General features: G+C 68.1%; 74 protein-coding genes and 1 tRNA gene. 43 read left to right on the forward strand and 32 right to left on the reverse strand.

The features are described from left to right. The first annotated feature begins 323 nt into the window (after window positions 1–323). On the forward strand, window positions 324–3,083 hold the full coding sequence (locus ACFXI3_RS19415) for a BTAD domain-containing putative transcriptional regulator (RefSeq protein ID WP_378400940.1): 2,760 nt from the start codon (window positions 324–326) through the stop codon (window positions 3,081–3,083). Here the strand turns inward: ACFXI3_RS19415 and ACFXI3_RS19420 are convergent. Then, the gene (locus tag ACFXI3_RS19420; protein WP_378400942.1) at window positions 3,080–3,604 is read right to left on the reverse strand and encodes a M15 family metallopeptidase; all 525 of its coding nucleotides are present in this window, start codon (window positions 3,602–3,604) and stop codon (window positions 3,080–3,082) included. The two genes, ACFXI3_RS19415 and ACFXI3_RS19420, sit on opposite strands and share 4 nt — an antisense overlap. An 88-nt stretch (window positions 3,605–3,692) precedes the next feature. On the opposite strand from ACFXI3_RS19420, the gene ACFXI3_RS19425 reads away from it, so the two are divergent. Further along, on the forward strand, window positions 3,693–4,367 hold the full coding sequence (locus ACFXI3_RS19425) for a response regulator transcription factor (RefSeq protein WP_344269313.1): 675 nt from the start codon (window positions 3,693–3,695) through the stop codon (window positions 4,365–4,367). Then, a complete protein-coding gene (locus tag ACFXI3_RS19430; RefSeq protein ID WP_378400944.1) occupies window positions 4,364–5,476 on the forward strand; it encodes a sensor histidine kinase in 1,113 nt (370 codons plus the stop codon). The genes ACFXI3_RS19425 and ACFXI3_RS19430 overlap by 4 nt, the downstream gene beginning before the upstream one ends. Here ACFXI3_RS19430 and ACFXI3_RS19435 read toward each other — a convergent pair. Genes ACFXI3_RS19435 through ACFXI3_RS19450 form a run of 4 tightly spaced genes read right to left on the reverse strand, consistent with a single transcriptional unit; the run spans window position 5,426 to window position 9,172 of the window. After that, the gene (locus tag ACFXI3_RS19435; RefSeq protein WP_378400946.1) at window positions 5,426–6,523 is read right to left on the reverse strand and encodes a glycosyltransferase; all 1,098 of its coding nucleotides are present in this window, start codon (window positions 6,521–6,523) and stop codon (window positions 5,426–5,428) included. The genes ACFXI3_RS19430 and ACFXI3_RS19435 overlap by 51 nt on opposite strands. Then, window positions 6,524–7,132 (reverse strand): D-Ala-D-Ala dipeptidase VanX, encoded by a 609-nt coding sequence (vanX, locus tag ACFXI3_RS19440; RefSeq protein WP_378400948.1) that lies wholly within the window; start codon window positions 7,130–7,132, stop codon window positions 6,524–6,526. Then, window positions 7,129–8,166 (reverse strand): D-alanine--(R)-lactate ligase, encoded by a 1,038-nt coding sequence (vanA, locus tag ACFXI3_RS19445; protein ID WP_378400950.1) that lies wholly within the window; start codon window positions 8,164–8,166, stop codon window positions 7,129–7,131. The genes vanX and vanA overlap by 4 nt, the downstream gene beginning before the upstream one ends. Next, window positions 8,159–9,172, reverse strand: a complete 1,014-nt coding sequence (locus ACFXI3_RS19450) for a D-isomer specific 2-hydroxyacid dehydrogenase family protein (protein WP_378400952.1) — start codon at window positions 9,170–9,172, stop codon at window positions 8,159–8,161. The genes vanA and ACFXI3_RS19450 overlap by 8 nt, the downstream gene beginning before the upstream one ends. Window positions 9,173–9,518: 346 nt before the next feature. On the opposite strand from ACFXI3_RS19450, the gene ACFXI3_RS19455 reads away from it, so the two are divergent. The 6 genes from ACFXI3_RS19455 (at window position 9,519) to ACFXI3_RS19480 (ending at window position 18,925) form a co-directional block, all read left to right on the forward strand. Continuing rightward, window positions 9,519–13,337, forward strand: a complete 3,819-nt coding sequence (locus ACFXI3_RS19455) for a tetratricopeptide repeat protein (protein WP_378400954.1) — start codon at window positions 9,519–9,521, stop codon at window positions 13,335–13,337. Between the two features lie 61 nt (window positions 13,338–13,398). After that, on the forward strand, window positions 13,399–14,388 hold the full coding sequence (locus ACFXI3_RS19460) for a hypothetical protein (RefSeq protein WP_378400956.1): 990 nt from the start codon (window positions 13,399–13,401) through the stop codon (window positions 14,386–14,388). Between the two features lie 148 nt (window positions 14,389–14,536). After that, window positions 14,537–15,613 (forward strand): hypothetical protein, encoded by a 1,077-nt coding sequence (locus ACFXI3_RS19465; RefSeq protein ID WP_378400958.1) that lies wholly within the window; start codon window positions 14,537–14,539, stop codon window positions 15,611–15,613. Beyond that, window positions 15,613–16,752, forward strand: coding sequence for a toxic anion resistance protein (locus tag ACFXI3_RS19470; RefSeq protein ID WP_378400960.1), 1,140 nt, complete (start codon window positions 15,613–15,615; stop codon window positions 16,750–16,752). The genes ACFXI3_RS19465 and ACFXI3_RS19470 overlap by 1 nt, the downstream gene beginning before the upstream one ends. Continuing rightward, window positions 16,749–18,362: a substrate-binding domain-containing protein gene (locus tag ACFXI3_RS19475; RefSeq protein ID WP_378400962.1), complete on the forward strand. Its 1,614-nt coding sequence runs from the start codon at window positions 16,749–16,751 to the stop codon at window positions 18,360–18,362. Before ACFXI3_RS19470 ends, ACFXI3_RS19475 begins: the two co-directional genes overlap by 4 nt. Then, complete coding sequence (locus ACFXI3_RS19480) at window positions 18,359–18,925, forward strand: hypothetical protein (protein ID WP_378400964.1); 567 nt, start codon at window positions 18,359–18,361, stop codon at window positions 18,923–18,925. Before ACFXI3_RS19475 ends, ACFXI3_RS19480 begins: the two co-directional genes overlap by 4 nt. Here the strand turns inward: ACFXI3_RS19480 and ACFXI3_RS19485 are convergent. From ACFXI3_RS19485 to ACFXI3_RS19505, 5 genes are all read right to left on the reverse strand, one after another. Then, window positions 18,879–21,056, reverse strand: coding sequence for a BTAD domain-containing putative transcriptional regulator (locus ACFXI3_RS19485; RefSeq protein ID WP_378400966.1), 2,178 nt, complete (start codon window positions 21,054–21,056; stop codon window positions 18,879–18,881). The two genes, ACFXI3_RS19480 and ACFXI3_RS19485, sit on opposite strands and share 47 nt — an antisense overlap. Window positions 21,057–21,233: 177 nt before the next feature. Beyond that, window positions 21,234–21,563, reverse strand: a complete 330-nt coding sequence (locus ACFXI3_RS19490) for a hypothetical protein (RefSeq protein ID WP_378400968.1) — start codon at window positions 21,561–21,563, stop codon at window positions 21,234–21,236. A 205-nt stretch (window positions 21,564–21,768) separates the two neighbouring features. Next, window positions 21,769–22,419 carry a response regulator transcription factor gene (locus ACFXI3_RS19495; protein ID WP_344269353.1) on the reverse strand — a complete coding sequence of 217 codons (651 nt, stop codon included), beginning with the start codon at window positions 22,417–22,419 and terminating at the stop codon, window positions 21,769–21,771. Then, the gene (locus ACFXI3_RS19500) at window positions 22,416–23,570 is read right to left on the reverse strand and encodes a histidine kinase (protein WP_344269356.1); all 1,155 of its coding nucleotides are present in this window, start codon (window positions 23,568–23,570) and stop codon (window positions 22,416–22,418) included. Before ACFXI3_RS19500 ends, ACFXI3_RS19495 begins: the two co-directional genes overlap by 4 nt. Further along, entirely contained in the window at window positions 23,567–24,175 is a 609-nt protein-coding gene (locus tag ACFXI3_RS19505; RefSeq protein ID WP_378400970.1) for a DUF1453 domain-containing protein, read from the reverse strand. The genes ACFXI3_RS19500 and ACFXI3_RS19505 overlap by 4 nt, the downstream gene beginning before the upstream one ends. Before the next feature lie 224 nt (window positions 24,176–24,399). On the opposite strand from ACFXI3_RS19505, the gene ACFXI3_RS19510 reads away from it, so the two are divergent. Beyond that, window positions 24,400–25,017, forward strand: coding sequence for a VC0807 family protein (locus ACFXI3_RS19510; protein ID WP_378400972.1), 618 nt, complete (start codon window positions 24,400–24,402; stop codon window positions 25,015–25,017). On the opposite strand, the gene ACFXI3_RS19515 is transcribed toward ACFXI3_RS19510, so the two are convergent. Next, window positions 25,008–25,517, reverse strand: coding sequence for a MarR family transcriptional regulator (locus ACFXI3_RS19515; protein ID WP_378400974.1), 510 nt, complete (start codon window positions 25,515–25,517; stop codon window positions 25,008–25,010). The genes ACFXI3_RS19510 and ACFXI3_RS19515 overlap by 10 nt on opposite strands. A 47-nt stretch (window positions 25,518–25,564) precedes the next feature. Here ACFXI3_RS19515 and ACFXI3_RS19520 point away from each other — a divergent pair, with 47 nt between their 5' ends. Together ACFXI3_RS19520 and ACFXI3_RS19525 are read left to right on the forward strand one after the other, a co-directional pair. Then, window positions 25,565–26,020 carry a nitroreductase family deazaflavin-dependent oxidoreductase gene (locus ACFXI3_RS19520; RefSeq protein ID WP_378400976.1) on the forward strand — a complete coding sequence of 152 codons (456 nt, stop codon included), beginning with the start codon at window positions 25,565–25,567 and terminating at the stop codon, window positions 26,018–26,020. Then, window positions 26,017–27,198: an FAD-dependent oxidoreductase gene (locus tag ACFXI3_RS19525; protein ID WP_378400978.1), complete on the forward strand. Its 1,182-nt coding sequence runs from the start codon at window positions 26,017–26,019 to the stop codon at window positions 27,196–27,198. Before ACFXI3_RS19520 ends, ACFXI3_RS19525 begins: the two co-directional genes overlap by 4 nt. Here ACFXI3_RS19525 and ACFXI3_RS19530 read toward each other — a convergent pair. Genes ACFXI3_RS19530 through ACFXI3_RS19540 form a run of 3 tightly spaced genes read right to left on the reverse strand, consistent with a single transcriptional unit; the run spans window position 27,168 to window position 29,156 of the window. Further along, on the reverse strand, window positions 27,168–27,773 hold the full coding sequence (locus ACFXI3_RS19530; protein WP_378400980.1) for a type II CAAX prenyl endopeptidase Rce1 family protein: 606 nt from the start codon (window positions 27,771–27,773) through the stop codon (window positions 27,168–27,170). The genes ACFXI3_RS19525 and ACFXI3_RS19530 overlap by 31 nt on opposite strands. Continuing rightward, a complete protein-coding gene (locus tag ACFXI3_RS19535; RefSeq protein WP_378400982.1) occupies window positions 27,770–28,666 on the reverse strand; it encodes an NAD(P)H-binding protein in 897 nt (298 codons plus the stop codon). The genes ACFXI3_RS19530 and ACFXI3_RS19535 overlap by 4 nt, the downstream gene beginning before the upstream one ends. Window positions 28,667–28,703: 37 nt before the next feature. Further along, window positions 28,704–29,156 carry a MarR family winged helix-turn-helix transcriptional regulator gene (locus ACFXI3_RS19540; RefSeq protein WP_378400984.1) on the reverse strand — a complete coding sequence of 151 codons (453 nt, stop codon included), beginning with the start codon at window positions 29,154–29,156 and terminating at the stop codon, window positions 28,704–28,706. Window positions 29,157–29,201: 45 nt separating this feature from the next. On the opposite strand from ACFXI3_RS19540, the gene ACFXI3_RS19545 reads away from it, so the two are divergent. From ACFXI3_RS19545 to ACFXI3_RS19565, 5 genes are all read left to right on the forward strand, one after another. Beyond that, a complete protein-coding gene (locus ACFXI3_RS19545) occupies window positions 29,202–29,561 on the forward strand; it encodes a hypothetical protein (RefSeq protein WP_378400986.1) in 360 nt (119 codons plus the stop codon). A 73-nt stretch (window positions 29,562–29,634) separates the two neighbouring features. Next, window positions 29,635–30,549, forward strand: coding sequence for a 3-oxoacyl-[acyl-carrier-protein] synthase III C-terminal domain-containing protein (locus ACFXI3_RS19550; RefSeq protein WP_378400988.1), 915 nt, complete (start codon window positions 29,635–29,637; stop codon window positions 30,547–30,549). Window positions 30,550–30,561: 12 nt separating this feature from the next. After that, a complete protein-coding gene (locus tag ACFXI3_RS19555) occupies window positions 30,562–31,848 on the forward strand; it encodes a type III PLP-dependent enzyme (protein WP_378400990.1) in 1,287 nt (428 codons plus the stop codon). Then, the gene (locus ACFXI3_RS19560; protein WP_378400992.1) at window positions 31,848–32,630 is read left to right on the forward strand and encodes a hypothetical protein; all 783 of its coding nucleotides are present in this window, start codon (window positions 31,848–31,850) and stop codon (window positions 32,628–32,630) included. The genes ACFXI3_RS19555 and ACFXI3_RS19560 overlap by 1 nt, the downstream gene beginning before the upstream one ends. A 41-nt stretch (window positions 32,631–32,671) precedes the next feature. Continuing rightward, a complete protein-coding gene (locus ACFXI3_RS19565; protein WP_182892398.1) occupies window positions 32,672–33,316 on the forward strand; it encodes a response regulator transcription factor in 645 nt (214 codons plus the stop codon). Window positions 33,317–33,352: 36 nt separating this feature from the next. On the opposite strand, the gene ACFXI3_RS19570 is transcribed toward ACFXI3_RS19565, so the two are convergent. Further along, window positions 33,353–34,633, reverse strand: coding sequence for a sensor histidine kinase (locus tag ACFXI3_RS19570; protein WP_378400994.1), 1,281 nt, complete (start codon window positions 34,631–34,633; stop codon window positions 33,353–33,355). A 138-nt stretch (window positions 34,634–34,771) separates the two neighbouring features. Here ACFXI3_RS19570 and ACFXI3_RS19575 point away from each other — a divergent pair, with 138 nt between their 5' ends. The 11 genes from ACFXI3_RS19575 (at window position 34,772) to ACFXI3_RS19625 (ending at window position 54,607) form a co-directional block, all read left to right on the forward strand. Continuing rightward, a complete protein-coding gene (locus tag ACFXI3_RS19575) occupies window positions 34,772–35,569 on the forward strand; it encodes an ABC transporter ATP-binding protein (protein WP_344269405.1) in 798 nt (265 codons plus the stop codon). Further along, the gene (locus ACFXI3_RS19580) at window positions 35,569–38,142 is read left to right on the forward strand and encodes an ABC transporter permease (protein WP_378400996.1); all 2,574 of its coding nucleotides are present in this window, start codon (window positions 35,569–35,571) and stop codon (window positions 38,140–38,142) included. The genes ACFXI3_RS19575 and ACFXI3_RS19580 overlap by 1 nt, the downstream gene beginning before the upstream one ends. 91 nt (window positions 38,143–38,233) lie before the next feature. Continuing rightward, window positions 38,234–39,910 (forward strand): phytoene desaturase family protein, encoded by a 1,677-nt coding sequence (locus tag ACFXI3_RS19585; RefSeq protein ID WP_378400998.1) that lies wholly within the window; start codon window positions 38,234–38,236, stop codon window positions 39,908–39,910. A 24-nt stretch (window positions 39,911–39,934) separates the two neighbouring features. Further along, a complete protein-coding gene (locus ACFXI3_RS19590; RefSeq protein WP_344269413.1) occupies window positions 39,935–40,204 on the forward strand; it encodes a phosphopantetheine-binding protein in 270 nt (89 codons plus the stop codon). Then, entirely contained in the window at window positions 40,197–40,757 is a 561-nt protein-coding gene (locus ACFXI3_RS19595; RefSeq protein ID WP_378401000.1) for a DUF2786 domain-containing protein, read from the forward strand. The genes ACFXI3_RS19590 and ACFXI3_RS19595 overlap by 8 nt, the downstream gene beginning before the upstream one ends. Then, on the forward strand, window positions 40,754–41,974 hold the full coding sequence (locus ACFXI3_RS19600) for an acyl-CoA dehydrogenase family protein (protein WP_378401002.1): 1,221 nt from the start codon (window positions 40,754–40,756) through the stop codon (window positions 41,972–41,974). Before ACFXI3_RS19595 ends, ACFXI3_RS19600 begins: the two co-directional genes overlap by 4 nt. Beyond that, window positions 41,965–42,945 (forward strand): 2,3-diaminopropionate biosynthesis protein SbnA, encoded by a 981-nt coding sequence (gene sbnA, locus ACFXI3_RS19605; RefSeq protein WP_344269421.1) that lies wholly within the window; start codon window positions 41,965–41,967, stop codon window positions 42,943–42,945. The genes ACFXI3_RS19600 and sbnA (ACFXI3_RS19605) overlap by 10 nt, the downstream gene beginning before the upstream one ends. Continuing rightward, window positions 42,942–52,622: an amino acid adenylation domain-containing protein gene (locus ACFXI3_RS19610; RefSeq protein ID WP_378401004.1), complete on the forward strand. Its 9,681-nt coding sequence runs from the start codon at window positions 42,942–42,944 to the stop codon at window positions 52,620–52,622. Before sbnA (ACFXI3_RS19605) ends, ACFXI3_RS19610 begins: the two co-directional genes overlap by 4 nt. Before the next feature lie 5 nt (window positions 52,623–52,627). Continuing rightward, window positions 52,628–53,431, forward strand: a complete 804-nt coding sequence (locus ACFXI3_RS19615; protein ID WP_378401059.1) for an ABC transporter permease — start codon at window positions 52,628–52,630, stop codon at window positions 53,429–53,431. 17 nt (window positions 53,432–53,448) lie between these two features. Continuing rightward, entirely contained in the window at window positions 53,449–53,652 is a 204-nt protein-coding gene (locus tag ACFXI3_RS19620) for an MbtH family protein (protein WP_378401006.1), read from the forward strand. Between the two features lies 1 nt (window position 53,653). Next, window positions 53,654–54,607 carry an ATP-binding cassette domain-containing protein gene (locus ACFXI3_RS19625; RefSeq protein WP_344269430.1) on the forward strand — a complete coding sequence of 318 codons (954 nt, stop codon included), beginning with the start codon at window positions 53,654–53,656 and terminating at the stop codon, window positions 54,605–54,607. A 212-nt stretch (window positions 54,608–54,819) separates the two neighbouring features. On the opposite strand, the gene ACFXI3_RS19630 is transcribed toward ACFXI3_RS19625, so the two are convergent. From ACFXI3_RS19630 to ACFXI3_RS19675, 10 genes are all read right to left on the reverse strand, one after another. Continuing rightward, window positions 54,820–56,118: an MMPL family transporter gene (locus tag ACFXI3_RS19630; protein WP_378401008.1), complete on the reverse strand. Its 1,299-nt coding sequence runs from the start codon at window positions 56,116–56,118 to the stop codon at window positions 54,820–54,822. Window positions 56,119–56,238: 120 nt separating this feature from the next. Beyond that, window positions 56,239–57,216, reverse strand: a complete 978-nt coding sequence (gene sbnA, locus ACFXI3_RS19635) for a 2,3-diaminopropionate biosynthesis protein SbnA (RefSeq protein ID WP_378401010.1) — start codon at window positions 57,214–57,216, stop codon at window positions 56,239–56,241. Between the two features lie 4 nt (window positions 57,217–57,220). Beyond that, entirely contained in the window at window positions 57,221–58,267 is a 1,047-nt protein-coding gene (sbnB, locus tag ACFXI3_RS19640; RefSeq protein WP_378401012.1) for a 2,3-diaminopropionate biosynthesis protein SbnB, read from the reverse strand. A gap of 38 nt (window positions 58,268–58,305) precedes the next feature. Continuing rightward, on the reverse strand, window positions 58,306–59,676 hold the full coding sequence (locus ACFXI3_RS19645) for an ATP-grasp domain-containing protein (protein ID WP_378401013.1): 1,371 nt from the start codon (window positions 59,674–59,676) through the stop codon (window positions 58,306–58,308). Between the two features lie 89 nt (window positions 59,677–59,765). Then, window positions 59,766–60,500, reverse strand: coding sequence for a beta-ketoacyl-ACP reductase (locus ACFXI3_RS19650; RefSeq protein ID WP_378401015.1), 735 nt, complete (start codon window positions 60,498–60,500; stop codon window positions 59,766–59,768). Next, on the reverse strand, window positions 60,497–61,570 hold the full coding sequence (locus ACFXI3_RS19655; protein ID WP_378401017.1) for a beta-ketoacyl synthase N-terminal-like domain-containing protein: 1,074 nt from the start codon (window positions 61,568–61,570) through the stop codon (window positions 60,497–60,499). The genes ACFXI3_RS19650 and ACFXI3_RS19655 overlap by 4 nt, the downstream gene beginning before the upstream one ends. Beyond that, entirely contained in the window at window positions 61,567–62,814 is a 1,248-nt protein-coding gene (locus ACFXI3_RS19660; protein ID WP_378401019.1) for a beta-ketoacyl-[acyl-carrier-protein] synthase family protein, read from the reverse strand. Before ACFXI3_RS19660 ends, ACFXI3_RS19655 begins: the two co-directional genes overlap by 4 nt. A gap of 5 nt (window positions 62,815–62,819) precedes the next feature. After that, complete coding sequence (locus ACFXI3_RS19665) at window positions 62,820–63,071, reverse strand: acyl carrier protein (protein WP_037812007.1); 252 nt, start codon at window positions 63,069–63,071, stop codon at window positions 62,820–62,822. A gap of 178 nt (window positions 63,072–63,249) precedes the next feature. Continuing rightward, window positions 63,250–64,002, reverse strand: coding sequence for an AfsR/SARP family transcriptional regulator (locus ACFXI3_RS19670; protein ID WP_344269461.1), 753 nt, complete (start codon window positions 64,000–64,002; stop codon window positions 63,250–63,252). An 826-nt stretch (window positions 64,003–64,828) separates the two neighbouring features. Next, on the reverse strand, window positions 64,829–65,434 hold the full coding sequence (locus ACFXI3_RS19675; protein ID WP_378401021.1) for a TetR/AcrR family transcriptional regulator C-terminal domain-containing protein: 606 nt from the start codon (window positions 65,432–65,434) through the stop codon (window positions 64,829–64,831). A 152-nt stretch (window positions 65,435–65,586) separates the two neighbouring features. Here ACFXI3_RS19675 and ACFXI3_RS19680 point away from each other — a divergent pair, with 152 nt between their 5' ends. Next, on the forward strand, window positions 65,587–67,155 hold the full coding sequence (locus ACFXI3_RS19680; RefSeq protein ID WP_378401023.1) for an MFS transporter: 1,569 nt from the start codon (window positions 65,587–65,589) through the stop codon (window positions 67,153–67,155). Here the strand turns inward: ACFXI3_RS19680 and ACFXI3_RS19685 are convergent. From ACFXI3_RS19685 to ACFXI3_RS19695, 3 genes are all read right to left on the reverse strand, one after another. Continuing rightward, window positions 67,088–67,600 (reverse strand): nucleotide disphospho-sugar-binding domain-containing protein, encoded by a 513-nt coding sequence (locus tag ACFXI3_RS19685; protein WP_378401061.1) that lies wholly within the window; start codon window positions 67,598–67,600, stop codon window positions 67,088–67,090. The genes ACFXI3_RS19680 and ACFXI3_RS19685 overlap by 68 nt on opposite strands. A 1,536-nt stretch (window positions 67,601–69,136) precedes the next feature. After that, window positions 69,137–69,928: a hypothetical protein gene (locus ACFXI3_RS19690; protein ID WP_378401025.1), complete on the reverse strand. Its 792-nt coding sequence runs from the start codon at window positions 69,926–69,928 to the stop codon at window positions 69,137–69,139. A gap of 371 nt (window positions 69,929–70,299) precedes the next feature. Continuing rightward, complete coding sequence (locus ACFXI3_RS19695; RefSeq protein ID WP_378401027.1) at window positions 70,300–70,758, reverse strand: hypothetical protein; 459 nt, start codon at window positions 70,756–70,758, stop codon at window positions 70,300–70,302. A 349-nt stretch (window positions 70,759–71,107) separates the two neighbouring features. Here ACFXI3_RS19695 and drmD point away from each other — a divergent pair, with 349 nt between their 5' ends. The 7 genes from drmD (at window position 71,108) to ACFXI3_RS19730 (ending at window position 88,646) form a co-directional block, all read left to right on the forward strand. Then, window positions 71,108–74,257, forward strand: coding sequence for a DISARM system SNF2-like helicase DrmD (gene drmD / locus ACFXI3_RS19700; RefSeq protein WP_378401029.1), 3,150 nt, complete (start codon window positions 71,108–71,110; stop codon window positions 74,255–74,257). Continuing rightward, window positions 74,254–78,285: an Eco57I restriction-modification methylase domain-containing protein gene (locus tag ACFXI3_RS19705; RefSeq protein ID WP_378401031.1), complete on the forward strand. Its 4,032-nt coding sequence runs from the start codon at window positions 74,254–74,256 to the stop codon at window positions 78,283–78,285. The genes drmD and ACFXI3_RS19705 overlap by 4 nt, the downstream gene beginning before the upstream one ends. 226 nt (window positions 78,286–78,511) lie before the next feature. Next, window positions 78,512–82,165 (forward strand): DISARM system helicase DrmA, encoded by a 3,654-nt coding sequence (gene drmA / locus ACFXI3_RS19710; RefSeq protein ID WP_378401033.1) that lies wholly within the window; start codon window positions 78,512–78,514, stop codon window positions 82,163–82,165. After that, window positions 82,162–84,231, forward strand: coding sequence for a DrmB family protein (gene drmB / locus ACFXI3_RS19715; protein ID WP_378401035.1), 2,070 nt, complete (start codon window positions 82,162–82,164; stop codon window positions 84,229–84,231). Before drmA ends, drmB begins: the two co-directional genes overlap by 4 nt. A 1-nt stretch (window position 84,232) precedes the next feature. Beyond that, entirely contained in the window at window positions 84,233–84,940 is a 708-nt protein-coding gene (gene drmC / locus ACFXI3_RS19720) for a DISARM system phospholipase D-like protein DrmC (protein ID WP_378401037.1), read from the forward strand. Window positions 84,941–85,246: 306 nt separating this feature from the next. After that, complete coding sequence (locus tag ACFXI3_RS19725; RefSeq protein ID WP_378401039.1) at window positions 85,247–86,377, forward strand: DNA cytosine methyltransferase; 1,131 nt, start codon at window positions 85,247–85,249, stop codon at window positions 86,375–86,377. Window positions 86,378–87,428: 1,051 nt separating this feature from the next. Continuing rightward, window positions 87,429–88,646: a tyrosine-type recombinase/integrase gene (locus tag ACFXI3_RS19730; protein WP_378401041.1), complete on the forward strand. Its 1,218-nt coding sequence runs from the start codon at window positions 87,429–87,431 to the stop codon at window positions 88,644–88,646. Between the two features lie 22 nt (window positions 88,647–88,668). Here the strand turns inward: ACFXI3_RS19730 and ACFXI3_RS19735 are convergent. Beyond that, window positions 88,669–88,741 (reverse strand) — tRNA-Ala (locus ACFXI3_RS19735). A 918-nt stretch (window positions 88,742–89,659) separates the two neighbouring features. Here ACFXI3_RS19735 and ACFXI3_RS19740 point away from each other — a divergent pair. From ACFXI3_RS19740 to ACFXI3_RS19750, 3 genes are all read left to right on the forward strand, one after another. Then, window positions 89,660–91,267, forward strand: coding sequence for a coagulation factor 5/8 type domain-containing protein (locus ACFXI3_RS19740; RefSeq protein WP_378401063.1), 1,608 nt, complete (start codon window positions 89,660–89,662; stop codon window positions 91,265–91,267). 108 nt (window positions 91,268–91,375) lie between these two features. Then, a complete protein-coding gene (locus tag ACFXI3_RS19745; protein ID WP_378401043.1) occupies window positions 91,376–93,028 on the forward strand; it encodes an FAD-dependent oxidoreductase in 1,653 nt (550 codons plus the stop codon). Further along, on the forward strand, window positions 93,025–94,452 hold the full coding sequence (locus tag ACFXI3_RS19750; RefSeq protein ID WP_370939830.1) for an ATP-binding protein: 1,428 nt from the start codon (window positions 93,025–93,027) through the stop codon (window positions 94,450–94,452). Before ACFXI3_RS19745 ends, ACFXI3_RS19750 begins: the two co-directional genes overlap by 4 nt. Window positions 94,453–94,751: 299 nt before the next feature. Here ACFXI3_RS19750 and ACFXI3_RS19755 read toward each other — a convergent pair whose 3' ends face one another. Continuing rightward, window positions 94,752–95,249 (reverse strand): DUF2993 domain-containing protein, encoded by a 498-nt coding sequence (locus ACFXI3_RS19755; protein ID WP_378401045.1) that lies wholly within the window; start codon window positions 95,247–95,249, stop codon window positions 94,752–94,754. A gap of 1,045 nt (window positions 95,250–96,294) precedes the next feature. Between ACFXI3_RS19755 and ACFXI3_RS19760 the strand changes: the two genes are divergently transcribed. From ACFXI3_RS19760 to ACFXI3_RS19770, 3 genes are read left to right on the forward strand one after another with little or no spacing between them, the layout of a single operon-like run. Then, a complete protein-coding gene (locus tag ACFXI3_RS19760) occupies window positions 96,295–96,918 on the forward strand; it encodes a pentapeptide repeat-containing protein (RefSeq protein WP_378401047.1) in 624 nt (207 codons plus the stop codon). A gap of 49 nt (window positions 96,919–96,967) precedes the next feature. Then, window positions 96,968–97,567: a sulfite oxidase-like oxidoreductase gene (locus tag ACFXI3_RS19765; protein WP_378401049.1), complete on the forward strand. Its 600-nt coding sequence runs from the start codon at window positions 96,968–96,970 to the stop codon at window positions 97,565–97,567. Next, on the forward strand, window positions 97,537–98,280 hold the full coding sequence (locus ACFXI3_RS19770; RefSeq protein ID WP_378401051.1) for a ferredoxin reductase: 744 nt from the start codon (window positions 97,537–97,539) through the stop codon (window positions 98,278–98,280). The genes ACFXI3_RS19765 and ACFXI3_RS19770 overlap by 31 nt, the downstream gene beginning before the upstream one ends. A gap of 13 nt (window positions 98,281–98,293) precedes the next feature. On the opposite strand, the gene ACFXI3_RS19775 is transcribed toward ACFXI3_RS19770, so the two are convergent. Both ACFXI3_RS19775 and ACFXI3_RS19780 read right to left on the reverse strand, forming a co-directional pair. Continuing rightward, window positions 98,294–100,969 (reverse strand): LuxR C-terminal-related transcriptional regulator, encoded by a 2,676-nt coding sequence (locus ACFXI3_RS19775; protein WP_378401053.1) that lies wholly within the window; start codon window positions 100,967–100,969, stop codon window positions 98,294–98,296. Then, window positions 100,966–102,108: a molecular chaperone DnaK gene (locus ACFXI3_RS19780; protein WP_378401055.1), complete on the reverse strand. Its 1,143-nt coding sequence runs from the start codon at window positions 102,106–102,108 to the stop codon at window positions 100,966–100,968. The genes ACFXI3_RS19775 and ACFXI3_RS19780 overlap by 4 nt, the downstream gene beginning before the upstream one ends. A gap of 304 nt (window positions 102,109–102,412) precedes the next feature. Here ACFXI3_RS19780 and ACFXI3_RS19785 point away from each other — a divergent pair, with 304 nt between their 5' ends. Beyond that, window positions 102,413–103,729 carry an IniB N-terminal domain-containing protein gene (locus ACFXI3_RS19785; RefSeq protein ID WP_378401057.1) on the forward strand — a complete coding sequence of 439 codons (1,317 nt, stop codon included), beginning with the start codon at window positions 102,413–102,415 and terminating at the stop codon, window positions 103,727–103,729. The last annotated feature ends 142 nt before the right edge of the window (window positions 103,730–103,871 follow it).

A 103,871-nucleotide genomic window follows, 5' to 3' on the forward strand; every position in this document is an offset into this window, starting at 1 on the left:
CTCACCTAATGATCCGTGGTGTTCCGCGCGGTGTGCGGTCCGTGTGGGGAACCCTGAGGGACTCTGATTCCCTCAGGGTTCCCCTCACGGACCTCCGGAAGCGGTCCGGAACCCTCCTGCGGAGGATGTCCGCCCGGCCCCACCGCCGCCGGCCCTCGAGCCGGCGACCAGGTCCCCACCTCGGGGGCCGGACGTGGTTCCACCGTGCCCGGCGTCGTCCTCAACCTGTCCTCGGTCTGTCCCTTCGTCCTCCGCGAGGCCGTTGACCTGCGCGGGTATGCTCAGGCCCGCAGCGGTGCCGGAGCCGAGGGGGGAACCGCGGAATGGATTTTCGCGTGCTCGGAGCGCTGGAAATCCAGACTGGATCCGACCGGCTGACGCTGCCCGGCGCACGCCATCGCCGCGTGCTCGCCTGTTTGCTGCTGTCGCCGAACTCCGTCGTTCCGCTGCCGAAGCTGATCGAGGCGACGTGGGACGGCGAACCGCCTGCGACGGCCACCAAGCAGATCCAGAACTGTGTTTCGGTGCTCCGCGAGCGGCTCGCCGATCCCGGGCAGCAACTGATCGTCACCGACGGCTCCGGCTACCGGATTACGGTCGACAATCAACAAGTCGACTGGCTTCGATTTACCGACGCTGTCGCTGCTGCCCGCCAGTCGGCGGAGGGCGGCGCGCTGATCGAGGGCGTCGAGAAGATCCGGTCGGCGTTGAAGCTGTGGCGCGGTCCGGTGCTGGACGGTCTGGACGCCGCGGCGCTTGCCGGGCGCGCGGCGCGGCTGGAGGAGCAGCGGCTCGCCGCGCTGGAGCTGTGCATTGACTGGCAGCTGAAGCTGGGCCAGTACCGCGAGGTCGTGGACGAGCTGGCGGAGATCGTCGAGGAACATCCGCTGCGGGAACGGCCGTACGCACAGCTGATGCTCGCGTTGGATCGCAGCGGGCGGCAGGCGGACGCGCTGACGGTGTTTCAGCGGCTGCGGACGCAGCTCGCCGAGGAGCTCGGGGTCGATCCCGGTGCCGAGGTGCGCCGGCTGCACGAACAGATCCTGCGCGGCGAGACGGAAGAACCGGCGGCCGAGGAAACCCCGAGCCCGCCGGAGCAGCCGTCGAGCCAGCTCGATCGCGCGGCCGACGAGCTCGCGGCGGCGATCGTGCGGCAGTGGACCGCGGAGGCCGAGATCCGTTCGCTGCACCGTCCGGAGCCGGTGCCGCTGACCTGGACGAGCACCGAGCGCCCGGTCGCCGCGGCGGCGTCGGCGGTGCTCGGCCGGCCCGGCGAGCAGAGCAGGCTGACGTTCAGCGGCGATCTCACCGACGTCGTCGCGAAGTTTCGGCAGGTTCCGGCGCGGCAGCTGGTCGTGCTCGGCGAACCGGGCGCGGGGAAATCGGTGCTGGCCATTCTGCTGACGCTCGGGCTGCTGGCCGACCCGCCGCCGGGCGAACCGGTGCCGGTACTGCTGCCGCTGTCGTCGTGGAATCCGCGCGAGGAACACCTGCACGGCTGGCTGGCCCGACGGCTGGTCGAGGAGTATCCGGGCCTGGCCAACATCGGCGCGTACGGCAAGGGCGCGGCGCTGCGGCTGGTGCTCGAAGGCCGCGTCATCCCGGTGCTCGACGGGCTCGACGAGCTGGCCCCCGGGCTGCACACCGCTGCGATCGACGCGCTGGACCAGGCCGTTTCCGGAGGCCGGCCGCTCGTGGTGACCTGCCGCAGCACTGAGTACGAGTACGCGGTGCGGCAGTCCGGGACTTTTCTGTCGCGGGCGGCGGTGGTGGAGATCGAACCGGTCGAGACCGAGGACGCGATCGACTTCCTCACCGCGCGGCAGCGCTTCGGCGAAACCCGCTGGGAGCCGGTGGTCCGGCAGCTGCGGCAGAACCCGGAAAGCCCGCTGGCGCAGGCACTTCGCACGCCGCTGATGGTCGACCTGGCGCGGACGGCGTACGCGCATCCCTCGACCGATCCCGGCGAACTCTGCGAGACGACCAGGTTTCCCGACCGCGCGGCGATCGAGGGGCATCTGCTGGACGAGTACCTGCCGGTGGTCTACACCTCCCGTCCGGCACCGCCCGCGCGGCTCGACCGGCCGACCCGGCCGCGCGATTACCCCGCGGACCAGGCGCAGCGCTGGCTGAGCTTCTTCGCCCGGCAACTGGAACGCGACCAGAGCCGCGATCTCGCGTGGTGGCAGCTGGATCGCGCGGTGCCGAGGCTGGTCCTCGGGCTCTGCCTCGGATTGCCGCCCGCGTTGCTGTTCGCGCTCACCGGCTGGATCGCGGCGGGGCCGGTGATCGGCGCGATCTACGGGTTGTCGTTCGCAGTGGCAGGTTGTGTAACGCATACCGTCGGCAGCCGACCGGGGCCGCTGCGGGTGGAGGCGCGGTTCCGCGGCACCGCGGGCCGATTCCTGCGGCGGTTCGCGGTCGGGGTGCTGATCGGGGTCTGCCTCGGGCTGGCGTGGTCGCTGTCGGCCGGGGTGATCGCGCTGCTCGCGGTGGTGTTCGGGCTGGCGATCGGGGTGCACGTCTGGCTGGACACGCCGCTGGAGGCGAGCCGGGTGTCGAGCCCGGCGAGCGTCCTGCGCAACGACCGCGCCGCGACGCTGTCGTTCACCTTGTCCTTCATTGTTTCGCTGGGCTTGTTCTACGGAATGGCGTTCGCCTTCACGAAGGAAACGCGGTTCCTCGGCGTTTTCCACGACCATTACGACCTGGCGCTGGCCTTCGCCGGCGGGCTGGCGTCGGCGTTGCTGGGCCGGTTTTTGGTGCGGAGCCCGGGAAGTCTCGCCTACGGCCTCGCTGGCGTGATCATCGGCGGCCAGGTCTTTTCGCGGGCTTCGAGCACGGCGCAGGCGATCGCGGCGGGGCTCGTGTTCGGGCTGGCGGTGGGGCTGAGCGTGTGGATCGCCCGGGCCTGGGGCGCGTACACGTTCAGCCGGTTGTGGCTGGCCTCCCGCAAGCGAATCCCGTTGGACCTGATGGGTTTCCTCGACGACGCGCATCGCCGGGGCGTTCTGCGGCAGGTCGGCGAGGTGTACCAGTTCCGGCACGCTCGATTGCAGGAACGGCTGGCGGATCCGTCCTAGGCCTGCAACCTCGGGTCCTGCGAAGGGTCGGCGTACATCGGCGGACAGCCATGGAGGACGGCTTCGGGACGAAGCTCGTAGTGCCATGGTTCGTTGTGGTAGATCTGGCACAGTCCATACGCGGCACCGTGTTTCGACAACCAGGCCGTGGCCTCGAAGGGACCGAGGTCGATCGCGTTCCCCAAGACATGCGCGGACCGGTCCGCGGTGGCTACCCAGCGCGCGGCTTCCTGTTCCGAGCCGTATCGGGCGATTGCCTTGCGCCGAAGCTGATTCTGATACGCCGGTGATCGCCAGCCGCTGTTGACGCGGAACTCGACGCCGTCGTTCGCGGCGTCCTTCGCCGCGCGGCGCAGCGCGTCCAGGAACGCCGGGTCGAGATTGGCCACGGCCGGAACCTCGGCGAACACCGTCGTGCCGGACGGGACGGCTCCGTCGGCCTCGCTGAGCGCGCCACGACGGCGAAGCACGCGGCGGACGGTTCGCCGGAAGGGACTTCGTGCTGATTCGCTGCGGGTCATGGCGTTCAGCCAAGGCGAAACGGTGTTGCCAGCGTGTACGCGGTTTCGGATATGCCAGCGATACGCGTCTGCTCGTAGCATCGACGGCATGCGTGTGCTGATCGTCGAGGACGAGCCCTACCTGGCCGAGGCCATCCGGGACGGGCTGCGGCTGGAAGCGATCGCGGCCGATCTCGCCGGGGACGGGGACACCGCGCTGGAAATGCTGAGCGTCAACGCGTACGACATGGCGGTGCTCGACCGGGACATCCCCGGCCCGTCCGGCGACGAGATCGCGAAACGCGTCGTCGCGTCCGGCAGCGGCATGCCGATCCTGATGCTCACCGCCGCCGACCGGCTCGACGACAAGGTCTCCGGCTTCGAACTCGGCGCCGACGACTACCTCACCAAACCCTTCGAGCTGCGGGAACTCGTGCTCCGGCTGCGCGCGCTCGACCGCAGGCGCGCGCACAACCGGCCGCCGGTCCGGGAAATCGCGGGACTGAAGCTGGACCCGTTCCGCCGCGAGGTCTATCGGGACGGCCGGTACGTCGCGCTCACCCGGAAGCAGTTCGCTGTCCTCGAAGTGCTCGTCGCGGCGGAGGGCGGTGTGGTCAGCGCCGAAGAGCTCCTCGAACGGGCCTGGGACGAGAACGCGGACCCGTTCACCAACGCTGTCCGCATCACGGTCTCGGCGCTGCGCAAACGGCTCGGCGAACCGTGGCTGGTCGCGACCGTCCCCGGGGTCGGCTACCGGATCGACGACGGATCGGCTCGCGGATGATCCGCGAGCCGGGGATGAGCGTCCGGCTCAAGCTGACCCTCAGCTACGCCGGATTCCTCATGCTGGCCGGGACGCTGCTGCTCGGCGCGGTGGGCCTGTTCCTGCTGAACTACCAGGACCGGGCGCTGGAAGTGATGCCGGTGGTGATGGCCCCGTCCGGCCGCGACCTGATCAAGGACTTCGCGCCCGACGCGGCCGTCGTGATGCTGCTCCTGCTGGTATTCGGCCTGCTCGGCGGCTGGGTGCTGGCCGGGCGCATGCTCGCCCCGCTGACCCGGATCACCGCCGCGACCCGGCGCGCCTCGACCGGCTCGCTCGCGCACCGGATCGAGCTGGAAGGCCGCGACGACGAGTTCCGCGAACTCGCCGACAGCTTCGACGCCATGCTCGCCCGCCTCGACGCGCACGTCGCCGAGCAGCGCAGATTCGCCGCCAACGCCTCCCATGAGCTGCGCACTCCGCTGGCGATCACGCAGAGCCTCCTCGAAGTCGCCCGCAACGACCCGGACCGGGATGTCGGAGAGCTTCACGAGCGCCTCCGCGTCGTGAACGCCCGGGCGATCGAGCTCACCGAAGCCTTGCTCTTGCTCAGCCGCGCGGACCAGCGTTCGTTCACCCGGGAACCGGTCGATCTGTCGCTTCTGGCCGAAGAAGCCGCGGAGACGCTTCTTCCGCTGGCGGAGAAGCACGGGGTCGTTATCGAGACTTCGGGAGACATCACTGCCGTTCGCGGATCGCGGGCGCTGCTGCTGCAGTTGACGACGAATCTGCTGCACAACGCGATCGTCCATAACCTGCCGGAAGGCGGGACTGTGCAGCTTCGCGCCTCTGCCTCTGCGACGGCGGGCACGCTCATTGTGGAAAACACCGGGGAGGAAGTCAGCCCGGAGAAGATCTGGACGTTCACCGAGCCGTTCCAGCGCGGTACCGAACGGATCCGTCGTGACCACGCTGGGGTCGGGCTGGGGCTGGCGATCGTGAAGAGCATCGCGCAGGCGCATGACGGGACGCTTTCTCTCGCGCCGGGTGCTGCCGGCGGGCTTCGGGTGACGGTGCGGCTACCTGGCGGGGCGATGTCGCTCGGCGATCGTCAGGACGTGCCGGGCTAGGACGGTGTCGGCGTTGGGTGCGCCTTTTGCGGAGGCGCGGGCGGACATCGCCGCGATTCGGGCCGGGTCGGTGAGGATCGGGATCAGCGTGGAGGCGATCCAAGCGGGGGTGAGTTCGGCGTCGGGGACGAGCAGCGCGCCACCTGCCGCGACGACTGGCCCGGCGTTCAGGCGTTGCTCGCCGCCGCGGTCCGGCAGCGGGACGAACGCGGCAGGGAGCCCGACTGCGGCCAGTTCGGCGCAGGTCATCGCGCCTGAGCGGCAGATCGCGAAATCGGCTGCGGCGTAGGCGTAGTGCATTTCGTCGACGTAGGGCAGGACTACATACGACGGGTCGCTCGCTTCGACAGTGTGCTGGCGGCCGGTGATGTGCAGGACTTGGACCCCGGCTGCTCTCAGCTGCTCAGCTGCGCCGGAGGCGGCGGCGTTGATGGCGGTGGCGCCTTGGGAACCGCCGGTGACCAGCAGGACCGGGCCGTCGGGGTGCAGGCCGAACTTTCGGCGAGCTGCTTCGCGGGTTGCGGGGCGGTCGAGTCCGGTGATCGCCGGACGCAATGGGATGCCGATCGCGGTGCCGTGCTTCAGCCGGACTTCGGGGGAAGCGGTGTACACGTGCGTCGTCATCCGGGCGGCGAGGCGATTGGCCGCGCCTGGGCGGACGTTCGCCTCGTGGATGACGATGGGCAGGCGTCTCTGGCGGGCGGCGACGTAAGCGGGGGCGGCGACATAGCCGCCGAAGCCCACTACGACGTCCGCTTGGACCTGGTCGAGGACCGTCCCGGCGGCGCGGACCGAATCGCGCAGCCGGGGCGGCGTCTGCAGGAGGGCGCGGGTTATCTTGCGCGGCAAGGGCGCGGGAGGGATGAGTTCCAGCGGGTAGCCGCGGGCCGGGATGAGCGTCGTGTCCAAGCCGCGGACGGTGCCGAGCGCGGTGACCTCGGCGGCGGGGGCCAGCTTTCGCAGTGCGTCGGCGAAGTTCAGCGCGGGTTCGATGTGCCCGGCCGAATGGCCTCCAGCGACCACGACGCGGGGTGCTCTGGTGGTCATCTAGGCGACGAGGAAATCGAAGTACGTTTCCGGGTAAGGCTCGTCCTTCAGCGTGTAGTGCCACCATTCGGTTTCATAGGCGGCGAAACCGCAATCCTCCATAATGGACCGGAGATGCTGACGGTTCGCTGCCTCTGCTGCGGTGATGCTGGGCGCGCCGTGGTGCGAGACGGCGTCCATCAGGTCGAAGCCGCCGCCCATGGGGACGAGTTCGCCGGTGTCCAGGCGATACAGCGTCAAGTCCGCTGTGCTGCCTCGGGTGTGGCCGGATTTGGTTGCCACGTAGCCGTTTTCGAACATCTGCGACCGGTTGAGATTCGGGTAGTGCTGGTGTTTCTTCCGGCCGTCTTCGGGTTGCTTCGCCCAGCGCAGGAAGCAGTCCACGGCGCGCTGCGGCCGGTAGCCGTCCCAGATCAGCAGGCCGAATCCCAGCGTCGCGGCCTTGTCCTGGGCGCTTTGGAGAGCGGTGCACAAGGCGTGGGTGCCGACGATCCGGTTCGCCAGGTAGCCGTCGACCGGTTTGCCGGTGAAGTTGTCCCAGGTGGCGTACTTGGCGTCCCAGCGGATCCCGGGCGCTGCCTCGTCCAGGAAAGCGAAACCGTGCTTCATCGGGATGCCCCGGCGAGCGCGAGCGACACCATCCGGTCGAGCATTTCGGGGAACGGCAACCCGGCCGCCGCCATCATCCGCGGGTACCGGCTGTAGGAGGTCAGGCCGGGGAAGGTGTTGACCTCGTTCAGCATGGCGGTGCCGTCTTCCAGCAGGAACAGGTCGACCCGGGCGAGTCCCTGGCAGCCCAGCGCGCGGTAGATGGTCCGGGCGGTCGCCTGGACGCGGGCGCGCGCCTGGCCGGAGATGTCCGCGGGCACGAGGATGGTCGAGTTCTCGGAGCCGCTTTCCGGGTTGTCTTCCTGATGGATCTTGAAGAACCCGTGCGACAGCCGGATCTGGTCCGGTTCGCCGACGATCAGGTCCGCGCCGTTGCCCAGAACCGCGCAACCCACCTCGCTGCCTTCGACCGCTTCCTCGATCAGCACCTTGGAATCGAACCGCGCCGCCTCCGCGATCGCGGCCGGCAAGTCCTCCTCGCACGAGACCTTGGTGACGCCGAACGACGAACCGGACCGGGCCGGTTTCACGAAGACGGGGTAGGCGAACTTGCTCGCGTCGACGTTCTCGTCCGCGGTCCCGGCCCAGAAGTTCGGCGTCGCGATGCCCGCGCTGTCGACGACCAGGTAGGCGAGGGATTTGTCCATGCACAGCGCGGAACTCTGCACGTCACAGCCGGCGTACGGGATCCCGGACAGCTCCAGGAGGCCCTGCATCGCGCCGTCCTCGCCGAGTTTGCCGTGCAGCACCGGCAGCACCACGTCCAGCCGGACCGGTTCGTATTTTCCCCGCTCCTCGACCAGCAGCCCGTGGACGCTCCGGTCCGGCGACAGCATCGCCGGGCGGCCGCCGTCCTCCCACGCTTCGCCGGGGCCGTCGCAGAGCTTCCAGGAACCGTTCTTGGCGATCCCGATCCAGTACGGCTCGTACTTTTCCCGGTCGAGGTTCTTCGCGACCTCTCGCGCGGATTTGACCGAGACGGGGTGTTCCTCGGAGATGCCCCCGAAGATCACGCCCACGTTGAGCTTAGTCATGGTTCGTCCAGCTTTCGAAATTCAGGCAGTTGAGGAGGCTGTTTTCCACCGCGTCGCGCAAGGCGTGGTCGGTGTAATACGCGGTGTGCGGGCTGATCAGGACGTTCGGCAGTTTCTGCAAACGCGCCAGATTCGTGTTCTCGATCGGTTTTCGGCGGCAGTCGGCATAGAACATCCCTTCCTCCCCTTCGAGGACGTCCAATGCCGCGCCGCCCAGCCTGCCGCTTTCCAGCGCGGACAGGAGGGATTCGGTGTCGATCAGCCCGCCGCGGCCGGTGTTGACGACGATCGCGCCCGGCTTCATCAGCGCGATCCGCTGCCGGTTCAGCAGGTGGCGAGTCTCGGGCGTGAGCGGGGTGTGGAGGGTGACGATGTCGCTCTGCCGCAGCAAATCGTCGAGCGGAACGTAATCCGCCGAGGTGCGCGGACCGAGGTCGTAAGCCAGTTTCTGGCCGCCGAAACCCCACAGCCGGTCGATGACCGCCGCGCCGATCCGTCCGGTTCCGATGACACCTACGGTGAGGTCGCGCAGTTCTTTTCCGGGAAGATCGCTCAGCCGGTAATCGTGTGCGTCGGTCCGCCGGATGAGCGATTTCGCGCTGCGGATCGCCATCAGTATCAACATGAGCGTGTAATCGGCGACGCTGTCCGGCGAGTACGCGACGTTTTCCACCGTGATGCCGATCTTCTCGGCGTAGGAGACGTCGAGATGATTGCACCCGATGCTCCGCGTGGAGAGATACTTGACGCCGACCTCGCCGAGTGCGCGCAAAGCGGCGTTGGTGATGCGGGTTTTGTGGCTGACACTGACGCACCGGTTCCCGGCGGCGAGGTCGGCGTTGGCTTCGGACAGCGCCGCCGAGGTGACAGCCGGTGCCACCCCCAAACGAGACACCGCCTCCCGGACCAAGGCGGCTTCCTCGGGCCCGCACCCGTAGATCGTGATGCCGGCCGCCGGAACCAGCGCCCGAAGCCCCGCGGCGCGTGCCGGTTCGCGGTAGGTCATGCCTGCCAGTCAAGGCAGAACGATGTTGCCAGCACGTATGCGGTTTCCGATACACGGACGATATCTCCGGCCCGGTGAAGAAGGAAAACCGCACCGGGTGCGGCAACTACCGGCGTGATAGCCACAAATCCGGGAGTGATACCACTGTTTTCGCAGTTCAGGCACTCGGGTGTCGTCGTGGACCGGCACCGGCGCGATATCGGGCAACTCTTGTCCAGCGGCAACAAACCGTGCGACCGTTGACCGGACGAGCGACCTGCCCGGATCACGCCGGTCGTTCGAGGTGGCGGGCCGGTGGCGGCGCTGGGGGGCGAGAAAGGGCGGACGCGCAAGGGGAGAAGCGGCAGTGACGGCGGTCGTGGCAGTGCATGTCCCGCGCCGGACGGTTCTGGACGTCGTCTTCGTCCACGGGCTGGACGGCGATGCCCGCGCGTCGTGGCGGCGCGGCGGGGACGGCACGTTCTGGCCGCGGTGGCTGGCCGCGGACGTTGCCGGCGTCGCGGTCTGGACCATGGGGTACGAGGCTTGGTCGAGCGGATGGCGCGGCCAGTCGATGCCCGCGCCGGACCGGGCGGTCAACCTGATGGCGCAGCTGCGGAACGCCGGCCTCGGCGAGCGTCCGTTGTGCTTCGTCACGCACAGCATGGGCGGGCTGCTGGTGAAGGAGATCCTGCTGCACGCAGCCGAAGGCCGAACCGATTTCGCGTGCTTCGCGCAGGCGGCGAAGGGTGTCGTCTTCCTGAGCACGCCGCACACCGGTTCGGGGCTGGCGCGAGCGGTGGACGCGCTGGGCGTGCTGTACCGGGGCACGCCCGCGGTCGAGGACCTGCGCCGCAACAGCGCGTACTTGCGGCAGCTCAACGACCGCTACCGGGACTGGGCGGACGAGACCGGGATCGCGAACCTGGTGTTCTTCGAAACGCGGCTGACCCGCCGGGTCCGGGTGGTGGACGAGGCGTCGGCCAATCCCGGGCTGCCCAGGGTCCGGCCGATTCCGGTGGACGCGGACCACGTGGGCATCTGCAAGCCCGAGGACCGCGGTTCGCTCGTCTACGGGCAGGTCAAGCGGTTCGTGCTCGGCCTGCTGCCCGGGCGGGGCGACGGGCAGTCCCGGCCGGCCGCGGTGCACCGGACGATTCTCGTCGCCGACGTCGAAGGGTTCAGCGACCGGAGCCGGACGAACCGGAACCAGCTGTCCGTGCGCGACGCGATGTACCAGACGCTGCGCCAGGCGTTCCGGGAAGCGGACATCCCCTGGGAGGCGTGCTACCACGAGGACCGCGGCGACGGGGTGCTGGTGCTTGTTCCTCCGGACGTGCCGAAAGCGGCGTTCGCCGAATCGCTTCCCGGTGCGATCGTCGAGACGCTGGAGGTGCACAACCGGGTGGCCGGCGCGGAGGAACAGATCCGGCTGCGGCTGGCGGTGCACGCCGGCGAGGTCCACTACGACCAGCACGGCGTGACGTCGAACGCGGTCGTGCTGGCGTTCCGGCTGGTCGGCTCGCCCGCGTTGAAGTCCGCGCTGGCGGGGTCCTCGAGCGTTCTCGCGACGATGGTCTCGGCGTGGTTCTTCGACGAGGTCGTGCGGCACGGCCGCGGCGGCCTCGCGGAGACCTTCCGGCCTTTTCCGGTGCCGCTGCGGGGAAGCCGGACGACCGGGTGGGTGAGCCTGCCTGGCGATCCCTGGCCCGCCGACCGGGCAGGCGAGACTCCGGACGTCCTCGCTCCGCCCGCCGATCAGCCTCTCCGGTACTCGCCGGAGCGGGAGGACGGCGGCGCGAACGGCCAGCTGGCGAAACGGACGCTTCCCCGCGACGCCCCCGCGTTCACCGGCCGGACCGCGGAACTGGAGCACGTGCTCAGGGAAATCACCGACGCGGTGCACACCGGCCGGATGGTCGCGATTCACGCGATCGACGGCATGGCCGGAGTCGGGAAAACCGCGCTCGCCGTGCACGCCGGTCACCTTCTCGCGGACCGGTTCCCGGACGCGCAGCTGTTCCTGCGGCTGCACGGGCACACCCCGGGCGAGCGGCCGGTCGGACCGGCGGACGCGCTCGCGTCGCTGCTGACCCTGATCGGCGTCACCGCACAGCAGATGCCCGCGGACCTGGACGCCAGGGCGGCGCTGTGGCGCGACCGGCTGGCGGGCAAACGGGCGCTGCTGATCCTGGACGACGCGCTGAGCCACCAGCAGGTCGAACCGCTGCTGCCGGCCGCGGCCGGATCGCTGGTGATCATCACCAGCCGCCCCCGGCTCATCGCTCTCGACGGGGCGGTTTCGCTGGCGCTGGACGTCCTGCCCGCCGAGGAGGCGTCCGCGTTGTTCGCGCGGCTGTCCGGCAGGACGATCCGGCCCGAGGAGGGCGAAGCGGTCGAGCGGGTGGTGCGGCTGTGCGGATGGCTGCCGCTGGCGGTGACGCTGCTGGCGGGAAGGCTCCGCAGTCGTCCACAGTGGACAGTGACCGACCTGGCGGACGAACTCGACTCGACGCACGACCGGCTCGGCCGGCTGCGCGCGGAGGACATCGAGGTGGCCGCCGCCTTCGACCTGTCCTACCGCGAACTCGGCCCCGGCCAGCAACGGTTCTTCCGCCGCATCGGCCTGCACCCGGGGCCGGAACTCGACGCGCACGCGACGGCGGCGATGGCGGACATTCCGGTGGCCGAGGCCGGTGCGCACCTCGGCGCCCTCTACGACGACCACATGCTCGAAGAGCCGGCCTTCGACCGCTACCGGATGCACGACCTGATCCGCGAGTACTCCCGGAATCTCAGCCACGAGGACGGCGAGCAGGAGGCGGAACGAGCGGTCGGCAGGCTTTTCGACTACTACTGCGACACCGCCGCCGACGCGGCCGCGCGCATCGCCAAGGACGTGACCACCGACGGGCTCCGCGAAACCCGGTCGCTCCGGCGCCGGGCGGCCCGCGACACCCGGGTGGCCAGCAGCATCGAGGCGTGGCGGTGGATGCGGGTCGAGACCGTCAACCTGCTCGCCTGCGCCGACCACGCGATCCGGCACGGCTGGCATCAGCAGGTCGTCGATTTGTCGGCGTGCCTGGCCAAATTCCTCTACATCGCCGGGCCGTGGGACCGGGCGTCGCGGCTGCATCAGTCGGCGGTGCGCGCGGCGGAGCACAACGGCGACGAGGCGGCGCGGGCGCACGCCTTGAACCATCTGGGAAGCGTGCAGCGGCGCATCGGCGACTACCTGTCCGCGGCCACGTCGCACACTGCCGCCCTGGCGAGTTACACGGCGCTGGGGGACGAGGCGGGACAGGCTGCCGCGCTAAGTCAGCTCGGGGCGGTGCGGCGCTGCCTCGACGACTATCCCGGTGCCGCCGAGGCCTTCCAGCGCGCGCTCGCCATGGCGATGAAACTCGGCGATCGCAGCGGGGAAGCGCACGCACGCAACGAACTGGGCATCCTGTATCTGGTCAACGGCGACTACCGGGCCGCGGTCGGCTCGCACGAGCACGCCTTGAGCATTTACGAGGAGCTGGACGACCTTCTGGGGCAGGCGGACGCCTGGAACGAACTGGGGGTCGCGCGGCGGGCGATCGGCGATTTCCCCGGCGCGGTCGACGCGAACACCCGCGCGGTCGGCGGCTTCCGCAGGCTCGGCGACGGCTTCCACGAGTCGTTCGCGCTCAACAGCCTCGCCGTGGCCTGGCGGATGATCGGCGAACCGCGGAAAGCGGCCGCCGCGCACAACGAGGCGCTGGCGATCTCCCGAGCGCTGGGCGACCGGCTCGGCGAAGGGTTCGGACTCAACGAACTCGGCGCGGCGCTGCGTCTTCTGGGGGAACTCGAGTCGGCGGAAAAGTGCCACACCGAGGCTCTGGACATCTTCTCCGAGCTGGGCAACCAGCTCGGCAAAGCCGAGACGCTGAACCACATGGGCGCGCTTCTGCTGGCGACCGGGCAAGTGGAGGACGCGGGCGAGCGGTACCGGAGCGCGCTGCCGCTGGCTCGCGAGGTGAACAGCCCGCTGGAAGAGGCACAGGCCCTGGCCGGGCTCGGCCGCTGCGCGCTTTCGTGCGGCGATCAGGACGCCGCGCGAGACTGCCTGCGTGCCGCGCTGGAGATCTTCGACCGCATCGGCTCGTCGGAAGCGGGTTCGGTCCGGGACTATCTTCGCTTCGGCCGTGGATCGCCTTGACCCTCAGGCGGTCAGGGAAATGCGATGGAGTTCGCGGACTTGAGCGTGGTCGGATACCCGGATGCGAGAGTGGGAGCGGAAGTACGCCGAGCGTCGGGCGAAGGCCTTGGCCCTGCCGACCGTTCCTGTCTGGCATCACGCGCGAATCGTGCCGCCGCAGCAGGGAGATGTGCGGATTTCGGAGTCGATCGGGCCGTTCGGCGAGTTGACGGCGCTGTGGTCGGGCCCTGAGAACCAGTTGGAGAGGTTTCCGCGCGCGCCCGAGTCGCGTCCGACGCCGGCGCGGGTGACCGTGCACGTGCCGGAGATGGCGGTCGCCGCGCGGATTCCTGATCTTCGGCTCGCGCATCCGAGCGCGCAGCCGCTGCCGGACGGTCGCGTGCTGGTGGTCGGCACCCGGTGCGAGTGGCGCCAGGAAAGCCCGGGCCGCAACGCGATCGTCTACTGCCCCGACGGCGAAGTGCTGGCCGAGCAGACGTTCGGCGACGGGATCGACCACGTGCAGGCCACGCGGAGCGGTGAGATCTGGGTCGGCTACTTCGACGAAGGCGTCCTCGGCTCGAACGGCTGGGGCGGCGACGGCACCGCGTCTCCCGTCGGCCAGAGCGGGTTGGTCCGGTTCTCGGCCGGCTTGGCTGAGGAATGGCATTACCCCGGGTCCGTCCGGGCGGCGTGGGGCGACTTTCTGGATTGCTACGCACTCAACGTCGACGGCGACACCGCCTGGACGTGCTACTACACCGATTGGCCCATCGTCCGGATCCGCGACGACGGCGTGACCGGGTGGACCAACGACATCAGCGGCGCCACCGCCTTGGCAGTGCGCGGTTCCCGGGTGGCGTTGTACGGCGGTTACGAGCCGTTGCGTGATCGGCTGGTGGCCGGGGTCCTGGACGACGGCCGCTTCCGGATGACCGGCGAGTACCGGCTCGTCCTGCCCGACGGGCAAGAGGTGCCGCGGCGGGCTCGCGTCTTCGGAAGGGGCGCGGAGCTGCACCTCGTGAGCGGAGACGACTGGTTCCGGCTCAGCCTCGACGACCTCCCGACGTAAGAAAATCCCTGCCACCGCCCGAATTTCGCCACCGCGCCACCGAAGACTCCGGTTGTTCATCGACCGTTCACGCGGAAACCCCCGTGCCGCGCGGCAAAAGCTGAAGGATTCGAGGTGACGCGTCGGGGGACGTGCGAGAGGGTGGGTCGTGAAGCGCCGGTTGTCGATCGGGCTGGCTGTGGTTTTGGTGCTCGCCGTGGCGGGGGTGGTCGTCTGGGGGCGATCCGGCGACGATTCCGCCGCGGGTGGCGGGATTACCGTCGTGCGCGGGGTGATCGGGTCGGAGAAGCAGGCCTTCTTCACTGATCAGCGGGTGGTGGACGCGTTCGCCAGACAGGGGCTGAAGGTCGAGGTCGACACGGCGGGGTCGCGGCAGATCGCGACTGCCGTCGACCTCGGGAAGTACGAGTTCGCGTTCCCGTCCTCGTCGCCGGCGGCGCAGAAGATCCAGCGCGACAAGAAAGTCACGACGGTCTACACGCCGTTCCAGTCGCCGATGGCGGTAGCGACCTTCGAGCCGATCGTGCAGCTGCTGAGCGGAAACGGCGTGGTGCGCAAGGGCGCGGGCGATTACCAGGTGCTCGACATCGCGAAGTACCTGCAGCTCGCGGGCACCCGCTGGGATCAGCTGCCGAACAACACGGCCTATCCGGTGCGCAAGAACGTCCTCGTGACCACGACTGACCCGCGCGAGTCCAATTCCGCGGCGATGTATCTGTCGATCGTTTCGTTCGTGGCCAACGGGAACAACGTCGTCTCCAGCCCGGACCAGGAGGCGAAGGTCCTGCCGCAGGTCGCGAAGTTGTTCCTGGACCAGGGGTACACGCAGAACAGCACCGAGGGCCCGTTCGAGGACTACCTGTCGGCGGGCATGGGCAAGACGCCGCTCGCGTTGATCTACGAATCGCAGTACGTCGATCGGGTGCTGCGGAACGACGGCTCGATTCGGCCGGACATGCGGATGCTGTACACGGCGCCGACGGTGTATTCCAAGCATACGCTGGTTCCGTTCTCCGCCAACGGAAACAAGGTCGGCCAGGCCCTGTCGACGGATCCGGAGCTCGGCAAGCTCGCCGCCGCGTTCGGGTTCCGCACGACGAATCCGCAGGTGTTCCGCGAGGTCGCCGCGCGGGCCAAGGTGCCGGGGGAACTCGTCGACGCGGTCGAGCCGCCGAGTTTCGAGACCCTGGAACGTATGCTCGACTCGATCCAGAAGCAGTACTGATGGACGAATTCACCCTCACCCCGCCCGAACCGGTGGCGGCGGTGCCCGTCGAACGCGCTGCCGGGCTCATCACGCTCGGCGAGGAGATCCGGGGCGAGATTTCCCAGCGAGCCGACGAGTTCGCCGAGCGACTCGAAGCTCTCGACGTCAAATCGCCTGAGTTCACCGCGCTGCTTGACGAGATCCTCGCGGTCGGCGAGGCGGACATGCGCACGGCGGCGACGGTCGCGGGCACGATGCTCGACCGGTCGACCAAGGCACTCGACACTGCTCGTTCGCCGCACCAGGAAGTGACGACGAGCCTGACCGAGTTGCGCCGCACGGTCGCGGAACTCGATCCGGCGAAGCTGCCGATCACCGGACGCAAACTGCTCGGGATCTTCCCCGCCGCGGCGAGCGCGAAACGAGCGCTCGACCGGTATCGGGCGGCGAACGAGCCGGTGAACGCGCTGGTCCGCGAGCTGCGCGTGCGGCAGGACGTGCTGCGGCGCGACAACGCGGCGATCAAGGGCGAACGCGAGCGGCTCTGGGCGACGCTCGGCAAACTGGCTGAAGCCGCGGCGTTCGCCGAAGCGGTCGACGGGGCGATCGACCGGCAGGCGGGCGTCTTCGATCTTACGGATCCCGCGCACGCCAACGCCTTGCGCGCCGATCTGCTGTATCCGATTCGCCAGCGGCACCAGGACGTGCTGACGCAGTTGGCGGTGAGCGCGCAGGGGTATCTCGCGCTGGATTTGGTGCGGCGCACCAACGACGAGCTGATCCGCGGCGTCGAGCGCGCGGCGACCACGACGGTTTCCGCGCTGCGTGTCGCGATGCTGGTGAGCGCGGCGCTGGCCAACCAGCGTGACGTGCTCGACGAGGTCAACGCGTTGCAGGCGACCACGAACGGTCTGCTGCGGGCGAATGCGGAGTTGCTGCAGTCGCAGAGCGAGGAAATCCGCAAGGCATCGAGTGATCCGGCGGTCGCGGTCGACACCCTGCGCGAGTCGTTCGACCGGATTTACTCGGCGTTCGACGCGATCGACGGGTTCAAGGCCGAAGCTGTGTCGCGCATGGCGTCCACTGTGGATTCTCTGTCCGGGGAGTTGCGTCGCGCGGAGGATCGGCTGCGCCGGTCGCACGAGGGGGAGTTGTGAGAAGACTCGGCGTATTCGCGTTGGCCGTGTTGCTGCTGGTGACTGGTTGTTCGTCGGCGGAACCGGCCGATCCGAGCCAGCCTGCGGCGGGCGCGTTGCGGGTGTTCGCGGGCAGTGAGCTGGCCGATCTGCAGCCAGTGCTCGATGAGGCCGCGAAGGCGACTGGCGTGCAGGTCAAGTTCACGTTCACCGGCACGCTGGAAGGCGCGGAGGCGCTCGCGAAGGGCAGCGTCGACGGGAAGTACGACGCGGTGTGGTTCTCCTCGAACCGTTACCCGGCAGGCATTCCCGACGCGAACAAGCGGCTCGGCAATCAGGCGAAGATCATGCGTTCGCCGGTGGTGCTCGGGCTCTCGGCACCGGTCGCGCAGCGGCTGGGCTGGGACAAGAAGGCTCCGACCTGGGGCGACATCGCGGCGGCGGCCGGGAGGAAGGAGTTCAGCTACGGGATGACCGACCCGTCGGCGTCGAACTCCGGATTCTCCGCGCTCGTCGGGGTCGCTTCGGCGCTCGCCAGCGCGGGGACGGCGATCGACGCGAAGCAGATCGAGACGGTCACGCCGCAGCTCACGCAGTTCTTCAGCGCACAGCAGATGTCGGCGGGCTCGTCGGGCTGGCTGTCTGATGCCTTCCAGAAGCGCGCGACCGGGCAGGATCCCGGGCAGAAGGTCGACGGACTGGTCAACTACGAGTCCGTCCTGCTGTCGTTGAACGCCTCGGGCAAGCTGCCGCAGCCGCTGACGCTGATCTATCCGACGGACGGCGTCGTCACCGCCGACTATCCGCTCACCCTGCTCAACGGCGCGAGCGATGCCGCGCGCACGGCACACCAGAAGCTCTCGGACTACCTGCGCACACCCGATGTGCAGCGCCGGATCATGACTGCCACGCAGCGCCGTCCGGCCGTCCCCGGTGTGCAGCTCGGGCAGCAGTTCGCGTCGCACGACCTGGTGGAGCTGCCGTTCCCGGCGACGCAGCAAGCCGTCGATGCGTTGCTTTCGGCCTACTTCAGCAAGATCCGCCGCCCGTCGCGGACGTTGTACTTGCTGGACACGTCGGGTTCGATGCGGGACGGCCGGATCGAGGCGCTGCGTTCGGCGCTGTCCGGGCTCACCGGCGCGGACAGTTCGCTGATCGGCCGCTACCGGCAGTTCCGCAGCCGCGAGGAAGTCACCATGCTGCCGTTCAACACGCAGCCGGGGATGCCGACGACGTTCACCGTGCCCGAGCAGTATCCGCAGCCTGAGCTGGCGAAGATCAAGGACTACGTCGGCGGCCTGACCGCTAACGGCGGCACGGCCATCTACGACACCCTGCAGCACGGGTACCAGGTGCTGGAGCCGCTCGTCGCGAAGGATCCGGACCGGTTCAACTCGATCGTGCTGATGACCGACGGCCAGAACGAGAACGGCTCCGACCTCGCCGCGTTCAAGGCGGCGTTCGGCTCGCTGCCGCCCGCGATGCGGCAGATCCCGGTGTTCACCGTCCTGTTCGGCGAGGGCAGCGGCGACGAACTCGGCCAAGTCGCCGCGTTGACCGGGGGCAAGGTCTTCGACGCCCGGAACGTGCAGCTGGCCAGCGTGTTCCAGGAGATTCGCGGGTACCAATGAGACGCTGGTTCGGCTCCACCAAGAACCTCTTCGGCTGCGTCGGCGCGCTGGCCGGGCTGCTGCTGTACGTGCTCGGCGTGATCGGCCCGTTGTGGCTGATGTTCGTGGTCCTGGTCGTGTTGTACGCCGCGGGCGCGCTGCTCGGCCCGCCGGAGAAGGTGCGGCTGGTTGTCGATCCGTCGGTGGAGGCCGCCGAGGTCCGTTCGTCGCTGGACACTCTGGTGCGGACGGCTTCCGGGCGACTTCCGGAGTCCACAATGGACGCTGTGCGGCGGGTGGCGGAGATGTTGTCGGACCTGCTCGCGGATCCTCGGCGGCTGGCGGGGAATCCGGACCTGCAGCATCGGGTGTTGTTGCTGGCGCGGACGGATTTGCCGTTGTCGGTGCAGACGTATCTCAACTTGCCGCGGTGGTTCGCCGCGCATCGGGGCGAGGCGGGGCAGGAATTGGTGACCCAGTTGGGGTTGATCGAGCACCGGGCGCATCAGGTGGCGGAGGAGTATTACGCGGCGGAGGTCAACCGGCAGAAGGACCAGACGCGCTACCTCGGCGAGGAGCCGTAGCGAGGTCTGCCGGGGCTTGCCAGCGGGCGAGCCGGTCGTAGAGCCGGGACAGCCGGACATGGAAGGTCTCCAGCGCCCAAGCCAGTTGCCAACCGGCGGGGTTCCGTTCGAGCGTAGTCGCGGTGTGCTGCGCGGCGAGCAGGCAAGCGTGCTCCGTGTTGCACCAGGCCAAAGCCGCCAGCGCGTCGGGCAGCGGATGGAGCAGGACGTCCGGCGCGGGTGGATCGAGCGGGACCGAGTCCTGGCGCGGGTTCAGCAGCCGGTCGGCGGCGTGGGCGGTGTGCGTGTAGAAGTACAGGATCCGCCGCAAAGCCGCGTCGCGCGCGTCTTCGGTGACGGTGTGCTGGGCGGTGTCGCTGGCGTAAAGGCGGATCAGGTCGTGCATTCGATATCGGCCCGGAACGTGTTGCTGTACCAGGGAAGCGATCTCCAGTTCCCGCAGCACCGTCCTCAGCTGGGCGGCCGGAAGCGCCACCAAAGCCTCGGCTGCGGCCAGGCTGATGTCCGGGCCTGGGGCGATGCCGAGCAAACCAAAGAGTCGCGTCGCTTGCGGGCTCAGCGCGCGGACGGACCAGGACAGCACCGCGCGCAGGTTTACCCGCAGGCCACCGGCGTTCAGGCCGTCCAGCCGGGCGGAGGCGTCGCGCAGCTCCTCGGCCAGCACGGCCAGCGGGAACGTCGGGTGGTGCTGGGCGCGGGCGGCCACGATCCGCACGGCCAGCGGCAAACCCGCGCACATCGTGAGCAGGTCGGCGACCGTGTCCGGTTCGGCGGCCAGGCGGTCCGGGCCGAGGTGTCCGGCCAGGAGTTCCCGGGCGTCGGAGTCGGGCAGGACGTCCAGGTTGAGCAGGTGGACGCCGTACAGCGCGGCGAGCCCGACCAGGTGGCGGCGGCTGGTGATCAGGACGGTGCAGGTGGGAGTGCCCGGCAGCAGCGGCGTGACCTGGTCGATGTCGCGGGCGTTGTCCAGCACGAGCAGCATCCGTTTTCCGGCGAGCAGGCTGCGGTACAACCCGATCTGGGCTTCCAGGTCGACCGGGATCGCGGAGGGGACGACGCCGAGCGCGTCCAGGAAGCCGCGCACCGCCTCGGCGGCGGACACGGGCTGTCCGGTGGGATCGAAACCGTGCAGGTTGACGTGCAGTTGCCCGTCCGGGAACCGGCTGAGCCGCTGATGCGCCCAGTGCAGCGCCAGCCAGGTTTTGCCGATTCCGCCGGTGCCGCCGATCGCCACCGTTCCCGCCACGTCCATGTGCCGGTCCAGTTGGACGAGTTCGCCGCCGCGGCCGGCGAACAGCCGGGGCGGGCACGGGAGCTGCCTGGGGACCGGCGGCCGGGTCGCGGGTTCCGGCGCGGGCGCGGTCAGCGCGGGGTCGGCGGCGAGGATCTGCTCGTGCAGTTCGCGGAGCGGACGGCTGGGGTCGGTGCCGAGTTCGTCGGCCAGAACGCGTTGCAGGCGGTGGTAATGCTGCAGCGCCTCGGCTTGGCGGCGGCTTCGGTAGAGGGCCAGCAGGTACTGCCCGGCGAGGCGTTCGTCGAACGGGTGGCTCGCGGTGCCGGCGGCGAGTTCGGCGAGCAGTTCGGCGTGTCTGCCTTGGCGCAGCCGGATGTCGGTCAGGTCGAGGCGCGCGGTTCGCTGGCGGGCGGTCAGCGCGGCGCGCAGCGCGCACAGCCACGGGATGTCGGCCGCGGCGGCGAGATCCGAGAAAGGCTTGCCTTGCCACAGGGACAGCGCCTGTTCGAGGGCGGTCGCGGCGATCTGGTCGGCGCGGGAATCGCGCTGCGATGCGGTGCGGGCCTGTTCGAGAAGCGCGTGGAAGCGATGCAGATCGATCGCGTCCGGTTCGACGGAAAGCCGGTAGCCGCAGCCGTTGCGGGTGAGGGCGACCCCCGGAATCGGAGCGAGGACCTTGCGCAGCAACGGAATGTTGTGCTGCACCGCCCGCCGCGGCTGCCGGGGGAGCGCGCCCTCGGGCCAGACGCGGTCGATGAGCTCGTCCATCGCGACCGTCTGATTGGCCTCGATCAGCAGCACCGCAGCCATGCAGCGCAACTGCTGATGGCCGAGCGCGATCGCGCGCTCGTTCACCGTCACGCCAACAGGGCCGAGCAGACGGAATCGTACCGTCATCGTGATCACCCGTGAGCCGGTCGCCGGACCAGGACTCAGTGTGTCTAGCGTCCGTCGCCCGGCTCGTGCAACGGCAAGGGCGGATCTGCGGCGCTACGGGCGAGCAGTTTCGGCCAAGCGGACCGGAAACGCGTCCGGGACGGCCCCGCCGGATGGCCGCCCCGGACGCATTCCGGACTAGGACAAGGATTGCCAGTTAATGGTTCGCACCGGGACGCCCGGGCAGGAAAGAACGAAACGGTAGATGTTGCCCGCGTACATGACCGGGCCGTAGACCTGGGCATTGTTCGAGCAGACGAGGTAAACCCGCATCACGCCCGCCCGGACCGCGCAGCTGATGGCGACGTCGTGGAACGGGGCCCGGGAGTAATAGTTGCAGTTGAACACCGGCGGGACGGCGTCCGGCGCGGCGTGCGAGCCCGCTGAGCTGAGGGTTCCGGTCAGCGGCTCCGCGGCCGGGGCCGCCGTGGCGACGCTCGCGCCGGCGAACAAGGCGACGATAGTCAATGCGATGGCAATGAAGGGCTTGGCCGCTCTTTCGGAAAGAGAACCTGGGCCGGTGAATCGAACCATAACGAATATTCCTTCGCGCCTGGGCGCACCTCGGATGGTGTGCCTCGCGCCCCATGCTGTCGGGTCGCGGCGTCGCGGATGCGGCATCGATGCGTCATCGCGGAAACCGCGCCCGGCCCTTGCGCGGCTTCAGTTATTGCTAGCGCTGACCGTTCTGATAGTTGAGCGCGTAGCGGACCGCGTCGGCACGCGAGTGGAAACCCGCTTTGGCGAAAAGGTTGTTGATGTGGGTTTTCACCGTGGCTTCGCTGATGACTAATGCGGCCGCGATTTCCGGATTGCGCAGGCCGTCGCCGATCAGGCCGAGGATTTCCCGTTCGCGCGCGGTCAGCGAGAGATCCGGCTCGGCGGGCGGGGCTGGTTTGGCGGCCAGCGCGAGCAATCGCCGCTGCACCTCGGGCGAGAGCACGGTCTGGCCCTGGGCCGCGGTGCGCACGGCGTGCAGGATCGTGGTGCGGTCGGCTTCCTTGGTCAGATAGCCGCTCGCGCCCGCCTGCAGCGCGGCCAGGATCGATTCGTCGTCGTCGAACGTGGTCAGCACGAGAACTGTCGTGTCCGGCTGGGCTTGGCGGATGCGCCCGGTCGCGCCGACGCCGTCCAGCACCGGCATGTTGAGGTCCATCAGCACCACGTCCGGACGGTGCTGCTGCGCCGCCTCGACGGCCTCGGCGCCGTTGGTCGCGGTCGCCACGACGTCGACGTCTTCGGCGAGGTCGAGCATGACCGCGAGCGCCTCGCGGACAGTTGCCTGGTCGTCGACGACAACGAGGCTGATCGGGCGGTCGGTCATCGAGGCAGCTCCAGTTCCACGGTCCAGCCGTCGCCGGCCGGGCCTGCTCGCAGGGTGCCGCCGAGCAGGGCGGCCCGTTCGCGCATTCCGACGAGCCCGACCCCGGAACCTCCGGCCAGTTCGGCGCGCAGCGGTTCGGTCGCGGGCCCGTTGTGCACGGTCAGCCTTACATGATCAGCAGTGAAGGCCAGCCGCAGGCCACGGGTCGCGCCCGGCGCGTACTTGGCCGCGTTGGTCATCGCTTCCTGCGCCGCCCGGACCATGGTGTGCGTGGTCTCCGGGCCGACCGCTCCGGCTTCGCCCTCGATGGCGAACTCCGCCGATGCGTGTTCGGCGAGTTGGCACAACGTCTCAGACAGCGGCAAGGTGTCTTCGCGCAGCGCGTGCACCGCACGGCGGGTTTCGCTGATCGAGTCGACGGCGATGGCGCGTGCCTTGCGAACCGCGGCGGCTGCCTCGTCGTCACGGCCGCTGTCGCGCAGTGCGTCGGCCATGTCCAATTGCAGCGCGATCCCCGAGAGCGAATGACCGAGGACGTCGTGGATCTCGCGCGCGATCCGGCCGCGTTCGACGAGCGCGGCCTCGCGGGCTTCGGACTCGCGGGCGCGCTGCGCGGCGTCCGCGGCGAGCTGCGCGTTGCGGACGGCGTCGAGGCGGTCGTGGTGCGAGATGCCGACGGCGACCGGCAGACCCACGGTCAGCGTCACCCACACCGGCCACACTGGGAACCCTGGTGACAGCTGTCCGACCGTCCAGGTCGCGGCGGCCGCGACGGCGGTGCCGGCGACCGCGATGGTCACCGCGGCCCGGCGGGACGCGAGTTTGACCCCCGAGGCGGACGCGGCGACGAACGGGAACATCGCCGCGAACGTCCCGTGCGTCAGCGGCAGGAGCAGCGCGCCGAACAGCATGTACGCGCTCATCACGGCGATCTGCCGGTTCTCGGTGAGCCGGGTCCAGGGCAGCAGCGAGGCGATTCCGGAGACCGAGGCGAGCACGAACAGCGGCAAGGCCAATGGCCGGTACGCGATCTGCGCGTCCGGCCACTGAACTGCGGTGCAAGCGATGGCGGTGAGGACGAGGACGGGCTGGATCAGCTCGTCCCGGTACTGCCCGAGAAGCGACAGCGACCGCTGGTCCGGCGTGCTCATGGGACCAGGTTCCTCCTCGTCGGGGCGGTGTCGCGGGCGGACTGAGTGTTCCACTCCGCCGGACGGCCGGCGAGGTTGCGCTGGATGTTGTCCAGCAGCGGCGAGGTCTGCGCGGGGGCTCCGTCGCTGCCCTGGGTCCACACCACCTGGTGCCCGGCGCGCAGCGCGCGGTAGAGCACGACCAGCCCCTCGGCGAGGATGCCGACGCCGATGGTGAGCAGCATGCTGTTGGCGACGCCGCCGGCGTCCTGCGGGGCGAACGCGTCGAGCGCGAGGTTCACGCCGATCTTGACCACGATGTTCGCCACCCACAGTGCGACGGTGAACGCGGTGTAGCGGACGAAGGCGGTGCCGTCGCGCCGGGAAATCCGGACGCTCATCCCGCGCAGGACGCCGAGGGCGACGCTGACCGCCGCGGTCCCGACGAGGAAGATCATCGAGGCGGGCGTCGTCACCTCGCCGGACAACGTGCTGAGACCGACGACGGACAGCACCGCGGGCAGGATGAGCATCTGCTTGGCCTGCGCGGGTTCGCCCATCAGCCGCCGCACCATCAGGTAGCCGATCGCCGCCACGATCAGGACGATCTCCACGGGTCCGCTCATGAGTTGTTCCTGCCTTTCGCATCCGTTCCGATGCCGAGAAAACTACGGCGGAACGGGCTCGAAGTCGTGCGGTGCGCGGCGTATCCCCGGGTGGAGAAATCCCTCCACCCGAGCCTGGATTTCTCCACCCGGGGATACGCCCGCAGCCGCAAGACGGCAGCGCGCGGCGACCGTAGCGTTTCTCGTCGAATCCCAGCAATCAAGCCGAAAACGGGGAGCCCGGCATGACCAAGTCCACCCGCACGATGATCACTACGATGTTCTTGGACGTCGGTTTGTCCGTCGTCGTCTACTACGCGGCCAACCTGCTCGGCGCGAGTGCGTACGTGTCGCTGCTGGCCGGCACGATCGTCGCGGGACTGCGGACGATCTGGGTCGCGGTCGCGCAGCGCCGCCTCGACCTGTTCTCGTCGTTCCTCGTGCTGCTTTTCGGTCTGGGCTTAGGGCTGAGCTTCCTGACCGGTGATCCGCGCTTCCTGCTGGCGAAGGAATCGGTGACCACTTTCTGCGCCGGCGTGGCCCTGGTCGGCAGCTGCGTGCTCGGCCGTCCTCTCGCGTACTACGCGGCGCGGCGCCTCGCGCATTCGGCGGGCGGTGCCCGGCAGCGTGAATTCGACGCCACCGCACAAGACGCGACCCTGCGGCGGCGCTGGTACCAGATCTCGCTGGTGTGGGGTGTCGGGCTGACTGCTGATTCGGTGCTGCGCATCGTGGGCGTGTACACGCTGCCGTTCGACACCGCAGCTGCTCTCTCGCAGGCGCTGTTGATCGTCGCGTTCGCGGGGTTGATCGGGTGGACAGTGGTGACGAAGCGGCGGTTTGAGCAGTCGGTTCAGGCGTGACGGTCGTAGGCGCGCATTGCGGCCGCGACGTCGTCGAGGAATGACAGGACGACGGGGACGTGCTCGGGGTCGAGCCGGTTGGTGATGGTCTCGATCTCGGTGAGCAGCGGTGTCAGCGCGGTGCGGACGTCCTCGCGGGCGTGGGCGGTGGCCTCGAGGTGGACGCGCCGCCGGTCGGCCGGGTCGGCGCGGCGGGCCAGGTGCCCGGCCGCGGCGAGGCGGTCGACCAGCACCGTCGCGGACGCCGACGTGATGCCGAGCCGGTTGCCCAGTTCGCCCGGTCCGAGCGGTTCCGGGCTGGAGACCACCTGGTCGATGGCCTGGACGTCGGTGACCCGCAGCGACAGCCTGCGCGCCAGCGCCGCCTGCATGCCCCGGCCCGCTTGCAGCAGCCGCCGCACCGCCAGGGAGACGTCCCGCGCCGTTCGTTCGTCCGCCACTCGTTCGTCCGCCACTCGTTCGTCCGCCACTCGTTCGTCCGCCACTCGTTCGTCCGACACGGTCGAATGGTAGCTAGAAGTTCTAGGTAAGCGGTACGCTGGTCGATATGGCTAGAAAATCTAGCGAACTGTCCCAGGTCAACGCCGAGATGGCGCGGAAGCTGCTCGACGCCGATCCGCGCCCGGTACCGGACGGCGGCTACGGATTGCGCGTGCTCGAAACGACCGGACGCCGCAGCGGCCGGACCCGGCAGACGCCGCTCGGAGTGCTCCGGCTCGGCAGCGACCGCTACCTCGTGTCGCCGGACGCGAACCGCGATTGGGTACGCAATCTCGTCGCGGTTACGGCTTGCCGCGTCCTGGCTGGCGACATCAGCGAAAGCGTGCGCGCGCAACCGGTGCACGGTGCCGAGGCGGTGTCGGTGATCTCGGCTTATCTGGCCGCGGTGCAAGCTCCGTGGGCGCTCGCCGCGTTCCCGGTCGGTCCCGGTGCGTCGGCGGCTGAGATCGCCGAGCACCTGGACTCGCTTGCGGTGTTCCGCCTCGAAACGGGTGACGCGTGACGGACCCCGTGGTCGTCGTAGGCGGCGGACCGGGCGGGATGATGCTCGCCTATCTGCTCGGCCGGGCCGGAATCCCCGTCACGCTGCTGGAAGCGCACCGCGACTTCGACCGCGACTTCCGCGGCGACTCGCTGCATCCCTACACCCTTGAACTGCTCGACCGCCTCGGGCTGGCCGACCGGCTCCTCGCCCTGCCGCACCACAAAGCACGCTTCTTCCGCTTCCACACCCCGGCCGGGTCGATCACCACCGCGGACTACGGCAAGCTCGCCTCGCCGTACAACTACGTCGCCCTGATGCCGCAGGCGCGATTCCTCGACTTCCTCGCCGCCGAGACCGCCGCGTTGCCCAGCGCGAGCGTGCGTACGGGGGCCAAGGTCGTCGAGCTGATCCAGGACGGCCGCGTCACCGGCGTCCGCTACCGCGACGACGCCGGAACCCACGGCCTGCCCGCCTCGCTCGTAGTCGGTGCGGACGGCCGCTTTTCCCGGATCCGCCGGCTCGCGGACGCTCCGGCCCGCTCCCTCGGCGCCACGACCGACCTGCTGTGGTTCCGCTTGCCGCACCGTCCCGAGGACCCGCCGGACGCCGACGTGGACCTCTTCTTCGGGCGGGACCACTACGTCGGCCTGCTCGCCGGGACGAACGGCTGGCAGGTGGGATACAGCCTGCCCAAGGGCGGATACGCGCAGGCCCGCGAGCGCGGGGTCGGCCCGATCCGGACGTTCCTCGCCGAGCATGTGCCGTGGCTGGCCGACCGCGCCGAACTGCTGACTGATTTCGGCCAGACGACCCTGCTTTCGGTCGACATCTCCCGGGTGGAGCGCTGGTGGCGTCCAGGCCTGCTGCTCATCGGCGACGCCGCGCACGTCATTTCGCCGGTCGGGGGCAACGGAATCCTCATGGCGGTCCAGGACGCCGTCGTCGCGGCCAATCACCTCGTGCGGGATCGGTCCGATGCCGCCCTCGCGCGGATTCAAGCCGAGCGTGAGCCCGCTATCCGGCAGGTGCAGGCACAGCAAGTCCGGTTGGAACAACGCGCCGCCCGTGCGCGGGAGCGTGGTCGTCCGGCCGCTCCGCCGTATCGGTTGTTGCGGTTGCTCACCGCTATTCCTGGTGCCCGCGCTCGTGCGGCCCGCGCCAATGCCTACGGACCCACTCCACCCGAGTTGGACTGAGGCGGGAAGAGCCGGGGCAGGAAGCCGATCATCAGGGCGGACCAGGTCACGTGCGTCAGCAACGGTGCCTGCACGCCGCCGCCCCAACGGCGTTGCAGCGTAAAGAGCGTCCCCATGGTCGCGGACGCCAGCACCAACGCCGGGTTCCGTGTCGCCGTCGTGGAAAGCACGTACAGCGCGGTCGATCCTCGCGGGCCGAACGTGTCGTAAAGCGTGCCGCGGAAGAAAACCTCTTCTGCGGCACCGGTTACGAGGGCAGTCGTCACCACTGTCGGCGTCGAGCCGTGGTGAGCATGGCCGAGTACGCCGGTGATTGCCCTGCGCAGCAACGGAATCCGGCGAGCGACCAGCGCGCAGCCGTAGAACACCCCGAACGCGCCCGCGCCCGCCAGCACCGGCTGCATGACGTCCGGACGTCCCCGTGGCACCGGCCCGGCCGCTCGCGCACCGGCGAACCAGGTCGCCGCGACCGACGCGGTCAGCACGTGGAACCGCCGCGACCCGGGTTTGCTGGCCAGCGACGCGCCCAGCAGTCCGGAACCCGCCGCGGTCACCGCTTTCAGGAACGTCTTCACCTGGCCTGCCGCCGTCGCGCGCGTTCGCCGAGCGCTTGCAGCACGGCGTCGTTGTAGCTCATCGGCTCGAACTCGACGATCCGGCGGATCGCGTCGTCGCGGACGACGACCTCGTTGCCCATCGAGTCGATCAGCGCGCGCCCGGTCGTCGCGTCGACGTCGGTGACCAGCGCGAGCCAGTAGGACGACAGCCGGGGCGAGAGCAACGGGACCGGCACGATCGGCAGCATCCTGCCCTCGATGACCGCGACGCGCCGCAGCATGTCCCGGTAGGTCAGCACTTCCGGGCCGCCGATGTCGAACGTCCGGCCCTCGGTCTCAGGATGCTCCAGCACGCCGGCCAGATAGCGGACGACGTCGGCCAGCGCGATCGGCTGGGTGCGCGTGCTGACCCAACGCGGGGTGATCATGGCGGGCAAGTGCTCGACGAGTTGGCGGGTCAACTCCCACGACGTGCCGCCGTGCCCGATGACGATCCCCGCGCGCAGCACGGTCACCGGCACGCCGGTCTCCGCCAGCAGCCGTTCGACCTCGCGCCTGCTGGCCAGATGCTCCGACAGCGAGTCGCCGTCGTCGCCGAGACCGCCGAGGTAGACGATCCGGCGTACTCCGGCCTCCGCCGCGGCGCGGGCGAACGCGCGGGCCGCGTTGGCGTCGCGCTGCTGGAAGTCGGTGCTGTCCAGGGAATGCACCAGGTAGTAGGCGACTTCGACGTTCTTGAGCGCGTCCCGCAAGGACCCGATGTCGGCGACGTCGCCGTGCACCGGCTCGCCCGTCCCTCGATAGTTCTCCGGACGGCGAGTCATGGCGAGCACGTCGTGCCCGGCTTCTTCCAGCGCCGGGCACAACCGGCTGCCGACGAACCCCGAGGCTCCGGCTACCAATGCGCGCATGCTTGCGACGGTAGCCGGACGAGCGGGATCCCGCTGATCACCGGGGGCGCTGCCGGTCCTCCATGAGCTTGCCCATCAGCTGCGCGAGCGCCTCGTCCAGCCGTCCGCTGAGCCGCTCGCCGAGCCGCTCGGCCAGTTCGTTGTCGACGGCCGCCGCGAGCGAACCCATCTCGGCCAGCAGGGATTTCCCTCCGTCGGTGACGGTGAGGATGTGCTTGCGCCGGTTCTCCGGGTCTCGCCGCCGCTCGATCAAATCGCGCTGCTCCAGCTGGTCCGCCAGCCGGACGACCAGGCTGGGACTCACCCGCATGAGTCGCGCGATGTCGTCCTGGGTCCGCGCGAAACCCTGCTCGACCATGGCGAGCGTCCCGAGGTGTTTGGGAGTCAGGCCGGTTTCGCGCAGGTGCTCGGCGAAGTCGTTGGCCAGGTCGGTGCCGAGCACCATGAGCCGGAACGCCGAGGTCTCGGGCAAAGAACTGTTGGTCGCCACGCCGGTACTCTATCATCCGTAAACAGTTCAATCTGTGAATAGTTGATGAGTGAGGTAATGATGATCGTCCTGGTGGCGGCCAACGCTGTGCTCGCGGTGGTCAGCGTCGCGTTCGCGGTAGTGGCAGCAGTGCGACCGGCGGCGTTGAGCCACAGTGCGGCGCCGACGAGCGGCGAGAAGTTCTACGGCTGGATGTATGCGGTGCGAGCCGTGCCGCTGGGCTGCGCGGCCGCGGTGGTGCCGTTGATCTGGTCTGGACCAGTCTGCGCGGTGGTTCTGCTCGCGGCCGCGGTCGCGCAGGCGGGCGACGTCGGCATCGGAGTGTTCCGCGGGGAACGGGGCATGATCGCGGGAAGCTCCGTGGTGGGTGCGGTGCATGTGCTCACCGCCGTCGCGCTGTGGTGAGCGAACCCTCCTGAAAGCCGCGCGTCAGCGTCGCGTCAGTGCCGATTGCGATTCTGTCGGGGTGACGTGCCTGATGTCTGTGTCCAGTTACCTGCCCGCTGCGGTGCCGATCGCGTCGCTGCAGGACGAACTCGACCTCACCGACGCCCAGTTGCGCAGGCTGCATCGCATTTACGGGCTGTCCGAGGTCTGCCGGTCGCCCGAGTCCGAGGCCGAGATGCTGCTCGGCGCGGTCGCGAAGCTCGACGGGTTCGCCGGGGTGGAGGAACGCGTCCGGTACGTGCTGCGGCCGAAGACAGTGCCCGCGGCGTCGCCGTTTCCGTTCGATCCGCTGGCCGAAGTGCGGCAGCGGCTCGGGCTCCAGAACGCGCTGGCCTTCACGGTTACTGACCACGCCTGCGCGTCCGGCCTGCTCGCCCTCGACCTCGCCGGCGCGCTGCTCGAACAGGACGGGGACCCCGACGCGCTGGCATTGATTCTCGCCGGGGAGAAGGCTTTCACCCCGGCCGCGCAGATCATCCCGGACGTCGCGGTGATGGGCGAGGGGACCGCCGCGGTGCTGGTCGCCCCTGGCGGGCAACGGGATCGGCTGCTCGGCTACGCGACGACGACGCTCGGCGGGCCGGGCGGCGAGGTCATCACGAACGAAGAGCAGAACAAGGTCTTCCGGCAGATCTATCCGGACGCGCTGGGCGACGTCACCCGCACCGCGCTCGAAGCCGCCGGGTGCGCGGCAAGCGATCTCGCGCTCGTTCTTCCGCACAACGTCAACAAGGTTTCGTGGATCCGCGCGGCGGAGGCGATGGCCGTGCCGCGAAAAAAGATCTTCCTCGGCAACGTCCCGCGCACCGGCCATTGCTTCTGCGCGGACCCGTTCCTCAACTACCACACCGCGACCCGGCTCGGGCTGCTGAACCCGGGCGAGCGCTACCTGATGGTTTCGGTCGGCCTCGGCTCGACGTTTTCCGCGATGGTCTTCGAACACTAGGAGCACAACCTGATGAGTACGGAACTCGAGATCGAGGGCGTCGGGATCACCGAGCTCGCGGACCGCTACGGCACCCCGCTGTTCGTTTACGACGGCGGCGAGCTGGCCGGTCGGATGTCCCGGCTGCGGCGGGAACTGCACGACAGCATGGAGGTCTTCTTCTCGCTGAAGTCGAACCCGAACGTGTCGATTCTCGCTGTGCTGCACGACAACGGGGCGCGCGCCGAGGTGTCGAGCCTCGCCGAACTGCGCACCGCGCGCCGTGCCGGGGTCGAACCGCGCGACATCATTTTCCTCGGTCCCGGCAAGAGCCAGGCAGAGCTGGAAGCCTGTCTGGACGAGGATATCGCGGCGATCGTCTGCGAATCCTTCGGAGAGCTGGCGTTGATCGACCGGCTCGCTGGAGCACGCGGGGTGAAAGCGCGGGTGGCGTTGCGGGTCAATCCGAGCTTCGCGGTCAAGGGATCCGGGCTGACCATGGGCGGGAAGCCGCGTCAGTTCGGCATCGACGAGGAACAGCTGTTCGCCGCCGAGGACCTGGTTTCCCGGCACGCGAACGTGAAGATCATGGGCGTCCAGGTGTACATGGGCACGCGCATTCTCAGCGAGGAATCGGTGGTGGAGAACACCACCCGCATCTTCGCGCTGGCCGAGCAGCTGTCCGCGCGGCTGGGCTTCGGCCTGGACCTGGTCGACGTCGGCGGCGGCCTTGGCGTGGCGTACTTCGAGGGGGAACGCGACCTCGACCTCGATCTGCTGACCTCCCGGCTCAACCCGGTGATCGACGAGTTCGCCGCGCGGCATCCCGGCACCCGGCTCGTGATGGAGCTGGGCCGCTACCTCACCGCGATGAGCGGCACCTACGTGGTGCGCGTGCGTTACGTCAAAACCTCGCTGGGACAGAACTTCGCGGTCGCCGACGGCGGCACGAACCACCACATGGCCGCGGTCGGGATCGGCTCCTACGTCAAACGCGATTTCCCGATGCGGCTGCTCAACCGGATCGACGAACCGGCCGCCGAAACCTGGCAGATCACCGGCCCGCTGTGCACGCCGAACGACGTGCTGGGCAAGAAGATCCCGCTGCCGCCGGTTCGTCCCGGCGACCTGATCGGAGTGGAACGCTCCGGCGCCTACGGCCCGAGCGCGTCGCCGGTGTTGTTCCTCAGCCACGGCTATCCCGCCGAAGTTTTGGTCCACGATGGACAGTCCTATGTGATCAGCGAGCGGGACCAGCCCGAGGACCTGTTGCGCCGTCAGCACCTGCACCGGCTGCCGGTTCCCGCGGTGGAGGGCTGATGTTCAGTGCCGGTGCTCCCGTAGCAGCGACGCGCACTTCGCCGTTCGCCGTGCTGCCGATGGGGTTGAAAACCGTGCTGCATCGGCGATTCGAGTCCGGCGACGACCGGCTCGACGGTCCGATCATGACGCGGTACTTCACCGATCTGGCCGCCGGACACGAGGTCGGCTACTCGCCGGACCTGGTCGCTCAGGCACAGGGCAACACGTTCATCTCCCTGGCCAGGCAACTGCTCGACGGCCAGCTGAGCGAGCCGGTCGACCTGGTCGTCGTCGCGCACGACGGCCCCGATTTCGACCCGCGCCTGTCCGCTCCGGTCAACCTGACCGCGGTGCTGCCGGGCGGTCCGATGACGTACTCGGTTTCCGGGCAAGGCCCGCTCGCCGGTTTCCTCGCCCTGCGAGTAGCGGCCGGATACGTGCGGCGGAAGCCGATGCACCGCGTGCTGATCCTCGTCATGGAGCAGCGAGGCATGCCGTACGCCGGGCAACGTCCGTCGGCGGACGCGGCGGCCGCGCTGCTGTTCGAGGCCGGAATGGGCAGCACCCGAGTCGCGGTGCTGCCCGGAATCGCCCCGGCCGACGCGCGGGCCGAGGCCGATCGGCTCGCGCCAGCAGACCGTTACGGACCAGGCCTCACCGGCGAGCCGATCACCGAAGGACGCTCCGCCACCGAACTGTGGGCCGAACCGCCCGCGGTGCTCGCCGATTACGACCCGGTTCGCGGAACTCTCGGAATCTGCGCCTTCGCCCGGGAAATCGAGCCGTCCGCGCCCCTATAATCAGGAGCGGAACAGCCGCGGCGAAGAAAAGGTGAAGCTCTGTGCGCGTGGTCATCGGCGAAGACCAGTTCCTGCTCCGCGACGGGCTGGTCCGGTTGCTCGAAGCGCACGGGATGACGATCGTCGCGGCGCTCGACAACGGGCCGGATCTGCTGAACGCGCTGGTCACGGAGAAGCCGGACGTCGGCGTCGTCGACATCCGGCTCCCGCCGTCGTTCACCGACGAGGGCCTGCGCGCGGCGATCGAGGCCCGTCGCCAGGTGCCGGGACTGCCGGTGCTGGTGCTGTCGCAGTACGTCGAACGCTTGTACGTCAACGAATTGCTGGCCGACGGCGCGGGCGCGGTCGGCTACCAGCTCAAGGACCGGGTGCTCGACGGCGACCATTTCGTCGACGTGCTGCGCGGGGTCGCCGCGGGCAACACCATGATGGATCCCGAGGTGGTGTCGCGGCTGTTCACGCACAACACCCGCGACCGTGCGCTGGAAAGCCTCACTCCGCGCGAGAACGACGTGCTCCGGCTGATCGCCGAGGGCCGGTCCAACAGCAACATCGCCGCCGAGCTGTTCGTCACCGAGAAGGCGGTGTCCAAGCACATCAACAACATCCTGGCGAAATTGCAGCTGCCGGTGTCCGAGGACAGCAACCGCCGCGTGCAGGCCGTGCTGGCCTACCTGCGCCACTGACGCCTCACGGACCGCAAACTTGCCCACCAGCGTGCGTCAGCCGACCGGTGAGCAGGGGATTTCGATGACCACCGAGGTCGGGCCGCCGAGCGGGCTGAGCACGGTGAGGAATCCGTCCAGCGGGGCGAGCCGGCGTTCGAGTTCCCGCAGGCCGGTGCCCTTGGCCGGGTCCGCGCCGCCCTTGCCGTAGTCGGTGACCGTGATGGACAGCCGGCCGCCGGAATGGTGCACGTCGATTTTCCCGGAATCCGCGCCGGAATGCTTCATCGCGTTGTTGAGCACCTCGGAAACGGTGAAATACGCGGCCGTCTCGACAGCGGGCGCGAACCGGCCGGGCAGGTCGACGGTGGTTTCCATCTCCAGCGTCGCTTCCATCCCGAGTTCGCGGACCGCGTCGGCGAGACCGCGGTCGACCAGCACCGGCGGCTGGATCCCGCGCACCAGATCGCGCAGTTCCTGCAGGGCTTTCACCGAACTCGCCTTGGCCTCTTCCAGCAGGCTCTTCGCGGCTTCCGGCTGTCGCTCGGCGAGTTTCGCCGCCGCGTCGAGCGTCATGCCCATCGCGACCAGCCGGGCTTGCGCGCCGTCGTGCAGGTTGCGTTCGATCCGGCGCAGCTCCAGCGCCTGATGGCCGACGGCGTCGTCGCGCGTCGTGGTGAGGTGCTGGACGCGCTGTGCGAGGACGGTGCTTTCGGACGGGGAAAGGAATTTGGCCGCCAGCGCCGCGTGCACCTTCAGCAGATGCGGAGCGGCCCAGAGCGCGAGTGGGAAATGCAGCAGGCCGAGCACGACGGCGGCCCAGGCGACCGTCGGGTTGTCCACCGGCCACGCGACGTACCAGTCGCCGAGCCACAGATCGTCCAGAATCGGATAGAGCAACGGCATCAACAACCCGCGCACGCCGTCGATCACGAGGGCTAACGGGGCCAGCGTAAGCAGGCAGCCGATGGTGCAGTCCACCAGCAGCCAGGCGGTGTCCCGCCAAGTGGCACGGTCGGCCAGCAACCGCGCGAACACCTGAAAAAACCGGGTGCCCTCGGGCAACGGCAGATACGGTCGCGGCACCGTCCGTCCGGTCCAGGTGCCGTGCAGTTTCCGCTGCAGATTGGCGACCGCGCGAACGCCGTAGACCACCGGCGGAATCAGGAAAACCCCGACGCCGACGCCCAGCATCGAAGCGGCGCAGGCCAGCAGCCCGAAAAGCACCGCCTCGACCGGTGCGAGCAGGCCCAGCGCGGTGCTGTGCAGCACGGCGAGGCCGCCCCTCGCGAACCAGGGCTTCGGCGCCGCCGGCTCGCGGACATCGGTTGAGGGCATATCCCGATTATGTGCTGTTCCCGGCTTTCCCGGCAGGGGTGCTAGGACCAGTCCGGATCGAAGAGCTAGCACCATCGGAATCCGGCCCCAGCGCTCGTAGCTTTCTTCTGTAGCCCGACGCGCCTGGGAGAGTGACCGATGTACCAGTCCGGACAGCCAAGCACGGATGCGGTGACGCTCCGCTCCGTCACCAAATTCTACGGAGGGAACCGGGCCCGCGTCGTCGCACTCGACGGGATTTCGGTTTCGTTCGCCCGCGGCAGTTTCACCGCGGTGATGGGACCGTCCGGTTCGGGCAAGAGCACGCTGCTGCACTGCGCGGCGGGCCTCGACCAGCCGGATTCGGGCACCGTCGTGCTCGCCGACCAGGACCTCGGCCGGCTCGACGAGGCCGCGCTCACCCGGATGCGCCGCGACCACATCGGATTCATCTTCCAGCAGTTCAACCTGCTGCCGTCGCTGGACGTGGTCGACAACGTCACGCTGCCGCTGCGGCTGGCGGGCAAACGGGCTGATCCGGCGCTGGTGAACCGGATCATCGAGCAGGTCGGGCTCGGCGGACGGCGCGGGCACCGGCCCGGTGAATTGTCCGGCGGCCAACAGCAGCGCGTCGCCATCGCCCGCGCGCTGGTCAGCCGCCCGCACGTGACCTTCGCCGACGAGCCGACCGGCGCGCTGGACACGACGTCGGCGAGCGAGATCCTGGACCTGCTGCGCACCGCGGTGCGCGCCGAGCGGCAGACCATCGTGATGGTGACGCACGATCCGGTCGCCGCCTCCTACGCCGACCGGGTGCTCTTCTTGGCCGACGGCCAATTCGCCGGCGAGCTGCACGAACCGACCGTGGACGAGGTCGCGCGCGGGCTGACCGCGTTGAGCTCGCGTGCGTCGCGGCTCGGCCGCGACGGCCGGAACACCGTCGGGACGGTGCGCTGATGCTGCGCCTTGCCCTGAGCACGCTGCGGTTCCGCAAGGCCGGATTCACCGCGACGTTCATCGCGCTGCTCGTCGGCACCGCGATCGTGATGGCGTGCGGCGGGCTCATGCAGACCGGGATCTCGCCCCGCGTCCCGCCGCAGCGGCTGGCAGAGGCGCCGGTGGTCGTCGCGGGCGACCAGCACTACAACCTGCCGCCGACGAACCCGGGCACCGAGGACGAGGACCACGAATCCGCGACACTGCCCGAACGCGTGCGCCTGGACGCGGCGCTCGGAGCCAGGATCGCGGCCGTTCCCGGCGTCGCGAAGGTCATCCCCGACGTGTCGATCCCGGCGACCCTTCCGGCCGACCCGGACGTGAAGCTGGTGCGCGGCACCGCGCTGGGGCACGACTGGGCGACCGCCGAGCTGGCCCCGTATTCGCTGACGGACGGCCGCGCTCCGCAGCGCAGCGGCGAAGTGGTGCTGGACCAGGCGACGGCCGCGGCCACCGGCGTCGCGTCGGGCGGTTCGGTGCAGATCGCCGTGCGTGGCGGGGTCCGGTCCTTCCAGGTCGTCGGAATCGCTGTTGCGGGCGGGAAAATGGCGTCCGACGCGGTGTTCTTCTCTCATGAAGACGCTCTCGCGCTGACGCCCGCGACCGGGCAGGTCGACGCGTTCGGCGTGCTTCCCACGGCGGGCACGGACCCGAACGCGCTGAGCACCCAGATCGCGAACGCGGTGCGGGACCAGCACGCAGTCGCGCTCACCGGCGTCGCGCGGGGGACCGCCGAGTTCGCGCAGGCGAGCGACGGCGGGGAAATCCTCGTGATCCTGGCCGCGGTGTTCGGCGGTCTGGCGGTGCAGGTGGCGTTGTTCGTGGTGGCCAGCACGCTGGGGTTGTCGGTGCAGCAGCGGCGGCGCGAGGTCGCGTTGCTGCGTGCGGTCGGCGCGACTCCCAAGCAGGTCAGCCGCATGATCACCGCGGAGTCGATGGTGATCGGCGTGCTCGCGACCGTGCTGGCCGCGTTCCCCGGCGAGTTGCTGGGGAACTGGCTGTTCGACCGGCTGTCCGGGTTCGGCGTCTTCGAACCGGTGCTGGCGTATCACCAGGACTGGATTCCGACCGCCGCGGGCGTTCTTGTCGGCCTGCTGTCAGCGTGGGGCGCGGGGTTTGTCGCGGCGCGCTACGCCGGACGGACGCGTCCGGTGGAGGCGATGCAGGAACTGGTTTCGCCGAAGCGCTGGCTGACGTCGTTCCGGCTCTGGTGGGGCATCGGCAGCCTGATCGGCGGCGTGGCGCTGGCGTATCTGACGATCACGGTGATGGACGGACCGCTCGCGGCCAGCACGGCCGGACCGGCGGTCACGCTGGTGGCGGCGGCGGTCGCGCTCTTCGCGCCGGGGATCACCCGGTTGATGGTCGCGGTGCTGCGGGTTCCGGTGCGCGCGGTGAGCGGGCTGTCCGGCTATCTCGCGATGGCCAACGCCCGGGTGCGCTGGCTGCCGATGTCCGGCGCGGTCGTGCCGGTCATGCTCGCCACGACACTGGCTGTGTTCATGCTCTATTTCCAGACCACGCAGGTGGAATCGGCGAAGCAGAAGTACGCGTCGAACCTCTCGGCGGACGCGGTGGTCACCTCGTCGACCGGCGACGTCGGCACCGGGCTGCTCGACAAGGTCCGGTCGCTGCCCGGCGTCGGCACCGCTTCGGCGTACGTGACCAGCAAGGGCTACAACGAGAAGCCGTCGGACTCTGGCCAGGATGAGGACGGGCTCGCGCTGACCGGGGTCACCGGCGACGCGGTCGCGAAGACGCGGGCCGCGGAACTCGCTTCCGGTTCGCTCAACGACCTGCAGGGCAACACCATCGCGCTTCCGGTCGATAACGCGAATCGGCTGCACGTCAAGGTCGGCGACGAGATCGGGCTGCGGCTCGGCGACGGTGCGCAAGTGCGGTTGCGAGTAGTGGCGACCCTGCGGTCCGCGCCGTCTTTCGCGACGGCGTTGATGCCCGCGGGCACGCTGGCTCCGCACACCACCGACGGGATCGCGTCGCAGGTCCTCGTCACCGCGGCGGCGGGCACGAGCGTCTCGCAGCTGATGACCACGCTCGACGGGCTGGCACAGGCCTCGCCCGGGGTGCAGGTCGCGAATCGGGACACGCTCACCGCCAAGTTCGTGCAGGAACAGGAAGCGAACGCGTGGGTGAACTACCTCGTGGTCGGCATGATCCTGCTCTACGCGGCGATCTCGGTGGTGAACACGCTCGTGCTCTCGACCGCGCACCGGCGGCGCGAGTTCGGCCTGCAGCGCCTCGCCGGGTCGAGCCGGGGCCAGGTGCTGGGCGTGATGGCCGTGGAGGGGATGGTGGTCGCGGTGATCGGCGTGGTCCTGGGCACCGCCGTCTCGCTGGCGATGCTGGTTCCGTTCAGCCAGGCGGTGTCCGACAGCTGGCTGCCCTACGGTCCATTGTGGATTTATGCGGTGGTGGTGCTGCTCGCGGTCGTGGTAAGCATGGTCGCCACGCTCTTCCCGACCTGGCTCGCGGTGCGCGGCAAGACCTCGATCGCCATGCTCTCTCCTGAATAGGTGACCCCTGGGCGACCGCCTGCTGCTGACTGCCCCCAGCTGTCAGCGCGCGGTCAGCCCGGGGTCACCGCCCCGCCGTAGCGTCAGCGGCATGAGTCCGAACGAGGCGGGAAGCTCTTCCTGGGACGCGATCGTGATCGGGTCCGGGATCGGCGGCCTCGTCTGCGCCGGCTACCTCGCCGCCTTCGGCCGCCGGGTGCTGGTGCTGGAGCAGCACGACGTGGCGGGCGGCAACTGCCACATGTTCCGGCGGCGGCGCGCCTACGAGTTCGACATCGGCGTGCACTACCTCGGCGACTGCGGGCCCGGCGGGCTGCTCCCGTCGCTGCTGGCCGGGCTCGGCGTCGGCGACCGGGTGCGGTTCCGCCGGCTCGACCCGGACGGCTTCGACCGGATCGTGCTGCCGGGCCTGCGCTTCGACGTGCCGGAAGGCTGGTCCAAGTACGGGGACCGGCTGCTGGAGACTTTTCCGGCGGAGGCCGCGGGGCTTCAGGAGTACCTCGCGATCTGCGGCGAGATCGCCGCGGCGGCCCGGTACTCGGCGAGTGCTCGGCCGGTGCTGGGCAACTCGGCCGCGGTGGTGCGGTGGAGCCGACGCAGCTTGAGTCGTCTGTTTGACCATTGTGGACTGTCGGCGGCCGCGCGGACGGTGCTGGCTGCGCAGTCCGGAAATTATGCGTCATCGCCAGCGAATACCGTTGTCGCGGCGCACATTCGCATGCTCGACGACTACCTGACCGGTGGCGCGTACTACCCGGAGGGCGGCGGCCAGATGCTGGCCGCCGCGCTGGTGGAGCAGCTCGAAACGCACGGCGGCCAGCTGCGCACCAAAGCGCGCGCCGCCCGGATCCTGATCGAGCACGGACGCGCGGCCGGTGTCGAACTGGCCGACGGAGACGTGCTGCGTGCGCCGCTGGTGGTGTCCAATGCGGACTATCGGCGCACGGTGCTGGAGCTGTGCGGTGGCCGGGAAAACCTCCCCGAGGGCATCGTCCGGCGCACCGAAGACGCGGTCATGCGGCTGCCATTGGTGACCAGCTATGCCGTGGTGGACACGGAGTTGGCGGAAGCGTCCGAGGCCAACATCTGGTACTGGCCGAGCGGCGACGTCGAAAGTGCTTACGCCCGAACGGAAGCGGGCCAGTTCGACGAGCTCCCGTTCGTATTCATCTCGTCCGCCTCGCACAAGGACCCCGGCAACCCCGCCGTCTGCCCGCCTGGATACACGAACCTCCAAATCATGACCGCGTGCCCGCCCGGCTACGAGCAGTGGGGCGTAACCGACGGACCAGCGTCCGGGCTTCGGTACCGGCGCGTGGCCGAATACCGTGCGGCCAAAGAGAAACTCGCCGCCTGCCTGCTCGACCGCGCCGAAGAGGTGCTCGGCCCGTTCCGCGACCGCATCGTCTACCTCGAATCGGCCACCCCGCTCACGCAAGAGCGCTACACCCTCGCCACCGGCGGAGCCGCGTACGGGCTGCAGTCTTGGGGTCCGCACGGACGGCGGCCGGACGTGCGCACCGACGTCGAAGGACTGTTCGTCGCCGGACAGGACATCCACGGCGGGGGAGTCGTCGGCGCCGCGGTCGGCGGTGCGCAGTGCGCCGAGGCGATCCTCGACCGCCCGGTGCTGGCCGAAGCGTACGACGGCGCGGTCTTCGCCGACCGCGCCCTGCTGCCCGAACGCGGCCACGACTGGGATCCGCTGCGGATCTCCCGTGGCCAGGCCCGCCGCGACGCCCGCGGATTCGCTCCGACGGCGCGCTGAACCCCGTGTAAAAGAAGGAGAGTCATGACTGAGACCGCGCAGACCCTGACCGAGGACCGGATCGTCGAAGGCATCACCGGCGCACTGGGCGCGGTGCTCGAACGGGACGTCGCCGACCTGTCCGCGGACACCCGGCTGTCCGACGCCGGCCTCGACTCGACCGGCGTGCTGGAACTGCTGATGCAGCTCGAGGACACGTTCGGCATCGAGTTCGACACCGAGAACCTGGAGATGCAGCACTTCGAATCGGTGCGTTCGCTCGCCGCGTTCGTCATCGCGGAAATCCGTGCCTGACCCGGCATCGTGGCAGGAGTACCGGCGCGTCGCCCGGGAGCAGGGCGTCGCGCCCGCGCTCAAGCTGCTGCCGACAGCGTGCCGCGACGGCGCGATCGCGGCCGTCCCGGCGGGAGAACTGCCCGCCGGGACGGAGATCCTGCGGGAGGCTGATCTCCCGGGCGGCGCGGTCGCGTTCGCGCGGGGTCTGGCGGGAGCGCCCGCGGGGCCGGAGCTGGTGTGGGTGCGGCTGGGGCTTTCCCAGGGGCTGCTGGACGAGTGTCTCCGGTACCTGGGCGAGCGGCGTTCGGGCGAGGAGTCGTTGCTGCGCAAGCAGATGATCCAGGACTGCCTCGCCAGTGCGCTCAACGGGCAACTGGCGGTGGAAGCGGATCTGCTGGCGGACGGGAGTGCGACTCCCGCGCGAGTGCGGTATCTGCATCAGTGTCTGTCCGATGTGGACCGGAAGCTGCTCGGCCTGCTGGGCGCGAAGGGATTCCTGGCTGGCGGACCGGGCGAGATTGCCGACGTTTCGGAGCTGCTCGCGAGCGTTCACGAAATGGGGACAACGTGACGGGCACGGTACTGACCGAACCCTTGCTAGCGCTGAGGGATCTCGCCGCGGAATGGGCGACCGACCTCCGCGCCGCCGGAGCGGTACTCGACCGTGATCCCGAGGCCACCGCCCAGTTCGCCGATCTGCCTGCGGTGCGCTGCATGGCGCAGCTGCTGGTCCCGGCGGAGTACGGCGCGGAAGGCATCAGGGTCGCCGGGCACCGGTTCCACGGGATGACCGCGCTGGAACGGACGGTGCTGCTGGAGGAGTTCGCCCGGGGCGACGCGGGCGTGACGCTCGCCGCACCGGGCGCGTCGATGTCGGGCGTCCTGATCGACGTACTCGGCGACGACGAACAGAAAGCCTGGTTCTACGGCAGGCTGATCGACCGTCCAACGTGGACCTTCTTCGCGCTCACCGAACCCGACGTGGGTTCCGACGCGAACGCGCTGACCACCAGCCTGACGCCCGGCCCAGACGGCGATTTCGTTCTCAACGGCCGGAAACGCTACGTCGGCAACGCTTCCCGCGCAGGCATGGGTGTGGTCTTCGCCCGCACCGCACCCGGCCCGCTCGGCGTGCGCGCAGTCCTCCTGGACACCGCTTCTCCCGGCTTCCACGCCGAACCGCTGGGCATGCTCGGTTTGCGCGGCGCACGATTCTGCGCCCTGGAGTTCGACGGCGTACGCATCCCGGCGAACCGGGTGCTCGGCCGCCACCTTTCCCCGACCCGACGCGGAATGTGGGCCGCCACGCTCACGTTCAACCGTCTCCGCCCCGGCGTCGCCGCCATCGCGGTCGGCATCGCGCGGGCCGCGCACGAATACGTCCGCGCCGAGGGCGGCCTGCTCACTGGCGGCGCGGCAGCCGAATGGGATCAGCTGGGCTACCGGATCGAGAGCGTCCGGAACCTGGTGCACCTCGCGGCGATGGAGGTCGACGCGGGCGGAAGCCGCGGCGGGCACCTCGCCTCGTCCGCCAAAGCCGAGGCGAGCCGGCTCGCCGAGGACGCGACCAGGGCCGCCTGCCGGTTCTTCGGACCGAGCGCGCGCTGGACGCATCCCGTGCTGGACAAGCTGATTCGCGACGCGCGCGGCGTCGAATTCATGGAAGGCGCCGCGAACATCCAGAAACTCATCGTCTTCACCGGGCTGCTCGCCGGCAAAGTCGGCCGTGGCGAGTCGTTCCCGGCGCTGAACCGCCCCTTGGGCACCGGAGGTTTGCCGTGCGGGTGATATCCGCCCCTCAGGAGTTCACCGTCCCGGATCTCTATGTCGACCTGCGCCGGTTCGTCGGCCGCGACCTGTTCGTCAAATGCGAGGGGTTCAACTTCGCCGGGTCGATCAAGCTCAAGGCCGCGCTGGAGATCGTCGAGCGCGCCGAGCGGGACGGCAGGCTGCGCCCCGGCGCCACGATCGTCGAAAGCTCGTCCGGGAACATCGGCGTCGCGCTCGCGATGGTCGCGGCCAGCCGGGGTTACCGGTTCATCTGCGTCACCGACGACCACTGCACGCTGTCCGCGCGGCAGCTGATGCAGAACTACGGCGCCGAGGTCCACGTGCTGACCGAACCGCATCCGGTGGAAGGCCTGGTCGGCGCGCGGCAGCGGCTGGTGGAGAGCCTCTGCGCGGAGCACGCGGACTACGTCTGGCTCGACCAGCACACCAACCCGGGCAACTGGACCGCGCACTACCGGACCACCGGCCCGGAGATCCTGCGCATGTTCCCCGGCCTCGACGTGCTGTTCGTCGGCACCGGCACGGCCGGGACGCTGATGGGCTGCGCCCGCTACCTGCACGAGGCGCGCCGGTCGATCCGCGTGGTCGCGGTGGACAGCGTCGGCTCGGTGAGCTTCGGCGGCCCGCCCGGGCCGAGGCGGATTCCCGGGCTGGGCTCCGCGATCCGCCCGGCGCTGCTCGACGAGTCCTTAGTGGACGATGTGGTGCACGTCGAGGAGACCGCGACCGTCGAGATGTGCCGGACGCTGGTGCGGCACGGCTTCCTGTTCGGCGGCTCGACCGGCACCGTCGTCGCCGGCGCGCTGTCCTGGCTCGCCCGCGAGGACCGCGACCTGACCGCCGTCGCCATCTCCCCGGATCTGGGCGACCACTACCTGGACACGGTCTACCGGGACCACTGGGCCGCCGACGCGCTCGGCCGCGTGCCCGAGCAGACCACCGACCGACTTTCCGAGGTGCCGCGATGACTGCTGTCGAGACCAGCCTGCCCCTGTCCACGGCCCAGACCGACGTCTGGTTCGACGAGCAGCTGTCCGGAGGCGGCCTGGCCTACGCGATGGCCGACTACCTGGACATCTCCGGCGACCTCGACGTGGCGGCGTTCACCGAGGCGTTCCGCCTGCTCACCGACGAGGCCGAATGCTTCCGCGCGCGCTTTTTCGAGGTCGACGGCGAACCGCGCCAGGTGGTCGAGCCGCTGACCGAGCTGCCGGTCCGCTTCCTCGACCTGTCCGGCGAACCGGACCCCGAGGCGGCCGCCCTCGCGTGGATGCACGAGGACCTGGCCCGGCCGTTCTCCGTCACCGACTTTCCGCTCTTCCGCGCGGCTTTGCTCACGCTCGGACCGCGTCGGCGATTCTGGTATCTCACCACCCACCACCTGGTCGGCGACGGGTTCAGCGCCGCGATCTGCCACCGGCGGATGGGCGAGCTGTACACGGCCGTGCTGACCGGCGCGGAGCCCGAGGGCCGTCCGCTGCCGCCGTTCCGGGACCTGCTGGAATCCGAACTCGCATACCAGACCTCGACGCACCTCGGACGGGACCGCGAGTTCTGGAGCAGCCACTTCAGCACGGTCCCGGACCTGATCAGCTTGTCCGGCAAGGAACCCGCACCCGCTCGCGGCTTCCTTCGCCGCACCCTCGCCCTGCCGGCCGATGCCGCCGCAGCCGCGCGGAAGGCAGTGGCGCAGGCCGGGGTGACCCTGCCGACCTTCCTGCTCGCCGCGATGGCCGCCTACACCGAACGCCTTTCCGGGATCCAGGACCTGATGCTGACCGTCCCGGTCGCCGCCCGCGCGGGGGTCCGGACGCGGGCGATCCCGGGGATGATGGCGAACTACCTGCCGCTGAAAATGCAGGTCACGCCCGCGATGACCCCGCAGCTGCTGCTGAAGCAGGCTTCGCGGGAACTCGCCCGCACGCTCAAGCACCAGCGTTACCACGTCAACCAGATCCGCCGCGACATCGGCGTCCGCAGCGACGAACGGCGTCCGTTCGGCGGTCCCTTCGTGAACGTGCTGCCCGCGGACCCCGGGCTGCGGCTGGGCGACTGCGTGACCCGGGTGCGGAACCTGTCCACCGGGATCACCAACGACCTGTCCATCACCGTCCTCGACGAGCCCGGCGGCGGGATCGAACTGCACCTCAACGGGAATCCCGACCTCTACGACGAGTCCGGAGTGGACACTCACCTGCACCGGTTCGCCGGGTTCCTGGACCGCTTCGCGCGCGCCGATCCGGACGCGCCGCTCGCGCGCATCGACGTCGCCGATGCGCAGGAGCGCGAGGAACTGCTCACCGCCGGGTTGGGCGCTAATGGCCCGGTCGGTGCGGGCGTGGTGGAGCGAGTGCGCGCGCAGGCTCCGGATGCGGTCGCGGTGGTTGATGCGGCCGGGTCGGTGAGTTATGCGGACCTGGTCGGGCTGGCCTCGGCGTTGTCGCGGCGGTTGCCAGCGGGGCGCGTGGTTGGCGTGCTCGCCGGCCCAGGGAGCGGTTTCATCTCAGCGGTTCTCGGTGTGTTGGGCGCGGGCGGTGCCTACGTGCCGCTGGATTCGACGCTGCCGTTGGCGCGGTTGCGTGACTTGGTGGCGGACAGCGGCGCGGCTTGTGTCGTCGCGGCACCGGAGTTTCGGGACATCGCGGCGGAGCTGCCGGTGGACGTCGTGGAGCTGGACGGCACGGTTGACGCCGACCTGGCACCCGTGGTCGGCGCGGACGATGACGTGGCGTACGTGATCTTCACGTCGGGTTCGACCGGCCGTCCCAAGGGCGCGATGGTCTCCCGGCTCGGGATGATGAACCACCTGCTGGCGAAGGTCGAGGATCTCGGGCTGGGCGCGTCCGACGTGGTGGTGCAGAACGCGCCGCTGACGTTCGACGTGTCGGTGTGGCAGATGCTCGCGCCGCTGGTGGTCGGCGGCCAGGTCCGGGTGGTGGACCGGCGGGTCGCCGCGGATCCGGAGACGTTGTTCGGCTTGGGCATGTCGGTGCTGGAAGTGGTGCCGTCGTTGCTGCGGGCCGCATTGGACTTCTGGGATGCCGGTGGCCCGCCGAAGCTGCCCGGATTGCGGTGGCTGGTGGTGACCGGCGAGGCGTTGCCGCCGGACCTGTGTGTGCGGTGGTTCGGGTACTTCCCGGAGATCCCGCTCGTGAACGCGTACGGGCCGACCGAGTGTTCGGACGACGTGACGCACGCGGTTCTGTCCAGTGTGGACGATGTGCGCGGGGTGCGGACACCGATCGGTCTCCCGGTGCGGAACACCCGGCTGTACGTGCTGAGCGACGAGCTGCGGCCGGTCCCGGCGGGTGCGGCCGGCGAGCTGTATGTCGGCGGCTTGGTGGTCGGACGCGGTTACGTGGGCGACCCGGTCAAGACGGGTTCGGTGTTCGTCGCGGATCCGTTCGGCGAGCCGGGCACGCGGATGTACCGGACCGGCGACCGCGTGGTGCGCCGGGACGACGGGGCTTTGGAGTTCATCGAGCGCCGGGACTTCCAGGTCAAGATCCGCGGCCACCGCATCGAACTCGGCGAAATCGAAGCCACCCTGCGCGAGCTGCCCGAGATCGCGGACGCGGTCGTGGTGGTGCGCACCGACGACGCCGGGACCAAACGGCTCGCCGCGTATCTGGTCGGAACGGAGCCGGTCGACGTCCCGTCGGTGCGGAGCGAACTGCAGCAGCGGCTGCCGGACTACCTAGTGCCGCCCGCGATGGTCGTGCTCGACGCGATGCCGCTGACCGTGCACGGCAAGGTCGACAGGGAAGCGTTGCCGGAGCCCGATTTCGCCGCCGAGGCAGTCGGCCGGGCCCCGCGCAATGCCGTCGAGGCCATCCTGTGCGATGTCCTGGCCGAAGTGCTGACGGTGCCGAAGGTCTACATCGACGACAACTTCTTCGCCCTCGGCGGCGACAGCGTGAGCTCGATCCAGGTGGTCAGCCGCGCCCGCAAAGCCGGGCTGATCATCACCCCGCGCGACCTGTTGGAAGCCCGCACCCCGGCGGCGATCGCGGAGAACGCGGTCCCGGTCGGAGAAGAGGTTGCCCTCGAACCCGCCGCCTTGATCGAACTCGAACCGGGAGAACTGGACGAGCTGCGGGTCGGTCCGGTCGAGGAAGCGCTCCCGCTCGCGCCGTTGCAACAGGGCATGCTCTTCCACGCCGAGCTGGACGCCGAAGGTGTGGATTTCTATGCCGTGCAAGCGATCGCGGACCTCGAAGGACCGCTCGACACCGCAGCGGTCCGGGACGCCTGCGCCACGCTGCTGACCCGGCACACCGCCCTGCGCGGATACTTCCGGCGACGCCGCAACGGGGAGCCGGTGCAGCTGGTCGCCGAATCGGTCGAGCTGCCGTGGTCCGAGGTCGACCTGACCGTGCTGCCGGAGGACCGTCGGGTGGCGGAGCTGCAGCGGCTGGTGGAGGAAGACCGGTTGCGCCGCTTCGACCTCGCCCGCCCGCCGCTGGTCCGCTTCACTCTGATCCGGATCGCCGCCGAGCGCTACCGGTTCCTGTGGAGCGCGCACCACATCGCCACGGACGGCTGGTCGGTGCCCATCCTCATCGACGAGCTGGCGCAGCTCTACGCACGCGGCGCGAAGGCCGAACTGCCCGCGGTGCCGCAGATGCGCGACTACCTCGCCTGGCTGTCTCGCCAAGACCAGGAAGCCGGCCGGAAAGCCTGGCAGGACCTCCTCGACGGCCTCCCCGGACCGACCCGCGTCGCCCCAGATCTGCCCGCCGCCGCGAACCTGCCCGCGACTGTCGAGTTAGTACTGTCCGAAAGCGACACTGCGAATCTCTATGCGTGGGCGCGGGAACACGAGCTGACGGTCAGCACGATCGTGCAGGCGTGCTGGGCGATTCTGGTCGGCAGGCTGGCCGGGCAGCAGGACGTGGTCTTCGGCGCGGTCGCCTCCGGACGTCCGGCGGAACTGCCCGGCGTCGAAACGATGGTCGGCATGTTCGTGAACACCGTGCCGGTGCGGGCTCGCCTCGACCCCGCTCGCCCAGTCCGCGGACTGCTCGCCGAACTGGGGCATCAGCAAGCCTCGATGGTGTCCTACCAGCACATCGGACAGGCCCAGCTGAGCGGAGCCATCCCGGACAGCGGAGAACTCTTCGACACCGCAGTGGTGTTCGAGAACGTCCCCGCCGGCGACGGCGGCCCGCTGGTGAAACTCGGCGAGGACGTCCGGGTGGTCGACGCGGTGACGCTCGATTCGCGGCACTACCCGCTCAGCCTCGTCGTGGAACCGCGCGACTCCCTCGTCTTCCGCTTCGACTACCTCCGCGAGGCCTTCGGCGACGACCGCGTCCGCGGGCTCGCGCAGCAGTTCCGGGCACTGCTCGACACGGTGCTCGGCGACCCGGACCGCCTGCTCGGCCGGATCGACGTGGTGGCCGAACCCTCGGAGACCTTCCTGCTGGGCACGCCCGGCCCGGTCGGTGCGGGTGTCGTCGAGCGGGTCCGCGCACAGGCCGCGGACGCTGTGGCGGTTGTTGATGACTCCGGATCCGTGAGTTATGCGGAACTGGTGGGACTGGCTTCGGCGCTGTCTCGGCGGTTGCCTCCGGGACGGGTAGCAGGCGTGCTCGCAGGCCCCGGTATCGGCTTTATTTCAGCAGTTCTCGGTGTCCTCGGTGCCGGTGGTGCATACGTGCCGCTGGATCCGACGGTGCCGCTCGCCCGCCTGCAAGGGCTGGTGGAGGACAGCGGCGCGGCGTGCGTGATCGCGGCGCCGGAGTTCCGGGAGCTCGCGGCCAGTTTGCCGGTGGACGTCATCGAGCTGGACGGCGTGGTCGACACCGAGCTGGCCCCGGTGGTCGGCGCTGACGACGATGTGGCGTACCTGATTTTCACTTCCGGCTCCACCGGCCGTCCCAAGGGCGCGATGGTTTCTCGCCTCGGGATGGTCAACCACCTGCTCGCCAAGGTAGAAGACCTGTCCCTGAAGCCGTCGGATGTGCTGGTGCAGAACGCCCCGCTGACCTTCGACGTGTCCGTGTGGCAGATGCTCGCGCCCCTCATGGTCGGCGCTCAAGTCCGGGCGGTGAGCCGCGAGACGGCGGCCGATCCCGACGCGCTGTTCGGCTTGGGCATGTCCGTGCTGGAAGTCGTGCCCTCGTTGCTGCGCGCGGCGTTGGACTTCTGGGACGCGGGCAGCCCGCCGAACCTGGACGGACTTCGCTGGCTGGTGGTCACCGGAGAGGCCTTGCCGCCGGACCTGTGCGTCCGCTGGTTCGAGTACTTCCCGAACATCCCGATGGTGAACGCCTACGGCCCGACCGAGTGCTCCGACGACGTGACCCACGCCGTTCTGTCCAGTGTGGACGATGCGCAGGGCCTGCGGGTGCCGATCGGCCTCCCGGTGCGGAACACCCGGCTGTACGTGCTGGGCGACGAGCTGCGGCCGGTTCCGCCAGGCGCGGCAGGGGAGTTGTACGTCGGCGGATTGGTCGTCGGCCGCGGCTATGTCGGCGATCCGGTCAAGACGGGTTCGGTGTTTGTGGCTGACCCGTTCGGTGAACCGGGCACCCGGATGTACCGGACCGGCGACCGCGTGGTGTGCCGGGCCGACGGTGCGCTGGAGTTTGTGGAACGCCGGGACTTCCAGGTCAAGATCCGCGGCCACCGCATCGAACTCGGCGAGATCGAAGCCGGTCTGCTCGCCCAGGAATCGGTCACCGACGCGGTGGTCGTCGTGCAGGGCTCCGACGCGGCCAACCGGCACCTCGTCGGTTACGTCGCGGGAACCGCCCGCCCCGAAGACCTGCAGGCTCAGCTGGCCGAACTGCTGCCCGCGTACATGGTGCCCAGCGCGCTCGTCGTACTCGACCGGCTCCCGCTGACCGCACACGGCAAGGTCGACCGCAAAGCCCTGCCCGCGCCGGAAAACCTGGCCGGACCAGAGAAGCGCGGCCCCCGCACTCCGGTCGAGGAACAGCTGACCCGGCTCTACGCCGAGGTACTGGGCCTGCCCGAAGCCGGAATCGACGACGACTTCTTCGAACTCGGCGGCCATTCCCTCCTGGCTACCGCGTTGGTCAGCCGGATCCGGTCGGAACTGGACGTCGAACTGCCGCTGCGGGACCTGTTCGAGGCCCGCACCGTCGCCGCACTGGCCGGACGGCTCGCGTCCGCCGGACAGGCCCGCGCGGCGTTCCGCAAACTGGACCGCCCCGATCCGCTGCCGCTGTCGTACGCCCAGCAGCGGATGTGGTTCCTCAACCGGCTCGAAGGCGAACACGGCGGATACACCATCCCCCTCGCCGTGCGCCTCTCCGGCGAGCTGGACCGCTCCGCGCTCGCTGCCGCCATCGACGATCTGACCGCGCGCCACGAAATCCTGCGCACGATCTTCCCCGACACCGATGGCGTGCCTTACCAGCGCGTCCTCGACGCGGGGGAGTCCTTGCGCACCGCGCCGATGCCCGCGAACCTCACCGCGGCCCTGGAAGAAGAAGTCGCCCGAGGATTCGACCTGGCCACCGATCTTCCGTTGCGCAGCAAGCTCTTCGGTCCCGCCGAGAACGGCGATCACGTCCTCCTGCTGGTGCTCCACCACATCGCCGGAGACGCCTGGTCCGTCGACGTGCTCGCCCGCGACCTCGCCACCTCCTACGAAGCCCGGCTGGCCGGAAAGAGTCCAGAGTGGACAGACCTGCCCGCCCAGTACGCGGACTACTCGGTCTGGCAACACTCCCTCCTGGACGACACCAAGGACGGCGAATCCCTCCGCCTGCTGAAGCACTGGCGGGAGGCACTCGCCGGAATGCCCGGCGAACTGGCGTTGCCGGTCGACCTGCCGCGGCGCGCTTCCGCCGGCTACCACGGCGGAACCATCGAGTTCGAGGTTCCGTCCGCCGTGCACCGGGGCCTCGCGCGGCTCGCGCATGAGCAAGGGGCGAGCCTGTTCATGGTCGTCCAGGCCGCGCTGGCCACGCTGCTCACCCGGCTCGGCGCGGGTACCGACATCCCGCTCGGCAGCCTGGTCGCCGGACGTCCGGACGAAGCCGTGCACGACCTCGTCGGCTTCTTCGTCAACACGCTCGTCCTGCGCACCGACACCAGCGGCGACCCGCACTTCGCCGACCTGGTCGCGCGGGTCCGCGACGCCGACCTCGCCGCCTACGCCCACCAGGACCTGCCCTTCGAACGGCTGCTGGAGGCGACGCAACCGGCCCGGTCGATGTCGCGGCAGCCGTTGTTCGGGGTGCTGCTGTCCTTCTACGACGTGCCGCCGTCCGAAGTCAGTCTCGGCAGCCTGACCGCGCGGCCCGAACTGCTCGCCCCGACGCACAAGAAGTTCAAGTTCGACCTGACCTTCCAGTTGGGCCAGCACAAGGGAGAACGCGGTCTGGAAGGCACGCTCGAGTACAACGCCGACGCGTTCACCGCGGAAACCGCGTACCTGCTGGTCGAGCGGTTGAAGCTCCTCCTGGCGGCCGCCGCCGAAGATCCCGGGCAGCCGCTGAGCCGGATCGACCTGCGCACTTCCTCCGAGCGGGAAACCTCAGCCGTGTCGGTTCCGGAGGTTCCCGATGGCCTGCTGGTGCCGGGGGACATCGGTCTGCGCGAGCAAGCCAACCGCCTCGCCCGGGCTTTGCAGGCGCAGGGCGCGGGCCCGGGGGAGACGGTCACTGTCGACCTGCCGCCGGGCCGCGACCGCTGGGCCGCGATCTTCGCCGTCCTAGCCACCGGCGCGGCCTGGACGCCGAGCGGGCCGTCTCGCTGCACAGTCCCCGCGGACGTGTCCGGATTCGCCGACACCGATCTGCAGGTGCCGCTGTCCGGGGCGGAGGTGGCGTATCGTGGAGAAGCGGTGTTCAGCCGAGACGCGCTGGCCGCGACAATTGCCGCCCTGCTGGCCGAATTGCCGCTCACAGTCGGAGACCGCGTCCTCGCGCCGGACACCGAGTTCGCGCTACTGGTCGTGCTGGCCGCGTTGCACGTCGGCGCGGTGGTGACCGTCGCTCCCGCCGCGGAGATCGCGGAACTCGCGTCGTCGGTGGACCCGAGCGTCGTGGTCGTGACCCCGAGCATCGCGAAAATGCTGGCGCTGCGACCGGGTACGCGGGTGCTGAACTTCGGTGAGAGATTCCTCGACGGTGCACTCAACTGCGAGGGCACTGCGGCGTCCGGCTGGCTCTCGCTGGTCAACGGACGCCCCTTCGCGCACAGCCGCGCCGACGTCCTCGACCAGAGTCTGCAGCCAGTGCCTCGTGGCGGCCGAGGAGAGCTGTACTTGGCTGGCGCACCCACCGGCCTCCTGGGCCGCATCAGCTTGGACGGAACCATCGAAGTGATCCGTGAGGCCAAGGTGCGCGGCTTCACGATCCCGATCGGGCAGATCGAAGCGACTCTGCACCGCCAGCCCTCAGTCGCCGCCGCTGCCGTCATCGCCGAGGATGACTTGATCGCCTACGTCGTCCCGCAATGGGAACGCGGCGTCGACCCGCTCACCCTGCGGGAAGCACTCGCCGCCGAACTCCCCGATTACCTGATCCCGACCGCGTTCGTCCAACTGGACACCATCCCCGTCGCCCCAGACGGATCCTTGGACCGTGCCGCGTTGCCCGCTCCCGCAACACAAACCAGCCAGGACACCAGCGAAACCGTCGAACTGCTGCGAACCGCTTTCGCCGAAACCCTTGGCATCACTGACGTCGATGTCCAGACCGGTTTCTTCGAACTGGGCGGCAACAGCCTGCAATCCGTCCGTCTGGTCGCGCTGGCCCGACGAGCCGGACTCCGGCTGACCGTGGCCGACGTCCTGACCCACGGCAGCATCGAACGCCTGGCCGCACTCGCCGAACGAGCCGAACCGGAGGTCGCGGACCTGCCGGACCCGTTCGCGCCCGTGCTGCCGATCCGCCCGACCGGGACGAAACCGCCGCTGTTCTGTTTGCACGCCGGACTCGGCCTGAGCCTGCCTTACCTCGGTCTGGCGGCCCACCTGCCAGACCGGCCGATCTACGGCCTCCAATCGCCGGGAATCAGTGGCACAGAACAGTTCCCGGACTCCGTCGAACAGGTCGCCGGGGACTACCTGAAGCACATTCGCCGGATCCAGCCCCACGGCCCGTACCACCTGCTCGGCTGGTCCTACGGCGGTCTGCTGGCCTTCGAACTGGCCGTACGCCTCGAGTCCGAAGGCGAAACGGTCGGCTCACTGTCCATCTTGGACAGCTACCCGCAGGACGGCGCCGAAACCGCGCCGACGAGGCACGAGCTGCTCGTCGATTTCCTGGAGCACGTGGGCTTCCACGACACCGACGGCGGGCCCGAGCTGACCCCGGCCGACGTCATCGCCGTGCTGCGCGACGGAGACAGCAGACTGGCTGACATCGGCGAGGAACGCATGACCCGCGTCCTCGCCGTGATGGACAACAACGCGTCCCTCGCCCACGAGTACCGCCCGGCGAGGTTCGCCGGCGCGGTCGAGCTGTTCGTCGCCGCCGAGGGCTTGACCGACGCCGAGGTTGCCGAACGCGCGGGCCGCTGGGTGCCGCACGTGGCAGGACCGGTGCGCGCACACCGGGTCGACTGCGGCCACGAATACCTGATGGACCCGCGACCACAGGCCGAGGTCGGCGCCGTGGTGGCGGAAACGCTGAGCACCGGAAGCGAGGAGTCGCAGTGACCACGATGACTACCCCGGCGAACCCGCCGCGGGCAGCGGCGTTCGTCGAAACGTTCGCCCTGGCCGGCCGCCGGCTGACGCACCTGCGCAAAGTGCCCGGCCGGCTCCTCGCGATCACCCTGAACTCCCTGATCACCATGCTGGCCATCGGGTACGTCTTCAAAGGCGCGGTGAGCGTCGAAGGCGGCGGCAGCTACCCGGAGTTCCTCTTCCCGGCCGCGCTCATGCAGGTGGGCCTCGCCGGAGTCGCACCGACCGCGATCGCGGTGGCGATGGACCTCAAAGGCGGCCTGACCGACCGATTCCGTTCTCTGCCGATCTCCCGCCCGGCCGTCCTGTTCGGGCACACCATCGGCGACGCGCTGGTGGGATTCATCGCGCTGGCGATCGTCGCCGGGATCGGGCTGGCGGTCGGCGGCCGCGTGCACGCCGGATTCCCCGCGCTGCTCGCCGGATTGGCCGTGCTCGCGTTCTTCCTCTACGTGATGATCTGGGTCGGCGTGCTGCTCGGGCTTTCGATGGGCAATCCCGAATCGATCGACGGCGTCGGCGCGGTGCTGACGCTCGGGCTTTCCTTCCTGTCCAACGCTTTCATGGCGGTCAGCCAGCTCCCGTCCTGGGTGCGGCCGATCGCCGAATGGAACCCGGTCAGCTCCGTCACCACGCTGTGCCGCCAGCTGTGGGGCGTGCCGGTGCCCGCGGACGATTCGTTCCCCGCCCAGCATCCCGGCATCGTCGTCGCGGTGACGCTGGTCGTGCTTTTCGCCGCGGCGACCCTGCTGAGCTTCCGCCGTTACCGCCTCGCCTAACCGATCCGGAGTATGCGATGACAAACCCGTTTGACGACCAGAACGGCGCTTTCCTGGTCCTGGTCAACGACGCACGGCAGTACAGCCTCTGGCCCTCCTTCGCGGAGACCCCGCCAGGCTGGCGCGTTTCGCTCGGCGAGAGCAGCCGGGAAGAAGCCCTCGCGCACATTTCGGGCCACTGGACCGATCTGTCGCCCGAGAACGTCCGGGAAGCAGGCTGACATGGCGCACGGAGAACTCGCGATCGAAGCCGAAGGGCTCCGCAAACGCTACGGCGACCACGAGGCGCTCGCCGGCGTCGATCTCGCCGTCCCTCCGGGCACGGTGCTGGGCTTGCTCGGCCCCAACGGCGCGGGCAAAACCACCACCGTCCGGATGCTCGCGACCCTGCTCCCGCCGGACGGCGGCCGCGCGCTGGTCGCCGGGCACGACATCGTGCGGGAACGCAAGCAGGTCCAGCGGCACATCGCGCTCGCGGGCCAGTACGCGGCCGTCGACGAACTGTTGACCGGCAGGCAAAACCTGGTGCTGCTGGGCCGTCTGCTGCACCTCGGCCGCAGCGGAGCGCGCGCCCGCGCGGGAGAGCTGCTGGAGCGGTTCAACCTGGTCGAGGCCGCGGACCGCGCGGTCGGCACGTACTCCGGCGGGATGCGCCGCCGCCTGGACCTCGCGACCTGCCTGGTGGCGCGGCCCTCGGTGCTGTTCCTCGACGAACCGACCACCGGGCTCGACCCGGCGAGCCGGATGGGCTTGTGGACGATGGTCCGCGAACTGGTCAGCGAAGGCGTCACGGTCCTGCTCACCACGCAGTACCTCGAGGAGGCCGACTACCTCGCCGACCGGATCGTGGTCATCGACAAGGGCCGGAGCGTCGCGGAAGGAACGGCGGACGAGCTCAAGCGCAAGGTCGGCCGGGAACGGCTGGAAGTCGCTGTCGCGCATCCCGAAGGTCTCGCGGACGCGGTGGCGGCGCTGACGCCGGTCGCGGTAGGCGTCCCGGTCGTCGACGAACGCCGGTGCAGCATCTCCCTCGAACTGCTCGACGAGAGCGGCGGGATCGCCGCGGCGGCGAACGCGTTGCACGAGCGCGGTGTCGCGCTGGCGGACTTCGCCCTGCGCAGGCCGACCCTCGACGAAGCCTTCCTCGACCTCACCGGGCACCCGACCACCGGGTGATTTCCCGGCTCACGACTTAGGGCGGCGCGGCCCGGGTCGAGGGGCTGCCGGGTTGTGCGGCTTCACCGCGCCGACAGTCCACAAAGGACTACCCGCTCGCCGAAATACCCGGCCCGTACCCTCATCACCGCTTGCTCGCGTCCGTGAGGGGAACCTTGAGGGACTCTGATTCCCTCAGGGTTCCCCTCACGGACAAGCAACGCACCGCGGCCTCACTTTCGCGCGGCCCCCGGCCCGGTCCGCCGCCACCAGCGGACCGGGCCGGCTAGCGAGAGCAGCAAGGGCAGCAGCACCAACCGGATCACCAGCACGTCCATCGCCAGCGCCGCCGCGGCCGCCCAGCCGAACTCGCTCAACGCACCGGCGCCGGCGATCCCGAGAGCGCTGAAGACCCCGATGGACACCACGCTCGCGCTGGAGATCGCCACCGTGCCGCGACGCAGTCCTTCGGCGAGCACATGCTGGGGCGACATCCCGGTCAGCGCCTCGACGCGGAAGTGATGCAGCAGGCAGACGTGCATGTCGGTCGTGGGCGCGGCGAGCACGGCCACCAGCGCCACCGGCAGCCACGTCGGGGTCGGCGGGTCCATGCAGGTGAGCATGGTCAGCGCGAAGAGCGCGGACAGCACCGAAAGCACCGCGGTCGTCAGCGCGACCACCACCGGCCGGAAGGCTGTGATCACCGCCAGCGAGGTCAGCCCGATCAGCAGCGCCAGCGGCAACGGCGGCAGCGTCGGCGATTCGAGGTAGCGGTAGACGACGTAACCGAGCGCCGCGGCAGTGCACACCAGCGCGCCGATGAGCCCCGCTGCGTTGCGGTAGCGCCAGGTCGCGGGCAGCCGGGCGACGAACCGGGGCAGCCAGTGCCACTGGAACGACCTCCGCACGGGAAGCGTGCTTCGCGTCAGCAACACCGGGAGCAGAGTCAGCGCGGCGGCGGCTTCCACGAGGACCACCAGGACCACGGCCGCCGCCAGCCGCATGACTTGCGGCTCGCCGGTCAGATACAGCCCGGTCATCGCGGTCAGCATCGCGAGCCCGGTGACGAGCGCGGTCCGCCCAGCCGTCGAAGCGACGATCTGTGCGGTGTCTGAGACGTTGTGCTTGCCCGGCGGCATCTCCTGCTGCCTGCGCACCGCGAACAGCAGATGGTTGGCCGCGCTCGTGATGCCCGGCAGGAGAACGAGGTTCCAGCTGCCGAACGAGCCCGCTCCTTCGGCGGCCGCCAGCAGCACGCCGAGCGCGCTGACGCCGACCGTCGCGAGATAGCCGAACGCGATCGCGGCCAGCCGCGGCGAACCCAGCACCAGCACCAGCAGCAGCGCGGTGAGCAGACAGCCGACCGCGAGGACGGAACCGGCCGACGGTGCTCCCGGCTGGGCGGAGCCGCCGGTCGTGGCGGCGAAACCCTCGCTCGCCGCCACGACCAGGAACAGCAGCCACGCGCACAGGACCGGGCCGGGGTGTCCGGCACACCAGCGCGCGAGCCGGAGCAGAGGTAGCGTTCGCAATTGCCGCACTCCTTGGGCCGCTTCAGGCCTCCCGCCGCGCAGGCGGCAAGCCGGACGGTCTAAGGATGGCTCCTCGTGATCGTGCGCACACTGGGCGTGGCACCTCGATTTCGAGTGGTACTAGCTCCCGAGCGCGGCGGGCGGGGCGAGCGCCGCGTCTCCGTAGAGGTCGGCCACCCACTGGTCGTGGTAGACCGTGTCGAGGTAGCGGTCGCCGAGATCGGGGGCGACCGCCACCGCGGTGAAGTCCTCGCCGGGCGCGTGCCGGTCGAGCCAGTTCAGCGCCCCGGCGACGACGGTGCCGGTCGAGCCGCCGAACAGGAAACCCGCGCGGACGAGCCTGCGGCACATGCGCACGGTGGCGAGCTCCGGCACGTGCACCACATCGTCCACATAGGACTCGTCGAGCAGCGCGGGCCGGACCCCGGTGCCGAGACCGGGGATCATCCGCGGGGCGGCCGGGGTCCCGAAGGTCACCGAACCCACGGTGTCGATGGCCACCACGCGCATTCCGGGGCAGTGTTCGCGCAGGTATCGCGCGCACCCCATCAGCGTGCCGGTGGTGCCCGCTCCGATGAACGCCACGTCGGCGCCGGGGAACGAATTCGCGATCTGCGGTCCGGTGGTGCGGTAGTGCGCCTGCCAGTTGCCCGCGTTCGCGTACTGGTTGAGCCACACCCGGTCGTCGCCCTCGGCGCACAATCGCCGCACGTGCGCGATCCGCGCGCCGAGCAGCCCGTCTTGCGGATGCGGTTCGGTGATCACGTGCACCTCGGCACCGAGCGTCTGCATCAACTGCCGGGCGCCGAGGGTGCAGCGTGAGTCGGTGACGCAGATGAACCGGTAGCCCCGGCTGGTGGCGACCAGGCTCAGCGCCACCCCTAGGTTGCCCGACGAACTCTCCACGAGGGTCGCGCCGGGCGCCAGCGTGCCGTCCAGTTCGGCGGCGTCGATCATCTCGGTCGCGGCCTTGATCTTGATCGAACCGGCGAAGTTGAAGCCCTCGCATTTGAGGTAGAGCGATCGCCCTGTACACCCGTTCAGGTCGACGAACAGGTCGTCGACGTTGAACTCGTGCGGACTGGTGATGATCGGCATCGGCTCAGCGCTTGCCGTGCTTGCCGTAGCGGTCGAGTTCGAAGAAGAAGTCGCCGACCTCGTGCAGTTCGCCGCGGCGCCGCAGTTCGTCCAGCACGTGCTTGCCGACCGCGAGGTCGAGCACGCCGAGGCCGAACGGCGAGAACACCAGCGGCTGGCCGGCGTCTAGGGCGAGTGCCCCGGACATCACGTCGTAGAGGGTGCCGTCGAGGAAGTCGCGTCCGCCGGTGGCCTGTTCGGCCAGGTGCACCGAGGTGTTGGCCTTGAGGCAATGCTCGACGTCGTCGACCACGTTGGCCGACGCGAGGATCACCTCAGTCGACAGGTCGCGCAGGGAAACGTTCAGCACCAGCGGGTTGTGCGCGAACCAGGCCGGATCGTGCACGTGCGGTTCGCCGGCGACGGTGGCGAACACGATCAGGTCGCTGCCGCGGATCAGCTCCTCCGCGCTCTCGCGCACCGCGATCCGGTTGGCGCCGGTGCTCTCCAGGTATCCCCGGAACCCTGCGGCGTGCTCGGCGGAGAGGTCGAACACCGCGGTCTCGTCGAAGTCCCAGCCGGTGCCGATCAGGAACCGGTGCACGTAGCGTGCGATGAGCCCGGTGCCGACGAACCCGAGCCGCCGCGGCCGTTCGCCGCGCCGGCTGAGCCAGTCGGCCGCGAGTGCCGCCGACGCCGCGGTCCGGCTGGCGCTGATGATCGAGCTTTCCATGCAGGCCAGCGGGTATCCGGTCGCCTGGTCGTTGAGGATCAGCACGGCCGACGCGCGCGGCAGCCCGGTGCGCACGTTCTCCGGGAAGCTGGAGATCCACTTGACCCCGTCCACCGCGACCTCTCCGCCGACCGAGGCGGGCAGCGCGATGATCCGCGCCGACGGCCGGTCCGGGAACCGGAGGAAGTAGGAGGGCGGGTTCACGGTCGCCTGCTGGCCGTGCAGCCGGTAGGTCGCCTCGATCAGTTCGACGAGGTGTTTCTCGGCACCGTCGAGCACCTGGTGCACCTGGGCTCCGGACACGACGGCGAACTCCGGAACGGTAGCGGTTTCGGTCACAGAACTTCCTTAGTCTTCGGCTGGGCGGAAACGGGTGCTCAGTCCTGCTGCAGGACGGCCAGCGCGCTTTCGACTCGCGCGTCGATGCGGTCGACCTCGGCGACCGAGTCCCCGATGAGCACGCCGTAGAGGCGGCCGGCGAACGGGGCTCCGTCCGCGGTCTGCGCACCGGCGTTGACGGTGGCGAAGTTGTTCACCAGCAGGCCGCTGCCCGCGCCGTCGAACAGCAGGTCGCCGAGCACGTCGCGGACCCGGTCGAAGCCGACGCTGGCGCCGAGCCGCAGCGAGTAGTGCCGGGCCATCGCGGTCTCGCCCGCGGTGACGAAGCGTTCCTGGATCGGCACCTGGTAGGTGGACATGTTGTTGCGGGCGTTGATTTCCAGCACCGGGAAGATGCCGCCGTCCGGCTCGACGATCGCGTCCACTCCCACGACGCCGTAGTAACCGTCGGCGGCGAGCTGCCCGCCGAGCGCCTGCGCCGCGGACCGGATGATCTCGATCTGCGCCTCGTCCAGGCGCGGCGGTATCCGGTGTCCTTTGTGGACGCCGTGCTCGGTGATCAGCTCCTTGACGAAGTCGAAGTGCACCGAACCGTCGCGGCCCACGGTGAACTGGTAGTTGAGGTCGGCGCGCTTGTCGACCCACTCCTCGATCACGAACGCGATCCGGTCCCGGCCCTTGCGCCGCGCGGTCGCGGAGATCATCCGGCGCAACCGGTCGAGCCTGCGTTCGTCGGAGACCACCGAGATCCCCTTGCCGGACACCCCGAACGCCTCTTTGACCACGACCCGCCGTCCGGTGGCGAGCACCGCGCCAGCCGCGGTGACGGCTTCGTCGAGCAGGTCGAGCGTGTCACACGCCCAACCATTCGGCTGGCGCAATCCGAGCTGCGTCGCGATGCGCCGGCTGTAGATCTTGCTGTTCACCGCCTTGCACCGGGCCGCGTCGGGCGCGGCCAGCGGAAGCCCAGTCGCGGTAGACAGTTCTTCCTCCACCGCCGAGACGCCGTGCGCGAGCAGATGCGCTTCGTCAGTGCGCAGCGCGGAAAGCGCGGCGATCAACCACGGATCGTGCAAGGCGTCCTGGCTGACCGTGCGCGCCGGGTCCGGGTCCGCGATCACATGGATCTGCGGCAGGTCGAGGCCGAGCCCTTCCAGATAGCTGCGGTAACCGGGGTCGGGTGCGTGCTTGAGCACCACGTGGTCCCGCTTTCCGCCCAGCAGCAACGCGAACTCGTCCATGCTGTTGACGACCGCCGTGCCGCCCGGGGCGGACACCCGGGGCAGGCCCTGCTCGTCGACCGCCCACTGCTCTTCGACCTCGAAGTTGCCGACGAACACCAGCGGGCGCTCGGCCGAGCCCAGAACCGCGGTCTTGAGCCGCGGGATGAAACCGTTGTCGGCGCTCATGACGTCCTTTCGCCAGCGCACGGGTAGGACGCGGCACGCGCTTCCTGCGCCCGCCGCGGGAGAGATCGGTTAGACGGGGTTAGCCGGGGTTAGACAATGAAGCCGCCGTCCACCTCGAAAACGCTGCCGGTGATGTAGGAGGCGCGTTCGGAAACCAGGAAAGACACCAGGTCCGCGACCTCTTCCGGCCTGCCGAACCGGCGCAGCGGAACGGCCCGCAGCATCTTCTCGCGGGTCGCTTCGCTCAGCTTGCCGAGCATGTCGGTCTCGATCAGGCCCGGCGCGACGGAGTTGACCCGCACCCCGTACCGGCCGACTTCCTTGGCCAGCGCCTTGGTGAAACCGAGCACGCCGCTCTTGGCCGCGGAGTAGTTGGTCTGCGTCGGATTGCCGTGCACGCCGGACACCGAGGACAGCGTCACCACGCTTCCGGTGCGGCGTTTGATCATCCGGAACACAGCGGGACGGCACGCGTGGAAGACGCCGTCGAGGTTCGTGCGCAGGACACTCGACCAATCCGGCTCGGACATCAGTGCGAGCGAACCGTCTCGGGTGATTCCCGCTGAGGTGACCAGCGCGTCCGGTGCGCCGAACTCGTCAGCCGTGCGCTCGACCCACGCCGTGACCGCCTCGCCGTCGGCGACGTCAACCTGACTGGCCTCGACCCGGACGCCCAGGTCAAGGACCTCCTTGACGAGGACGTCCGCCGCGGTTTGATTGCTGTGGTAGCAGAAAGCGACGTCGAACCCGTCCTGCGCCAGGCGGAGCACGACTGCCCGGCCGATCCCGCGAGAGCCGCCGGTGACGAGCGCGGTTCTGCTCATCGCTCACCGCCGAGCTGCAGCAGCGCGCAGGCCACCGAACCGTCGTCATCGCAGGCCGTCACGACGATGTGGTCCTGCTCGCCGTGGTCTGCCCCATCGGCGACGCTGAGCACCGAAGCCAGCCCGAACAGCGCGGTCGCCGCCGAGGTGTCGCCGATGAGATCCACCGGCGGCACGCGGTCCGTGACCTCGTCGCCGAACAGTTGCCGCAGCGTCGCGTCCTCGGGCCGCTCCGACCCAGCGGGGAAGCCACTGCCTACCGCCGCCCACACTCGTTCCGTCGCCACGCCGGAGCGGGTGAGCAGCGAGGACACGGTGGCATGCAACGTTCCGGCGAGATCCCCGTCGAGGCAGATTCGCGAGTCGATGCCGGTCAACGTCGCCAGTACATTGCGCGGATCGGCCGAGTCCGCCGGTTCGAGCAGGAACATCGCACAGCCTTCGCCGAGCGTCGCCGCTCCACCGCGCCGGTGATGTTCAAGCCAAGACCGCGCGTCGGAATGCTCCTCGGCCGCACCGCACAACACCTGCGCCGCGCGGTCGGTCATCAGCAGCCGGCGGGCGTAGTTCAACGCCTGCAACCCAGTGGTGCGACCAGCGGCGATCGTCGCGTTGGGTCCCTTGAGCCCGTGCCAGATCGCGGCCTGCCCAGCCGCGCAGTTCATCACCGTGCCAGGAACGGCGGCGGGCTCGACGTGGTCGGGCTGCTCGGCGGTGATCGACGCGCGGGTGAAGTCCATCATGCTCTGCGCGCTGCCGGTCGTGGTGCCGAGCACGAACCCGATGTGCTCGCGGTCGCCGTCGGGAGCCAGCGCCATGTCGGCGAGCAGCTGCTGCGCGGCCGCGACGGTGAGCCCGCTGACCCGGTTCATCGCCCGGGTCTTCTTGCGGCCGAACATCTCGCGCACGTCGAAGCGGGGCACGACAGCCGCCTCGCCGGGCCCGCCGGGTTCGGCGACGGGCTCGCGCCGGGAGCGAACGCCGTCGGCGAACGCTTCCCGGCCGTAGCCGAAGGGGGAAATGGCCGTCCAGGCCGAGATGACCGGACGGCGCCGGGCAGGTGCGGTCACCGCGCGGTCTCCTTTCGGGGCTGCCGCTCGTACCGGCCGAGCAGGACCACGGCGTTGTTGCCGCCGAAGGCCCAGCCGTTGTTCTGCACGATGTCGAGGTCGGCGTCGACGGATTCGTTGGGCACGCAGTCCACCGGGCAGTCCGGGTCGGTGTCGCGGTGGTTGATGGTGGGCGGGATGAACTGCTCGGTAAGCGCGATCGAACAGCCGATCGCGGCCAGCGCGCTCGCCGCGCCCATCGAGTGCCCCAGCATGGATTTCATCGACACGGTCCGCGGCGGCTTCGGCCCGAAGAGGTCACGGATCGCCGCGGATTCGGTCATGTCGTTGGCTTTGGTCCCGGTGCCGTGCGCGGAGATCAGGTCGATCTCGCCGGGCTTGACCCCGGCGTCGGCCAGCGCCAGTTCCATGCAGCGGGCGATCCCGGCCTGATGCGGCGCGACGGGATGGTGCGCGTCGCAGGACATCCCGTACCCCAGCACTTCCGCGTAGATCCGGGCACCGCGGGCGAGCGCGGAGTCCAGGCTCTCCAGCAGGAGAATGCCCGCGCCCTCGCCGGTGAGGATGCCCATCCGGTTGCGGTCGAAGGGACGGCAGCAGTCCGGGGCGATGCTGCGCAACCGGTAGAACGAGGTGAACGTCTTGCGGCACAGCGCGTCCGCGCCGCCGCAGAGGGCGAACTCGGCGTCCCCGCACCGGATCGCGTCGAGCGAGTTGCCGATGGCGTAGTTGCCCGCCGAACACGCCGTCGCGATGGTCCCGGTCTCGACGTCGGTCAGTTCCAGCTCGCGCGCGATCGACGTGGCGAGCCGGCCCGCGGAGGTGCGGCGCACCTGTCGCGGGTCGAGCCCGGCCAGCCCGGCGGAGAGTTCCTGCGCCACCAGGCCGTCGAGCTCGTGCGCCTCGCCGTCGGTGCTGCCCACCGAGACGAGCGTGCGCGCGGCGCGCAGGGTTTCCAGCGGCAGCCCCGAATCCTCGACGGCGAGGCGCGCGGCGGCGGTGGAGAACCGGCTCGCCCGGCCGAGATCGCCGGAGTCGAGCGTGCGAATCCACCGCGCGGGCTCGAAGTCGGCGACCTCGCAGCCGTTGTCGTGGGCGAACCCGGTGGTGTCGAACACCGAGATCGGCCGGACGTTGCTGCGCCCGGCGCGCAGTGCGGAGGTGAACTCCCGGACGCCGACGCCGATGCTCGACACGACACCGCATCCGGTGATGACCACCCGGCGTCCGATACTCGTCGACATGGTCTCTACCAGCTCGCGGATTCCGACACGACCTCGTACACCGCGCGCAGGTTGGTCATCCTGGCGAACTGGGCCTGGTCGATCGTGACGCCGAACTTCTTCTCCAGCGCGGCCAGCACGTCCATCAGCGACAGCGAATCCGCCTCGTGGTCGTCGGCGAAATCGCTGGTTTCGGTGAGCTCGGCGTCGTCGAGTTCGAGGTGCGTGCAGACGATCTCGCGGATCTGCTGCATGCGTTCGGAGACGGCTGTCGTCATGGGGGCACTCCCGATAGTCAGGGACCGGTTCTGGGATCGGCCCGAAACTAGCGGCGAGCGGTGACACCTTCCTGACCCCGTTCTGACAGACCCCTGACGCCCCGGATCCGTCGTCGCGCTGTCAGCAGGCGGTCATCGGGGACTGCCATGCTGGCGCCGTGGAAGCGAAAACGACGGCTCAGTCGAGGACCCGGTCCTGCATCAGGATGGACTGGTACAGCCGGCGCAGCCCCGGCCCCGGCTCCAGCCCGAGTTCGGCGCTCAGCCACTGCCGGGTGCTGTGGAAGACGGAGACCGCCTCGCCCTGCCTGCCGTCGCGGTAGAGCGAGATCATCAGGTACTCGCTGAGCCGCTCGCGGGCCGGGTTCTCGGCGACGAGTTGTTTCAGGTCATGGGAAAGCCCGTGATGTTCCCCGACTTGCAGCCGCGCGGAGATCAGGTCCTCCTGCACGCTCAGCCGATGCTCGTTGAGCTGCTCGGCGGCCATCCGGCAGCGGGTGCAATCGGCCACGTCGAGCAACGCCGGCCCGCGCCAGAGCCGCAACGCCTGCTCGAACACGGTGATGGCGGCGCGCGGATCCTGGCCGAGCAAGCTCGCGCCGCGCTGGGCCAGAGCGGAGAACCGGTGCGCGTCGACCGCTTCGGCGGGCACGGTCATCAGATAACCGCTGCTGACCGTGCGGACCACCTCGCGCTCGCCGGTCACGTTGAACACGAGCTTCCGCAACCGGGCGATGTTGGCTTGCAAGGCGTTGCGCACGTTGGAGACCGGTTTGTCGGCCCACAGTTCGTCCGCGAGAGTGTCCAGGGACAACGGCACCCCCGGCGACAAGGCCAGCAACGCGAGCACAGTCCGCACCTTTCGCGACGCGACTCCGTGCCTCCGGCCGGCTTGCCGGAGCGTCACCGATCCCAATAGCTCAATTTCCATATCTACCCCTGAGGAAAAATAGCCCGTCTCAAGTGACCCCACGCACCGAGCTGTCGGCCGAGCCGAGCATGTCAGAACTTGAAAAGACGGTCTACCTCCGATTGGGGTAATGAGTTGGCGTCATGTTCGACAGTTTCGCGCTCCGAATAGGAAGGACCCTCCCGATTTACCGCCTCCGACCTCCCGATGGTGGTGCTGGCACCAGTCAGGACAGTGGTGTTACCTCCCCCAGGAGGCCCTCGTGCGGCGAATACCTTGTCGTACTCGCCGGTACGGTGTTGAATCAATTAACGCGGCCGGGGCGGTGCCGCATATTTCGATCCGGGGAGAGTTCTATTTGCAGTTCCGGGCAACATTTCTGCCCGTAGTCGCAGAGTCGGCGAATGGTTATTTCTTAGCGGCCCGGCGACGCAGGGTGTTTCTGTTGTTCCCCAGCGTTGAGGCGAGTCATTCGACATCGTGAACGGACTGCTTCGCCTCTCGGCTGCTGGGACGGAATGCCGCTATTGCGCCAGTGTGCAATCGCCCCGCTTCAGCCGGCCGAAGCGTAACAGCGGAATTTTGCGAAGTTCCGTACTTTCGGCCGGGCGACCGATCGCCTTGGCGGCCCCACCGTCCACTTCGGAGCGACGCTGAGGTCATGACGCGAACACGAAAAACCCGCCGAGCACCAAATGGTGCGATCGAAGGGTTTCCGCGCGACTTCTGGAGCTAGGGGACTCGCCCCAACGCCAATGCCGGACGCGCCGCGACGCAAAACCTGCCGGCCGGTCTCGACCCAGTCAGCCCTGTGGAACAAGCGGCGGACGAGACCGGCACGCGATCCTCACGAGTGTTTGACTCGCTGACGCATGCCGTCGAGGATCAGCGCGAGGCCGTGGTCGAACATCGCGTCGAAGTCCTTTGCGCCGGTCAGCGCACGTGCCGAGAGCGGGAACGTGCCGGGCTGCTGCGTGTTCGCGACCGCCTCGTCGCGGCCCGCGGCCTGCTGCTCCTCCAACGTCGAACCGAGGACGAAGTTAGTCAAAGCGCCGACGCCGTGCATCGCGTCGTCGAGGCTGAGGCCGTCCCGCTGCAGCAGGTGCAGCAGGCCCTCCATCGCCTCCCACTGGTCGTCGGTCTGGCTGCTGCGCACCGCCAGCAGCGCCCCGTCGCGGCGGGAAAGCATGCCCGCGCGCTGGGTGCGGGCCACCCAGGTCAGCCAGGTGTCCCAGGGTTCTGTCGGTTTGGGGACGTCGTGCTGCCAGGCGGTGGCCATCATGGCCGCCGCCATCTCGTCGATGAGTTCCTGCTTGTTCTTGACGTGCCAGTACAGGGTGGCCGCCTTCACGCCCAGCTTCGTGGCCAGCCCGCGCAGCGACAGCCCCTCCAAGCCGACCTCGTCCAGCAGGTGAAGGGCGGCTTGCGCGATGTCCGCTCGGCTCAGTGCCACGGGTTTCTCCTTGGCGCGCGGTTGACAACCTAACAGTGTTAGTGCCTCACTCTAACACTGTTAGACGTTTTCCTTGTCGTTGTTAGATTCCCCTGCTGGATATCAGGGCACGGCCTCCCGTGCCACAGAACCCCGGATGGGAGACGAGGCGGATGAGCGGCGCCCAGGTCGGTGTCACGCCGGAGGCCGGCCACCCTCGACTGAACGTGGTGGCGGGTGCGCTCGTGCTCGCCTCGCTGCTCGCGGCGATGGACATGATGGTCGTCAACGTCGCGATGTACTCGATCATCAAGGAACTGGACCCGCTGCACGGCGTCGACGACAGCCGCTGGGTCCTGACCGTGTACACGCTCGCGCTCGGGGTGACGACCCCGCTGTACGGCAAGGTCGCCGACCGTCTCGGCGGCAAGCGGATCATGCTCGTCGCGCTGGCGATCTTCGTCGGCGGCTCGCTGCTGTGCGGGATGGCGACGTCCATGCCCGCGCTCATCGCGTTCCGCGGCGTGCAGGGCCTTGGCGCGGGCGGGCTGATGAGCGTGCCCATGGTGATCATCGGCCAGCTGGCCCCGCCGCGGGACCGCGCGAAGTACGGCGGTTACGTCGGCGGTGTCACGCTGATCGGCATCATCGCCGGACCGGTGGTGGGCGGGTTCTTCGCGGACACGCATGTCGTTCTCGGGATGACCGCCACCTGGCGCGGGGCGTTCCTGATCAACGTGCCGCTCACACTGATCGTGGCGGCCGCCGTAGCTCTCGCGCCCAAGGTCCCGGTCGGCAAGCGCGGCGGCCGGGTCGATTTCGCCGGCGCCGTCGGAATGGTTCTCGCGGTAGGCGCCATCCTGCTCACCACCGAGCACGACCTCCTGCCATACGCCTGGGCGTCGCCAGGGATCCTCGGCGCAGCGGGCGCGGTGCTGCTGCTGGTTTTCTTCCTGCTGGAGCGCCGGGCCAGCGACCCGATCCTGCCGTTGTCGCTCTTCCGCAACAGCACGTTCCGGGTCGCGGTCATATTGGCCGTGCTGACCGGTTTCGCCTTGCTGGGCATGGCGTTCTACATGGCGCTGTACATGCGAATCGTGCGCGGGCTCGGTGCCCTCGACACCTGCGTGCACCTGATGCCGATGATCATCGGCATGCTGCTCGGCCTGCTGCTCAGCGGCAGCCTGATCTCGAAGTTCAACCGGTACCGCCCGTTCCCGATCGTCGGCAGCGTGGCCGCCGCCGCGTCGGTAGCGCTGTGCGCCACGCTGGACGCGACCACGTCGTTCTGGCTGGTGAGCCTGTACCTGGCGGTGTTCGGTCTCGGTATCGGGCAGCTCAACCAGGTGCCGACCGCGGCCGTGCAGAACACCGTGGACTTCAGCGATGTCGGCACCGCGTCCACGGCGACGGCGTTCATGCGGATGATCGGCCAGTCGCTAGGCCCCGCGGTATTCGGTGCGTTGCTGGCAAGCCGCTTCCTGGCAGAGGTCCCGACGGCGCTGGCCGGGCGCACCGCGTCGGAAAACGGGTCGATCAGTGTGGCAGGCATGCAGCAGCTTCCGACGGAGCAACAACAACAGCAGGTATTAGACGCGTTCCTCAGCGGCCTGCACGCGGTGTTCTTGCTCGGCGCGGCAACACTCGCCCTGGCGTTCCTGGTGAGCCTGTTCTTCAAGGAGCCGGTGGTGCCCGAGCCAGCCAAGACAGAGCCAGCAACCGCCCCGGCGACGGCCGTCTGATTCCCCCTGCCCCGCACCTCGCGGGCCAGGACCCGCCGCCCGGCACCCCTACGGTCCAGCCGCGCCGCACCTCAGCACAAACAGCTTCCGCAGCGTGCCGTTGCGCGGGGCCGTCGAGGGCGCTGGCGATCGCGACCCGGTTTTCCTCGTACCCGGCAAGGAAACCAGCCAACGTGGTGGAAGCTCCCGGTGCAGTCGCAGCGCCGCCCCACCTCGATCCCGTCGCCCGACAACGGCCAGCCACCTGCAGCACACCGCACGCGAGCGCACCCATCGCGGGTCGCCGCTGCCCTTGGTGCACCACCGCATCGCTGGACCGCAGAACCAGATGACCCGGGAAGTCCCGCGCCATCCGCACATTCTCCGGCACCGGCCCGAGGTTCCGCGCCTGCTCCTCCAGCACCACCAGCACGACGCCGGCACTGAGTTCGCCGAACGCTTTCACCGCGCGCGAAAGAGCTTCCGGCTCGTCGCCGAACAACCCGATCGCCTACCGCCCCTCAGCGGAAGCACACACGCTTGCGGTCGGCCTGGTTGTCCTAGACCCACTCCGGCAGGGTCCCGGTGGCGAAGCCGCGGCCAGGCTGTATCCCGCAGGACGCGATCCACCGCGCTATCGCCAGCCCGTCCAGATTGCTCGCCATCCGGACCAGCCGAACCGCCAACTGCAGAACTGGGCGGCTAGATACCGATTCGCCAGTGCTGGCCCGAAAGAGCGCCGTCGACATGGCCAGCCCCCGGAGCAACGCACCCCAGAAACACTCCATCAGGGGCACCCGACGCCGACTGGAAACGATCACCCGAGATCATCGCCCAAACACGAGAAAACCCCTCCGACCAGCGCTAACCACGCGATCAAAGGGGTTTGTCAAACTTGTGGAGCTAAGGGGACTCGAACCCCTGACCCCCTCACTGCCAGTCTGGTCTAGTCAGGCCTCTGACCTGCAGTTTTTGGAGAACTGCTGGACGGGTGGTGCAGTTGGCTGTCCTTGAGTGCGGTTCAACGCTGCTCGATGTGTTTGGAACCATGGGCTTGCTCCAGCTCTGCTCCAGCAGAATAGGCATGAACGCGCAATGCGGAGGTGTTGTCCGGTACCTGTGACGGCAAGTAGGGGCTGCGCTCCGGTCGTGCGGCATTGATCCCCGGGAGGTGCTTGGCCGCTGGCATCAGCTTCATGATCGGTTGGCTGCTGACCTGACGCCGGAACCGCAGCTCGGACGGTGCCCAGCCTCCTTGGATCTCGTCAACGAGAGCTGAGGACTCTGATTTCAGCGTTGCGTGACAGTGGGGGTGTCAGCGTTCTGTTCAGTGGGCGTGCACGAGGTGGTCGTACTCGTCTGACCGATCAGGTCGCCCTGCGACGAGAAGCTGACCCTTCAGTGCCGCTGGATCGCGGAGAACCATCGTTCCCACTGGCTGGGGGATTGCGGTTCATGGTAGGCGAACAGCAGATATTCCCCGCAGAGCGGGCATTGTCCGTGTTGCGACTTGATCCAGAGCATGGTGGACGGTGCCGGTAGCGGAGGTTGTCGTTTGCGTCGGCGATCGGCCCTAATGCCGCCGTGCGATCGATGGTGGTGACGTACCAGTACTGCGGCGAGCTAGGTCGTCATGGGCAGCTCGGCTCGGCGTGTACACGTCGCAGCGAGCGGCTCCGCTCACCAAGATCACGTTTTCGACGCCTTCCCATGCCTATGAAGAAAGGTGTGAAGCGTTAGCCAGGTGCAGGTGCCACGATCGAGGGGGCCGACGTGGCATCTGTCTGCTTGTCCTCGTTGAGACGGAAGCCGTGCTCTGGTACTCCCGGCTCAGTTGCGCGACATGATCGCGCAACTGAGCTACTCGACATCCTCGCCTACCGTCAACCGCTGTTAGCCCTCGCTCACCATGCGTTAACCCATAGCGACATGACGGGATGGGATGGCACGCAATCCGTAGCTGGCGCAACGCTATCCCTGCTGTCCGCCGTAGCTCCGTGATCTAGTCGGCCTGATTCTCCGGGAGGTCTGGATACACCTTGGCCGCCCTGTCGGGATCGATGCTCGCGAGTTCCTTCGCAGCGCGGAGCCGATGGTCCTGGTCAAGGGTTGAATCCGTCGCGAGTCTCTCGAACGCGTCCGCTCCAGCACGTTTATCGTCGATGTGCCGTCGATCCGCGGCTCTAAAGCGCATCGCAGCCGGCAAAGTGCTGTCGTCGACGATCCACCCGAGTGCGGTGTGCCCGATAAGGACGCCTCTGGAATCCTGACCGCCGAGCTTAGCCACCTCGTCTAGGCGGACCAAGATCGCAGTGTCGCTGAACAGCGTCCTGAGCTCGGCAAACGAGTCGTTGGTCCATTCGATGACACGATGGGCTCCAGCCCAGATCCGGTACAGGTCGTCGAGGTGAGGGTTCGCGACAATCAGGGCGAGTCCTTCGGCGAGATCTTCCTCAATGACCCCAGGAGCGATGCTCGCTGCTTCGCCTTTGTATACGCCTTCCAGTTGCCCCCAATCGGTCTGCTGCATCAGCCACGAGGCGGCGGCGACTGCCGGCGGATCCATCCTGACCAGGCGTTGGAGTGCGCTGAGACGATCCTCTTCGTCGACATCCGGATCGATCGACAACGCCAACAACAGGTCGCGTCCGGTTTCGGGTTCTTCGTGCCACGCGGCTATGCACGCCCGCAGCCGCTCAGCGCTCTCTGACCAGGGAGCCTTTGCGATCTCCATGAGCTCATCCAGGCCGGGTTCCGGCTCCTCGTGGTCGTCTGTGTCGAAGTCCTCGTTCACGCAACGGAGCCTAGCGGTAATCCCTGACGGAATCGCTCGAATCAAGCAGGCTCAGAACGTTCCGATCCGAGCGTGAGACGGTTGGATCACTGAAGGCCACGCGAACGCGGAACCACTCACGATCACACGGCGACGACAACCTCTGCTCGGCACTTGCGGGAACGTGCTCGTTGGATGCGTCGGTCATGCGTCCGTGGCTGCCTTTAGGTTGACTGATGCCGACTGCGCCCATGTCTGGTTCGTATGCCGACTCCGGAGAGGCGGTGGCGAAGTTCGAGCCGCCGCCCGATGAAGTCGGCCCACAACGACGGACGGAGGGGGCCGAAAGAGGCTGGGCGGCCGAGGCTTCGGCCGCCCAGCTGCGCGGTGTTTCATGCGGCGCCATGCTGGTCTGTCGAATCCTCGCTCGACGCTGCGCCGGCATCGGCTCCGTCCAGTGCGATGAGCGCTTCGTCGGGCAGACGCTGGATGGCTGCGTTCAGCATCGCGCATTCACTGTCGATCTTCGTCGCCGACTTCTGGATGGTGGCGGACAGTTTCTTGACGGAGTCGATCTTCGCGAGGTGGGTCAGCGCTTCGGTGATCTTGTCCTCGGCTGTGATGATTTCTTGGACTCCCTTGCGTCCGGACGTCGCGATGGCCGTCGTCCGCAGAAGCATGACGACGGTGCGCAGCAGGTTAGGGTCGTCGGTGGCCGGGTCGAACGCGAGGATGACCCGCTGGGAGCCGATGACCCGGATGTCTGGTCGGCGGTGCGGACCAGATCGAATGATGCTGCTGCTGCGTCCTCGTTGTGTTTGGCGTCTTCCAACATATGACAGGCTAGCCAAGTTTCTGCGGATCGCACCAGCGCCGCTGGAGAAGTCGGAAAGGGTCTGAACCTGTGAAGACGAGAACCGCGCTGTGGTTGCGCCAGACGATCAGAGTCGGCGCTGCTCCGTGTGCGGACAACAACAAGCGTTTCACGGTCTGTAGGCGGCATGGGCCAGCACCGTGCCGAACTGCATCAGGGTACGTCAGCCTCTGTTGACGAAATGGGAGGGTGTATGGCGAGGTGGCGGATCCCGGCGGTATATCTGCCGCGCACCCGCCATTCGGGGCATCGGGACGCTTCTGCCGGCCTTCGTCGATAAGGTCAGGTCTGTGAGAGTAGATGGGGGCTACGGAGCCCGGACGGCAGTGCCTGAGCCAGGCCAGATCGTCAACGTCCGGGGTGCCAACTGGGCAGTGACCAGTGTGCAGCAGCAAAGCCTGCCGCGCAGCGCGCAGGATGACGCGGTGCAGCAGTTGCAGCACGCCGTTAGTCTCCAGTCGGTCGAGGACGATCGTCTGGGGGACGAGCTTCGCGTTGTCTGGGAGCTTGAGCCTGGCCGTAGTCTAACGCCGCCCCAAGGCCTTCCCGCCGAGATCAAGGCCGAGCGATTCGACGACCCTGCCCGACTGGCAGCGTTTATCGATGCGCTCCGTTGGGGCGCAGTGACCAGTGCGGACGACAGTACGCTCCAAGCCCCGTTTCGCTCCGGTGTCAAGATCGAGCATTACCAGCTCGAACCGCTTATTCGCGCTCTCCGTGCTCCGCGTGTCAACCTCCTCCTCGCAGATGATGTAGGTCTAGGTAAGACCATCGAAGCAGGCCTGGTAATGCAGGAGCTGTTCCTTCGGCACCGTGCTCGCACTGCGATCGTGGTCTGCCCGGCTGGTCTGACCTTCAAATGGCAGGCAGAGATGGCTGAGAAGTTCGGTCTCGACTTCACCATCATCAATTCCGACACGATGCGCGCGGTCCGCCGAAGCCATGGCGTCCATGCGAACCCATTCACTCTTTTCCCTCGCATAATCGTCTCGATGTCCTGGCTCCCAGGTGCCCGTGCCCAGCGTCAGCTCCGTGATGCCTTCCACGCCCAGGATCGCTCCGCTTCCCGGTTCGCCTACGACGTCCTCGTTGTGGACGAGGCCCACCACGTCGCCCCAAGCGCGCCCATGCGGCGTGACAAAGCCGACCGCACTCAGGGATACGCTGTCGACTCCCAGCGCACTGTCGCGGTCCGCGACCTCGCCGAGCGATGCGAGCATCGCCTCTTCCTCTCGGCAACGCCACACAACGGCTACACCGAATCCTTTACTGCCTTGTTGGAGATGGTCGATCCCCAGCGCTTTGTGCGCGGCACCGCGCTCGATGGGAGAGCTCTGGAGGAGGTTGCCGTACGTCGCCTCAAACGAGACATCGAGGGCCGCTTCGCCCAGCGTGAGGTCAAAGCGCTGCTCTATGAACCGACGAAAAGCGAGTCCGACGCGTACGAACGCCTTCTGGCCTTCACCAAGCGTCGAGACAAGGCCGTCGCGGACAGCAAACGAAGCCGCGCCGCCAAGGACATGGTGACACTATTGCTGAAGAAGCGGTTCTTCTCCTCGCCGGTCGCCTTCGCCAAGACTCTCGATGCCTACCGGCAGACCCGCGCGGGCAGCATGACCGACGACTTCGACCGCCTCTACGACGAGACCGTCGGGCTTGATGCTGACGAGGCTGAAGAGGGCAAGGTCGAACAGCCGGAAATGCAGATGCTGCAGAAGACCAACAACGCCCTGCCGCCGTTCACCGACGATGATAATCAAGACCTTGAGTGGCTGAGCACCTGGGGGCACAGGTACGACGCCCGCCCAGACTCCCGCCTGACGGCGCTGCTCACCTACCTAGAGGTGGTTTGCCGACCGGACGGCGAGTGGAACAACGAACGCGTTGTGGTTTTCACCGAGTACGTCGATACGCTCGACTGGATCCACGACATTCTTCGTCAGAGGGGCTGGGAGTCCGACCGCATCGACGTCATCGCAGGGAGCACGTACACCAGCGACCGCGAGCTGATCCGCGAGCGCTTCAACGCAGACCCGGGCAAGGAGCCCATCCGCATCCTGCTTGCCACCGACGCGGCCGGAGAGGGCATCGACCTGCAGAACCACTGCCACCGGCTGGTCAACTTCGACATCCCGTTCAACCCCAACCGGCTCGAGCAGCGGATCGGACGCGTCGACCGCTACGGCCAGACCATCGCGCCGGAGATCCGTCATTTCCAGCCCGGCGTCGCCCATGATGACCTGTCAATGGATGTCGACCTCCTTGCGAGGGTCGCCACGAAGGTTTCGCAGATCATGAAGGACCTCGGCTCAGCCAACGAGATCATCGCACCGGACATCCAGCGTCAGCTCGGAGGTGCCGACGTGATCCCGAAGAAAGCGAAGGCCGAGAAGGATCCGATGCGTGCCATGCTCGCCGGAGGCCGGGGAATGGGAGCCGAACTCACGAGGCTCGCCGACGAGCTCGCAACCAGTCGCGACACACTGCATTTGCGCCCGGCGAACTTGCAGCGGGTCGTCGAGGCTGCTTTCGAACTCGACCGCATCCCGCCGATGCAGGAGGTCGGTTCGGATCGCACTGACGTGCCGGTCTTCCGGCTTCCGCTCCTGGATCAGTCCTGGGACCAGGTAACCCGCGGCCTGAGCACGCGGCTCGACCCCGACAACCTTCGGCCGATCGCCTTCGACCCGCGGATCCTCGTGCCAGCCGAGGGCGGCGGCGACCCGGACGTGGTCTACCAACACCTCGGCAGCCCGCTGCTGCAACGAGCCACCAAGCGCCTCCGCGCTGCTCTCTGGGGCACTGAACGCTCCCTCGAACGCGTAACTGCCGTGATTGTCCCTGGCCTCGACGAGTCCTTCGCTGCCGCCGTCACACGCTTGGTCCTGATCGGCGAGGCGGGGCTCCGGCTCCACGAAGATGTCTTCCTGGCTGGCACTCGCATCGCCAAGCGCCAAGCAGTGGGTGAGCGGAAGGCCGAGGCGCTGCTGGAGCAAGCGTTGGATTCCGGCGTGCTCCAGAATCCGCCCGAGGGCGTCATCCGGCAGCTCGCCGACGCATGGAGCGATGACCGCGCCGACGGCCTCCGCGCCCGCGTCGCCCGTGCTGTAGAGGACCGAGTCGAGCGACGTCGACACGACGTCGAACAACAGCTCGCCGAGCGCCACCGCGCCGACCGCGACCGGGTGGAGTCGATCTTCGATCGCTTCGGCCACACACTGGCAGAGGCGCTGCGCCGGGCGAAGCGCCTCGCCGATGACGACCAGCTCGCCCTCTTCGACGACGAACGCCGCCAGTCCGAACGTGACCTACGCCAGATCAGCGAGCGTATCGACGCGCTCGGTGACGAACGTGAACGCGAACTGGCTGCTGTCGACGCCCGGTACGCCGACGTCCGACCTCGCACGTTCCACGCCGCGGTGGTCTTCGCGCTCTCGCCCGAGGACGCCCACTCCGGGGAGGTGACCATTCGATGAGCAAACGACGCACGGTCGATGTTGACCACTCTTGGCTCGATCAGTTCGAGACCGACGGCCCGTTCCTCAGCTTTCCGGTGGCGAAGTCGGCCTGGCCCGCCGGCGTGGACCGGATCGGGGACACTAGCGACCGTGCTATCACGTTCAAGCAGGCGTACGCTGACTGGCTACGCGCCTATGATGCCCGCACTGCGGATAACCGCGACGAGTATGCTGAGATTGTCCGTGCTTGGATCGATACGGTCCTCGATCAGTTGGCCGACTGGGACGGTCTCCGCGTCCCCGGCGCAGACCTCCCGCCTGCCTTCGAAATTCACTCGCCGGGCGAGCAGATTCGCGTTCGTCCGGATGGGGCACTCAAAGGCCGTGACACCGAGCATGCGGCTCTGCTGCGCATCGTGGAGCCGAGCGACGACCTCCGCGGCCCCGGTCTGGATGGCTGGTCCGCCACCGAGATCGACCGGATGGTCGCGCTCCTCCGCAAGGCGGATGTAGAGATCGGCATCGTGACCGACGGCCGCTGGTGGTCCGTCGTCTGGGCGCACCACGACAAGCCGACGGGGTCTGCAGTCACCGACTCCGCAACTTGGGGCGAAGAACCTCTGGTCCGCGACGCCTTTCTCGCCCTGATCGATCAGCGCCGATTCCGTGCGAAGGATCCCGACGAGCGCCTTTCGAAGCTGCTAGAACGCAGTGAGTTTGAGGCCGAGGAGATCACCGAGGCTCTCGGTACCCAGGTCCGCAAGGCTGTCGAGCTCCTCGTCGGTTCGTTCTCACGCGCTCGCCTGGAGGCGGTGGCGGCTGGCGAAGCGGACCCGCTGCCTGAGAGCGACGACAATGTATACCAGACTTCGGTCACTGTCATGATGCGCGTGGTCTTTCTGCTCTTCGCCGAGGAGCGCGGGATGCTCCCGGTTGAGCGACTTTACTGGGATTCCTACGCAATCCGTGACGTCCTCGACGATCTGCAGAAGCGTACCGCTTATGGCGAGGAACTCCTCGACGAGACCTACGACACCTGGCACCGCCTGATCGCTGTCAGCAACGCCCTGCACAGCGGCGTCAACTACGACGAGATGCGAATGCCCGCCTACGGGGGCAGCCTGTTGGACCCTGAGCACTTCCCGTGGCTCACCGCGACCGATGACACAGGCCTGCGCATCAAGGTCAGCGACCGAGTCATGCTCCACGTTTTGAAATCGGTTCAGGAAGCTGTTGTCCGAGGCGAGCGTCGCCGCATCTCCTTCCGCGACATCGACGTTGAACAGATCGGCTACATCTACGAAGGACTCCTCGGCTACACCTGTAGGACCGTGCAGAACGAGGTCGTTGTCGGCCTTGAGGGCAAGGAAGGCGAAGAGCCCGAGATCGACGTCGCCACCTTGCGCGAGCTGTACGACGCCAATGCCGACGGCAAGTCCTTTGCCACGGCGCTCCGTGACTGGGTGAAAGATAACCAACCGTCCGCGAAGCCGGCCACTATAGCCAAGATTGCCAACGCTTATGGTACCGAACTTACCGGCGAGCAACGTGCCGAGGCTATCCGCCAACTCAACCCCATGATCAGCGAGGACGAGGCGCTCCTCGGTTTCCTCGTCGACTGGAGCGCCTTGATTCGGCGCGACCTACGCGGCATCCCGCTCGTGGTCCCGGTCGGTGGCCTGGTCGTCACTGAGACTCCGTCGCGCAAGCACGCCGGTGCGCACTATACGCCGCGCTCGCTGGCTGAGGAGGTCGTCCAGCACGCGCTTGAACCTCTGGTATACGAACCAGGACCGCTGCAGGATAGCGACCGCGAAAAATGGCAGCTGAAGGGGAGTGCTGCGATCCTTGACCTCAAGGTTGCCGACATCGCGGCTGGCTCTGGCGCCTTTCTCGTCGCTGCTGCACGATTCCTCGCCCACCGGGTCGTGGAAGCGTGGACCGACGAGGATGCGATCTCCGCTGAGGAGAAGGTGCAGCCCGGCCTGGCCTACCAGCGAGCAATCCGCGAGGTCGTCGCCCGCAGTCTGTACGGTGCCGACATCAACCCAACGGCAGTCGAGATGTGTAAGCTTTCCCTCTGGCTGGTCTCCCTGGACCCGACGAAACCATTCTCCTTTGTCGATGACAAGATCTTTTGCGGTAACTCCCTGCTCGGTATAATTGATATTGATCAACTGCGGTATCTTCACATTCACGCGCGGGGAAAAGAACGGGACCTCCTCTCTGAGTTGGTCGACATCGACGGTAAGCTCGCCGAGGCCACGCGGTTTCGCCGCGAACTTGCCACTCCAGTAGTGGAGCACGACCCGATGCGATCTCGCGCCGGAAAAGAGCGGCTGCTGCGCCAGGCTGAAAAGGTGACTGCAGAACTTCGCGACATTGCTGATGGCATCATCGCGGCAGGTCTTCCTTGTGGAGGAAAGGTCGGCAGAAGGCTTGACGACCGCTACATCGAGCTCGCATGGGCGTTAACGGAGTCGTATCCAAGTGACGGCGCTGCCGGTGATCGCACTAGGCTCGACGCGATCCTTGAGCACGGACTCACGCCTACCGTCAACACCGACTACAACCGCTGGCAGCCGCTGCATTGGCTGCTCGAAGCGCCCGATGTGCTCATTGACCACGGTGGTTTCGATGCCATTGTCGGTAACCCGCCATTCCTTGGAAGCCAGAAGATCTCGGGCGCAGTGGGGGCTCCCATGCGAGACTGGCTGGTTAATGTATTGGCTGAGGGAGTTGCGGGAAAGGCGGACTTCGTTGCCTACTTCTTCTTGCGTTCGGGGGCTTTGCTCTCGCAAGACGGATCATTAGGGCTCGTAGCAACAAACACAATTGCTCAGGGTGGCACGCGCCAAGTCGGCCTGGATCGGATGGTGGATGGTGGGTTGCATATTGTCCGGGCTGTTCAGAGTAGGTCGTGGCCGGCGTCGAGCGTAAATCTGGAGTTTGCGGCAGTCTGGGGCACTATGGCGGAGAACGCTGCACATGCTCCGCGCGTGTGGGAAGGTGTCATCGTACCGGCCATCTCAACGATGTTGGAGCCTCCAGGACGGGTCTCGGCGAGACCGTTTGCCCTCAAGATTAACGATCGGATAGCGTTTCAAGGATGCATTGTCCTTGGCAAAGGGTTTGTAGTCTCGGAAGCGGTAGCGCGAAGCTGGATCGCGGAGCAGTCTGCAAATGCCAAGGTTCTCTACCCGTATTTGACTGGCGAAGATGTGAACTCCCGGCCGGACTGTTCAGCGTCGCGATGGGTAATTGATTTCGCTGAGATGTCGAATTCTGATGCGAGCGAGTTTCGATCGCCTTGGGCGCATGTCCGCTCTCAAGTCTACCCGGAGCGCCGCACCAAAGACGCCGTCAAGTATCCGCGGATGGTCGAAGAATGGTGGAAATACTGGAACTCGCGTCCTGCGATGCGTTGTGCTATACGCGGACTGGATGAGGTCATAGTAATCGCCCGAGTAAGCAAGACGGTAATGCCTATCCGTGTTCCCGCTGGGCAGGTATTCAGCGACGTTGTTGTGGTCTTCGCGACCGACTCGTTCGTCGATCAGGCGGTACTGTCGTCGACGCTGCACCAGACGTGGGCAATCAAGTACGGATCTGGGATGCGGAGCGACCCGCGGTACACGCCTTCCGACGTGTTCGAAACGTTCGTGCGTCCGGAGCCGACGCGCCGCTTGGAATCGATCGGCCGAACACTTGACGAGGAGCGCCGCGAGATCATGCTTCGGCGCGATCTCGGTCTGACCAAGTTGTACAACCTCATCAACAATCCGGCGATCGATGGCGATCCGGACTTGGACCGAATGCGCGAGATCCATGTCGAGGTTGACGAAGCGACGATGGAATCCTACGGCTGGGATGACCTCGCGCTGGACCACGGCTTCCACACCTACCGCCAAATGGAACGCTGGACTGTCTCGCCGGCGGCGCGCGTCGAGATCCTCGATCGCCTCCTGGAGTTAAACCACGAACGCGCACGCGTCGAGGGGCACGACGTGCCGGACCAGGGTCAGTTGTTCCAGGCAGGGGACTGAGGTAGAACCCGGTGCAGCTTGGCGAGGTGGTCGTGCCCGCAGGCCTGATGGACGCTGGCGAAGCAGAGAACACCTCGCTGCGCGTTGGTCGCGGTGCCGGCATGTTTGCTGCTGCTCCGCCGGCTGGCGGGCTGAATTACGCCACAGCTCGGCTCTGGTTCGCCGCGTGTGTGCGTCGGCTTGGTGTGACAGATTGGCAGTGCGTGGACTATTGGAGGACTCGTTGATGGCTGGCACTTCGTCGACCCAAGTCCGGCGCGACCTGCTGGGTCTTATCGAGCAGGAGTTACTCGGGCCACGGGAAGGTGCTCTGGAGGAGATCGTTGGTACGCCGCGGGCGCAGTACAACGTCGGGGCGTTGGCACCGGTCACCATCGATCCGGAGGGGGCGCTTGGCGCGCTAATTGCTACCGCTGGACACGATGCGGGCGATCCGGACGAGACCGGGGAAGCCATCTCGGATGTCGACCAGGCACACCTCCAACAAAAGGGGGTGCCCGTCGAGACGGACGAGGAGATCGGAACGGCCGATGACGATGAAGAGCGCGACGAAGGGCCAAAGGGCGCTCTGACACATCCGTCCTCCATGGGGTTGCGGTTCCAGGTGCCGCGGGGTTGTGGTGTTCTCGCTGTGACAGCTGACTGGGGGAGATACGAAGGCAGCCGGCGGGAGAACGAGGACGGGCGCAAAATTCTCTACTCGCGGCGGACGCCGTTCGAGCGATCGGCCGAAATCGATGTCAGGGACCACAGCGAGCACGCGATTCTAGAACCGATTGAGCTTGACCGTGACGTCACACTGCGCGTCGAGCTGTTCCCGCTCGCGGACCGCGTGATCGTCGAGCTTGCCCTCTCCAACGACCGGGTCACTGGCATGGATGCGCCTCCGGGGGACTGGTTGTTTCAGACCAAGCTGAGGGTCGAGGCAAACAGTGGTGAGGCTGTCTTCCTGCCCACAAGGGATGTCATGGAGGACAGTTACGACGAGGACGACGACGAGCAACGACGCTTGGACCTGCAGTACCGGCATCGGCTGGAATTCGCGATCGGCCGGACCTGTTCGGCCACATGGACCGCCGACGAACAGGCGCGTAGGGCCGTTTCTGTCGAGACCGCATGGCTCCCCACAGCTGACGTTGCCCAGACCGTGCCGGGCGGTGCCGCAGACGCAATCACGGCGATGAAGGCGCTCGCGGAGCTTGACGCCGACAGCGCCGAGGCGGCATTCGGCCCGTTAATCGACGGGTACTCCGAGTGGCTGACCGGACAACGGGCGATCGCAGAAGAGCTACCCGATCACCTGCGCGAGACTGCTGAAGACGCGATCGGGGAAGCCGAGGTCGTCGCGGAGCGGCTACGCGAAGGCGTGCAGCTCTTGACGAAGGACCCGCAGGCGCTGCAGGCGTTCCGGTTCATGAACCGAGCAATGCGGGACCAACGCATCCACAGCCAGGTCGCTGCCATCCGTGCCGGTGACGAATCCATGAAGATCAACGACGTTCTCGCCGAACTCTTCGCACGAGAGCCTGATGACCCGTCGGTCGCGTCGTGGCGGCCGTTCCAGCTCGCGTTCGTACTGCTCCAGCTGCCGGCCCTCACCGAACCGTCGCATCCTTACCGCAGCGGTGACGCGGCCAACGTCGAGTTGCTGTTCTTCCCGACCGGTGGCGGCAAGACGGAAGCTTATCTTGGGCTCGCCGCGTACACCTTCGCGATCCGGCGGCTGCAGGGCAAGGTCGAGACCGACGACGGCATGCTCGACGGTGGCGACGGCGTCGCCGTCCTCATGCGCTACACGCTGCGGCTCCTCACCTCGCAGCAATTCCAACGCGCCGCTGCGCTTGTATGCGCCGCTGAGCTGATCCGGCAGGAGGACATCGCGACCTGGGGTGAGAAGCCGTTCACCATCGGCCTCTGGGTGGGTTCGGCCGTCAGTCCCAAACGCTACAAGGATGCCGAACGTCAGGTCGTCGAAGCCAGGGGCGAGAATTCGTGGCGCGCTCACGGCCTCACCGTGCTTCAGCTCCAGCGCTGCCCCTGGTGCGGAACCAAGATCGACCCCAAGCGTGACGTCGACCCCGATCCCGTCACGGAACGCGTGCAGGTCTACTGCGGTGATCGCAAGCGAGCCGACTGTGCCTTCTCCATTGACGGCGACGTCGACGGCGGGCTTCCCATCACCACCGTCGACGACGAGATCTATCGCAACCCTCCCACTTTCCTTCTCGCTACCGTCGACAAGTTTGCTCGACTCGCCCGCGAAGGCGAGGCGGCCAGCCTGTTCGGGTACGTCGACGAGTGGTGTCCCCGCCACGGCTACCGGCATCCAGACGCTCGCGGCGGGTGCGGGCAAGCGCAATCACACAACGCAAAGGGCGCTCTTCCCAAGGTCGTCATGCAGAAGGTCGATCGACTCCGCCCACCGGACCTGATTATCCAGGACGAACTGCACCTCATCACGGGTGCGCTCGGCACCGCTGTCGGCGTCTTCGAAAACGCCGTCGACCTCCTGTCGTCGTACCCACGTCATGGCAGGACGATCCGCCCGCTCGTAGTAGCCTCCACGGCCACCGTCGCGAACGCCGACCGGCAGGTCGAAGCGCTCTATGGTCGCGGCGTCGATGTCTTTCCGCCCCAGGTGCTCGACGTCCGCGACACGTACTTCTCCAAAGAAAAGCCGGTCTCCGACGACGATCCTGGAAGGAAGTACCTCGGAGTCTGCGCCCACGGCATCCGGCTCACCCTGGCCGAGATCCGGCTCGCAGAAGTTCTGCTGCTCGCCGGTCAGAAGCTGCTGGACACCCATGGCGATGCCGCAGATCCCTACCTGACGACCGTCGGCTACTTCTCTGCCACTCGCGAGCTCGCTGGCATGCGACGCTATCTCGACGACGACGTCACGATCCGCGTCACAGGCAACACCGAGCCCTTCCCTCGCCGCACAACCGATCGGGAAGGCCTGGAAATCGGCGAACTTACCTCGCGCATCTCGGCCGAGGACATCGCCAAGACGCTCGACAAGCTGTCACGGCCGTTCAGCCGTCGCTGGAGCACCCAGGGCCGGGCGGAGCACCGCAGGGCAGTCGCCGAGGCCAAGGAAGCGGGGAAGACACCGCCGCCGTGGGGGGAGAAGCCGTACGACGTCGTCCTCGCCACCTCGATGCTGCAGGTCGGTGTCGACGTGCCTCGGCTGGGTCTGATGCTCGTCGTAGGTCAACCGAAGAACACCGCGGAGTACATCCAGGCATCCTCACGCGTCGGTCGTGACGCGAAGAAGCCCGGGCTCGTGGTGTCGCTGGCGAACTGGTCGCGGCCGCGCGACATGGCGCATTTCGAGCAGTTCCGGCACTACCACGAGACCTTCTACGCACAGGTCGAGGCGCTCAGCGTCACGCCGTACTCCGACACTGCGATGGAGCGTGGCCTGATGGGTGTGCTAATCGGCGTGGCACGGGTCACCCAACGATCGCTGTCTGCGGAAGGCGGTGCCGGACGGGTGGCCAGCAAGATGCCGGTGGTGCAGAACCTGATTGAGCAGCTGGTCGGTCGGGCGGGGCCGGCGGCGGACACGCCCGAGGCCGCAGACCGGATGCGACTGAAGCTCCTGCAGCGGCTCGACCGCTGGCACGACAAGGCCGAAGAGACCTACGGACAGCTGTTCTACGAGCGCCCGCCGCAGAACAAGGCCGGTTGGCCGCTGTTGATGAGCCCTGAAACCAAGCTGCCCACACAGGCCGACCGGGTGTTCGTCGTCGCCAATTCGATGCGCGAGGTCCAGCCCGAGATCAACCTGCTGGTCAGCCCCAGCGCGGATCGGCTCGCCTTCAAGGAGCCGCGGGAGCGGCCGGATTGGAAGTTCCCCGAGGAGGTCACGCAGTGACTGAGCAGGCCACGGACAACGCTCTCGTCAACGCATCCGAACCGGTCTCTGTCGGAGTCGCCGATCTGGACCCGACAGGCGATGTCGAGGAGAACAATCCCAAGAACCGGGCACGTGTCGGATCGATCCGCCCGTCGGCGATGCTCTACACCAACGGCATCGGTGCGACCATCGACCTGCCCCACCTCGCCGTGATGCCACACGGCCTCGAGGCATGGGACCGGATCTACGACCGCCGCCCTGTTATCGACGTGGTCCTCGAGCGACGCCTCCTGGACCTCGTCCGTTCCCACCTCGGCGACCAGGTCAGCGAGCTCCGGAAGCCGCCGTGGGCCCCGGAAGAGAAGGGACATGCTGGCACCGACGCTGTCGACCTCGGCATACCCAGCCGCATCTTCCCGCAATGGCTGCGCTGCACGGGCTGCGGTCTGCTCGCGCCGGTCTCGCACGAAATGTTCGCCTATCAGAACACCAACCGCTACCGCCCTGACCAAGCGAAATTCGTGCACAAGCGATGCAAGGGGTTTCAAGGCAAGGGCAGTGGTGCCGACCAGGCCGTCGTTCCAGCGCGCTACCTGATCGCCTGCGTCGCCGGCCACCTCGACGAGTTTCCGTACGTGGCCTGGGTGCATCGTGGTCGCGCATGCGCGAGCGGCGACGCACTGCCGCAGCTGCGTATGCGGGAATGGAAGAGCAACATCGGTCCGGATGTCCAGCTCATGTGCCTCTCGTGCGACTCTCGACGGGGTATGCGGGAAGCGACTGGGCGCACGGCGGAAGACAAACTCCCGTATTGCCGCGGTCGCCACGCACATCTCGACGCGTTCTTTCCCTGTGAGCATCAAGGCCGCTTGATGATGCTCGGTGCGGCCAACCAGTGGTTCCCCTCCACGCTGAGCCTGCTGGCACTGCCGCGCGAGGAAGCAGCGACGCCGGAGGAACTCGTGCCGGAGTTGCGGGCACTCCCCAAAGACGCGTTGGACGCACCGCAGGACGAATCCGCCGTCGGCATGTTTCGGATGATGGCGTCGAGCATCGCGCAGACCGACGCGTTCGACGACGTACCCGACGACGTGCTGTGGCAGGCCGTGCAGCTCGCTCGTGGCGAGTCGGTACCCCACGCGGCGACAGCGCCCGGGAAGCGTGCTGATCCACGGACGATTCTCGGCCCCGAATGGGCAGTCCTGACCGACGAGCAGAAGTACACCCGCCACTCCGGCATGGCTGACTTCCGCGCCGTGCGACGCGATGTCCCTGCCCTGTTGTCGGACGTCGTTGTCGAGACAGTCGCCGTCGAGAAGCTGAAGAAGGTCAATGCCTTCATCGGCTTCACTCGCATCGACGCGCTCGACCGCATGGACGACGCACGGCAGCGGGTCGCGCCCTTGACCCGGAACGGGAGGCCGACCTGGGTGCCCGCTACCGAGGACAGAGGCGAGGGAGTGTTCCTGCGCTTCGACGAATCCGTAATTGCTCCATGGGAAGAATCGGTCGAGACCCTGGGAGTATGGGGTCGGTTCGAGGAGGCACATCGCCTCAACTTCCGGCGCCGAACCAGCAGGACTGCCGACGACCTGGACCCGGACGATCGGTTTCCGCCGCCGCGCTACTGGGCGATCCATACGTTGTCGCATCTGTTGATCCGCGAGGCAGCGATGTCGAGCGGCTATGGGTCGGCGAGCCTCACGGAGCGGATATATGCGTGGAAGGGCGATGACGAGCACCCGCCGGCTGCAGGGTTGCTGATCAGCACCACAGCGTCCGACAGCGAGGGAACGCTCGGGGGACTCGTGGAGCTCGCCAAGCCGGACAAGTTGGAAGACCTGGCCGCGAAGGCGCTTCGTCGAGGACTGCGTTGTTCATCGGACCCGATCTGCAGTCACCGCGTGCCCGAGGGAAAGGAGGAGTTCCTACACGGAGCCGCCTGCCATTTCTGCCTCTTCCTGAGCGAGACCAGCTGTGAGCGGACCAACCGCTTCCTCGACCGGCGAATGTTGCTGGGGCTTGTGGACGATCCGAAGGTCAAGACCCCCGGACTGCTCGAGAGCCTGGTCGAGGTGTGCTGAGGTGTCGGCAATCGCGCGACTGGGTGCGCTGCTCACGCCGGAGGAAGCTGCGCGTATCGCTGCCGATCTCCGGCAGCGCCGCCGCACGAACCTCGCGGCGAAGAAGGCGTACCGTGTCAACCAGATGGATGTGAAGACGCTGTTGCAGGACCTTGTGCGCAGCGACGCAGACATCGACTGCGCCGTCGCGGCGCTCGAGGGCATAGCAGCGGTGCCGAGGGTCTCGCGACCAGACATCGTTTGGACGAACCCTCGCGACGTGCCTGGCGCCGAAGGGCGGACGACCAAGGCTGCCCTTGACCTCATCAACCGGGCGGAAGGTTCGGTGTACGCCGCGACATATTCCGCGAGCTGGGGTTCACCACACCTAGTCGCGCTGCGAAACGCGCTCAAGCGCGGCGTCGAAGTCACAGTCGTGGTGGACACCGCCCAACGTCGTGAGACGGCGGAGATGGTCGCCGGTATGCTCGTCGGGGCCCAGATCTGGACCCTTGAGCAACCCGCCAACCAAGCCTACGCCATACAACATGCCAAGCTGATCACTGTCGATGATCGTGAAGCCCTGGTCACCAGCGCCAACTTCTCCAAAGCTGCTGCCGAACGCAGCCTTGAATGCGGTTTGCTGAGCACTGATATTGCCATTTCCACCGGCCTGCGCGAGCGCCTGGAGCTGCTGCACCAGCACGGCGTCCTGGTCGACCTGGACTGACAGCAAGGAACAGGACGGAGATGGCGCGCTCAGAAGCTTCGTGAAGGCCGCCGAGAACGTCAGGTGCGTTCCGGGAGATGGACTGCTCGTGTCGGGCAATCACGGCAGCGGTCCGCTCGCGGCTCCTGCCCCTGAAGACCTTCAGATCGAACCATGGGCGCAGCGGGCTGAAGATCAGCCAGTACCTCCAGTCGATGAGCCGACCGTGCCAGAGATCATAAAAGTCATCACGGGTGCCTTCCCGAAGATCGAAAAGAATCGGAGCGGTGCCTTGCTTCTTCTCCCGAATCGCTCGAGGATGTCCCCGTGAGGTCAGTGGGACTGTTTTCAGGCATCGGCGGGCTCGAACTCGGGTTGGACAGGGCTGGGATCGAAACCGAGTTGCTGTGCGAGTACTGGGAGCCTGCGGCCACCACGCTCCGGCGACGGTTCGACGCACCTGTCGTGGGTGATATCCGCGAACTCGGAGCCTTACCTGACTCTGACGTCGTGACAGCGGGGTTCCCATGCACCGATCTGAGCCAGGTCGGTCGAACGGCCGGAATCACAGGCGACGAGTCGGGCCTCATCCGCGAGGTCTTTCGTCTGATCGCTGATTCTCCGCCGGCGTGGCTAGTCCTCGAAAACGTGCCCAACATGTTGACGCTCCATGGCGGGGCTCCGATCCGTCACATCACCGAGTGGCTGGATGAGAACGGTTGGAACTGGGCTTACCGGACGGTGGATTCTCAACACTTCGGTGTACGACAGCGCCGCCGCAGAGTCTTCCTCGTGGCTTCTCAGCTTGAGGACCCCTGCCAGGTCCTTCTGGCCGATGAGATCGGTGCTCCGGTAGCCCGGAAGCGCCACAGCGCCTATGGCTTCTACTGGACTGAGGGCAACCGTGGCATCGGTTGGGGCGAAGGAGTCACTCCGACCCTCAAAGGCGGCTCGAAGCTGGGCATCGCCTCGCCTCCCGGCGTGTGGATTCCCGGCGCAGAAATCGGCAAGGCGATCTGCCGCCCCAGCATTCATGCCGGTGAGCGGTTGCAAGGTTTCAGAGCAGGTTGGACCGAGGGTGCTGGCAAGCTCGGGGAGCGCTGGAAGATGGTTGGCAACGCTGTCACGGTGCCCGTGGCGGAGTGGATTGGTCGTCGTCTCGTGTCTCCAGGGGTGCCTGTGGATGTCGACCGCCGTGTGTTGACCCCGGGGCAGCGCTGGCCGGCTGCGGCGTCGTCGGTGGCAGGGAAACGGGAGGCATGGCAGCTCAGCGAACGGCCAATCATCTTGCGACCGCGTATGTCGCTGGCGGCCCTTTTGGAGCGATTCTCTTCCGAGCCGCTCAGCCTCGGAGCAACGACCGGATTCACCGAGCGGTTGAAGGCCAGCACTTTGCGGCGCGACGACCATTTCGTGGCGGCACTCGATACGCACATCGCCGCAATGGCCGCGAATTGATACGCCTGAGCGACTCCACGCTATGAGGTTCCCCTCGGTGGGTCGGACACCCTGATCCGTGGCTTCGGCTTGGGGAAGGACGCGTTTGTATGTGGTTCGTCGAAGTACCCGCAGGAGTATCAGAGGATGCGGCCGCGTTGACGTGTTCCGCATTTCCTCCGGTGGCGCAAGTAACTTGTCAGCTGGAGATTAACCACCAGCCGCTGCGGAGGTGGACGCGGGCTGCCGATCGTGCCGGTGTGGAGCCGAACGTCGATGCCAGGCGGATGTGAAGCTCGTGCTGCACGAGGGCAAGCTGATGGGGCGGAGCGGGATCTGAGCTAAGCCCTGGGGCACGTCCCGTTCCGCCCGCGTCAGCGAGGTGACGTGGCCCCGTCTGCTGTGCCGTGCCGCTTTCCTTTCGGTCGTGACGACCTGGACGAACTTGGCGGCCCGGGTTTTGACCGCCCGCGGCATCGAACACAGACGCCGTTACAACGGAAGCTTGAGTGCGGGTGAGGCGCGACGTTGAGCCTCAGCGTGCACCAGATGATGGCGCGTTGCAGCTGGCGTTCGCTGCAAGCTGTCTTGGCTTTCTGCTAGGGATGCAGACGACGTTGCCGTCTAAGATGTTCAACGAACATGCGAGTTGCGCTCGACGCTGCATCCGCGCTCGCTGTTCGGAGCCGCCTGCTCGAAGCCGCGCGATCAGTTGTCGAGACCTGTTCTTCAAGAGACGCGCAGGCAAGGATGCGCATTCGCTTCCCCACCGGTCGAAGCTCGACGGCGTTCTTGGCCGCCATGGGTTGACTTCTCGGTCGTCTGGGCGCATGACGGAAACGGCGTGCTGTCGCGTGTCGGGAGGTTGTCGTGGCGTGGGTGGAGCAGTCTGGCGGTGTTCGTGGCGGGTTTGTTATCGCCGGGCGGGTGGCGTGTTGGTTCGGTGCCGGGGTTCGCGACGCACAATGCGGCCGCCGGTTACGCCGGGGACATGGAGTCTGATCGGCGTCGCAAGGTGTGGGTCGATCCTGCGGATGGCCGTGTGTTGTTTGAGGATTGGGTGCGGCGGTGGTTGCCGGTTCAGGATCTGGATCCGCGGACGGTGGACAACTACGACAGTTACTTGCGGTGTCATCTGCTGGCGCGTTTCGGGGCGACGCCGATCGGGGAGATCACCGCGCTTCAGGTCGATGCGTGGAAGACGGCGGCGGCCGATGCGGGTTACGCGGCGGCGACGGTGTCGAGCTGGGCAAAGCTGTTGTCGATGATCTTGGCTGATGCGGTGGACGAGCGGTTGATCGTGGTGAATCCGGTGCGGCAGCGCCGTCGCCGCGGTCGGCGCTGTCGCACGTTGACCCGAGAGCGGGTGTGGGCGACGCCGGAGCAGGTGCTGCGGATCGCGGACCAGGCCGCCGCTCTGGGCGGCGACATCGCGCGGCTGCTGGTCATCACCGTGGCGTGGACGGGCTGCCGGTGGGGCGAGCTGGCCGCGCTGCACCGCGACAACCTTGATCTCGACACGGGGCATCTCGTCGTGGATCCGGAGCGGGGGTCGTTGCACGAGTGCCGGGGCCGGCGGTGGCTGGGGCCGCCGAAGACGCCGTCGTCGGCGCGGCAGGTCGCGTTGCCGCCGTTCCTGGTCCGGTTGCTGCGCCAGCACCTGGAAAGCCATCCGTTCGAGTTCGTGTTCACCACCTCGCGCGGGACCTGGCTGTGGCGCTCCACCTTCGACCGTCGTGTCCTGCGGCCCGCGATCGACGGCTGCCACCGGCCCGGAGTCCGGGCCCATTCGGTGTGTCCCGGGCTGACGTTCCACGGGTTGCGGCACAGCCACAAGACGTGGCTGATCGCGGGCGGGGCTCCGGAGATCGCGCAGGCCCGCCGTCTGGGCCACCATCTGCCCGACCGGGTCGTGGAGACGTATTCGCACGTGGCACGCGAAGTGGAGACCCGGTTGCTGGCCGACCTGCAGCGCCGCTGGCGCAAAGCCACCCGCAGCCCCCGCCCCGCGCAACAGAAGAGGGCGGCGGCGAAATCTCGTCCTCCCATTCCGCCATCCCGGACACGACGGCAAAGGCCGAATCCGCGTGCCCTTATTGCCGATGGAAAGAGGGACAACTCCCGCCTTGCCCGGCAGGGAAGAGGAAAGGGCGCTGCTCGCAAGCGCGGGCACTGGAGCAGCACGCCCCAGAAAATCCCCACCTGGGACACCCCGCAGCAGCTCGACCCGATCGCGCGAGATCAACCCGCGGACACGAGAAAACCCCTCCGGCCAGCGCCCACCGCGTGATCAAAGGGGTTCATCGAACCTGTGGAGCTAAGGGGACTCGAACCCCTGACCCCCTCACTGCCAGTGAGGTGCGCTACCAGCTGCGCCATAGCCCCGAAGCAGAGGTTAACTCCGCATCTCGTATGGACATACAGTACACCCCGCCTTGAAGGCCTTCGGCAGGGGGTCGGTTACGTGCCGCAAGCGCACCCGAAGGCTGCGTCAAGCTGGCCGAGCCGGTGTCATTGCCGCCCTCTCCTAGCGTATTAGTGCAGGTCGCCTGCCCTTCCTGACTTTTCTTCAGGTTTGCGTTGAGCGTACGTGTGCCCGCGGTTACATTCCTCCGCAGTCGCGACATCAAGCCACCTCCTGCCCTACGGCGGACCGCATCCCCGGCTGAGCTCGCCCGACGATCCCGTCTCGGCGAGGAGGTGGCGATGGGTCCCACATCACGGAGAGTGGCGCCTCTGGCGCAGACACCTCCGAACCCAGCTGGCTACCTCCCCGCGCGGAACAGTCGAGCGCTGCTCTATCAACCCCTCGCCGCAAATGCTGAAGCGTGGCCCGGTCCAGCCGCGGCGGTGAACGCTCAGCGAGCCGCAGCTCAGCCGTCCGCCAGGTCCGCGCCGCTGGCCCGCACGTACATCGGTACCGGAACAAACGCGCACGATTGGCACTTTCACCTCACCCGTGAGGGCGATGCGGAGACGATCACCCGTCGCTCCGAGCTTCCTGTTCCGGAGGAAACGAACGCTCTGCGAACGTGCCGCGCCGCAGTCCCGCCGCGATTGCCGTTCCCCGAGGTCGACCTGCGATGGCCAGCGCATCCGACTGCGCCGGTTGTCGATCTTGACTCCGGCAGAGACGGTGAATCGCACCCGTCCGGACCGGCCGCCGGCCACGAGAAGCCTCAGCAGCACGGCAGTCATGACGCCGCCAACCGGTCGTTCACACTGATCTCCGTGGGTGGCACTCCTTCTCCGCCGCCGGGACAAGTGGACCTGGGGCCGAACGTCGTCGTTTTCGATCCGTCGATGCCGAGCGCGAGCATCCAGCGCAAGCTGGACGCGATCTTCGCGGAGCAGGAGAAGAACCAGTTCGGTTGCGAGCGCTACGCGGTGCTGTTCAAGCCGGGCACGTACTCCAACGACGTGAACGTCGGCTTCTACACCCAAATCCTCGGATTGGGCAGCACGCCAGACGCCGTGACGATCAACGGTGCGGTGCACGTCGAGGCGGACTGGTTCCCCCCGAACAATGCGACCCAGAACTTCTGGCGCGGCGCGGAAAACCTGTCAGTGAACCCCGTCGGGGGCGCGGATCAGTGGGCCGTTTCGCAGGCGAGTCCGTATCGACGGATGCACGTCCGCGGCGACCTCCGCCTCGACCACGGCGGTGGCTGGTCGAGCGGTGGCTGGATCTCGGACACGAAGATCGACGGCCAGATCCGTTCCGGGTCGCAACAGCAATGGATCTCGCGCGATTCGCAGTTCGGCAGCTGGAACGGGTCCACTTGGAACATGGTGTTCGTCGGAGTGGACGGCGCACCCGCCGGCACCTTCCCGGACCCGCCCTACACGACGGTCGACCAGACCCCGGTCGTGCGCGAAAAGCCATGCCTTCAGGTCGACGAGTCCGGGCACTACCGGGTGTTCGTGCCCGCGCTGCGGACCAACACCTCCGGGGTCACCTGGGAACACGGCGGCGCGCCAGGCGTTTCGTTGCCGATCGGCCAGTTCTTCATCGTGAAGCCCGGCGCTGCCGCGGCCGAAATGAACGCGGCGCTGACGGCGGGCAAGAACCTGCTGATCACTCCAGGCGTCTACCACCTTGACCAGCCGCTGCACGTGACCCGCCCGGACACCGTCATCCTTGGCCTCGGCATCGCGACCTTGGTGCCGGACGGCGGGATCACTACGATCAAGGTCGACGATGTGGACGGAGTGAAGATCGCCGGCCTGCTCATCGATGCCGGAACGACTTCGTCGGCCATGCTCATGCAGGTCGGCGACCCCGCGTCGGACGCCGACCATTCGGCGAACCCGACGTCGCTGCACGACGTGTTCTTCCGCATCGGCGGTGCCGCCGCTGGAAAAGCGCGCACCAGCCTGGTCGTCAACAGTAACGATGTGATCGGCGACCACCTCTGGCTCTGGCGGGCCGACCACGGAGCTGACGACAGCCACGTCGGCTGGAACTCCAACACCGCCGACACCGGCCTGGTCGTGAACGGCGACGACGTGACCGTCTACGGGCTGTTCGTCGAGCACTTTCAGAAGACCCAGGTGGCCTGGAACGGAAACGGCGGGCGCACCTACTTCTTCCAGAACGAGATGCCCTACGACGTCCCCGACCAGGCCAGCTGGATGAACGGCGAGGCGGAGGGCTACCCCGCCTACCAGGTCGCCCCGGACGTGACCAGCCACGAAGCCTGGGGCCTGGGCAGCTACTGCTTCTTCAGCACGAACCCGTCGGTGGCCTGCTCGCGCGCTTTCGCCGTCCCGGCCGCCCCGGACGTGCGATTCCACGACATGGTGACGGTTTCGCTCAACCAGCAGGGAACGATCACTCACGTGATCAACGACAACGGCGAGACCACTCCGGCGGGCACGAAACCGGCGAACTTGGTGCGCTATCCGTAGCCGCCACCTGGACAACCGGTGCCCGTCGCGGTGGCGGCCGCGGCGGGCGCCGGTCCCTGGTTCTGTTGCTTGCCACGACGGACGGCGGGACACCGTAGGCTGTGCCGTGTGAGCCAGCCGATCCTGATGACCGTCGACGACGACCCCGCCGTTTCGCGGTCGGTGGCGCGCGACCTGCGTCGCCGCTACGGCAAGGACTACCGCGTCATCCGCGCCGACTCGGGTGCCGACGCCCTCGACGCACTTCGCGAGATCAAGCTGCGCGGCGACGCCGTCGCGGCGATCCTCGCCGACTACCGCATGCCGCACATGGACGGCATCGTCTTCCTGGAGAAGGCGATGGACCTCTTCCCCAACGCCCGGCGCGCGCTCCTGACGGCCTACGCCGACACCGACGCCGCGATCCAGGCGATCAACGTGGTCGACGTCGACCACTACCTGCTCAAGCCCTGGGACCCGCCCGAGGAGAAGCTGTACCCGGTCATCGACTCTCTCGTCGAGACCTGGCTCGCGGTCGGCGATCGTCCGGTCGAGGAGACGAAGCTGATCGGGCACCGGTACTCGGCTCCGTCGTTCCGGATGCGCGACTTCCTCGCTCGCAACGCCGTGCCGTACCGGTGGTACTCGGTCGACGACGATGAAGCCGGCCGCATCCTGCAGGCCGCCGGCGCGTGCGAGACCGACATCCCGGTCGTGGTGACGCCGGACGGCACGGTGCTGAAACAGCCGTCGGGAAGCGAGATCGCCGATGCGGTGGGCCTTTCTACCCAGCCCGCACAGGACTTTTACGATCTGGTGGTGATCGGCGGCGGTCCGGCCGGACTCGGAGCCGCGGTCTACGGAGCCTCCGAGGGGCTGCGCACCGTGCTCGTCGAGCGCAAAGCTACCGGCGGCCAGGCCGGAACCAGCTCCCGGATCGAGAACTACCTGGGATTCCCGGACGGCGTGTCCGGCGCACAGCTGACGGATCGAGCCCGCCGCCAAGCGCAGAAGTTTGGTGCCGAGGTGCTCACGGCTCGCGATGTCGTTGGCCTGGAAGCACGCGGATCGAGCCGGGTCGTGACCTTCGGCGACGGATCCGAGATCGCTGCGCACTCTGTGATCCTGTCCAGCGGCGTCAATTACCGCGCGCTGGAAGCCGAAGGAATCGAGGAGCTGACCGGCCGGGGCGTCTACTACGGCTCCGCCGCGACGGAAGCGCCTGAGTGCTCGAACGACCACGTGTACATCGTCGGCGGCGCGAACTCCGCGGGACAGGCCGCGGTGTTCTTCGCGCAGCACGCCACTGACGTGACGCTGCTGGTCCGCGGCGCGTCGCTGGAGTCTTCGATGTCGCACTACCTTATTGAGCAGCTCGCGGCCATCGAGAACGTCCACACCCGCACGCACACCACGGTGGTCAAAGCTCACGGGGACGATCACCTCGAGTCCATCACGGTCTGCAAAGACGGCGTGACCGAGAAGCTGGACACGGAACACCTCTTCATCTTCATCGGTGCCGCTCCGCGCACGGAGTGGCTGGGGAAAGGCGTCCTGCGGGACGCCCATGGATTCGTCCGGACCGGCCCGGATCTCGTGGAAGACGGACGCAGGCCGCCGGGATGGACGCTGGACCGCGATCCGCATTACCTGGAGTCGTCAGTGCCCGGCGTGTTCGTGGCCGGAGACGTGCGCTCGCAGTCGGTGAAACGCGTGGCGTCCGCCGTCGGCGAGGGCGCCATGGCCGTGACCCTGGTCCACCGATACTTGGAGGAACAGTGACTCAGCCCGCCTTGCCGCGCGAGGAACTGCGCGGCCTGTTCTTGTTCGAACATCTCTCGGACGCGCAGCTCGACTGGATCGAGCAGAACGCGGTGCGCGAGGAGTTCAAGGCTGACTCCGTGGTGATCCGCGAGGGCGATCCGGCCACCTGCTTCTACGTCCTGCTCAACGGCGCGCTGCGGATGACCCGCGTCGTGGCCGGCGCCGAGGTCGAGATGAAGCGATCCGATCAGCGGGGTTCCTATTGCGGTGCAACGCAATTCCTGGCCTACCAGGATAGTGAAGCCACCTACGGCGCGACGATCTACGCAGTCAGCGACCTGACCTTCCTCACACTTCCCGCCGCTGAGTTCGCCGTCGAATTCCGGCAATGGTTCCCCATGGCGGCGCATCTGCTGGAGGGGATGTACCTCGGCTGGCGCAACACCGACGCGCTGGTGTCGTCGCGGCGCAGGCTCGTCGCCCTCGGCGAACTGTCCGCGGGGCTCATGCACGAGCTCAACAACCCGGCCGCGGCCGCGGTACGGGCGACCGCCGCCCTGCGCGAGCGGGTCGCCGGCATGCGGCACAAGCTGGCGATCCTGGCGAAGAAAGACATCGATCCGGATCTGCTCGAGCTGCTGCTCGACGTCCAGGAACGCTTGGTGAAGCAGGTCGGCGACGCGCCTAAGCTCACCGCGATGCAGCAGGCCGACCGCGAGGACGAGATCGGCGATTGGTTCGACGACCACGGCATCGACCAGGGCTGGGACCTCGCGAGCATCTTCGTCGCGGCCGGGTTGACCCCGAAGAACCTCGACCACGTTCTCGAATCGGTGGGCGAAGGGTTGCTCGACGGCGCGATCCGCTGGCTCGCGTACGCACTCGAAACCGAGATGCTGATGGGCGAGATCGAAGACTCGACCAGCCGGGTTTCCACGCTCGTGGGCGCGGCGAAGCAGTACTCGCAGATGGATCGCGCGCCGCACCAGTTCATCGACGTCCACGAAGGACTCAACTCCACGCTGGTGATGATGTCGGGCAAGCTCGGCGAAGGCATCCGCGTGGTCAAGGAATACGACTGCTCGATCGACCGGATTCCCGCCTACGCCGCCGAACTGAACCAGGTGTGGACCAACATCATCGACAACGCCGTGGGCGCCATGGGCGGCGAGGGAACGCTGACCCTGCGCACCTGGCAGGTCGGCAAGCAGGTGCGCGTCGAGATCGGCGACACCGGGCCGGGGATCCCGGAAGAGGTGCGCCAGCGTATCTTCGAGCCGTTCTTCACCACCAAAGGCGTGGGCGAAGGCACCGGCCTCGGGCTGGACATCTCGTGGCGGATCGTCGTGGAACGGCATTCGGGCGACATCAAAGTGACGTCGGAACCGGGCGACACCCGGTTCGAGGTCTGCCTTCCGGTGGAGGAACAAGCGTCGCTCTGAACACGCGCTTGCCGTCGGGGACCCGGCATGGGGCCGGGGTCTTCGGCTTCTTCGGAGCAGTTCTGCGGTGACGGTCATCGGTGGCATCCCCTCGGAGCGATTGACGGCTCGATTCCGAGGCTAGCCGACCGCACCGACAGAATTTCGGCCCGTTTTCGAGTTTCCCTTGTGTGCCAACGGTTTTCGATCTTGCCCCGATCGAGTGATGATTCCGAACGGATGTTCGAGCACTCTGGATCACGGCAGTACGGCATCCATTGCTCGGGCCCAGACGGGGCTCGGTGGACGCCACTGCCGGTTCAGGGGAGGGACCGTGATCCGAATCCGGGAAGTGTCAGTGTCATTGCCGCTGTCGTTAGCCAGGTCAGCATGTCCGACAAGGGAATCCGGGCGAGCCGTCCGGGCCATTCGTCGGCTGCGATCGTCAGCGCGAGCTCGTCTTCGTCCGATCGGATTCCGGTCAGCCGCAACCCTTTCGGCAGATCCGGGAGCGGAAGCACGATCGGCCGGATCCGCTTCGGGGGACGCCTCGCCCATCGTCCGAGACGGAGCGCGGTCGGGGTCAGCACTATTGCGTCGTCTGCGATGTCTGCGACGAAGGTCAAATGTCCCCAGTGCGGATGCTTTCGCCAGCGCACCCGAATACCTTCCGGATGCGGCGTCGCGATCAGATCGGGACGTGCCGCGGCAACCCGATCCCGCACCACCGCCCCGCTCATTTCGATCTCGAGTTCGACAGATCCGGGAATCACCGCTGGCGAAGGCAATCCTCGAAGCCGTACGTCCTTGGCGAGCACGGTTACGCGGCGCAGCGAAATGCGGTCGACGTCTGACTGCGCAGGCGTGTCGGCAGCTGGCCGGCTTGCCGACCCTGCTTCGCGGCTGGTGGACGGTCGCCCGGAGTTCCGCCGAGAAGTCGGTTGCTCAGGTTCGTGCGGTTCCGCGTTTGGTGCGTCAGGTGCCGAGCTGGGGTTCCGCGCTGCGACACCTGGTGTGGCTTTCGAGATTCGGCGATCGCGTTGCGCCTGAACAGAATCCGACGATGCCGTGTTCTCTCGTGGACCGGATGGGCGTGCGGCAGTTCGGTCGTCGCCGGGCAGTTCGATGCGGGCAGACGCAAGACCAGCCGTGTCCGGCGAGCCGTTCGTGTTCCTCGGCTTGTCGGCGGGAAGTCGCGTGCCCTTCCCCGCAGGCACACCGAATGCACCCGCGGTGGTCGGGGCCTTCGTTTCGCCACGCGCGTTCGACGCTGCTGCAGCCGCTCCGGATCGAGACGAGCCAGCAGTGCCGCCAAGGCTGCCGACGCCGTGCTCAACGGGGGCCGCCGAACTGCTCGGAACTGGCCAGTCGACGTCTTCCGCGACAATGCGGACGTCTCCCACCCGACCGGTGGCCAGGCGAAGCGAATCCGCCGGGTAATCGAGTTCGGTGAGGGTCAGGCCGACTTCGTGGCCTTGCACGGTGGTCGTGAGGCGACGGCCCACCAGTTGCTCGGTGACAGTTCGGGCGAGCGCGGCCGGGGTCGCGGGCACGGCGGGCAGCAATGCCCGGCCCGCGGCGGCCAAGCCCGACAGTTCGGGCCAAGGCACCCAGGCATCGAACCATCGGCCTTCGCTCATCCGGCCATCGTATGGCTGTCCTGAGGAGACCGCTCCTCGCTGTGGCATGGGCCGCGTAACAGAGCGGAAGGAGCCGACCACGCAACCGCCCGGGCGACAGGCGGCACAGCACATGCAGCGGTCCCGGCGTTCCTGGCCATCACCAGCCGGAATCCGATGGCGACGAGACGCTTCACGTCGCGTCCGGCACCCGTCCGGCAGGGGAGCCAACTAGGCTTGGCGAATGCCTGAACACGACCCGGAGCCGCCCGCCGCCGAGATGGTCGAGGATCGCGTCTACCGGCGGGAAGACTGGTACGCGGAGGAGTTCACGGCGCGGCGGTTCGTGCGTTGTGAGTTCCACCAGGTCGATCTCACCGAGGCCGTCACGCGCGGTGTCACCTTCCTGGACTGTGTGTTCGGGAACGTCCAGTTCAACGCTTCGCGGCACACCGACTCGGCGTTCACCGGATGCGTGTTCAAGGGGTGCAACCTATTCGACGCCGAGTTCACCGGATGCAAGCTGGTCGGCAGCCGATTCCAGGACTGTGACCTGCGGCCGTTGCGCGTAACGGGCGGAGACTGGTCTTTCGTCGGATTAAACGGTGCCGACCTGCGTGGAGTCACGTTCCAGGGTGTCCGGATGCGCGAAGCGGACCTCACGAAGGCGAAATGCTCAGGGGCGGTGTTCACCGACGTGGATCTGTCCGGGGCGGAACTGCGGGACATCGACGTCACGCGCGCTGAGCTGCGGGGGAGCGATCTGTCGTCGCTTGACCTGACTCGTGCGTCGCTGGCTGGCGCGATCGTGTCCCCGGAGCAGGCAGCGGTGCTCGTCACGTCGCTCGGGTTGCGGGTGCGCGGGTAGTCTCGCGTCCAAGGGGCGGAGCTGCCAGGTATGTCCGGAAGGGAGCGCGATGGGAGTCGTCACGCCAGGCTTCACCGGACGCGCCCGTGGGGCTAGCCCGCGGTTGCCGCCAGGGCAGTATCTCGCCGAAGACTTCCCGGTTCTCTCGGCCGGGCCGACCCCTCGGGTGAGCACCGAGCGGTGGGAGTTCGCGGTGGTGACCGAAAGAGGCGAACGCCGCTCGTGGTCGTGGTCGGAACTGATGGCGCTGCCCAGCGAGAAGATCACGGTCGACATCCACTGCGTCACTCAATGGTCCAAATTGGACACTCGTTGGCGCGGAGTCCCAGTAGACGCGCTTGTCGGGGACCTCGATACCGCCGCTGATTACGTCATGGCACATTCCTACGGCGGCTACACCACAAACCTCCCGCTTGCCGACCTGCTCGGCGGGCAAGCGTGGATCGCCTACGAGTACGGCGGCAAGCCGCTCACCCCGGAACACGGTGGGCCCGCCCGGCTGCTGGTGCCGCACCTCTATTTCTGGAAGTCCGCGAAATGGGTGCGCGAGCTGCGACTCGCGACGAAGGACGACCCAGGCTTCTGGGAGACGGCCGGCTACCACGACTACGGAGATCCATGGCGAGAACAGCGGTATCAGGGCGACTAGCGTGGCGCGTCGCCCGGCTCGCGGAGATCCGGCAGGAGACGCCGACCGCGCGCACGCTGGTCTTCGACATCCCCGGGTGGCCTGGCCATCTCGCGGGACAGCACGTCGACGTTCGTCTCACTGCAGCTGACGGCTACACCGCGCAACGCAGCTACTCGCTCGCGACACCGTCGAACGGAGATCGAATCGAGCTGACCGTGCAGCGCGTAGCCGACGGCGAGGTATCCGAACACCTGACCGGCCCTTACGCGGTCGGAGACCCGGTCGAGATCCGCGGCCCGATCGGCGGCTGGTTCGTATGGCGTCCCACCGATTCGGCCCCGGTGCTGCTCGTCGCGGGTGGCGCAGGCATCGTCCCGCTGATGTCGATGATCCGGGCTCGTCGCGAAGCTGGCAGCAAAGCGCTGTTTCGGCTGGTCTATTCGCTGCGCACCCCGGCGGAGCTGTACTACGCCGAGGAACTTCGCCGTCCGTACGCAGGCTTGGATATCTCCTACGTTTACACCCGAGAGCTTCCTGAAGGCCTCTCCGGTATTCCGCGGCGCATCGACGTTGCCACGTTGAATACCGCCGTATGGCCAGCTGAATTCGGTGCCACCACGTACATTTGCGGGCCGACCGGGTTTGTCGAAACCGCTGCGGACATCATGCTCGCACTGGGACATTCGCCGCAGTCGATCCGGACCGAACGTTTCGGCCCCAGCCGGGACTGAGGCCGTCCGCGAGTCAATGCACGGTCGGTTTGGCGAGCAGCTCACGCAGGGTCGCGAGGAGCTCGCGACGGTCTGTGGCACCGAGTTTTCCGCGGATGCGGGCCATGTGGTGTTCGACGGTCTTGCCGGAGATGAAGAGTTTGCTGCCAGCTTGTTTGTAGGTCAGGCCGTCGACCACTAAGCGGGCGACCTCCAGTTCTCGTTCGCTCAGTGCGCTCAATCCGGTCGCCGCGCCCGGCGTCGGGGTGGAGGATTCAAGGCGTCCAGTTGTGCCTTGGAACTGCCGAGCCGCTTCGAGGAGCTGGACCATCGCCTTGCGGTCCGACGTGCGAATCGCGGCTTGGCCGGCCAGTCGGGCAGCGTCCCAGCACAGGTCCAGTTCGTGAAGTTCCGCGGCCGCTGCGGAGATTTCGCCCGGATCGAACGTGCCGCTGAGCACGGCAAGCCAGCACCCGGCGGCGCGGGCGAGCGCGGCCGGATAGCGACCGCAGTCCGCGAAGCGGTTCAGCGCAGCCAGTTGCCTTTCCGCTGTGGCTCGGTCTTCGGTGGTGATCGCGGCGTGCAGTTCGTGCCAGCACAGCGAGACTGTCCACAAAGGAGGATTGCCGAGACGGTCCAGCATGGCGTGAGCGCGCTCCAGCCGCCGGGACAGCTTGGCGTGCGCACCGGTCCGAGCGGCTGCGATTGCCAGTTCTCCCAACGGCAACAGAGTGAACAAGTCCACTTGCTGACGCATGGATGCCTGATACGCCCGCTCCCATGACTGTTGCAGCCCGACCAGATCGCTCGCCCGTCGGGCGAGGCCGAGTTCCAGTGTGGCGAAGAACAGTTCGTCGCGGGCTTCAAGTTTGGTGCCAGCAACGGCGTCTCGGTGTTCAGTCGCGGCAGCGAGATGGCCGCCGGTCATCGCGACCCAACCAAGCAGCAGCCGGTGCCGGGTGGCGAGCAGGTCGCCGCCGACGCTGCTGGCCAGTGCTCGTTCCAACACTGATTCGGCGAGCGCCAGTTCGCCAGCATGCAGACCAGCGAGTGCGGCGAGCGCGGCCGGACTGTCCGGAAGCGGCGCACCGCCGACCGCTGGTTCGAGCATCGCCGCGGCACCGACGAGTGTCGGGAGCGCCTCTGTGCCGCAACCGAACACCGATTCCACGATCCCGCTTGCTGTTCGCGCCGCGGCACCGGTGAACAACGTCGGCGCGACGCCCGGCATCGGGACGGTGGCGACAGCTTGGCCGTCGGTGGCCTGGCCGGTTCCGACAAGGGCGATCGTGGCGAACGCATCCACCGCGCCAGGGCCCACCCAGCGATAGGTTTCGCCATTTGGTTGGGGCGACGTCGGGAAAGAGGCATTCCCGTTGGGAACGTATGCGATTGGTGTCGGCGAAGCGGGATCGGCTGGAGCTTCGGCCGCGTTCGTGCGGTGAGGGAGCGCAGAGGCTTGAGGGTGCGACGAATTGGCTGCCGTCGGGTGGTTTGCGTCCTCATTGCTCGGTGCTGCGGCATCGGGATTTTCGGTGCCTGCCGGGGTGGAGCCGCTGGCGTTGGACACCAACGTGGCTGCGTGTTGACGAGACCAGTTGTCCGTGGCCGCAGCCCAGCGGTACAGCTCTGCGGTTCGAGCCAGTTCGCCGCGGTGGGCTAGGACTGTCGCGGCGATCTCCGCACCGGCGGCTCGTGCCTCGGGGTCTTCGCCAGACAACATGCCGTCGCCTAGGCGAAGGGCGGTGTCCAGATCCCCGGACAGTGCGGCGGCGCGAGCCCAGCCGGTGGTAGTCGCGGAGTCGCGGGCACCGGCTTCCGCTGCGGCTTCGAAGAGGCGTGCGGCGTGCTTTGGATCGGTGGGGAGCGCTTCGCTTGCTGCGGTCGCGAACGCGGTTGCTGCGGAGGCACCGGAGCTGCCGGCATCGAGGAGCGAGGTCGCGAGGTCAAGTACGGGCAGGCCGCGGGTCAGCTGCGCTTCCACGAGTTGTTGCAAAACCGCCAGGCGACGGGCACGCGGCCCGTAAGCACGGACTGCTTCGGCGGCGGCAGGCAGGAGGATGTCTTCGGCGTCGAGGAGGCCGGTAGCGCGGGCTCCGTCGACGACTTCGGGCAGTTCGTCCGGTGTGCGCTCCAATAAGGAACAGAGCAGATCGAGGTTGCGAGCCGCGCCGGCTTCGGCGGCGATGAGGTAGCGGAGGACGTCGTCGTCGAGGGCGGCCAGCTCAGCGCGGAAGTCGGCGAGGCGGGCGGTTACGACGCGTTCTACGAGGCGCGGGACACCGCCGGTGTTGGCATGCAGGGCGGAGGCATCCGCGGTGCGGCCGGTGAGTTGTTTCGCGAGCTTGCCGACTTCGTCGACGGTCAGCGGCGGCAGCAGCAGCGTTTCGCCGAGCGCCCGCAATGCCTGCGCGCGGGGGTTTGGACGGTGTGCCACCACGAGCGGTCCCTCTTTGGCGGCAGCGAGCATGGTGAGCCTGGTCAGGTCTTCGTCGTCGAGCTGGTCGGCGTCGTCGATGACGGTGGCCTCGACGCCCGCCTCGCGATAGCTGCGGTCGAGGGCACCCAGCAACGCAGTCTTGCCGTAACCGCCTGGGGCCACGACGACGAGCCGGACTGGGGCCGCGGGGGTGTCGGCGAGTTGTTCAAGGAGGCGGCGGGCTGCGGGGTGGACGGCGTCGTTGCCGGTTTTCGCCAGCAGTGCGTTCAACAGTGACCTTCACCGGAGGGAGCTGTGGCTGGGTGGGCGCACGAACTCAGGACAGGGGGACGGGGAGAAGCGGGTTCCTTGTCCGCGGTCGCTTCGTGAGACGTGAGGACCGCGATCAGGATCGAGGAGCTGATCGCCAGGACCGCTGCCGCGGCGGCGAGCGGTCGCCAGCGACGCATCAGTTTGGCAGCGCCTTCGGGCTCCGGCAGCGTGAATGGAGTGATCTCCACCGGCGGCCGCTCGGGTCTGTCCGGAAGTTCGGGTTCTCGGTCGACTCGCGGCAGCAAGGTGGTTTCGGGGGCGGGGGCTTCCCGTCGCGCGAGGGGCCTCGTCCGTTGGCTGGCGAGGATCCCGGCGCCGATGGCGGCCGTATCCGCGGGCTGAGGGCCGGTGAAGAACGGGCAGGGCAGGCGTCCAGGGCGGGCGCCCTGGACGGGTTCGCCGCAGAACACGATGCCGGCCAGCGACTCTGGGGTGACGTTGGCCGCCTGCGCGAGACCGAACGCGGTCGTGATCGCGGCACCTGGGGCGACGCCTTCCGTGCTGGTCCGGGCGATCCATCCGCTGGCTCCCGAAGCGGTCGCCAAAGTGACCGCGACGCCGTCCGGGCCGAACTCGCACACTGCGGCCGTCCGGTCGCCCGCGCCGGGCTCCGGAAGGTGGGCGTAGAGCGCGGCGACCGCGCTGGGAACGAGGGTGACCGCGTTGAAACCGGACTCCGCGAGCGACTGGCGGAGTAGATCGCGCCGGTAACCGCCCCAGTCACCAGGGTGGGTGACGACGAGCTGTCGCGGTGGTCCGCCGGTCTGGCTGGCCGCGACGTCGGCGATGCCTTCGACGAAGACCGTCGTCAGGGATTCCGGCGTGAAGGGTTCGCTGCCGATGAATACCGGAACGTCGTCGCCGACGCGGCGGTGGAAGCCGGTGATCAGCCGGGACGGCACGGCGGCACCGGCTTGCGTGGCGGCATCGCCGGTGAGCAGGTAACCCTCGTCGTCGAGGAAGAGCGCGGTTGCGGTCGCCGGGGAGGTCTCGCCGAGCCACAACGGCTCGGGATCGTCCCATCGGTCACCTTGCCTGCGGCGGAGCGCGGCGTGGGTCCGGGCAGCGCCGAGGTCGATGCCGAGCACGTAGGGCACCGCCGCTTCCTCCCTTCGTCGCAGTCAGGGTTCGGCCAAGGGGCGTAACTCACTGAACGGATACGCATCCTCACCCGTTCGGGTCAGACGGGCAAGAGTGGGGTGGGATTTAACCCAACCGGGTTCCGCGTGTCCGATCCCCTAACTCCCTAACGATCTCATATCGACCCCCTAACGGCTGAGCGAGGCGCGACTGGGTGTAAACCCCGATGTGAGCGGGGGTGCCCCGTCCCTACCTTGGGCGCCACGCCCGGCCGGGGAGGGCCGGGCATTCCCCGTAATCACGACAAGTGGAGATCCCCCAATGGATTCGGTGCAGACTCTGCACGACTTCACGCTCACCTTGCTCCAAGACCCGTCCGCGCTCGCCGCTTTCGGCCAGGACCCGCAGGCCGCGCTGGCCGCTGCTGGGCTGGGCGACATCAGCGCCGCCGACGTGAACGAGGTCGCGCCGCTGGTGCTCGACTACGTCCCGGTGGACCACCTGGCCTCTCTTGGCCACCTGCCCCAGGCGGGCGACCTGACCACTGCGCTCGGCGACGGTCCGCAGGGTGCGATCGAGCAGCTGCAGGCGCTCACCTCTTCGCTCGGCGGTGCGGCCGCGTCCGCGGGTGCGCCTCAGCTGCCGGGCCTCGGCGAGCTGCCGGCGGTGCCGGGCTTGGGTGAGCTGCCCGGCCTCGGCGAGCTGCCGGGCGCGGGTGCGCTGCCGGCCGTCGGCGACCTGCCCGGTGTCGGCGAACTGCCGGTCGTCAGCGACGTGGCTGGCGCTTCGGCGCTGCCCGCGACCGGTGACCTGCCGGGCCTCGGCGAGCTGCCGCAGGTGCCGGGTCTGGGCGAGCTCCCGGGCGTTGGCCAGCTGCCTGGCCTGGGCGAGCTGCCGGGTGCCGGTGCTCTTCCGGGCGTCGGCGCGCTGCCCGGTGTCGGTGACGTCGCCAGCGCTGTTCCGGCGCTGCCGGTCGCCGGCGAGCTGCCGTCGGTTCCGGCTGTGCCGGGTCTTCCGGCGGCTCCGGCCCTGCCCGCGGTTCCGGGCGTCGGCGACGTGCAGAACGCTGCCGCGTCCGTCACCGCGCTGGTGCAGAACCCGACCAGTGCACTCGCCCTGGGCAACGACCTGGCCAGCGGGCTGGACTCCAGCGCCGTCGCGCAGGCGAGCGGACAGGCGGCCGCCGCGGCTGACGGTGCCGTCTCGCAGGTGCAGCACGTCGGCGGCGAGCTCGCCGCGGCGTCGCCGGTCAACGTCGGCGACCTGCCGGTCGCGAACTCCGGCGCGCAGGTCGCCGACCACGCGACCGAGGCCGGCGGCGGCATTGCCGGGCACGTCAGCGACGCTGTCGGGACTGTCACTGACAACGTCGGCAGCCTGAGCAACACGCTCAGCGCCGATGGCCTGAACCACGCGGTCAACGGTGTGACCCAGCAGGCGCACTCGCTCATGTCGCACGGCGACGCCGAGCGCTCCGACGCCGCGACCGAGACGCACACCGGGACCGACGCCGGCGTCGGCATGGTGCACGACACCGTCTCGACGGTTTCCGACCTCGGGCACCAGGGCCTCGGCCTTGACCTGCACGGCGGTGCGGAGACCTCGCACGGCGGCGGTGAGCTGCACATTTCCCTCTGAGCAAGGGTAATTCGGGAGTGGGGGCGCGGGGGGGGGGGGGGCGCCCGGGGGCCGGCGCGGGGCCGGCGCCCCCCGCAGCGCGTCCTTGCCTCCCGCCTCGATCACCACCGGGGTCAGCGTGTTCGCGGCGGCGGCCATGATC

Source organism: Amycolatopsis sp. NPDC059235 (assembly GCF_042754125.1).
GTDB classification, from domain to species: domain Bacteria; phylum Actinomycetota; class Actinomycetes; order Mycobacteriales; family Pseudonocardiaceae; genus Amycolatopsis; species Amycolatopsis albidoflava.

Bases quoted from the DNA above. Each gene is read 5' to 3' on its own strand.
- ACFXI3_RS19615 (WP_378401059.1), top strand. From the start codon at position 52,628: ATGACTACCCCGGCGAACCCGCCGCGGGCAGCGGCGTTCGTCGAAACG.
- ACFXI3_RS19485 (WP_378400966.1), bottom strand. From the start codon at position 21,056: ATGACGGTACGATTCCGTCTGCTCGGCCCTGTTGGCGTGACGGTGAAC.
- ACFXI3_RS19650 (WP_378401015.1), bottom strand. From the start codon at position 60,500: ATGAGCAGAACCGCGCTCGTCACCGGCGGCTCTCGCGGGATCGGCCGG.
- ACFXI3_RS19510 (WP_378400972.1), top strand. From the start codon at position 24,400: ATGACCAAGTCCACCCGCACGATGATCACTACGATGTTCTTGGACGTC.
- ACFXI3_RS19660 (WP_378401019.1), bottom strand. From the start codon at position 62,814: ATGTCGACGAGTATCGGACGCCGGGTGGTCATCACCGGATGCGGTGTC.
- ACFXI3_RS19430 (WP_378400944.1), top strand. From the start codon at position 4,364: ATGATCCGCGAGCCGGGGATGAGCGTCCGGCTCAAGCTGACCCTCAGC.
- ACFXI3_RS19415 (WP_378400940.1), top strand. From the start codon at position 324: ATGGATTTTCGCGTGCTCGGAGCGCTGGAAATCCAGACTGGATCCGAC.
- drmA (WP_378401033.1), top strand. From the start codon at position 78,512: ATGGCTGGCACTTCGTCGACCCAAGTCCGGCGCGACCTGCTGGGTCTT.
- ACFXI3_RS19665 (WP_037812007.1), bottom strand. From the start codon at position 63,071: ATGACGACAGCCGTCTCCGAACGCATGCAGCAGATCCGCGAGATCGTC.
- ACFXI3_RS19505 (WP_378400970.1), bottom strand. From the start codon at position 24,175: ATGAGCGGACCCGTGGAGATCGTCCTGATCGTGGCGGCGATCGGCTAC.
- ACFXI3_RS19460 (WP_378400956.1), top strand. From the start codon at position 13,399: ATGCGAGAGTGGGAGCGGAAGTACGCCGAGCGTCGGGCGAAGGCCTTG.
- vanX (WP_378400948.1), bottom strand. From the start codon at position 7,132: ATGAAGCACGGTTTCGCTTTCCTGGACGAGGCAGCGCCCGGGATCCGC.
- ACFXI3_RS19590 (WP_344269413.1), top strand. From the start codon at position 39,935: ATGACTGAGACCGCGCAGACCCTGACCGAGGACCGGATCGTCGAAGGC.
- ACFXI3_RS19420 (WP_378400942.1), bottom strand. From the start codon at position 3,604: ATGACCCGCAGCGAATCAGCACGAAGTCCCTTCCGGCGAACCGTCCGC.
- ACFXI3_RS19535 (WP_378400982.1), bottom strand. From the start codon at position 28,666: ATGCGCGCATTGGTAGCCGGAGCCTCGGGGTTCGTCGGCAGCCGGTTG.
- ACFXI3_RS19580 (WP_378400996.1), top strand. From the start codon at position 35,569: ATGCTGCGCCTTGCCCTGAGCACGCTGCGGTTCCGCAAGGCCGGATTC.
- ACFXI3_RS19610 (WP_378401004.1), top strand. From the start codon at position 42,942: ATGACTGCTGTCGAGACCAGCCTGCCCCTGTCCACGGCCCAGACCGAC.
- vanA (WP_378400950.1), bottom strand. From the start codon at position 8,166: ATGACTAAGCTCAACGTGGGCGTGATCTTCGGGGGCATCTCCGAGGAA.
- ACFXI3_RS19765 (WP_378401049.1), top strand. From the start codon at position 96,968: ATGGGAGTCGTCACGCCAGGCTTCACCGGACGCGCCCGTGGGGCTAGC.
- ACFXI3_RS19770 (WP_378401051.1), top strand. From the start codon at position 97,537: ATGGCGAGAACAGCGGTATCAGGGCGACTAGCGTGGCGCGTCGCCCGG.
- ACFXI3_RS19680 (WP_378401023.1), top strand. From the start codon at position 65,587: ATGAGCGGCGCCCAGGTCGGTGTCACGCCGGAGGCCGGCCACCCTCGA.
- ACFXI3_RS19545 (WP_378400986.1), top strand. From the start codon at position 29,202: ATGAGTGAGGTAATGATGATCGTCCTGGTGGCGGCCAACGCTGTGCTC.
- ACFXI3_RS19495 (WP_344269353.1), bottom strand. From the start codon at position 22,419: ATGACCGACCGCCCGATCAGCCTCGTTGTCGTCGACGACCAGGCAACT.
- ACFXI3_RS19560 (WP_378400992.1), top strand. From the start codon at position 31,848: ATGTTCAGTGCCGGTGCTCCCGTAGCAGCGACGCGCACTTCGCCGTTC.
- ACFXI3_RS19570 (WP_378400994.1), bottom strand. From the start codon at position 34,633: ATGCCCTCAACCGATGTCCGCGAGCCGGCGGCGCCGAAGCCCTGGTTC.
- ACFXI3_RS19760 (WP_378401047.1), top strand. From the start codon at position 96,295: ATGCCTGAACACGACCCGGAGCCGCCCGCCGCCGAGATGGTCGAGGAT.
- ACFXI3_RS19520 (WP_378400976.1), top strand. From the start codon at position 25,565: ATGGCTAGAAAATCTAGCGAACTGTCCCAGGTCAACGCCGAGATGGCG.
- sbnA (WP_378401010.1), bottom strand. From the start codon at position 57,216: ATGCCGATCATCACCAGTCCGCACGAGTTCAACGTCGACGACCTGTTC.
- ACFXI3_RS19555 (WP_378400990.1), top strand. From the start codon at position 30,562: ATGAGTACGGAACTCGAGATCGAGGGCGTCGGGATCACCGAGCTCGCG.
- ACFXI3_RS19550 (WP_378400988.1), top strand. From the start codon at position 29,635: ATGTCTGTGTCCAGTTACCTGCCCGCTGCGGTGCCGATCGCGTCGCTG.
- ACFXI3_RS19670 (WP_344269461.1), bottom strand. From the start codon at position 64,002: ATGGAAATTGAGCTATTGGGATCGGTGACGCTCCGGCAAGCCGGCCGG.
- ACFXI3_RS19740 (WP_378401063.1), top strand. From the start codon at position 89,660: ATGCCGAGCGCGAGCATCCAGCGCAAGCTGGACGCGATCTTCGCGGAG.
- ACFXI3_RS19625 (WP_344269430.1), top strand. From the start codon at position 53,654: ATGGCGCACGGAGAACTCGCGATCGAAGCCGAAGGGCTCCGCAAACGC.
- ACFXI3_RS19470 (WP_378400960.1), top strand. From the start codon at position 15,613: ATGGACGAATTCACCCTCACCCCGCCCGAACCGGTGGCGGCGGTGCCC.
- ACFXI3_RS19620 (WP_378401006.1), top strand. From the start codon at position 53,449: ATGACAAACCCGTTTGACGACCAGAACGGCGCTTTCCTGGTCCTGGTC.
- ACFXI3_RS19585 (WP_378400998.1), top strand. From the start codon at position 38,234: ATGAGTCCGAACGAGGCGGGAAGCTCTTCCTGGGACGCGATCGTGATC.
- ACFXI3_RS19500 (WP_344269356.1), bottom strand. From the start codon at position 23,570: ATGAGCACGCCGGACCAGCGGTCGCTGTCGCTTCTCGGGCAGTACCGG.
- ACFXI3_RS19575 (WP_344269405.1), top strand. From the start codon at position 34,772: ATGTACCAGTCCGGACAGCCAAGCACGGATGCGGTGACGCTCCGCTCC.
- ACFXI3_RS19705 (WP_378401031.1), top strand. From the start codon at position 74,254: ATGAGCAAACGACGCACGGTCGATGTTGACCACTCTTGGCTCGATCAG.
- ACFXI3_RS19425 (WP_344269313.1), top strand. From the start codon at position 3,693: ATGCGTGTGCTGATCGTCGAGGACGAGCCCTACCTGGCCGAGGCCATC.
- ACFXI3_RS19450 (WP_378400952.1), bottom strand. From the start codon at position 9,172: ATGACCTACCGCGAACCGGCACGCGCCGCGGGGCTTCGGGCGCTGGTT.
- ACFXI3_RS19435 (WP_378400946.1), bottom strand. From the start codon at position 6,523: ATGACCACCAGAGCACCCCGCGTCGTGGTCGCTGGAGGCCATTCGGCC.
- ACFXI3_RS19645 (WP_378401013.1), bottom strand. From the start codon at position 59,676: ATGAGCGCCGACAACGGTTTCATCCCGCGGCTCAAGACCGCGGTTCTG.
- ACFXI3_RS19785 (WP_378401057.1), top strand. From the start codon at position 102,413: ATGGATTCGGTGCAGACTCTGCACGACTTCACGCTCACCTTGCTCCAA.
- ACFXI3_RS19480 (WP_378400964.1), top strand. From the start codon at position 18,359: ATGAGACGCTGGTTCGGCTCCACCAAGAACCTCTTCGGCTGCGTCGGC.